We start from the raw sequence: 88,684 nt of genomic DNA on the forward strand, positions 1-88,684 counted from the left end.
TTCTTACTCCCTCCCCTTGATAAGGGGAGGGTTGGGGTGGGGTAAAAAGTTTACGACTCCTGCAAGGATTGCTATATTTCATAAAATTGAAGGAAGCCTTGAGACACCTCTAGTGTAAATTATTTACCTACACCCGCTGGCTGCTGACGGTTTCGCACTTCCAGAAAAATCAACAAAGCATTAACATCAGCCGGATTCACCCCGCCAATTCTCGCCGCTTGGCCAATCGTCAGCGGTTTCACCTTAGCCAACTTTTCCCGCGACTCTTTCGAGAGAGTTGTAATTGCCATGTAATCCAAATCCGCAGGCAATTGTCGGCGTTCATGTCTGACAATTTCATCAATTTGATTTTGCTGTTTTTGCAGATAGCCAGAATATTTAATGTCAATTTCCGCACCCTCTTTCTCAGCCAACTTCAGACTAGAATTTCCTAAATTGTAGCGTTCCAAATCCACATAATGAAAACCAGGACGACGCAACAAATCAGCAAGAGTAATCGAACCTTTAATCGCTTGTTGAGTGCCCGCAAAAATTGCCTTGCCAACTTCCTCGTGCTCTTTCACCCGCGTCGAGTACAAGCGTTCCTTCTCTGCCACAATATTAGCTTTTTTCCGCTCAAATAACTCCCAGCGGCGATCGTCAATCAAACCAATTTCCCGTCCCAGCGGCGTCAAGCGTTGGTCAGCATTGTCCGATCGCAATAATAGCCGATATTCCGATCGCGAAGTCAACATCCGGTAAGGTTCCCGCAAATCCTTCGTACACAAATCATCGATCAAAGTGCCGATATAACTTTGCTCGCGAGGAAACACTATCATCTCCTGATTTTTCGCAAACCTAGCTGCATTAATCCCCGCCACGAGCCCCTGTGCAGCCGCCTCCTCATATCCAGTTGTACCGTTCACCTGACCCGCGCAAAATAGCCCTTCAATCTTCTTAGTCATCAGCGTTGGAAAGCACTGAGTAGCCGGCAAATAATCATACTCCACAGCATAAGCAGGGCGCATCATCTCGCACTTTTCCAAACCAGGAAGAGTCCGCAGCATTTGCAATTGCAAATTTTCCGGTAAACCAGTAGAAAATCCTTGGATATAAAGTTCAGGAATATCTCTACCTTCCGGTTCGATAAAAATCTGGTGACTTTCCTTATCCGCAAACCGCACAATCTTATCTTCAATACTTGGACAATAGCGCGGCCCCTTCGCATCCACCCAGCCGCCGTAGACTGGAGAAAGGTGCAAATTGTCTCTAATTAACTGGTGAGTTTCAGGCGTAGTTCGAGTCAAATAACAAGGCATTTGTTCCCGTTCGATCCAAACTTCTGGATCGAAACTAAACCAGCGAACCTCTGTATCTCCCGGCTGCGGTTCTAGGTTGGTGTAATCGAGAGTACGTTTGTCAACTCTTGCCGGAGTTCCAGTCTTCAATCTGCCAGTTTCAAAGCCCAAACGGTTGAGAGTTTCCGTCAAGCCAACGGCGGCAAATTCTCCCGCACGTCCGGCGGGCATCGACTTATTGCCTACCCAAATCGTGCCACCTAAAAAAGTGCCTGTGGTCAGAATTACTGCTTTGCATTCAAAAGCGACGCCGAAGTATGTTTCAACTCCGATAACTTCTTCGTTTTTTCCCAAAACTAAGTCTGTCACCATCGCTTCCCGGATGGTCAAATTCTCTTGGTTTTCGACAATATTATTCATTACAGCGGCGTATTCCCGCTTGTCAGTTTGTGCCCTCAGCGCCCACACTGCGGGGCCTCGCGAAGAGTTGAGGATGCGTTTTTGTAGGTAGGTGCGATCGGCCATTTTGCCAATTTCCCCGCCTAACGCATCAACTTCGTTAGTGAGTTGGGTTTTAGCCGGGCCACCGACAGCAGGATTGCAAGGTTGCCACGCAATTTTGTCGAGGTTGAGGGTGAGGAGGAGGGTGCGACAGCCGAGGCGAGAAGTGGCGAGGGCTGCTTCGCAGCCGGAGTGTCCGCCACCTACTACGATGATGTCGAAACTGTCTTGGAATTCTACTGGTGTTTGTGCGGTCATTCGATTTTAGATTTTAGATTTTAGATTTTAGATTTTAGATTGAAGAATAGACATCCGGCAAAATTAGGTTTTAGTTTCCTCAATTAAAACTCTTCCTCTCCATTAGTGTAGCTGCTTTCTTCAAACATCGATGTTAATCCAGTAATTTTTACGGGGGGTCGATCTTTGAATTCTACGACAAAGGACAACTCCCCACCCATTGCCGCGATATAACTTTGCAAAGTAGATACCAACAAATCCGCACGGCGTTCGAGTCGCGACACATTTTTTTGACGCATTTTTAATAATTCTGCCATGCGAATCTGAGTAAATTTCCTTGCTTTTCGTAAGTTTTGCAAGGTCATTTCTTCAGCCATCAACTCAATCGATCGCTTTTCGACTATTGCTCGTTGTTCGGGAGGCAAATTCTCCATAATAGTCTTCAGGCTAATTGTCATCTGTTTCTTGCTCGATTAACTTATTCTAATGATCTGTAAATCTACTATCTGCACATAGCATATTATAGGCAATAGTCGATCGAATAACCATATTTAATATGCACGCTTCGCGCCTTCGCGGTTCAATAATTCCGTAATCAGGCAGTTTTGCGCTATGTTAGACAAAAAAATCTCAACAAGCGTACACAAGTGAAATACTTCTTCTTATCCGACGGCTGGAAAGTTGGGCGCGTCTGGGGCGTAGGCGGCGAGTGGAGTCACGCCGCCTGGAGGCGGCCGCCGGACATCCAACAGCTCAACCTCTGTCTTTCCGATCGCAACGAAAAAATGTGGCTCTACCGCGTAGAAGACGCCGTACTCATGGTAGAAGTCCAACCAGCAGTCCGTCCCGATCCCGCCGATCCCGCCAAAAATATCGGCAACGTCACCCTCACCAGACTGATCGATGCCGAGCAAGTCCTCGAACGCCTCGGGACGATCGCCGCCCGCTGCGAAATGGGCAATCCGCAACTAATGTAATGCTCAACATATTGCAATCGGTTCTAACACTCGATACACTTCTTTAAATAACTTTCATTTTTATGCCTCCACCTTTGAAGGTAGATGGCAGTCGGCAAAAGGCAGAGTTTTAAACCCTACAGGTAACTGCTGGGGATTCAGAATCTGATTTTTCCGTAAAAATAGACATCATCACTTACACCTTGGAGAACCGCAGTCAATGGGACTACCCTGGTATCGCGTACACACAGTCGTCTTAAATGACCCAGGCCGATTGATTTCTGTACACTTAATGCACACTGCCCTCGTGGCAGGTTGGGCCGGCTCAATGGCCCTTTATGAACTAGCAGTTTTTGATCCCACAGACCCAGTTCTCAACCCAATGTGGCGTCAAGGGATGTTCGTGTTGCCCTTCATGACTCGCTTGGGAGTTACGGGTTCTTGGGGCGGTTGGAGCATCACTGGCGAAGGTAACGTCGATCCGGGCTTCTGGTCCTTTGAAGGCGTCGCCGTCGCTCACATCGTTCTATCGGGCCTGCTGTTCTTAGCAGCAGTTTGGCACTGGGTATTTTGGGACTTAGAACTTTTCAGAGACCCTCGCACCGGTGAACCAGCCCTTGACTTGCCAAAAATGTTTGGCATTCACCTGTTCCTCTCCGGCTTGCTTTGCTTCGGCTTCGGCGCATTTCACCTTTCGGGACTTTTTGGCCCGGGAATGTGGGTTTCCGACCCCTACGGCCTGACCGGTCACGTCCAGCCAGTGGCACCTGCTTGGGGCCCTGAAGGCTTTGACCCGTATAATCCGGGCGGCATCGTGGCTCACCACATTGCAGCGGGCGTAGTCGGCGTAATTGCCGGTTTGTTCCACTTGACAGTGCGGCCGCCGGAACGTCTTTACAAAGCCCTGCGGATGGGGAATATCGAAACTGTACTTTCTAGCAGTATCGCTGCCGTGTTCTTCGCAGCCTTTGTGGTTGCGGGTACGATGTGGTACGGTTCTGCTGCGACTCCGATCGAACTTTTTGGCCCGACTCGCTATCAGTGGGACAGTGGCTATTTCCAACAAGAAATCGATCGCAGAGCTCAAGCTAGCTTGGTCGGTGGTCAAGGCTTCCAAGAAGCTTACGAACAAATTCCTGAAAAATTGGCTTTCTACGACTACGTGGGCAACTCTCCTGCTAAAGGCGGTTTGTTCCGGGCCGGCGCGATGGTCAATGGCGACGGTATTGCGAAAAGCTGGCTGGGCCATCCAGTATTTACTGACAGCGAAGGTCGGGTATTGTCGGTTCGCCGCCTCCCCAACTTCTTTGAAACTTTCCCAGTAATTTTGACGGACAAAGATGGGGTCGTTCGCGCTGACATCCCCTTCCGCCGTGCTGAATCAAAATACAGCTTTGAACAAAGCGGAGTTACCGTCAGCTTCTACGGCGGCGAACTTAACGGTCAAACCTTTAATAATCCTCTAGATGTTAAGAAGTTTGCTCGCGCTGCTCAAAAGGGTGAAGTATTTGAATTCGATCGCGAAACCTTGAACTCTGACGGCGTTTTCCGCACTTCGACTCGCGGTTGGTTCACTTTCGGACACGTTTGCTTTGCTTTGCTGTTCTTCTTCGGCCATATCTGGCACGGTTCTCGGACTATTTTCCGCGACGTGTTTGCTGGAGTTGAGGCTGACTTGGAAGAACAAGTCGAGTGGGGCCTGTTCCAAAAACTGGGCGACGTGACCACCAGAAGAGAAGAACCTCTCTAAATTTCGCCAGCCTCTGGCTAGCCGGGAAACATCCCCGGTGTAAAAAAACCCGGTTTCTTCAAGAAACCGGGTTTTTTTAGTTAATAATAAAACCAACAATTAAGATAAGATAATACGGCAAGGGAAGATAGGGAAAATTTAACATGGAAAGCGTTGCTTACATTTTGATTCTGGCTTTAGCCATAGGCGTACTATTTTTTGCGATCGCCTTTCGGGAACCTCCCCGGATTGGCAAATAATTAGCTATACGCCTCCAGCAAGTCCAAAATATCTTAAACCGGACTGCGGTTAGCCCGCATCATAGTGATCTAATTTGGTGCGGGACTATTTCACTGCTGTGTGCTAAGTGATTTTTCTAGTCCAGCCATTCATCAGACCCCAGGCGGTTAGATGAATGGCAATTTGCTGGCAATGCCTGTTAAAATCAGCAATCATGCGCTGTTCCTCCTGCCAACACACAAATAGTCGCGTTCTAGAATCGCGTTCAGCCGAATCAGGTCAAAGCATCCGTCGGCGGCGCGAGTGTTTGAGCTGCCAGCACCGCTTCACAACTTACGAACGCATAGAATTTGTGCCGATTACGGTGATCAAGCGGGACGGCAAGCGCGAATCTTTTGACAGGTCAAAATTAGTTAGGGGATTGATTCGGGCCTGCGAAAAAACCGGTTTGTCTTCGGGGCATCTCGAAACTCTGGCAGAAGAAATTGAGGCCCAACTCCAAGGTCGATCGCTCCGAGAAATCGCCAGTTCAGAAATAGGGGAACTGGTGCTGTTGCACCTGCGGCCGCTCAGCGAAGTCGCTTATGTCCGTTTTGCCTCCGTATATCGGCAATTTCGAGGCATCCGAGATTTTGTAGATACCCTAAATCACCTTCAGAATCCCCTCAACGAAGCTGAAGATACAGAAACTAGACCGAATTTTGACGCAGATTTGCCGGATTCCGAAGCAGTCGATCGAGAAAGCCCAGCATCCTGCGCTACCCCCAGCTAAGCTCGCTTAAATTAATTTATCGAAATATTCTGGGAGATTGAAAACCATGTCGCGAGGAAGGCCGGGAGGAATAGCGACTCAAGGGACTCTCATTCGAGCGAGTGTTCTTTTTTCTCAGTAAGAGTGCTGGGTGTGATATGATCGTCATCGGTCTAAAATAGAGTATAACTAGACAACGTAAAAACTTAACTGGATTAGTTGAGTGCGTAGTCACACCTAACGGTGTTGCAGTTTAGGAAAGCTCGCATTTGAACAAAACCTAACTAAAGATCGGTGACTAATTAAATACGGTAGGGCATACCGAAATTTACGCTTCTGGAGAAACCGACCTCTACTTAGACTGGAGTAATCCTGTCGCCAGCAAGTCGGCTCGTTGAATGAAGAATCTCAGTTTATTTATACCTGAGAGTGTCAAAATAGTCTACTTGACTCGGAATGTTAAGATGCAACGTTTTAACACAGAGTATGGAGTAACAGTAATGGCAAGCGCTGGTGTGCAGTTGCACCCGGCAAAAGTTAGCGAAAACTGACTTTAGTAAAAGATTTTGAAAAAAGTTAATCGCTTTTTCACCAAAATCTCTAATATCTGCCGGCACAAACGAAAAACATGAAGGAGAGAAATCCTAGGAAACTATTCGCATGGTCAATCTCAAAACCACAGTCAAAGACATCGGCTTTACTCACGAAGATTTTGCAGCCCTACTTGATAAATATGACTATCACTTTAGCCCGGGCGATGTAGTAGCGGGTACAGTTTTTAGTATAGAACCCAGGGGCGCTCTGATTGATATCGGTGCTAAAACAGCAGCGTACATTCCCATTCAGGAAATGTCCATCAATCGAGTGGAAAGCCCTGAAGAGGTATTGCAATCAAACGAAACCAGAGAATTTTTCATCCTCACCGATGAAAATGAAGACGGACAATTAACCCTGTCCATCCGGCGCATCGAGTATATGCGGGCGTGGGAAAGAGTGCGACAACTCCAAGCAGAAGATGCCACAGTACGATCGCAAGTATTTGCCACCAACCGCGGCGGCGCACTCGTGAGAATAGAAGGCTTGCGAGGCTTTATTCCCGGTTCTCACATCAGTACCCGCAAACCGAAGGAAGAATTAGTCGCCGAAGAATTACCATTAAAATTCTTAGAGGTAGACGAAGACCGCAACCGCCTAGTGTTGAGTCATCGTCGCGCCTTAGTTGAGCGCAAGATGAACCGCCTCGAAGTCGGGGAAGTCGTCATCGGTACAGTACGCGGTATCAAGCCTTACGGTGCCTTTATCGACATCGGCGGCGTCAGCGGCTTGCTGCACATCTCGGAAATTTCACACGATCACATCGATACGCCTCATAGCGTCTTCAATGTCAACGACGAAGTGAAAGTGATGATCATTGACTTGGATGCCGAGAGGGGCCGGATTTCTCTCTCCACCAAGCAGTTGGAACCGGAACCGGGCGCGATGGTCAAAAATCGCGAATTGGTATACGAAAAAGCTGAGGAAATGGCAGCTAAGTTCCGCGAGAAAATGCTGGCTCAAAAGCAAGCTAAAGCAGGCATAGATATTCCTGTAGACTCGATCGATGCTGATGATGAGCTCTCCGACGAAATACTCGAAGATGTACCCTCAGCAATGGAAGAGGATCTGCCAGAAGATGTAGCACCGGAAGCACCACCGGAAGCAGCACCGGAAGCAGCACCGGAAGCAGTATTAGATGTAGAGGAAGAAATCCCTCCTGCGACGGAAGAATAACATCACAGTTAGTGTGATTAAAAGAGGGAATTTTCCCTCTTTTTTTTTGAGTTAGTCATTAGTCATTAGTCATTAGTCATTAGTCGCTGCTCGGTGGTTGACAATTCCCAGTTGCCAATTCCCCATTCTTAATTACCGAGATTTAACCTATTTCTGTAGACCGATGCAGCGATCGCACTTTAAATGAAAACAAGTGGCAGCGCGATCAATCTTCCTAAATAAACCTAGCCTTTATGCTGCTAATTTGTTAAGATTTACAAACATCAGGGGCATCAGCACAAGTGCAAACTCATCAGCATTCTCAGGCAAAAACAAACTAGACAAGCAAATTACACAAAATAATACTTAGAAATTTCTTGCCCTAACGCTCAAAGGCAAGTGTATCATGAACATCGAACTATTAAAAGAAAAATTAGAACAGCTCAAAAAACGTCCCAATTCGAGCAAAGGAACGATCGACCAAATTGAAAACTGGTTAACCGGTTCCCACATTTTGCAAAGATTGAGAATTAATCCTTACTACGTAGCAGGCGAGACAGTCAAGAATGTTAAAAAAATTACTTCCGAATTTCTGCACGGAGTGAAAGCTGGTGCTTTCGACTTGCACTGGGATATTCACTGCCCCCACTGCAACATGATTACAGAAGAATTTAAGGATTTGGCAGACACATCAGAAATGTCTTTTTGCCCGATGTGCGATCGCGAGTTTAACATTGATTTGCTTGATCGCGTCGAAGTTACTTTTTCCCTGAACAAAGAAATCGAAGACCCGCAACTGCGACCCGTCTGCGCTCCCCCTCCCGTACTCCAGAACAAACTGCAACTGTTAACGCCTTTATACTGCACCGAATCGGAGATTGTCACCTTAGAAAACGGTCGATATCGCTACTGCTGTCCCCTCACTTTAGCTAAAGGGATTTTAAAGGTCGAAGGCGACAAAACAGAAGAGATACAAGAAATTCAACTCAAGCAGTTAGCCGGCCCAGATTTTGACAAAAAAGAGCTGGCCGTGCGTCCCGGAAAAGTTAAGCTCGAATTAACTAATACCGAACACAATTTGTCCGGGCTGATTTTGCATTCAGATGAATTGCCCGATGAACTGACATTAGAACAACTGCCCCTGCGGCTGTCAGGAATGCAACTGCTTCATCACCCGGATTATAAGCGTTTGTTTGGCGATCAAGTAATATCGGAAAGAGAGCGAGTCAAGATTCGGGCGATTACTATTATGTTTACCGATATTACCGGTTCTACCAGAATGTACGAAACGCTCGGAGATACCAAAGCTTACAATATTGTCCGCGACCATTTTGAAATTTTCTTTGAGTCGATCGAGAAATTTGGCGGAAAAGTCATTAAAACCATCGGCGATGCCGTCATGGCTTCTTTTATCAGCAACGAACAAGCAATTATGACAGCCACCGATGCTGTGGCTAGTTTCAGGAAATACAATTCAACTCGCCAACAAGCAGAGTGGATTCAAGTCAGGATTGGCATTCACCGAGGTACGGCTTTGCTGGTAAATCTTAATAATTCGATCGACTATTTTGGCTCCACAGTCAACAAAGCTGCCAGGATTCAAAATCTTTCTAAAAGTGACGAAGTTTCGTTTTCCGAAGAAGTTTATCATGACCAAGCATTTTTAAGTGGATTAAAAACTGCTGGAGTCTCCGAAATTCAAAAACGAGTTGAAGATTTAAAAGGAATACAAGGCGCACAAGTCACTTATACTGCTAGAATAAACACGGAATCAGTAATCCCGCTGTCTGCTACACTTGTCGCTAAAAAAAGCTAAGTAGGTAAACAAATATAAGTAGTTATTGCTAGCCTCTCGTTGCGATCGCCCCAACAGCAGATAGAGTTGTTCGATCGCGCTCAGAAGATAATGACTCCAACAGTATACTTACTCATTAAATGAGTTGCATAATACCTATAACTTAAGGTATACTTAAGTATAGTACGGGTTCTTCAGCGGCATCTTGCGAGAACTGTAGGTTGCTGAATAGCTGAAGTCCTCGACTTCATAGCATGACTTCTCCTCAATTATCTCCAGAAAATACACCCGAAGCCATCGCACCAGCCGCCCTCGACAGCGAACAATTAACCGAAACCGATGCCCCCTTTCCCATTGTTGGAATTGCCGCCTCAGCAGGAGGGTTGGAAGCATTCACGCAGTTACTCAGCCATTTACCGGCCGATACGGGTATGGCGTTTGTGCTGATTCAACATTTAGACCCCAATCACAAAAGTCTGCTTAGCGAGATTCTTGCGCGAACCACGCAAATGCCTGTTAATGAGGTAGAAGACGGCGTAGCTGTAGAGCCCAATCAAGTCTACGTTATTCCGCCCAACACCAAGATGGTGGTATGTAAAGGCGTGCTGCAATTATCACCGCGCGAGAAGATTTATGGCAAATATATGCCGGGAGATGCGTTTTTTACCTCATTGGCGATCGATCGTGGGCACAAAGCGATCGCCGTAGTTTTATCCGGGGGAGACGGAGACGGTTCACTGGGGCTCAAGGCAATCAAAGCAGCCGGAGGCATGACTTTTGCTCAATGTCAAGACACAGCAAAATTCGATAGTATGCCGAATACCGCTGTTGCCACAGGCAATGTCGATTTCGTTCTGCCACCGGAAAAAATTGCCGAGGAACTGGCAAACTATAGTCACAATCCCCTTCTCACTGGCCCACTTCCCATGACAAAAGTTGAGGAATCGCCCGAACAGGGAGATGCCCTGGCTACTATTTTTGCGGTGCTGAAATCCACTACAGGCGTTGATTTTAGCCAGTACAAACCCAGGACGATCGCTCGACGCATCCAGCGACGGATGGTGTTGTACAAGCTGGAAAGCTTGAATGATTACGCCCAACATCTTCGACACAATTCGGCTGAAGTCACAGCCCTGTATGAAGAAATCCTGATCCACGTTACCAGTTTCTTCCGTGACCCCGAAGCCTTTGAAAAGTTAAAAGAACTGGTTTTCCCCACGATTACCCAAAATAAATCGGCCGAAACTCCGATTCGGATTTGGGTGGCGGGATGTTCCACAGGTGAAGAAGTTTATTCGATCGCCATTTGCTTGTTAGAGTTTTTGGGCGATCAAGTCATCCAGCCACCGATCCAGATTTTTGCCACGGACATTGGCGAACAGGCAATTGGCAAAGCGAGGTCTGGCGTCTACTCAGAAAACCAGATGGTAGATGTTTCACCAGAACGACGTACTCGCTTCTTTATTGCCGAAGCAAGAGGTAGCTATAGAATCAGCAAGGCAGTCCGCGAACTTTGTGTATTTGCCCGACAAGACTTAGGCAGCGACCCGCCTTTTTCCAATATCGATTTAGTTAGCTGTCGCAATGTGCTGATCTACTTGGGAGAGTCATTGCAAAAAAAAGTTATGCCGATTTTTCATTACAGTCTTAAGCCAACGGGCTTTCTCTTGTTAGGCACTTCGGAGAGTACCGGAGAATTTTCCTACTTGTTTACTTCATTGGATAAAAAGTCTAAAATTTATACCAAAAAGTTGACTGCGACTCGTCCCCATTTTTCGTTTACGCCGAGTTCCTATCCCGTCGCTAAAGCACGTGAACGGGAGGAAGTGAAAAACAATTTTACGAATAGCTTGGATTTACAACAAGAAACTGACCAACTGATTTTAAATCGATATGCCCCAGCCAGTGTGGTTGTCAACGAGCAGATGAAAATCCTGCAAGTGCGGGGAGACATCGATCCTTACTTGAGAGTGGTAGCCGGAACCCCCGACTTAAACTTGCTGGCAATGGCAAGGGCAGGCTTGCTGGTTGAGCTTCGCACCGCGATTTATCAGGCACAAACGCAGAACGTAACCATTAGGAAAGAAAGGGTATTGCTTGAATTGGGCGGACGATCGAGTATCGTCAATTTTGAGGTGATTCCGTTCCAGCCACAGGCGGCCGAAGGACGCTACTTTTTGGTGGTATTTGAAGAGGCTTCACCCCCGGTGCTTAACTTCAGCACTCTCCCTTCTGAAAGCTTCGAGCAACCTGATTTAGTGCGCGAAATTGAGCTGCTGAGGCAGCAACTTGCAGCCGCTAACCAAGAAAAAACTGCGGCTCAAGCCCAACTGCAAGCGGTGATCCAGGATCAGGAAAGTCTTAACCAAGACCTCAAAGTTGCGAACGAAGAAATCCTATCGAGTAACGAGGAGTTGCAAAGCACCAATGAGGAGTTAGAAACTGCCAAAGAAGAAATTCAAGCCACTAACGAGGAACTCACTACCACTAACGATGAACTTCGCAGCCGCAATATTGAACAAAGCCTGGTCAATAACGATCTGATAAATTTGCTTTCCAGTATCAATATCCCTATTTTAATGCTGACAAACGATTTACAGATTCGACGCTTTACGCCAACGGCACAGCAAATTTTTAGTGTGATTCCCACAGATGTTGGACGACCTTTTAGCGACATCCGCTCAACTCTGAACGTTCCTAACTTGGAACAGATGATTTTGGAGGTGATTGATACTCTCCAGACGAAAGAACAAGAAGTTCAAACTTTATCAGGATATTGGTACAACCTCCGCATTCGTCCTTACCGGACAACGGAAAACCAGATTGACGGTGTGGTGATGGTTTTGCTCGATATTGATGCTCTTAAACGCAGTGCCAAAACCTTGGAGGAGGCCCGAAATTATGCTGAAACCATTGTGGAAACTGTGCAAACGCCTTTAGTCGTCCTAGATGCTGATTTCCGAGTCAATAAAGCAAATCGCTCGTTCTATGAAATGTTTCAGGTTTCACCGTCAGAAACAGCAACCTCTTCGCTATTTGAGCTAGGCAACGGGCAGTGGAATATCCCCCAAGTGCGATGGATTCTGGAAGATATTCTGGTTAGTGATGTTCAGCTTGAAAACTTTGAGTTGGATCACCTGTTTGATAAGATCGGGCCCAAAACCATGCTGCTGAATGCTTGTAAACTTGAACGAGAAGACCAAGCTTTAATGATTCTGTTGTCGATCGAGGATATCACGCAGCGCAAGCAGTTGGAGACAGTACGATCGCAGTTATTACTGCAGGAACAGTTTGCCCGCCACCAGGCAGAAGCAGCCAACCGTAGTAAAGATGAATTTCTCGCGAATCTCTCCCACGAATTACGCAATCCTTTGACTCCGATCCTGGGCTGGTCACAAATTCTGCGTTCCGGCAAACTGAAGGAACCAGCCGTTACTAAGGCTTTAGAGGTGATCGAGCGCAGCGCCAGAGCACAATCTCAGTTAATCGAAGATATCCTGGATATTTCCCGGATTACCAGTGGCAAGCTTCAACTGTGCATTTGTCCGATCGATCTGCGGTTAGTGGTGCAAGCTGCGCTGGAGGGGGTGCAATTATCCGCCGAAGCCAAAAACATTCAAATTGTTTCGCAGTTGATTCCTACGACTGTTTTAGGGGATATCAATCGCTTGCAGCAAGTTGTGTGGAATCTCCTGTCTAATTCGATTAAGTTTACTCCGGCGGGGGGACGAGTGGAAATTCTGCTATCGACGATCGAGAATCATGCTCAACTTCGAGTCAGCGATACGGGAAAAGGCATTGGGGCAGAATTTTTGCCGTATATTTTTGATCGTTTCCACCAAGGCGATTCCAGCAGCGTTAAGGCGAATCAAGGGCTGGGATTGGGTTTAGCGATCGTGCGTCACCTGGTTGAATTGCACGGGGGAACGGTGCAAGCCGAAAGTCCGGGTGAGGAACAAGGAACTACAATGACGGTGAGATTGCCGTTGCGATCGCTGCCTCAAGAGTTGACATCGGCGATCGATTTAAAGTCAACTGCTTTGGTAGGGCCTTTAAACGCCTCTAGCGATCGCGTCCCCTCTCTAGAAGGCTTGCACATCTTAGCCGTAGACGATCAGATCGATACGCGCGACTTCTTACAATTTGTGCTTGAAGGCTACGGGGCGGAGGTTTTGGCAGTTGCATCTGCCAGAAGTGCGATCGCTGCTTTGACTGAAAATCCGGGCAGATATGATTTGCTAATCTCCGATATCGGAATGCCAGAGGAAGATGGGTATTTCTTAATTCGAGAAGTGCGAGCTCTTGCTACGGAAGCCGGAGGAGAAATCCCAGCCGCAGCGCTGACTGCCTATGCGAGCGATAAAGAACGCGATCGGGCGATCGAAGCTGGTTTTCAAAGGCATATGGTTAAGCCGATCAAGCCGGTTGTACTAGGATTAATGGTGGCTAATTTAGTAGGACGATTTTAGTTTATTGATTGTAGGGACACAACAATGTTGTGTCCTAATTTTGTAGGATTACAACAATAGTTAGCTCCCGAAAAGCCTGTTTTGAACAGGCAAGATGCCTGTTCCACAATAATGATTATTGGAGATTGGAGATGTCTAATCTTGGACATAATTTTGTAGTATTACAACGATCGCGGGCAATTAAGAATTGCCAAAAATAGCGCCATATGGGAAGATAGAAAAAAATATAAAAATTACGGAGTTCAGATTCTTGGTAACTATTAAATGTCGGGGCATTACCTTCTCGAATATCCAAGCCGTAATCTTTGACAAAGACGGCACTCTAGAGGATTCTCAAGAATTTTTGAGACTGTTGGGAATTAAGAGATCGCGCCTCGCAGACGCTCAAATTCCGGGCGTTGGAGAGCCTTTACAAATGGCTTTCGGTATCGAAGGTGGCAGCATCGATCCCACAGGCTTGCTAGCAGTCGGTAGTCGCCGGGAAAATGAGATTGTGGCGGCGGGATACATCGCCGAAACCGGCAGGGGATGGCTGGAATCTTTAACGATTGCGCGCCGCGCTTTTGACGAAGCTGACGAAATGTTTAAAAATAGTGCTGTTTCTCCTTTATTTGTCGGCAGCTTGGAAGTGCTGAAATATCTTTCGGAAGCGGGTTTGAAGCTGGGAATTCTTTCGGCTGCTACGACGGAGGTTGTGCAGAAGTTTGTGAAACACCACGCATTAGCTGACTACATTCAGTTAGAAATGGGAGTTGATTCAACGGTTCATAAACCAGATCCGAAATTGTTTTTGCAAGCTTGTGAGAAACTCGGAGTAAATCCCGCAGCAACTTTGATGGTGGGAGATTCAGCGGGCGATATTCAGATGGGTAAAAATGCGGGCGCGGCTGGCTGTATCGGCATTTGTTGGGGAAAGGCGGAGGTTAGTCATTTGGAAAATGCTGATGTGGCGATCGCATCTTTGGAGGAAATTACAATTTTAGCAGATTGAGCAAACATCACATCAATTCCGGTGGCACCGGATTTGGTATCAGTTCCTACTGAGATGTTGCAGCATTGTCAATAATCTTTTTATGAACAGGCAAGATGCCTGTTCCACAAGAGATGAATTTTCTTGTGGAACAGGCAAGATGCCTGTTCTTGAGAATGGTGCAACATCTCAGTTCCTACAGACAACGCAAACCCAGAATTACGACATCTCTTTCAAGGCCGTCAAGTTCGGCAACTTGTGGCAGATATCCCCACCGCTGAAAGCCAAATTTCTCAAACAATCTTACACTCGGCTGATTGTGAGCAAAAATTATTCCTATGAGAGTTTTAAGCTTCAATTCTGGACTCCGCACAATTGCCGATTGCAATAAATTTTGTCCGATTCCGCAGCCTTGGCGATCGGGTGCAACATAGATGCTAACTTCTGCTGTATGCTGATAGGCAGCGCGGCCGTAGAAAAGCTGAAAACTCAGCCAACCAACAATATTTTGTTCTGATTCCATTACCCAAATCGGCAAGGAATTGGAGGAGTGTTCTCTGTACCACGGGAGGCGGCTTTCGACTGAGACTGGTTTTAAATCTGCTGTGGCCATTCTGCCCGGTATTGCTGCGTTGTATATTTGGACAATTGCTGGCAAATCGCTTTCTTCTGCGTCGCGGATTTTCATCGTTTGGTTGACTGTTGACTGTTGGCGGTTGACTGTTAACTGTTAACTGTTGACTGTTGACTGTTGACTGTTAACTGTTAACTAATAACTAATGGCTAATAACTAATGACTCTTGTACAGTTCCATAATATCGCTGACAGCCATCCGCGAATTTGCTCCCAAAGTCAGCGGTGATGTGTGTCCTCGCTGCAAGTGTTCTGCCGCCGCACAGCCGATCATTGCTGCGTTGTCTGTACAATATTTTAATGGCGGAAACAATACCCGCAAGTTGTGTTTTGCTGCTGCTGCTTGTAAGTGTTTTCGCAGTCCGCTGTTTGCTGCAACTCCCCCGCCGACTACAATAGTGGTAAGCCCGAAATTTACGGCACAGTCGATCGCTCTTTTTGTTAAACCCTTAGCTACAGTTTCCTGAAAGCTGGCCGCAATATCATTAATTGTAGAGGCAGGCAAGACCCCTTCCTCACCCACATTGTTATTTTGTTTCTTTAGTTTCTGCACTAATTGCAAAACTGCGGTTTTCAACCCGCTAAAACTACTGTCGTAAGGATGGTAGCCGCCACCAGGCAAGGAAATTCTGCCTTCTGGTAGGGGGTATGCTTGGGGATTGCCAAGGGTGGCCAATTTGTCAATCAGTGGCCCGCCGGGATATCCTAGCTGCAACAGTCTCGCTACTTTATCAAAAGCTTCGCCGGCTGCGTCGTCGCGTGTGTGTCCTACAGTTTCATAAACGCCGCAATCTTTGACGTAAATGAAGCTAGTGTGTCCCCCGGAAACTAACAAACACAAAAACGGTGGCTGCAAGTCGGGTTCGGTAAGGTAAGAAGCGTAGATGTGTCCTTCGAGGTGGTGGACGCCTAAAAAAGGTTTTTGATGGACTATTGCCAAGCTTTTCGCCGCTGTCAGCCCGACTAACAATGCACCTACTAAACCGGGGGCACAAGTCGCTGCAATGCCGTCAATTTCTGACCAACTCAGGTTGGCTTCACCGAGACACTGGGCAATTACCTGATTGAGCATTTCTAGGTGACTCCGCGAAGCCACTTCGGGCACTACCCCACCAAACTGCTCGTGGATTTTAATTTGTGATGCTACAACATTGCTGCAAACTTGACGATTCTTAACAATTGCTGCTGCTGTTTCGTCACAACTTGTTTCGATCGCGAAAATGGTTGCCATTAACTGCTAATTTTATTTGATAGGTTAGTTATTGCTAGCTTAACTAATTCGGCGCAAGTCCCCCGATCTACCTGTAATCAGGTTATTGTTAAGGGATTTTTGCCCGATCGACAGGTAAGGCCATCATGGGATGCAATAAAGGAATATCCTCGCGGTATTGCTAGCTCAGCATTGACCTATGAAAACGGGAATCCCTCATTCTATTGGGCTTTGCCGCATTAATGATGGATACTTTACACTGTCAACAAACACGGTAATCTGGATTCCAGATCGGCAAGTTGAAATGCTTGTACAAAAACTTATTGTTTTGTAACAAAAGGAAACAATTCCATGCGACGATTGTTTGCTGCAATTTTAGTGTTGAGTGTCTGGATCAGTTTTGCTCCAGTTGCTTCGGCTTACAATTTAGTGCCGTGCAAAGACTCTCCCGAATTCAAGGAACTGGCTAAAAATGCACGTTCTACCAATGGTGACCCCGCATCTGCGAAAGCAAGATTCGATCGCTATTCTCAAGCTATGTGCGGCCCGGAAGGATACCCGCACTTAATCGTAGACGGCAACTTGAGCAAAGCAGGGGACTTTTTGATTCCTAGCATACTGTTCTTGTATATCGCAGGTTGGATTGGTTGGGTGGGCCGTTCTTATCTGCAAGTTACCAAAAAATCAGCAACCCCAGAGGAAAAAGAGATTATTATCGACGTTCCTTTGGCAATCAAATGTATGCTGAGCGGCGTTTTATGGCCTCTGGCAGCTCTCACATCAATCACCAGCGGTGAAATGTTTGCGAAGGACGACGAAATTACTGTTTCCCCCCGCTAAAATTGGGAAATGGAGAAGAGCTAATAGCTAACAGTTAAGTAATTAACTAGAAATTAGCAATTAGCGCGCTTATCGATCGGCAATTACCAACTGTCTCGAATTTTCAGGAGCAGAATTCATGCAATACTTTGTCAAGTTTCTTTCGACAGCACCAGTATTGGCTATCCTTTGGATATCTATTCAAGCTGCGGCTTTAATTGAATTTAACCGCTTTTTCCCCGACCTGCTTTTCCATCCAATGCCTTAAGATTTGAGGGAAATTAGGTTGCAAAACCTATGAAGGTTGACGGTTGACGGTTGACGGTTGACGGTTGACGGTGGAAGAAAAAGTTGAGAGTTTTGAGTTTTGAGTGATGAGTTACAGGTTAATTTAAAGCTCAAACATCAAAGCTCTCAAACCGTAGAAGTTGGCGCAAGACCAGCGCATAAATGGGAAAAAAAACCCAAGAATTTCAACTATTTAGTGCTAAAATTAGTTGCCAATGACTAATGACTAATGACTACTGACTACTGACTATTGACTACTGACTACTGACTATTGACTAATATTGTGAATCGATGAAGTCTTATCTCGCCGCAGCAATTCAAATGACTAGCTTGCCTGACCTGCAAAAAAATTTGGTTCAGGCAGAGGAATTAATCGACCTGGCAGTGCGTCGGGGTGCAGAGTTAGTTTCCTTACCAGAAAATTTCTCGTTTATGGGAGAAGAGGATGAAAAGATTGCTCAAGCAGAGGCGATCGGACTCCAAAGCGAAAAATTTCTCAAAACAATGGCCCAGCGTTTCCAGGTAACGATTCTGGGCGGCGGATTTCCGGTGCCGACGGAGGGGGGGAAGGTATACAATACTTGTTTGCTGGTAGACCAAAACGGCACTGAAGTGGCAAGGTACAAAAAAGTACATTTGTTCGATGTGGATGTTCCCGACGGCATTACTTACAGGGAATCGAACACGGTGAAAGCTGGTGAAGATTTGCCATCGATTTATGTGTCGCCGGAGTTGGGGACGCTGGGACTTTCCGTGTGCTATGACGTGCGGTTCCCGGAAGTGTACAGGCATTTGTCGTACAAAGGGGCTGATATTTTGTTCGTGCCTGCGGCGTTTACTGCTTACACTGGCAAGGATCACTGGAAGGTTTTGTTGCAAGCTAGGGCGATCGAGAATACTTGTTATATGATTGCCCCGGCACAGACTGGACACCACTACGGCCGCCGTCAAACTCACGGTCACGCGATGATTATAGACCCTTGGGGCGCGGTTTTGGCGGATGCTGGAGAGGAACCGGGTGTGGCGATCGCAGAAATTAATCCCGATCGACTAGAACAAGTCCGCCGCCAGATGCCATCTCTGCAACACCGGGTTTTTCTCTGAAGGAATTTTGAGACCAATTGGTCTCAAAATTTCAGTCCCAGTGGGCCGCCCGACCTTTCAAGTTTTTATTCGATCAAGTAATTGTGTAGGTTGGTACACAAAAAACTTAGATCGTGTGGGTGCGATCGACAAAAATAAGCGGGTGGGGGCGGATTTACGCCGATCTATGAGTGATATTGTCGATCGGAGGTGACTCTGGCCCCGACAGCTTAATGATATTGTTTTTTCCTGCAGATGAACGGCCAATAACTCGCGATAAAATGTCTAAGGCAGGTTCAATGGGCGTGCACTTCTGCTAAAAGGCGAATTAGCGAAAGTAGAATTGCACGAAATGCGTCTTTTTGGAGAAATGAAACACACTCTTTCGGTTTTAGTTGAAGATGAAGCGGGTGTCCTCACTCGAATTGCTGGTTTATTTGCCCGTCGGGGTTTTAATATTGAAAGTCTGGCCGTTGGCCCGGCGGAACAAGGGGGAGTGTCTCGGATTACGATGGTTGTACCCGGAGATGACCAAATTATCGAACAGTTGACCAAGCAACTGTACAAGTTGATTAACGTGCTTAAAGTTCAGGATATAACGGAAATTCCCTGTGTGGAACGGGAGTTGATGTTGCTGAAAGTTAATGCTGCTAGCGGGACGCGATCGGAGATCATTGAGTTAGCTCAAATTTTTAGAGCGCGAGTGGTGGATATTGGTGATGATACGCTGACATTGGAAGTTGTGGGAGATCCCGGTAAAATGGTGGCGATCGTCCAGGTTCTGAATAGATTTGGGATTAAGGAAATTGCTCGTACTGGGAAAATTGCCCTGACGCGCGAGTCGGGGGTAAATACTGAGTTTCTCAAATCTTTGGAAGCGAAAGTTTAAGGAAGTTGACGGTTGACTGTTGACTGTTGACTGTTGACGGTTCACGGTTGACTGTTGACTGTTGACTGTTGACGGTTCACGGTTGACCCTTCGACTTCGCTCAGGGCAATGTGGTTGACTGTTGACTGTTGACTGTTGACTTGTATTGGTCATTAATTAATTGTTGGCTATTAATTATTTAAAGAAGCTAATATGGAAAGCTTTCAACAGCTACAAGTTTATCAATTAGCTGAAAAAATATCAAACGAAATATGGTTTATTGTTAAAAAATGGGACGAGTTTACGAAGGATACGATGGGCAAACAAATAGTGCGATCGGCTGATAGTGTTGGTGCTAATATTGCAGAAGGACAGGGACGCTATAGCTGCCAAGATAATCAGCGTTTTGTTAAAATTGCCAGAGGCTCCTTAAACGAAACAAGACACTGGTTAAGACTTGCCTACGCTGGAAATCTTTTAACCCAAGAACAGAGCGATCGCCTGCTTCCCTTATTAAATGAACTTTCACCAAAACTTAATGCTTATCTTAACTCACTAAAACAAAAAGCCAAAGGTTAACAGTCAACAGTCAACCGTCAACAGTCAACAGTCAACAGTCAACAGCCAACAGTCAAATTACCATTTAGGTTGACTTTCTATCAAAAGTGTGGCTGCAATGCTGTCTATCGGCTTTGAGAAAAAGTATCCTTGTCCGTATTCGCATTGCAGCGCTCTAAGTAAATTAAGCTGTTCGCTGGTTTCGATTCCTTCAGCAATTACATCCATACCTAAATGACTGGCTAAAATTAAAATAGTCTGTACAATCGCTTCGTTGCCTTCATCTTCAGTCATGCGGCTGACAAAAGCTCGATCGATTTTTAAAGCATCAGTTGGAAAAGTGTGCAGGCGGCTCAAAGAAGAATAGCCAGTGCCGAAATCGTCAATATATAATTGAATTTCTAAATTTTTCAATTCCGCGAGGATAGCCACTGCTGATTCGGCATTCTCCATGATGACGCCTTCAGTAATTTCTACCTTTAAAGTGCGGGGGTCAAGCTGAGTTTCTTGTAAAATTTCGCGAATGCGATCGATTAAATCCGGTTGTTTAAATTGTTGGTTAGAAAGGTTGACGCTGACAGTCAACGGCGGATTTTCTGGGAATTTTTGGTGCCACTGGTGGATCTGATGGCAAGCCGATCGCATCATCCACCAGCCAATAGGTATAATCAATCTAGTTTCTTCTGCTACTAAAATAAACTCGCCAGGAGCTACGACACCCCGCTGCGGGTGATACCACCGCAGCAGCGCTTCAAAACCGCTGATTCTACCAGTAACTAGAGAGACGATGGGCTGATAGTAGAGCTGAAATTCTTGGGAGTCTAAAGCGCGTCGCAGGTCGTTTTCCAGTTGCAAAAGGGCGACGGCGCGAGTGTGCATACTTAAGTCAAAAACTTCGTGGCGAGCTTTGCCCAATCCCTTAGCATGATACATGGCAGCATCTGCATCTCGGAGCAGTTCTTCAGGTCGATCGTACAACATGGGGAACGGGACATTGGGAACAGGAGAATCGGAAGATAAGCAAGACAAAGAAGTTTCCCGATCGATATTTCCCAGATGTTCGGGACTCGACAGTTTGCTGGTTTCCCTTGAATACCGAGGCAAACCAGAACAAACAATCCCTATGCTAGCACTGGTAAAAACTTGATATTCGTTAAGGTAAAAAGGCTCTGCCAGTTCCGCTTGCACTCGTTCGGCAATCTGGATCGCATCCTCGGTGCTTTTGATATTTTCCAGCAAAATAGCGAATTCGTCGCCGCCAAGACGCGCAACGGTATCTCCAGCGCGCAAACAGATTCCCAGGCGCTGCGCGATCGCGATTAGCAACCGATCGCCCACTAAATGCCCCAAACTATCGTTAACAACCTTAAAGCGATCGAGATCGATAAACAGCACCGCAAACAAAATTTCGGGGCGGCGTTTTGAAAGATTGATCGCGTGCCCCAAGCGATCCATAAATAAAGCTCGGTTGGGCAAACCGGTTAGCATATCGTGCAAAGCATCGTGTACCAACTTATCTTCTGCTATTTTGCGGAGGGTAATATCTTCGACAGTGCCTTCGTAGTAAAGTAAATTTCCATCAGGGTCGCGAACTGCCCGGCCGTTCTCGGAAACCCAGATAGTAGTGCCGTCAGCGCGGTAAACTTGAGACTCGAACTCAGACACAAAACCTTGTTTTTCGATCGCACGCAAAAACTCGACGCGGCGGTTGGGATCGAGGTAAAGTTGGCGGTCGATGTTGCGTATGTTCGCGATCAATTCGGCAGCCGAGGAGTAGCCGTAAATTCTCGCCAAAGCAGGGTTAGCGCTGAGGTAGCGCCCGTCAGGCGTTATCTGGAAAATGCCTTCGATCGCATTTTCAAAGATACTGCGGTATTTCTCTTCCGCCTGTTGCAGTGCGAATTCTGCCTGCTTGCGATCGCTGATATCGGTCAACGTGCCGAGATAGCCTAGAACTTCCCCGCTTTTCGTCATTTCTGGCACTGCTTGCCAAAATACCCAGGTTGTGAAGTCACCGTTGCAAAAACGGTACTCTAACTTACAGGGCAACTTATCTGTGACAGCGCGATACCACTGGCTCAAAACACGATCGCGGTCTTCGGGATGCAAACTTTGCGCCCAACCTTCGCCTAGTGCCTTTGGTGCAGTCAGTCCCGCCATCTCCAAAAATCGCTCATTGACGTACAAGCAATCTCCAGCAGCGTCGGCGCGGAAAATCCCGACCGGCAGTATTTTTGCCAAGGTGTAATAGCGGTATTCGCTTTCTAGCAGTGCGCTGGCAGCTACTTTAGTCTCGGTGATATCAAACATGGCGCCTTGAAGGATGACAGATTTGCTTGCTTCATCGCGAACTGCGGTCGCTTGATCGCGGAACCAGACTACTCGACCGTTGCGGGCGATCGCGCGGTATTCTGAAACCAGCGACCCCTCGCAGAAGATATCTTCTCCATCGGTGAATTTCTGTGTAGCGTTTTCAACTAACACGCGGTCACGGTCTTCTGGGTGAACGAGTTTCAGCCACAGGTCGGGATCGGCTCTCCATTCAGCTACAGAATAACCTAGAAAAGTCTCGATTTGCGGGCTGATGTAAAGTTTGGCAGCCGTGCGGTTGAGGGGAGAAATGTAGGTGACAGCCGGCATTTGTTCTACCAGGGCGCAGTATTTCGCTTCTACAGTGGACAGTGCTGCTTCTAGGCGCTGCCGCTCTAATTCGGCGGCGGCCCGTCCGGCAAAGATGCTGAGAATTAATCGGAATTTGGCAAGATGTGCTTCCACCAGGGGGCGATCGTGGAAAATACAGATAATGCCTAAAGGTTCGCCGTAAGAGTTTTTCAGCAAGACTCCCACGAAACTGCGCGCACCTGTAACTACCGGTCTGCGGTCTTCTGGAAAGGTTTCCCAGAGGTTGTCTGGACAGGAATACATTCCCGCCTCCAGCACCCGCGCTTCGGGAGTATTGGCGGTGTCGCACTCAAAGTTTGGCTGCTGCTGTCCGTCGCTCCAAAAACTGATAACTTGCAATCTATCGGCAGCAGCATCAGTGCGTGCCTTCGACTTAATCGATTTGGCAGCGACGGCGGTGCGAACTCCGAGTGCTGAGGCTAAGTGGCAAACTAAGGCATCAAAGAATTCTGCTCCCCCCGGCGAATCAGTACCTGCTAGGATTTCGCCCAGCAAATCTTCCTCTAATTGCGCGAAAGCATTAACTTTGGGAGGATTCTCGGCATTCGGGCGATCGAGATTTTCCCCCATCGAACCCGAAATGCTCAGACTTAGGGTTTTGCTAGTTCCAGGCCCCACAATAGGCGAAGAATTCACTGTTAGGCGCTGTTGCTTGGGCAAGAATACAGCGCGGCCCACACCTAAAACTTTACCCAAGAAGCTGTCAGTTGCCGGCCACCGATTTGAGTTCGGGAAAATCACAAAGTTTTTCCGCATTTTCAATCCTGCAGATAAATCGTCCGGCTTTAAGTCGGCCAACTGCCGTTGCTCTTTGGCTAGCGGTAGACTGGAAGACCTTCGGTGCCACTTGAGACAAATCGCGGGCACCAAGGCTAAAGTCGCCGATAATCCCAGAAAATATGCAAGAATCTCAAAGTAAAAAAATAAATCTAGATCGAACATCGATTAGCACCGCTCGACAATTGTTGTAGTTATCTGAAGCCAATCTATTTAAAAATAACTAAGTATCGTCACGGATGGGTAACGAATACAAGGTCAGATCGCCGTGAAGGCGACAAGAGAGTTAACAGTTCACAAAAAACCTGGCAATACTTGACATTACCGAACTTTTTGTGGTTTTTTTCGTACAGGCTGAACCCGTACAGGTGAAATTGTAAACACATATATACGATTGTGGCACTCCTCTAAGGCGGTGAGTTTACGTTGACTTTTCTAATTATATTTAACGCTGCATTCACATCAGCATTAATTCGACTTTCATTCCAAGACCGAAACCACTCGCGTTTACCGATCTTACCCTGGTAAGACTCTTGCTTACCGACAGGCTCTACATCCCCAAAGCTGCACTTATTTATATAAGCTGCTTGTGGAACTATTACCTTGATACCGACTAATTCAGTTTTGCAAGTAAGAAATTTTATGGGCTGGGTATGAGTAATTACGCCAAAAATATGATGGTTTTTTTGTAATTTTATATTCTGTTTATTCCTCACCTTTGTACCAATAATTAACTGGATTTTTTTCTCATCCCCCAACCGCTTGACAATCAAAATCTTGGTCTGATGAAGGTAGTTTTCTAATGTCTTGTTTCGATTAAATGTGATTTGCTGGATTTGGCGCGTGGTAGATTTTTCCTGGTCGATTTTTGACAGTAAAAATGCTCTGCGTTGATTGAAACCTTGATTAATTGATTTGAGATGTTTTTTATCATAAATAGTTGGAGTAAATGTTGGCTTATTAGATGCCAAAGCGACGAAGTGAGCAATCCCTAAATCTATACCTGCTCTGAGGTGGTAATTTAAATCCACCAACGTTACAGGCTTTTGATTAGCAACCTCAAAAAAGTAGAGCGCTGTTGCAGGAACGACCCTTACCTTGATGACATTTTGGGATTTTGTATAAAATATTATGTCACTTTGAGATAAATGAAGTAGTCCCTGATTGGGGTTTATCCCCCTTTTTTTTATGGATTGGTTATCAGAACTGAACAAGTTACGTGTACAAATTTTATGTTGGTATTGGGGGATGCTAGGTAGGAATGAAAATCGAGGTATATCTGGATCATAAGCTATTCTTGAATTTTGGCAATCCTCCCCATCGTGAACAACTTGTTTGAGACCTTTATTTCTAATTTTAGCAGTGAATGATTGAGATATGTGTCTAGGTTTTAAGATGGCAAATAACTGTCTGATAGTTCTAGTGCTACCAACTTGATATCCCGAACTAAAAAAGTGTTTTATCATAAATAATTACCACGATCGTAGAAAATTTTGGACAGAAATGATAAGTCATCAAACTGTTTATAAAACTGATGCTGACGATCTAAGTAATGCCTTTCAACAACAATCATAAACTTTGGGATAAACAAAAAGTTTTTTGTTGCTTCGCTAAGCAATATACAATAAAGTCTAGGGATTATCTGATCTAGTGTAACACCCATGATGAAAGCGATTGTTTTTCAAACCCCCGGAAGCCCGTCCGTATTGAAACTGCAAGATATCCCCGCTCCTACTATACAAACAGAAACTGAAGTTTTGGTGCGGTTGCGAGCGGCGGGTATCAATCCGATAGATACTAAGTTGCGATCGCGCGGCACTTTTTACCCCGAAAAAACTCCTCACGTTTTGGGGTGCGACGGTGCTGGAGTCGTAGAGGCTGTCGGTGCTGGTGTGCAAAGTTTCCAAGTGGGAGACGAGGTTTTTTTCTGCAATGGCGGTTTGGGCGGGTCGATCGGTACTTATGCTGAGTTTGCCGTTGTAGACCAACGCTTTCTCGCCCTCAAGCCTGCTGCTTTAAGTTTTGCTGAGGCGGCGGCGGCACCGTTAGTTTTAATTACAGCTTGGGAATCGCTGTACGATCGAGGGCGCTTGCAAGCCGGCCAAAAAGTGCTGGTTCAAGCTGGTGCAGGCGGTGTCGGCCACGTCGCGGTACAGTTGGCGAAGTTGCAGGGGGCAGAGGTTTGCACGACTGTTAGTTCTGCGGAAAAAGCCAATTTTGTCAAGAACTTAGGTGCAGATTCAGTTATTTTATACAAAAATACCAATGTTGTCGATGAGGTTTTGACTTGGACTCAAGGACAAGGAGTTGATTTGGCTTTCGATACAGTCGGGGGAGAAACTTTTTACCAAACTATTCCGGCTGTGAAGATTTATGGAGATGTGGTAACAATTTTGGAACCCGATCCAGCTTTGGGCAATTTGAAAACAGCGAGAATGCGGAATCTGAGAATTAGTCTGGAATTAATGTTAACACCAATGCTGGAAGGTTTGGTGGAGGAACAGGAACAGCAGGCTCATATTTTGCAGAAGTGTGCTCGTTTGTGCGATCGCAACTTGCTAAAAATTCACGTCAGCAAAACTTTCCCTCTCGAAGAAGCGCCAGCCGCTCACGAACTGTTAGAAACAGGCTCAGTAACCGGTAAAATAGTGCTTGAAATTGCGGGTGGTTAAAAATGCGGATGGTTAAATAAGAAATTCACAACTGATATCATGTCCGGTCGAAAAACGGCGATTTTTGTAGGGCGGGTTCACCAAGAATACCTGCCAATAACTGACAATCTCAAAAACTCACCCCGACCGCGATATTATGCTTAATCGATCGGACATGATATGAAATTATTGGATAGAAAGGTGCAAACTCCTGGTTAATAACTTTGAGAGAGTTCTGGCTAATTGCACGACCTAGATAAATCTTTGTTTTCTATCAAATCCATTGGTCTCGGAATGATCCATCTGTCTCTTCCCTTTCTCTGTATCCTCTGCGCCCTCTGCGGTTTAATCATTCCAATACAACCGGAATTCATATTATTAGGCTGATGATTAAAAGGCTGGCGGGCTAAAAGATATCAAATGGGTTCTATAAACAAGAGCGAAAACCGCATAGGGAAAATGCCACTGTCGATCAAGAAACTTGGGGGTCAAGTGCTTAAATTGACACGACGAAAGGCACGGCGCCGTGTCCTAATTTCGGGTAACTAACGGCGATTCACTTGTAACCAAATTTCCAGCGTCACCAGCAGCCACAGCTTCAGCCCATAGCGGGGAAAAACTTCGCCACGATAGTTTAGCCACTCGCCGATTAGTGTTTGATCAAGGTAAGGCGCGATCGCCGAATGACGATTCAGTAGCAACGATCGCGCTTGCCGCTGCCAATCCCTCAAAAACCACTGCTGCATCGACATCACCATCCCGCTTTTCGGACGATTGACAATGACATCGGGCAGCAAATCCGCCACAGCAGCCTTGAGAACCGCTTTTTCCTGCGCGCCCGAAAGCTTATATTCTGGCGGAATTTGCAAACTTAGTGCCACCATCCGCGCATCGAATAGGGGCGATCGAGCTTTTAGTCCCGCCGCAGCCGTGAGATTATTCACCTTGGTCAAAATGTAATCGGCTCCTTTAAACTCAATGTTGAGCCGCATCAGCCGATTCAAAAACGTCGTTTCTGTCTGTTGCAATTCCTCAGCAAAGACGGAAGGCGCATTCTTCACCTTTTCCCAAACCTCCGGCTTCAGCAAACGTGGCAAATCCACATAGCATTTTTGAAACGAAGTCAAGTAAGCTGCGATCGGATCTGGTTTACCCTGAATCGAACCGTACAAACTGTTGAGTAACATCGGCTTATTTTTCGGCCCGCCAAAGCACGGATCGCCGCCTTCGCCATTGAGTACCACGTCTGCGAATTGCTTTGCCGATCGCCCCAACAGCAAATTTGGAACCGTCAAGCCTTCCCCCACCGGATCGTCCATCGCCGCCAGCGTTTCCGGTAGCAACTCCCAAATTTGCTTTGGCGAAACTTCTAAAATATGGTGCTCAGTGCCACAATGTGCCGCAACGATGTTGGCAAATTCAATCTCGCTGGGATATTCAGCGCCAAAGTGCATCGAAAAAGTGTGTACCGCACGATCGTGCAGCCTTGTGGCGATCGCCGTGACGCAACTTGAGTCAATTCCGCCCGAAAGATATGCTGCGACTGGTTCTCCCGCTGGTAGCGCTTCCTGCACCAGTTGTTCCAAAAGCGATCGCACTTGTTGACTATGCCATTCCAAAGGGCGATCGGCGTTAGTAATTTGCTCCTGTGGCTGCCAGTATCTCTGCGCCTCAACATCCGGTAAGTACAGGTAGCTACCGGGCCGCAACTCTCGCACGGCTTCCCACAGCGTTTGTGCTCCGGGTACAAAGGCACAGCACAAATAGTCGCGCAAAGCAACTAAATCAAGTTCTCGATCGTGATAGGGATTGAGCGATCGCAGTCGGGGCGCAATCCAGCGAGTCGTTCCTGTACGGGTGTAATAGAGGGTTTTTGCTCCCACGCGATCGCGCCCCAGACACAAGGTTTGCTCCTCTCTATCCCACACAGCAAGGGCAAATTGTCCTGACAGCAAGCTCAGTGTTTTAGTACCGTACTGCTCCCACAGCCGCGCGACGATCGCCAAATCGGTCAATCCCTCCGTGTCTATCTGTTGTTTGAGCATTGGGGTGCGATCGAAGCAGCAGTCACCTACCAGCACAAATCGCTGATTGGGGCTGAAGGTGGGTTCAGCTCCGATTATGGCAAAACCGGAAGTTTCCCAAGTTGCAGGGTGCGATCGGGATTCTGGGCCCCAAGCAATGACCCAATTAGGGTAGATAGACTTCTGAGTCTGCATTTTAAATTAGACATCTCCCATAATTAATTATTGTGGAACAGGCCGCAAAGCCTGTTCAAAACAGGCTTTTCTAGAGATGACTATTACATTAAAAAACGTTTGAAAGTAACTTATAGATCAATCGAAAAATAGCTGTTCCAGCGATCGCCCCCAAAGCACCCAACCATCCCACAAATAACACGCCAGTGAGCGGAGAATTCGGATAAATCGCAACAGCCGCCGTCTGTAAAACCGGGAAAAACCACAGCAAAGCCACAGTACCTGCACCAATAATCAACATCTCAGTTTGTTCGATCGCCCTGCGGTACTGCCCGTAAATCAAACCCGCCACAATCATCCCCAACAATCCGATACTCAAGCCTGGAGAGGTCAGCAAACTCGTTAGGGCGATCGCCAGTACCCCCGCCTCAAAACCCGTAAACGCCGCCCCCGACAAAACCTCCCAAATCGAAAAAGTCGCTCTCTGCGAAGGTTGTAGCCCTCCAGGATGTGTTGCAGGAACCCGTACAGGAGGAGGCGGCAGAGTCGGTTGAAGAGGTATCGGAGGCGGCGCCACCACGACTGTAGGTGGTTGAGAATGTTGTTGAGGCCCAGACATCAGAGTCGCTTCCACCTCCCTCGCAGATTGAAAACGCTGGCTGGGAGCTGATAATAACATTCGATCGAGAACGTGAGCCAAACGGGAACTTACCTGCACCCGCGACTGCCAATTCCATTCGTTTCTGTAACTATCAAAAAGCTCCGTCGGCTGCAAACCACTCAGCAAAGTAATACAAGTCACAGCCAAAGCATACAAATCCGTTGCCGGATAAACTTCTTGCCCGCTCATCTGTTCTGGCGGAGCGTAACCCAAAGAATAAATACCAGTCGAAGCTTTTGCACTCCCAACACTTTGTGTTACTTGTTTAACAGCCCCAAAATCTAATAAATAAAGCCGACCGTTTTTACCCCGCATAATATTAGCAGGTTTAATATCTCGGTGAATCGAACCGCGAGAGTGTACAAAATCGAGAACCTTCAAAATTTCCCGCAGCACCTCCACCGTTTCCGCCTCCGAAAACCTGCCTTTAACAGCTAGTTCATCCTCCAAATTTTTACCGTCAATAAATTCTTGAACCAGATAGAAAAACTGATCGTTTTTTCCCGGCTGCAAACTCGTAACAGTCAGCTCAAAAAAAGCCAGCAAACTTGGAATTTGGGAATGTTCGTTTCCCAGTTCTTCCAGCACAGCCGCTTCCCGTTCAAACAGAGTTTGAGCGATTTTTAGTTGGGGCGGAGTCAGACTTACCGAGGGCTGCAAAAGTTTAGCAACGCACTGCCGCATCGCCGGAGTATAGCGGTCTCTCGCCAAAAATGCCGCCCCAAAACCGCCTTGACCCAACAACCTGACGGGCAAATAGCGCCCGCCCAAAATTAGGGGCATCCCGCAAGTCGTGCAAAACTTTTGCTGCACGGTTTTCAGCAGCGAACTGTCATCGAGGTCGGGAAAATAGTTTTGAGGGCGCGGGCAGCCCGGGCGGGTGCAGTAAACTTCCATTTTGGTTTGCTAAGAAGAGGGAAGAGGGAAGAGGGAAGAGGGAAGAGGGAAGAAAAAGTGATGGTTAAATCAGATTCCAATTTCTCAACTCACCGCGAACTGCTAACTGCCAGCGACCCAAGAGATTAACTTCCCGCAGAGTTGGGAGTTGCTATTTCTATGAATCCCAAATCGAGGGCCGGGGGTTCTTTCTTCTCCGGGATGGTCGAATAAGTAGCAAACTGGGGCAAAATTTCATTGCTGAAAGCCTCTGCTGCTTTAGAACGGTAGCGGTTGGGGTTGTAAATCAGCGACAAAATCCGCGTTACCAAAACTTCGTCCATTTGAGATTTGTGCAAGACGCCCATGAGCAACTCTTTTTCGATCGCCGAAACCGACACAAAAGCAGCTCCCAGCCCCGACTGAACGGCATTTTTAATGGCTTCGATCGAATTTAGTTCCATCTCTATTTTCAAGCGGCGCGTGTCTATGCCGCAACGAGTCAGTACCTGATCGATTACTTTGCGGATCGTAGACTGCGAATCGAGGGATATAAACTGCAATTTGTAAAGATCTTCTTTTTGGATAGTTTCTTGTTGTACCATCGGGTGAGACGGAGGAAGAATCAGAGCCAGTTCGTCCTCAGCGTAAGGAACAATTTCTAAAGCTTCTACAAGTTCGGTAGGAATTTCTCCGCCAACAATTGCCAAATCGATTTGCCCGTTTGCCACACTCCACGCCGTGCGGCGGGTTGAGTGAACGTGAAGCTGTACTGCTACATCCGGGTACTTTTGGCGAAACATCCCAATCATCCGGGGCAGCAAATAGGTTCCGGTTGTTTGAGAAGCGCCGACGATCAAAGTACCGCCTTGGAGATTTTGCAAGTCTTCCAGAGCTCGACAAGTTTCCTGGCAAAGCGATAAAATTTTCTCGCCGTAACTCAGCAGCAGGTGTCCGGCTTCGGTCAGTTGAGCCCGCCGCCCCCCCCGGTCAAACAGCGGCACGTCCAATTGTCTCTCTAAGTTTTGCACCTGCAAGCTAACTGCTGGCTGGGATACATAGAGGCTGTCCGCGGCGCGTTTGAAGCTTCCTTCAGAGGCGATCGCCTTGAGAATGCGTAACTGGTCTAAAGTGAAAGGAAGGTCAGACATATATCTAAATTGTCAGTTGTCAGTTGTCAGTTGTCAGTTGACGGTTGACGGTTGACTGTAGGCAGCGAACAGCAAACAGCGAACAGTCAACAGCGAACAGTCAACAGCGAACAGCGAACAGTCAACAGTCAACAGCGAACAGTGAACAGTTAACTGACTGATAACCGCTGAATGCTCCCATAGATACTTTGTGACACAAATTGGCCGAGAATCAATAACTTTTCTTAATATTTGCAATGACGATCGACTTGGCGCTCGACTCCCACTTAGTTATTCTGGGCCTGTTACTGGTTTTTGCGATCGCCCACAGCGGTTTAGCAGCCCTCCGGCCCAAAGGTGAAAAGCTGATCGGGCCGAGACTTTACCGGGTTTTGTTTGCCCTTGTCAGTTTGCCGCTAGCCGTCATTCTGATTGTCTACTTTTTCAACCACCGCTACGACGGCGTACAGCTTTGGCAAGTACAGGGATTACCCGGAGTTAAACCCGCAGTTTGGATACTTTCGGCAATTTCCTTTCTGTTTCTGTACCCAGCAACTTTCAACCTCCTAGAAATTGCCGCCGTCCAAAAGCCCCAAGTTCACCTCTACGAAACTGGCATCATTCGCATCACCCGTCACCCGCAAATGGTGGGACAACTGATTTGGTGCGTGGCCCACACCCTGTGGATTGGCACTAGCTTTACCCTCGTCACTTCCATCGGTTTGGTACTTCACCACCTGTTCGGAGTGTGGCACGGCGACAGACGACTTCAGGCTCGTTTTGGAGAATCCTTTGAAACCATCAAATCTCGAACCTCAATAATTCCTTTTTTGGCAATCCTGCAAAAGCGTCAAACCCTTGATTTGCTTGAGTTTGTGCGCCCTTCCTACGTAGGTGTAGTCATTTTTACTGGTTTGCTTTGGGAAATTCATCCTTTTTTGATGCGTGTCACTAGGAACATATACTGGTAGCATGATCCCTAGGATAGAAAAAAAATTATTAAATTTTGAGGGCTCATGGTGTTGTCGGTTAGCGAACGCACTTTTGCACAAGAGGTATTTCAAGCCTCTACCCCCGTTTTAGTTCACTTTTCGGCTCCTTGGTGCGGTTTGTGCCGCGCGATCGACCCCACGCTTAAGACTTTTGAGGCACAGTGGGCAGAAAAAGTCAAGCTGGTCGGGGTGAATGCCGATCAATGTTTTAAGTTGGCCCACACTTATCGATTGACAAGTCTGCCCACACTGATTTTGTTTGAGGGCGATAAAGTTCGATTTAGATTTGAAGACTACCAAGGACGTGAGGAACTGCGGCGGACTCTGGATTCCTGGATGCTCGCGGCTCACGTAGCTTCCCCATCTCAACGGCTGCAACTTCAGGAAGTAGCCAACCGGTAATGGTTCCAAGGCATTCGGCTCTTGTTTAGAAGGCATTCGGCTTTTATGTCGGAAGCAGAAGGCATTCCCCATTTGTCCATCAACCATCGGACACCACAATAAATCTCGCAGTCTTGAACGCACAGGACTGTGAGATTTGTCCTATAGTTTCCCTTGCCACAGGAATAATAATTTTCGGAGTAGGGTGCGATCGTCTCGCTGGCGATGAAAAAAGTAGTGCGATCGTCTCGCTCGCGATTGCACTCAGATATAGCAATACTTAAAGAATTGGATCAAGTATTTTGGCCCAGTGGCGCAGGCGTGTGTCACAATTGTTTACAGTTTTGGCAATATCTAGTAGAAACTTTAAACTACCTATCAGTCATGGAACTGCTTTATCAATATGCTTGGCTGATTCCTGTCCTGCCACTGGCAGGCGCAATGCTAGTAGGTCTAGGCTTAATCACCTTTAACCAGGCAACCAACAAGCTCCGACAAGCGAATGCGATATTAATCGTCTCCGCACTCGGCGGGTCAATGGTACTCTCCTTCGCATTGCTGTGGAGTCAACTACAGGGCCACGCACCCTACACCCGCAGTATTCAGTGGGCTTCTGCTGGCGACTTCTCGCTGAATATGGGCTATATTATCGACCCCCTAACGTCGGTGATGCTGGCGATCGTCACTACGGTCGCCTTTTTGGTGATGATTTACACCGACGGCTACATGGCTCACGATGACGGGTACGTGCGCTTTTACGCCTACCTGAGCATCTTCAGCGCGTCGATGTTGGGTCTCGTAATCAGCCCGAACATCGTTCAGATTTACATTTTTTGGGAACTCGTAGGTATGTGTTCATACCTGCTAGTCGGATTTTGGTACGATCGCAAACCCGCTGCTGACGCTTGCCAAAAAGCTTTTGTCACCAACCGCGTCGGCGACTTCGGCCTGCTGCTGGGCATCCTCGGCATTTACTGGGCCACCGGCAGCTTTGAATTTGAGGTGATGGGCGAACGCCTGCACTCCTTAGTCGAATCCGGCGCCCTCAGCGCAACTTTGGCGACAATCTTCGGCGTCCTCATATTTTTGGGGCCAGCAGCCAAATCCGCTCAATTCCCCCTCCACGTCTGGCTGCCAGACGCAATGGAAGGCCCGACACCGATTTCTGCTCTGATCCACGCCGCGACAATGGTAGCCGCTGGCGTATTCCTGATCGCTCGGATGTACCCGGTGTTTGAAGGGTTGCCGGCAGTCATGAATTTGATCGCCTGCACCGGGTGTTTTACGGCATTTATGGGTGCTTCGATCGCGATTACCCAAAATGACATCAAAAAAGGCCTCGCCTACTCCACCATCTCCCAACTCGGCTACATGGTGATGGCAATGGGCGTCGGCGCTTACAGTGCCGGACTTTTCCACTTGATGACCCACGCTTATTTCAAAGCAATGCTGTTCCTGTGTTCAGGTTCAGTCATTCACGGGATGGAAGCAGTTGTAGGCCACAACCCCGCACTCGCTCAAGATATGCGAGTCATGGGCGGCTTGCGGAAATATATGCCGATTACCGCTTCTTGCTTTTTAATCGGTAATTTGGCAATCTGCGGAATTCCGCCGTTTGCTGGTTTTTGGTCAAAAGACGAAATCCTCGCCAGCGCCTTCGCAGCAAATCCCGCTTTGTGGGCTGTTAGCTGGTTGACGGCGGGGATGACCGCGTTTTATATGTTCCGGATGTATTTCAGCACCTTTGAGGGCGAATTCCGGGGCAATGACAGCGCCATCAAGCGGCAACTCCTGCAACCCGGTCTTGTTTTTGGCCCGGGAGCGATGAACGTTAAGGAATTGGCCTCAACTGACGACAGTCACGATGAGCACGACCATTTGCCTCACGAATCTCCTCTGACAATGGCTCTGCCGTTAGTGTTGCTGGCAGTACCTTCTGTGTTTATCGGTTTTCTCGGTACGCCGTTTGCCAATTATTTCGAGCAGTTTGTTCGCGCTCCGGGCGAGTCTCTCGAAGAAGTTTTGGAACACGCTGCTGAGTTCAATTTGACGGAATTTCTAATCATGGGCGGAAGCTCTGTAGGTATTGCTTTGCTGGGCATTACTTTGGCTTCTCTGATGTATTTGAGCCGTAAAATTGACGCAAGTGCGATCGCCCAAAAAATCAAACCGCTTTACGAGTTCTCCCTCAACAAGTGGTATCTCGACGATATCAACGATTTTCTCTTTGTCAAAGGCAGTCGCCGTTTAGCGCGGCAAGTCATGGAAGTTGATTTGCGAGTCGTCGATGGTGTCGTCAACTTAACAGGGTTTATCACCCTAGTTAGCGGCGAAGGTTTGAAATACTTTGAGAGCGGTCGCGCTCAATTTTATGCCTTGATTGTGTTTGTCGCAGTTCTGGGTTTTGCGATCGTTTCGGGAGTCAGTTAAATCGGTAGGGACACGGCATTTAGTGTCAACTTAATGTCAAACCGACTGTATCTCTTGTTTGTCTCGAAGTCTAGATCCCCCCTAACCCCCCTTGATAAGGGGGGAACAAGAGTATTCTCTCAAAGTCCCCCTTCTTAAGGGGGATTTAGGGGTATCTGAACTGGGCGAGCAACGAAAGATACAAAAGTTTTTAGGGTTAATTTTACACGCTTTGGGCATTGCCGTATCCCCACTAGGAGATATTTGAAGAAAGGGTATTAGCTCAAGAACTCACAATTGACAATTAGCAAATAGAAATAAATCTTTCATTAAACTTAATTGTTGCGATCGGATAATTTGTCCAAATAAGAGCAAAAAAATTTGTTACGTATAAAGAAAGTATAAAATTTAGGCTAAAATTGGCAAAATGTGTTTAAACCTAATAACTGATGGATCATTTTAAAACGCAATGGATACAGCTAACTTTCCCTGGTTAACAACAACAATTCTGTTTCCCATTGCTGCGTCCTTGCTGATTCCTTTAATTCCCGATAAGGATGGCAAGACGGTGCGGTGGTATGCCCTAATTGTGGGTTTGATCGATTTTGCCCTACTTGTTTACGCTTTTTACACTCAGTACGACTTCAGCAATCCAGATTTGCAACTGGTAGAAAGCTATACTTGGGTGCAGCAACTCGATTTGAACTGGTCTGTGGGTGCTGACGGTTTATCGATGCCGCTGATTTTGCTGACTGGTTTTATTACTACTCTGGCTACTTTAGCGGCTTGGCCGGTCACATTTAAACCGAAGCTTTTTTACTTTTTGATGCTGACAATGTACGGCGGCCAAATCGCAGTTTTTGCCGTGCAGGATATGTTGCTGTTTTTCCTAGTTTGGGAACTGGAATTAGTCCCGATTTACCTGATTTTGTCAATCTGGGGCGGCAAGAAGCGCCTCTACGCAGCAACTAAGTTTATCCTATACACCGCAGGCGGTTCGCTATTTATTTTGCTGGGCGCGCTGACGATGGCGTTTTACGGCGATACGGTGACTTTCGATATGCGGGCGATCGCAGCTAAAGATTACGCCCCCACTGTAGAATTGCTCCTGTATACAGGTTTCTTAATAGCTTACGGCGTCAAACTGCCAATTTTTCCGCTGCACACTTGGCTCCCTGACGCTCACGGCGAAGCAACCGCACCCGCCCACATGTTGTTAGCAGGAATTCTGCTAAAAATGGGCGGTTACGCTTTACTGCGGATGAATGCGGGAATGCTCCCGGATGCTCACGCTGTCTTCGCACCCATCTTGGTAATTTTGGGTGTGGTTAACATTGTTTACGCCGCCTTAACTTCTTTTGCTCAGCGCAATCTGAAGCGGAAAATTGCTTATTCTTCGATTTCGCACATGGGGTTTGTGTTAATCGGGATAGCTTCGTTTACCGATTTGGGAATTAGCGGTGCAATGCTGCAAATGGTTTCCCACGGTTTAATCGGGGCGAGTTTGTTCTTTATGGTGGGTTGCACTTACGATCGCACTCACACCCTCATGCTCGACGAAATGGGCGGTGTAGGACAGAAAATGCGTAAGGTTTTTGCGATGTGGACTGCTTGTTCTATGGCTTCTTTGGCTTTGCCGGGAATGAGCGGTTTTGTAGCAGAATTGATGGTGTTTGTAGGTTTTGCAACCAGCGATGCTTACAATCCTGTGTTTAAAGTTTGTGTGGTATTTCTAGCTGCTGTCGGGGTAATTTTGACTCCGATTTACCTGCTGTCGATGCTGCGTGAAATCTTCTACGGGCCTGAAAATAAGGAATTGTCGGATCACGAGGAATTGGTGGATGCGGAACCGCGAGAAGTGTTTATTATTGCGGCTCTATTAGTGCCGATTATTGGCATTGGTTTGTATCCCAAGATGCTGACTCAGGTTTACGATGCAACTACTGTTCAGTTGACTGCAAAGTTGCGCGATTCTGTGCCTTCGTTGGTGGCTAAGGCTGCTGCGGATAAAACTGTATCTTTGAGAGCACCTGCGATCGAGCCGAGTAAGTTGTGATTTGAACGAGATTTAGGAATAAAACCCCCAAACTAATGTAAAAATAGCGTTTGGGGGTTTTCTATTTTTTTTTCGTTGGGGCGAGCGAAACTGAATTATTTGGTGCTTGTGCTATCTTAGTGGAGTCTCTGTTAAAAACATTACATTAGCAGCCATGCCGACACCTTCCACAAGTGATTTACCAAAACCTAAATCTTGGGATGAATTTGAGGATATTACATGGGAAATTTATAAACGAAAATGGCACGACAATCATGCACAGAAATATGGCAGAAGTGGACAGCCACAAAATGGTATTGATATTTATGGTCAGGAAAACAGTTCCGGCAACTATATAGGTGTTCAGTGTAAACGATATAAGGATAACAAGCTAAACAAGGAAATAATCAAGGAAGAGATTGTCAAAGCAGAAGGCTTTTCATCTCCACTCAATGAGTACATTATTGCAACTACGGAATCAAGAGATACAAAGCTTCAAGATTTTGTCTGGTCTTTAAATGAAGAGCGTCGATTAGAAAATAAGTTCCTTGTCTATATAGTGTTTTGGGAAGATATATGCAATGACTTGGCAGATACCAATAATCGTGATTTACTCAAGAAGCTTTATTCTGAGTGGGAACAGATATTTAGCAATCAAGAGAAATCTATAAGTGAGCAGGTTGCATCTATTCATTGTCTTTTGAGCTTTGAAATACAGCAAGACTGCAACTTACTTCAGGAACTTCTCAATCAAAATCAATATGATTTATCGGAAAAATGGCAATCATGCTTTAGTCAAAATCGCGGCGTATGGCGAGATATCTCGTCCCGTTTACTTCTTGCGAGAAGTAGTAGAGAGTTAATGCCAAAAATTCAAAAATTTTACCACCAATTGGATGATATTGAGAGTAGATGCAAAAGTCTATTTGCCTTGAAATCTCCAATTCAACCTTTTGAGTCAAAACCCAAATATGGTGGGTTGCACTTTGATACAATGGCTAGTCAACAAACGGCCGAATCCGAACAAATAAAGTTAATTAATCGAAATAAAAAATGCTCTATGAACTTTACTAAGCTGAAAGAAAAAGTTGATGAAACGCTGAATCTGGGAAATCAAATAACTTGTGAGTTCAATTAAATTATGCAATTGCTCGGACTTGATATAACAAGCCCATTGTAAGCCGACTGTATCGAGGTCGTTGAAGGTGGAGTTGAGAATTTTCATTAATTCATCATGCTTCGATCGCAAACCCCAATACTTCAAAATTACCCGTGGGTCGATCGCCATTCAATTCGCTACGATCGCTCTCTTAGTTTCTCGGGTTATTGTTATGCGAAGAGTGCGATTTTTGTCAAGGGCGATCGCACCCTCGCAAGTTGTAATTTGAACCGGATGGGAGGAAGAAAACCCCAAAACATCGATGATTAAACGGGTTTTGGGGTTTTCTATTTTTTTTTAGGGCGATCGAGCTTTTAGGATTCTTATTACTTTTGTTTTGCCGGAACCCAGTAAGTTTTGAAGCGAGGCGCTAAAATCCAATTCACATAGCTATTAAAATACAGATTGCAAGCTTATTGGCTTTCCAGAATGCAAAATCAAGAGTCACCTATTGTTTTCGATCGAGAACGCGCTTCTTCCTACGACAAAAGATTCGCTAAATTGGCTCCGATGCGCGACGCACTTCATTTACTGATCCGCTTTGTACTTTCTGAACTTCCTACCGATGCACGGATTCTGTGTGTCGGTGCGGGAACAGGCTTGGAATTGATTTATCTGGCTCAAGCATTTCCACAGTGGCAATTTACTGCGGTAGAGCCTGTGGCACCGATGCTTGACATCTGTCGCCAACGCGCCGAAGAGTGTGGTATCGCGTCACGTTGCACTTTTCACGAAGGCTATCTCGATTCACTGCCCGCATCGCACTCTTTCGATGCGGCGACTTGCCTTCTGGTTTCTCACTTCTTTATGCAACAAGATCAGCGGCGCAACTTGTTTAGTCAAATTGCTTCACGACTTTGCCCTAACGGATATTTGGTCAGTGCCGATCTAGCTTCCGATATGTCTACTTCAGCGTACCAAAGCCTTTCCGAGGTTTGGGTGCGAATGCTGAGGTATTCCGAAGTGCCTGCTGAGGAGATTGAAAAGTTTCGTGCTTCTTATGGCCGAAATACTGCTGTGCTACCGCCACTTGAAGTCGAATCAATAATTGCATCCAGCGGCTTTGATACACCTGTATTGTTCTTACAAACCCTTCTGATTCATGCCTGGTATGCTAGGCGAACACCACGCTCGCTAGAAGTGAAGTTATCAACAGTCGCTGAAAAATCTAGTGAAGTGGACTGACCAAAACCCAGTGTCAGGTTGCAAAGTTTTCTGGAAGCCTCAGAACCGAGTAGCGCCGAAGAGCGATCGCAATACCCAATACTTTAAAATTACCATTTGGTTGATCCCCCTTCCATTCGGTATTGCGCTGGCTCTTTTAGTTTCTAGCCTTATTGTTGTTATACGGAGAGTGCGCTCTTTGTTAAGGGCGATCGCCCGGAGTAAGTGAGGTATCATATTTACAGTGTAACTGATAGCTATAATTTATAATTATGACCTGACTCCCCTTTAAAATATTCATAAAGATGAATAGAATTAGAGGCGCTGAGAAGGAATTGCGCCCAGACTTTTTCAAGATTTCTATTCATCACTAGAAGTGATCATTGTCTGTTTAGGACTACTGGAAATAGCAATAACAACTACTCATCAGGTTTAGCTTTGCAAAGCCAATTTTTGATACTCCTGTCGAATAGGAATCTGAATGATGAACTCTGCCCCCTCACCGGGATGAGAAACACACTTCAACTGTCCGCGATGTTTTTCTACCACAATCTGGTAGCTGATTGACAGCCCCAGACCGGTGCCCTTCCCTACAGGTTTCGTCGTGAAGAACGGGTCGAACAGCCGCCGGTTCACTTCCTCTGTGATACCGGGGCCATTGTCGCAAATGCGAATCACAACAAATTGCGGAGCTTTGCGGGTCGGGCCGAGGTTGGGGGAATCCACCTCAGCCGAAGAAACTGTAGAGCTTTCCGCAAGGGCGGGATTGGAAATCGGGGATTTTTCTTCTTCCCCATACCCCACTGAAGTGCGAATTGCGATCGTGCGCGGCCCCCTTTGGTCATTGAGAGTGTCAATCGCATTCGCCAGTAAATTTACAAACACCTGGTTCAGTTGGCCCGCATAGCACTCCACCAGCGGCAGCGGGCCGTACTCTTTAATGATTTGAATAGCAGGCTGGTCTAGTTTAGCTTGCAGTCTGTGCTGCAAAATCAGTAGGGTGTTATCGATGCCCTCATGGATATCGACCTGTTTCATTTCCGCTTCATCCAGTCGCGAGAAGTTTCGCAGGGAGAGGACAATTTCGCGAATTCTGTCTGCCCCCACCTTCATCGAATCCAGCACTTTGGGTAAGTCTTCCATCAAGAAATCTAATTCTATTGCCTCAATATCCTCAACAATCGCTGCTGTGGGATGGGGGTATTGTTCTTGATAGAGTTTCACCAGTCCTAGTATGTCTTCACAGTAAGTCCTGACGTGACTCAGGTTGCCATATATGAAGTTAATCGGGTTATTGATTTCGTGGGCCACCCCGGCCACCATCTGTCCCAGTGAGGACATTTTCTCAGTCTGAATTAGCTGGGTCTGGGTGCGCTTGAGTTCTTGGAAAGAAAGCTCTAGTTGTTCGGCTTGTTTTTTTAATTGCGCTTCTGATAGTCGCAGAGCTTGCTCTATCTGCACGCGATCGCGAATTTCCTGGCTCAGGAGCCGATTTTTTTCCTTTAATTCCTGCGTCCTCTCTTCCACTTTATGTTCTAAAGTCCGGCTGTAATCTTCTAATTGCTCATTGGCTTGTTTCAGGTTGTCAGTCGCCTCAGACAAATTGGCATAGAGTCGAGCATTTTCCAGGGAAATCGCCGCTTGAGAACAGAGCACGGTTAAAACTTCCAGGCGATCGGGAGTAAACGCGCTCCTTGTCAGATTATTTTCCAAGTAAAGCAGACCAATAAGCTTTCCTTTATGGACGACCGGCATACATAAAACTGACTTGGGTTGGGCGTTAAGAATATAGCTATCCCTGGTAAAAAGTCCCTCCTGACTTGCATCATTTAATACCACATCTTTCTGAGTTCTAGCCACATAAGTGAGGAGAGAAAACGGCAATTTTTGACTCGTTTCTATTGGTGTGGATTGCAGCAATAATACCTCATTATTATCTATGCTTGCCGTCCCTTCTACCACCAGTTGACCATTTTTCTCTAAAATTAAGTAACTTTTTTCAGCCCCAGCATTCTCAATTGCAATTTTCAATAACTTAGAAAGCAGACTTTCCAGAACAATTTCGCCAGAAATAGCTTGAGAAGATTTCATCACAGAGGCGAAATCCAGTGCTGCAAAACTCCCCGTAGTCGTCGAGCTGGTCGTCCGTGATACGTCGAAGCTGGGAGTTTCTTTGGTCAGTATTCGCGAGAAAAATTCAGGATATTCTTCTGATAAATATTGCACTTTTGCTTTCGCTCCCCAGCGAATATATCCATAGTAAGCATCCGTCAAATAAATCTCCGCTATCTTCTCCCGCCCGCGAGAGAAATAAAACTCGGCGGCCCGTTCATTAGCTAGGGCTTCTTCCTGAATGTATCCCTGTTCTCTGGCTCCTTGAATGCTAGCGTCATAATACTCCATCGCTTTGCCAATTTTTCCCAAAATTCGTGCTTTTTCTGCCTCCACTAACTCGTACTTGTGTTGATAATTTATCGGCCCATGTATAGCCCATTGCTGCATTTTGTTCTGATTTTTAGCCACTTGCTTCAAGGATTCTTTTTGTTCACTGCTGGAAACTTGGGGATATTGAGCAAGGAGAGCCAGAGAATAGTAGAAATTGTATTCCGCACCACTCATCAGACCGGGCACACCATCTTTGTATTTTTCTGCTGAGCGGGCGCTCTTGACTGACTGAGCGTAATCTTTAAACAAATAAAGTCGAATCAATTTTGTCAGGTGAGCCAAAAAAATAAACATATGTTTATTATCGGCAATTGACTGGTGGAGGAGTTCTTCTTCATTCAACAATTCGCCCTTGAGCATATATTCCTCTTCAGATGCGGCGAGTAATTGTAATACCATTACTCTCCACGTCTTTAAGTAAGGAATATGCGAATCTTGTTTAAGTTTCAGCAGTAAATCAAGATATTGCGCCTGCTTCTGAGCAACTAATTCCAGCGGTTGACCTGTAAAAAATATATGATCGCAATAGTAGATAGAATTATAACCCACATCTTCTAAATCTCCAGTCTCCAGACCGCTTTTAATTCCCTCTATCATTGGCGCTAAACTTTCCTTGCCATGCTCTTTCCAGTGTCTAATATGAGCATTAAAAACTACATATACGTAAGATTTTAGTTCTTTGGCATCAAAGCGATCCAACAAATTTAAGGCTAGTTGTCCAAATCTATATCCCGCATCTATTTCACCGAATGGCCCGCATAGAAGTAGGCCATAAACCGCATACCCAGCAGTGGCCTGGGGCGAATTACCATATTGGATACACAGATCAATCATTGTAAATGCAAATTGGGGAAATAAGGCAGGAGCCACATGATAAGAAAGAGGAGCAGATTTCAATAATATCCCCATCGCCACTAGCTTATTGATATCAGTCATTTCTGGCAGATTAGCTAACGCCTCAGTATTCATTTCTTGTGGAGGTTCCGAACAAAGAGAGACACCCAGCATCCCCAGAACTTGCAGCCCAATATCAAACGCGACTTGTATCTGGTTTTGCTGGGAATAAAACTGCATTTGGATTTCATAAACTTTGACTTTTTCGAGCAGAGTTTTCGCGTGTTTAAGAGCCTCCTCAGAAAGGATTTTTGCTCGCTCGAAGTTGATGTTTAGAAATTCCACCGCCGCCGCTTCCGCATACAGAGGGAACGTCAGGTCATACTGAGTTTCCCAGCTATCTTCTCTGAGGAGTTCTAGCCCCACCCGTAGTTGTCTGGCGGCAGTTTCATAAGCTGTTGCTGCCTTAGCTTTTTTGCCGGCTATCAAATTTAATCGGGCTAGACGATCTTTTTCTACCTGATCCGTGATGCAGTCAGCCCCAACATTTAACTGATTGACAATCTCAAAGATATTTTCTTCAATCTCCTCTGCAGGAGTATGCTCCAGTAACAGTTCACCAATTTTCAAGTGGGTCTGTTGTTTCTGAGATTCGGGAATAAGAGAATACGCCGCTTGCTGCACCCGGTCATGGAGAAATTTGTAAGCGATAGGCGCGTGATGGCTGTAAGAAAAAGGGGTAGGTGAGCATGATAGCAGAGGACAATCTGGAACTATTTTATCCTTTACTTCCCTGCTCATTTCATCGGAGGTAAAAACGAGAGGGATTTTGTAGGCTTCGCTGAGGGGCAAAACCAAGCCAGCCTGAAGAGATTCCCACAAATCCGCCGCCGTTTCCGAGTGAGATTTTTCATTGACAATAGCCAGAACGTCTAAATTAAATTTGTCTCCAATACAGGCGGCTAACTTTAAGACATCCTGCGTCTCCTCCGAGAGTTTTTGAATATTTCTGGCAATCAGTTCGACGACATTATAATCTGTGATGCCTACTGCTTGAATTTGGTTCAATGACCACTGCCAGCACCCAGCACTGAATTCAAAGGTCAATAGCTTTTCTTGATGCAGAGTAGCGAACATCTGAGTCAAGAAGAAAGGATTGCCCTGGGTTTTATTGAAAAGTAGCTCAGACAATTCAGAAACCCGGTGTCTCGGAACAGAAGACTCATTCAGGGTATCCGCTACCAGCAAGCTGACGTTCCCAATATCCAAAGGACGGAGGGTGATATTATTTACAACCGCCCCATTCTTTTGAATCTCATCCAACGTCACCATCAACGGATGCGTCGGACTCACTTCGTTATCTCGATAGGCTCCCATCAGCAGTAAATATTGGCTGTCCGGGTCACAAATAAGCAGATGAATCAACTTGAGTGATGCCGAATCTGCCCACTGTAAGTCATCCAAAAAGACGACGAGCGGGTGTGAGGGTTTAGTAAATACATGAATGAATTCTTTAAATACCCGGTTAAAGCGATGCTGGGATTCAAATGGCCCCAATTGCGGAACCCCTCCTTGAGGCCCGACAATCAGTTCGACTTCGGGAATGACATCTACTATGACTTGGCCATTTGAGCCTAAAGCTTCTAAAAGTTGTTCTTTCCAAATCGCTAGTTTTTCCGAACTTTCTGTTAAGAGATGCCGCATCAAACCCTGAAAGGCTTGAATCAAAGAAGCATAAGGAATATTTCGTTTTAATTGGTCAAATTTACCGGAGATAAAATACCCGCGCTGCCTGACAATCGGTTTTTGAACTTCATTTACTAAGCAAGATTTGCCAATCCCTGAGTAACCGCTGACTAGCATCATTTCGCTGGTACCGCCGGAGACTCGCTCAAAGGCTGCCATCAAAGTGGCTACTTCTTGCTCACGACCATAGAGCTTTTGCGGGATGATAAATTGTCCACATTTATCCCTCTTACCGATTGGAAACTTGTCAATTTTCCCATGGGTTTGGAGTTGATGACGGCATATTTCTAGGTCAGCTTTTAGTCCCCTAGCGCTTTGGTATCTGTCTTCAGCAGTTTTAGCTAATAATTTCATTACAATGTCAGAAATTGCTTGGGGAATCTCACCGATTTGCTGATGGGGTGGCACGGGTGTTTTAGCGATATGGCAGTGAATTAATTCCAGGATGTCGGTGGCTTGATGTGGCCGCTTTCCAGTTAGCATTTCGTAAAAGGTGACACCTAATGAGTAAAAGTCGGTACGGTAGTCCATTGAGCGATTCATTCGCCCGGTTTGTTCTGGGGACATATAGGCAAGGGTACCTTCTAGCAAGTTGGGATTGCTGAGGGTCTGGTTTTCTCGCTCTAGGTGCGTGGCAATGCTAAAATCGATGATTTTGATTTGACTGGTTTTGGGGTTGACAATAATATTTTGCGGTTTAATATCTTTATGAATAATCTTATTTTCATGCAGTTGAGCTAGGGTTTCTGCTAGATGAATTGCCCGAATCAGAAATTTGCTGATTTCAAGTTGTTTAGCTGTGATTAGGTTTTTCAGGGAGTCTCCGCCAAAATCTTCTAATATCAGCGCCAGACCGTTATTATGCTTTTCTAAAGAGTAAGCTTTGATAATTCCGGCTATGTCGAGAGTTTTGAGAATTTTATATTCATGCCTCAATCGTGCGATTTCTTCTATTGTGGGATACTCAGCTTTAAGGGTTTTTACTATAACCGGAGTTGGCTCGGACTCCCTAACGCCGCGATAAATAACTGTATTGACACCTTCATGAAGCGGCAACGATAAGAGTTTGTAACCGGGCAGCGTGGTTTTCATATTCGTTTTTTCGATGAGTACGATTATTCGGGTGTGGAATTGATGGATGGGAACCTGAGACAGCGATGTTCGATCGCCTGTTGGGAAAAATTTCAACTAGCCGGGCCTCAGCTTGTTAATAAGTGCCAATATTTTGTCTATTCCTTCAATGCTAAAGTGCATGATGGCTTAATCTTTAACTATAAGTATAATACCTGTGCTGGAGTTGGAAAACCAAGAATTGGCGCTGGAACAAGGGCCTCCAGATAAATTAGGTGATCGCACTAACTCCACGTCTGTTTAAATGTCTCTGGACGTACTCCGCACAGACGCTTAAAGTTTTCATAGCTCAGGTTTTTTACATCCCAGTAGCTCATTATGTGGCTGTGCCTAAATTATGATCACTTAGGATTATACATCCTACTACAAAATGTTTGCAGCACTTCGACCGGGCGCGATCGTTGCTCTTAACAGGGTACAAGTCGCGATCGCCTTGCCTACTTTTTTAACAGGTATATTGTAAGAGTGTGCTAGCCAAAACTGAGTTACTTGAGCGCGCGATCATCGCTAAGTTGAACACCTAGTCTGTAAGTGAGCAAGATGAGATTATGGAATAAGTTAAAGATGATCCCAGATCGGAACCAGCAAATACTCGTTCTCCCGACGCTGTTGCCAAACTTGCAGCGCCACGGACTGAGTATCACGCAGGTAAAACCCAAGAACTCGCTCCAGAAACATGGTGAATTCGCGTAATACAGCCCACGTCAGTAATAGGATAAAAAGTTACAAAAAAGGGGGAATGTATGCAAACCCTCCTTTGGAGTCGTGAAGAAGTCCCGCCTCGTGCCAAACATTTGTATGAGATCAGCATCCCCCCCAAAATTGACTTAGAAGAGAATGTTAGCAAGCTCGTCATCATGGATATAGAAACAGGCGACTATAAAGTTGATGAAAATGGTTTATATGCTGCTGATGACCTGAGTGCGAAACATCAAAATGCTAGGCTATTGGGTATCGGTATTGGATATAAACTGGCTGCATCTCTAGGTAGTGTTATTGAGCTTGTTTCTAAGTGATTTCACGTATTGTATGTGATAGATATGCTAAACTTAATTTTATTGGATTTTGCTTGAAAGTCAAGCTGTTTGAGTTGAAATTTATGAGGACGTTGACTGCGGTGGTTCCGAAAGACCCTAACACGAATTTATATGTAGTCTATGTTCCCGGTTTCTAAGAGAGCGCATTCTCAAGGAGAAACTTTAGACGACATACAAGCGAACTTACGTGAAGCGAGTGAAATGTTGTTGGAAGATGAGAATCCAGGATTAAATCGACCTTCTATTCAGTACGATCGCCCTTTTAGTCTTTACCCTTAATTCTTCTAGTTGCTGTAGTTGCTAGAATAGCAGCGAATATTAACCGGACTGCAACTCATGCTAAAAACCATTGAAGGCATTTGCATCACTTGCCAAATAATCCTATGATGGTGCATCATGATCTTGATGATTGTTTCATTCTTCTAACTAAGCTAATATGCGATCGCTTGTCTTGACTCTAGCTCTCATATGTTTAGCCACCCCCGCTGTTGCCACCACCTGCGAGGAAAGCTTTCAAAAAAAGGGGGACTTTTTGAATGGTGCCGCCTTTTCTGCACGTGTTCAGGTTGAGGGGTTATCGATAGAGAGAGCATTTTCCCAATTACGACCCATTTTAGCCCGCGAGAGCATCAGAACGATCAGCACCGATGTGAGCACAGGTGTCATGAAAGCCGAAAATCCCGCAACAGCATTTCAGCGTGCTTTGCCGATCGATGTTTTTGCCTCAGCCGACGGAAATCTATTAACTGTCGAGATGATCTTTACCATTCCCAGCGGCGTGGGCGCAAGTAGGGATACCGTGAAGCGATACTTGTGCGGTGCGCTAAATCAATTGTTGCCCAAAACTACAAATTAATATGTAATCATTCATTTGATGAATATTAGTTTCCCACACTCGATCGCAATACCCCATACTTCAAAATTACTGCGGTCGATCGCTCTTTAATTCAATGCGTTAGCGAAGCCCTCGAAGAGGATCGCTCTCTGAGTTTCTAGCATTAAGTTTATTGGTGGGTGTTCTGCATCAAGTTGGATGGAGAGATTTTTACACTTGGCAAATTATATTTGGTCGCCGAAAGCTGTGCAACCATTTGTGCACGAGACGAAACCTCAAGCTTACGGAACATTCGCTTCAAAGCTTGCTTCACTGAATTTTCAGTAATCCAAAGTTCCCTCCCGATTTCTGCGTTGGTTCGCCCCAAAGCAACCAATTCGGCAATTTGCAATTCACGAGGCGTTAGGCGTGAGCTCTTGAAAGGTTGGTGTTGCGATTCCCTACTGGATAGCTTCGCCGCGCGCACTGTTGCAGCCCAAACAGACAAATGCAAACAGATCGCACTCAAATCCGCTAGATTTTGTGTATCAAAGGCGGGCATTGACTGTTCGCGCGTATAACCCACTACACCCACTAATTGACCACCGCTGACGATCGGCCCCGCCATCACGTGCCAATGATCGGGGCGGGGACAAATTATTGTCCAAACCTTGGGTGATGATGTCACTAATGCTTCATGGACAGCAGCATGGCGCTCCACTAAATAACGTGCAACAGGATTATGTTCGATCGATAGCGCAACTTTCAATGTTTTCTGAAAATTGCTATCTGCTAAAGGAAGTCGATCGAAGAAAAAGATTCCAGATCGTTTAGCTGCAAAATACTCACCGATTTTGGGCACGATTTGCGATCGCAAATCTTGTTCGTCCTTTACCTGGTCGATCGCTTCAAATAAAAGCTGCAAGGGACTTGTCATGCTCATGGTGTCAACCGATTTTAGATTTTAGAATTGACCCCACGGATGAATCTGGGGGCTTGTAACCAAATTGCTTGATTTTCAACAAGAGTACCCGATCGAGGTCTAGAAGCATTGCAATACTCGAATTATATTACCGTTATAGTCTCAAAAGCAAATTGACATGACAACAGATTTGGAAATCGATCGCACTCCTACACCTTGGATGCCGATCGGCTTTTATGCGACTTCAATAGTCTTTAATGTCTGCTTAATTGCTCAGTTATTGACGGTGGGAGTTGCCTACTTCAATAATCCTGCATGGTGGAATATTCATGTTTGGCTAGTGCGAGGGTATGGTGGATTGTCATTAGTATTACTGGGATGGTCGTTTATCGCTCCATTCTCACGCAGAATACGACATCTCGCCGCAAGTTTGCCAGTGCTACTTGGACTACAATTTGGCAGCATTCATCTCAAAAGTCCTCTTCACCTAGAGATACTCCATCCTCTAATTGGATTTACGTTACTCTATGTTTCTTCAAGCCTTGTACATCGCATATCGTCAACTTTATCATCTAGCAACTATCAACATAATCAAATTTGAGAGGTATAAATGACGCAAGATGCAATCTTCACTCCCTTCTTTGCCACAGTGTTTCTAACACTCATAGTTTGGGTGTATATGTACATCCGCCGTATCAGTTTTATCACCAGTAGAAAGCTCAGTCAAAAGGATTTTGCTGTACCGACCGCACTGGCACAAATCTCGCCACCAAGCGTATCCAATCCATCGGATAACCTAAAAAACCTGTTCGAGATTCCGGTACTTTTCTATGCGCTTGTCCTATACCTCTTCATCACAAAGCAGGTGGATACAGTGTATGTAAACGCCGCGTGGGTCTTCGTTGTGTTTCGCACATTGCATAGTGCTGTCCATTGCACATTCAATCTCATCATACTTCGGTTCTATCTTTACCTATTTGCCACGCTCGCGGTGTGGTTCATCGCTATCCGCGCAGCCATTATCCACTTTGGCACGTAGGTACGCTATTACTGTAGAGCGATCGCCCTTCAATTCGGTGCGTTAGCGAAGCCCGCCCCTACGGGGGCTACGCCAACGAAGAGGATCGCTCTATGAGTTTCTAGTCTTATTGTTATACGGAGAGTACGATCGCTTTTTGGTTTGGGCGATCGCCGATTTGTACCATACTGGCATCTGTGAACAGATTATTGATTCCCCCAATTATGATAAGTTTACATATATCAGCCGATCGCAGTTTACTCCCAATTTAACCGCGTATTAAACGGAATGTGGCAGGTGTCTGGATCTCACGGAAATATCCATGCCAAAAGTGCGATCGGGCTTTAGGTTTAAATATCTCGATGCCGGATTCCTAACATTTAATAGATAATTCTAGGGTTTGTGGTTTAGTGCGGGAGGCGACCGATGTCATCTGCTTAACCAGATGTTTAAGAAATCGAGGGATTGATATCAGTTGATTAGCGAATGTGGCGAGGAAGACCAACGTTAAAGAATAGTGAGCGAGTCAGCAAGTTATAATTCCCAACTCAGAATATCTTCGGAACGCACAAATGAGGGGTAATACCCACCGATTAACGATTAACGATTACCGATTACCGATTATCAATTACCAATTACCAGCCGAATATTAATTAACAAATCAACCCGACATGATATCATAACCTTAACCAGATCATTTCTTCCCAGATATGTTCTACTGTTCTAATCCAAGTTGCTCCAATCCTTTCAATCCCGACAATTCTAAATTCTGTCAAAGTTGCGGATCGCAAGGCCTCAACCCTTTATTCAGAAACCGCTACCGCGTGATTCGACTGTTGGGCGAAGGGGGATTTGGCAGAACTTATGAAGCGGTAGATACGGATCGCATGGACGATCCCTGCGTAATCAAGCAGTTTGTACCCCAATTTCAAGGAACCTCAGCACTTGAAAAAGCCGCCGAATTGTTTAAGCAAGAAGCGAAACGACTTTACGAACTCGGTGAACATCCCCAAATTCCTCGATTAATTGCTTATTTTGAACAAGACAAGCGACTTTATTTAGTACAAGAGTTGATTGAGGGGCAAACTTTACTAGCAGAATTAACTCAGCAGGGCGTTTTTAGCGAAGAAAAAATTTGGCAGTTGCTGGCAGATATTTTGCCGATTTTGAAATTTGTGCACGATCGCCATGTCATTCACCGAGACATCAAACTTGAGAATATCATGCGGCGCCGCACCTCTGTTAGTTCCTCCCTGCCAAAGGCGGGAAATTTTCGGAATTCACCTTTCCGAAGGGGTGGGCGAGGAGAGTTGGTTTTGATAGATTTCGGCATTTCCAAACAAGTGACGGGATCCCTGATGAGCAAAGTAGGCACGACGGTAGGAACGCCCGGATATTCGCCTGTAGAACAAATGCGCGGTCAAGTTTTCCCCGGAAGCGATTTGTACAGTTTGGGAATAACTTGCCTGAGACTGCTAACTCAATGTTTGCCAAAAGTTGACGGTGCCGATGACCTTTATGACCCGATCAACGGCGGCTGGATGTGGAGAGAACGGTTGCCTCCCGGCACAAAAATCAGCAGCGAGTTGGCAAATATTTTAGATAAATTAATTCAAGATTATCTCAAAAATAGATATCAATCGGCTGATGAAGTAATCAAAGCTTTAAATCTCTATTCTTTACCTCCCCAACCCCATTGTGTTAATGGAGGACAACTTGCTATAAATTCTTTTCTGACAAAAGAAGCACAACTTGCTATCAATCTCCCGCTCAATCAAAGCGGGCAAATCAATAGCAATATCTCTGTCACTCCCAGGGAAAAATTCAACACAAATCCGCCTCCGAACAAGGCATTGCAGAGAATTGTCGCTGTCAAAAGCACTTTTGACTTTCAGTTTGTGACAGTAGACAAGCGCGGGAAGCAAACTAATGTTAACAGCGGCAAAGCGCGTTTTTTTGAAGAACATCTTGGTAGCAGTACACTGCTGGAAATGGTATCTGTTCCGGGCGGTACTTTCCTCATGGGTTCTCCAAAAGATCGGGGTGACAGCGACGAAAAACCGCAGCACCCAGTAACTTTAGGCTCTTTCTATATTAGCAAATTTCCAGTCACTCAGGCCCAGTGGACAGCAGTGGCGGCGCTGCCGGAAATTAAAATATTTCTCAATCCCAATGCGGCCCGTTTTAAAGGTGCAAATCGACCTGTAGAAAATGTATCTTGGTACGAGGCGGTGGAGTTTTGCGATCGACTTTCTCGCAAAACTGGTAAGAATTATCGCTTACCTAGCGAAGCCCAATGGGAATATGCTTGCCGGGGGAAAACTACGGGGCCGTTTCACTTTGGGGAAACGATTACCAGCGACTTAGCCAATTACAACGGAAATTCTCATTACGCTGACGCGCTGAAGGGAGTTTATCGCTTTCAAACGACAGATGTGGGCAGTTTTAAACCTAATGCTTTCGGATTGTACGATTTCCACGGAAATGTTTGGGAATGGTGCGCGGATTCTTGGCACAATAATTATAACGGTGCGCCTGCGGATGGTAGCGTTTGGGAGTCTGACGGGGACTCTTCGCTGAGGTTGTTGCGCGGCGGTTCTTGGAACGATCATCCTCCGAATTGTCGCAGCGCGTGTCGCCTCAGATATCAGCCGGATTGTAAGGCTAGTATTGTGGGTTTTCGAGTGGTTCTTTCTGTTGTTTAAACTCCAATTGTAGGCATTCCTTCTCCTATCTTGAAATGCCTCTACGGTTTCCCTCTTAATCAAAGATTTATGCAATAAGCCTATTGATATTGTCTCGGCATTGAGAAACCCGGCTTCTTCAAGAAACCGGGTTTGGGAATGGACGATAGCCCAAATTCTTGCCTTAACTAGCCTTCTTCTGAGGAGCCATTATGCGTTCCACACTCATAGCAGCCACGCTTAATGTCACCACAGCCATGCCGAGAATTGCCACAGGCTGCAACTTCTCATTGATAATTAGAAAACCGAAGAGTGCGGTCATCGCCGGCCCCAAAGTGCCAATTACTGACGCTAAGGCTGCCCCCGCGAACCGGATGGCAAAATTATTCAAAAGATAGCTAAACAGCGTCAGCACCCCTAGAACAACGCCTCCCACAATCAAACCAGGCCAAACATTTTGGTCGATTTTAGGAGAAAAATTTTCCGACAGTGGCACCCACAAACTCAGGGAGGAAAATACAAAAATTGCGGCGAAATTAACTAAACTAAAAGGAATTGGGTGCAACTTGCCCGCGGCCATTTGCGTCAGCAATACGTAACCTGCAAAGGTAATCCCAGAACCCAGTGCAGCAGCGACTCCCACTCCAACATTGCCGCCGCCCGGAGCTGGGGCTGCAAAACTCGGCCACCCAGCTAAAATCAGACCTGCGGTAATCCCGACGATCGCGAAAAAGCCGACTTTGCTGGGACGAGAGCCAAACAAGATCCAAGAACCTAGTACGGTGACGATCGGGTAAATAAAGAAAATCGTAATCGCAATCCCCGCTGGAATATTGCCGATCGCCAAATAAATCAAAACCTGAGACAAAAACAGAAAAAATGCGCTTCCTAAAACCTTGCTCCACAAAGCTCGATCGCCAGACTCGAACAACCGCCTAATATCTTTCCATACAGAAGGATACAGAAATGTCGCCAATATCGGCATCAAAGCCATCACCACGATCAGCCGCATCAACAAAATCAACAAAGAATTTCCAAAACCCGGAGTCACCACCCCCGGAAATTCAAACAAGCCAAAAACCACCCGAGGATTTTTGCCTTTAATCAGAATTCTCAAACAAACATTAAATAGCGACAATACCACTGCCGAAGACAAAGCCAGCACCAAACCTGTCTGTACAGAAGGTGCTTTAACAGTTGCAGCAGGCACTGAAGAAGGCTGTGGCACGGGTTCTCGCGGCGTTTCCACAGGTGTTGCCTGCAGAAGTTGCGGGCGGACAGAATTAAGAGAATTAGTTGATTCCTCGACATAGGAATCTTGAGCATCGAAAGGATTCTCAAGATATGCTTCTTCTTCTTCGAGTTCTTCCCTGATGCGGTTTACGAGATTTTGTAACAGCTCTTCCCCTTGCAGTTCCAGGGTTTTCATGTTGTTGAGCCGCACAGAAAGCTCGCTTTCGTAACTGGTTAAATCTTGTTCCAGCATCTGGAAACTGCGATCGATCCTTTCATCCAGTGCCGCCAGCAACTGCGAGGCCCGTTCGTCGTAGTTGCTCGGCGGCAGGGGGATCGGGAACTCGCCGCTGGGAATAGGGCTGCTAAGAGAATTTCCCGAATTAGCACTGAGTTCGTTGAACCGCTGCACCAACAAATCCTGCAAATTGTGAGCCAAAACTTGAGCCAACTGCTTCAGCCACAATTGCTGCTGCTGAATGTATCGCCCAGACAGAGATTCCATTTGCTGAGACTGCAATTTGCGATATTGCTCCCGCAGGTCTTCAATATCTTCAATCAGGTGATTTTTTTCAGTTTGCAGCCGAGTAATGTCTTGATTTAACTGGCCTTTGACATTTTCATGCAAAGCGTCTAGTTCTTGCATTACTGAGTGAAGGACTTCTTCTGCTGATTGTGCATCCTCTGGCTCGCCCTTTGACGAGTATACGTTCCGCTGCGCCATTAGCCTATAACCTCTAATTTAAACTGCACGTTGTGTGTTCTTAAGTATTGTGACAAATCAGGTCGCAAGTTCTAGTGAGTGGCTCTAAAAGATTGCGAACACTGTTTAATCAATAGTAGTCGCTAAGCTAGAAATGTGAGAAAATTGCGAGCGCCCCAAGAACACTTTGTGCAATTAGAAATCATACTACACTTGACCTCTCCACGGATTGCTCCCGGTAATTCTCCCATCTAACTCACCCGATTGCACCCGAATCACCAGCCTAATGACCCCTTCTGCGACTAAATTTGATTGGGGGGTGAGACTCCTAGCCCCTCAACGGATAACTCGATCCTGCAGGCAGAAACCCCCTTTCTTTTGCCCGCGTCTCTCCCGCACTCGCGCACCCAGATTTATGATTTTAAAAGTTCCGATCTTTTGCTCGCGAAAGTTTTAAGAGGCGATCGCACCCTGAAAAAGCCACCCCGCGCCATCAAAAAATTAACACATCCCATCCCCCAAGAGCAACAGATATGGCATCCGAAATTTATGACAATTCCTTTACAAGCGATCGACAAAAACTGAATATTTCCTCAGAAGCCGAAGTCTTTGTCTTCCCCGCCTCATTTGCCCAGCAGCGCTTGTGGTTTCTCGACCAATTCGCACCGGAAAACCCTTTCTATAATGTAGTAACCGCACTGCGCCTAACTGGTTCTCTCAACTTAACAGCATTAGAGCAAACCTTCAACGAAATAGTGCAGCGACACGAAACTTTGCGAACCACTTTTGCCGCGGTATCAGGCCAACCCGTGCAGATAATCTCTCCCGCTTTCAAGACTAATTTAAAAGTATTAGACTTGCAAGATTTGCCCCCAGAACAACGGCAAACAGAAGCAAAGAAACTCTCCGCAGCAGAATCTCTTCGCCCTTTCAATTTATCCACCGGGCCGCTGATGCGAATCACCATCCTGCGGCTGACAGAAACCGAGCATATTCTATTGGTAAATATGCACCACATCGCCTCCGATGATTGGTCGATCGGGGTGCTAATTCGAGAAATAGAAGCTATCTATACAGCTTTGATAAATCAACAGCCATCTCCCCTACCAGAATTATCACTTCAATATGCCGACTTTGCCGAGTGGCAGCGCGAATGGCTGCAAGGTGAAGTATTAGAAAATCAGCTAGCTTATTGGCGGCAGCAATTGCACGGGATTTCTGTGTTAAATTTGCCCACAGATCGCCCTGCACCAGCTAGGCAAAATTATCGGGGAAAAACTCAATATTTAGAACTGCCGAAAAAGCTGAAGGACGCACTTGTAGCGCTCTCGCAGCGAGAAGGAGCGACTTTATTTATGACAGTCCTCGCAGCCTTTCAAACTTTGCTTTACCGCTACTCGCAACAAGAAGATATTGTTGTCGGTTCGCCGATCGCCAATCGCAACCGCAGTGAAATTGAAGCATTAATCGGTTTTTTTGTCAATACTTTAGTGCTGCGAACAGACTGCTCGGGAAACCCGACATTTCGAGATTTTTTGGGTCGGGTGCGGGAAGTAACCTTGGGAGCTTATGCTCACCAAGATGTACCTTTTGAGAAGCTCGTCGAGGAATTGCACCCAGAGCGATCGTTGAATCGCCACCCGCTGTTTCAGGTGGTATTTGGTCTGCAAAATGGGCCGGTGGAGGAGCTAGAATTGCCAGAATTAAAGTTGAGTTCTTTTCATTTGGAAACTCAAACAACCCGCTTTGATTTAGAGCTGCATTTGTGGGAAGCTTCGGATAATTTTAGGAGCAGATACGGCGAACTGTGGAAAGATTCGGAAGGCCTCCGAGGCTTAGCTGTGTACAATACAGATTTATTTGATGAAGTTACGATCGCCCGAATGCTGAGGCATTTTAAAACGCTGCTGGAAAGCATTGTGGCTAATCCACAACAAAGAATCGCTAACTTACCTTTATTGAGCGAGGATGAAGTGAATCAATTATTCAGAGAATGGAACGATACTCGGACAGATTATCCTCAAAATAAGTGCATTCATCAGTTATTTGAGGAGCGAGCCCTGCAGCATCTGGAGGATGTCGCCCTAACTTTCGACAGCCAGCACCTCACTTACAGACAACTCAACAGTCGCAGCAACCAACTGGCGCGCTACCTACAAAAACTGGGCGTGGGGGGGGAGGTTTTAGTGGGGCTTTGTGCAGAGCGATCGATCGACCTAATTGTCGGGATGTTGGCTATACTGAAGGCTGGAGGAGCTTACCTACCGTTAGATCCGAGCTATCCGCGCGATCGGCTAAACTTGATGCTGGAAGATGCTCAAGTTAAAGTCTTGCTAATTCAGGATAAATTGATTGACAATTTCCGAGACTTCTCAAACTCCGTGATTTACTTCGATCGCGACTGGGAAGACATAGCCAAAGAAAGCGCCGAAAATCCCGCCAACACCGTAACAGCAGACAACCTAGCTTACGTTATTTACACATCTGGCTCAACCGGAAAACCCAAGGGAGTTGCTGTCACCCACAAAGCAGTAAATCGCCTGGTACTCGACACCAACTACATAAAAATAGAACCTACCGATAAAATTGCCCAAGCATCAAACGCTTCATTCGATGCAGCCACATTCGAGATTTGGGGAGCCTTGCTTAACGGCGCTCAACTCGTGGGAATTAGCACAAATATTACCCTTTCGCCTCACGATTTAGCCTTAGAACTGCGCCAACAAGGCATCACAGTTTTGTTTTTAACAACTGCCTTATTTCAACAAATTGCTAGAGTTTTACCGCAAGCTTTTAATTCGCTGCGCTGCTTGCTGTTTGGCGGAGAAGCCGTCGATATGAGATGGGTTAAAAAAGTTTTCAAACAAAATCCAACCACTAAATTAATTCACGTTTACGGGCCTACAGAAAATACCACATTTTCGGCTTATTATTGCGTGCAAGACGTACCCGAAACCGCAACATCTATCCCCATCGGCCGCCCGATCGCCAACACGCAAATTTATCTCCTCGATGCGGATTTGCAGCCGGTGGCGATCGGTGTTATGGGTCAATTGTACGTCGGCGGTGACGGATTGGCGAAAGGCTACCTTAACCAGCCTGATTTAACTGCTGCTGCATTCATTCCCAATCCTTTTAGCAATAAATCTGGTTCTAGCCTTTATAAAACAGGTGATTTAGGTCGCTATCGGGTTGACGGCAACATCGAGTTTTTAGGCCGCGTTGACGACCAAGTAAAAATTCGCGGCTACCGCATCGAGTTGGGAGAAATTGAAGCGGCTTTGTGCCAGCATCCACAAGTGGGTGAAGCAGTAGTAATTGTGAGAGAAGACATCCCCGACGATAAACATTTGGTAGCTTATGTTATTCCTGACGGTAGTAATGAAAAATTAGAAATTCCCAATCTTAAGTCAAGTGACTTGCGCCAATTTTTGAAAGAAAAGTTACCAGGATATATGGTTCCTGCAACTTATGCAGTGTTGGAGAATATGCCACTCACGCCTAATGGCAAAGTAGACCGCCGCGCCTTGCCTGAGATAGATACAGACAGCGAGGATATAACAGAAAATTATGTAGCGCCTCGGACTGATCTCGAAAGTGCGATCGGGAAAATTTGGGCTAAAGTTTTGGGGAAACAGCAGGTTAGTATCTACGATAATTTCTTTGAACTAGGCGGGCATTCCCTGCTAGCAACTCAGTTGATTTCTCGCATCCGAGACGCTTTGCAAGTCGAGTTATCAGTCAGCAATTTGTTTGAGGCTCCGACTGTGGCGAGTCTGGCAAAATACATTGAAACAATGCGCTGGGCTGCGAAAGGTTTGGATGCTCCCAGAACCGACGAAAATGAGCGCGAAGATGTGGAATTCTAAGCCCTTACATAATTGCGGGATGATTTTGATTGTTGTGTGGAATTGGCATCTGCCTGTCGGTAGAAATTACCGCAATGGGAACTGATATTCAAGCCTGTTTCACGAGGAGATTTAGACCTGTTACTTGCTAACCTCCTAAAGGCTGATGCTGCCTATATACTTGCAAAATTGCTCGCGGGGCATTATAAATAAGGGAGAAAATGTTCTCCCAACAGCGACTCATCCCGAAAATCAGAAACGATGTCCAACCAAGCGTCTGACCGTCTTAAACAAAATGCTGAAAAAATTATGCGGATGTGGGAGAAGCGGGCGCGTGAGGAAGTCAGCGCATCAACGCATCAAGATTCTCTTGTCTTGCAAGATTCCCTACCTCTCTACTTAAACCAACTGGTAGATGAACTCTCAAACAGAATTGTCAGGCCATCTGCGCGAATTACAGCCGACGAGGTAGAAAGTACGCGGATTGGCAAGCTGCATGGGCATGAACGGGCGGGGTATGCGGACTACTCCATGAGTCACCTCATTTTCGAGTATCACCTCCTCCGTCAAGTAATATTTCAAGTTTTAGAAGAAGAAGCACCTTTGGAAGTGCAGGATCGAGACATTATTATCGGCTCGATTGAGCAAGCCGTTAATGACGCTGCTACTCAATTCTCCGAAACCCTGCGAGATATTCAAGAATTATTTATGGTGACGCTAACTCACGATCTCAGAAATCCCATCAATGTCGTAAAAATGGGAACTCAACTAACTCTGCGGCGGCTGGAACGAGGAGATACCCACACGGATGTGGCCGCAAGGATGCTCAATGCGATCAATCGGCTGGATTCGATGATTCAAAATCTGCTTGATGCGAGTCGGCTGCGGGCAGGGCAGAGCTTAAAGATGGAATTTGAAGAATGCAATTTTGAGATGCTCGTCCAAGAGGTGGTAGAAGATTTGAGCTTTGCGTATGGAGAGCGGTTTGTTATAGTCTCTGAGTCTGAGATCAGGGCTTATTGCAGCCGTAAAGAAATACGGCGGGTGATTGAAAATTTAGCAATTAACGCTGTGAAATATGGTGCGCCTAGTACGCCGATTACACTCACGATCCAGCAAACTGAAACGCAGATCAGCCTTACTATTCATAATGAAGGCAATCCGATCGCCCTAGACGCTCAATCCATCCTATTTCAACAATTTCGTCGAACCATTTCTGCCGAGGAGCAAACCGGCTGGGGATTAGGATTATTTTTAGCAAAAAATATTACTGAGGCGCATCAAGGGACACTTGCGGTTGAAAGTGCAGAGGGCAAGGGGACAAGCTTTATTATCAACTTACCTAAAGTTATTCTTTAGTTCGGGACATTAAGACTAAGAATAAAAATAAGGTATAAAATAATGAATCCACAGTCCACATTTTGAGCTGACCCAGAGAGGAAGCGCTTCAGCAAACGCGATCGCTCTATAGCAATCCTAAATCATTATCAAGACTATGATACAATTATATGCAATACTTGATTGTGACAATAAAACCATGAATAACTTACAACTGCCACAAAAAGATAGGGAAAAAGAAATAGATTGTTTAGAATCTTTCATTAAAAGTGATATCGATGCCAGAGAACTAAAACGAGCAATAGCTGTAAGGATGGCAATTTCAGGTAATATCTACCATAAAATTAGCAAAATTTTGGGTGTAAGTAAGTTTTTTATTGGTTATTGGAAAAAGCAATTTAAAACTAAAGGCATCGCCGGACTCAAACTAGGACATAAAGGGTCAAAAGGGTATTTAACGTCTCTACAAAATACTGAAGTAATCGAGTGGTTAAAGAATAAAGAATATTGGAATTTAGATGAACTGGTTACTTATTTAGAACGAGAATTTGGTGTGATATATAAATCAAAACAGAGTTACTCTGAACTTTTCGATCGGGCGAAAATTAGTTGAAAAAAAACTCAAAAAACCAATCCTAAATTTGATAAAGAACTGGTAAAAAAAAAGACGGAAGAAATTAACGATATTTTATTTAAAAACAACGCTGGTATAGAGTCTGGGGAAATAATAGTATTGTTTTTAGATGAATGTCATCTACTTCATGGTGATCTAACTGGTTATGTTTGGGGTCAATCCAAAATTAGAATTGAAGTCCCAATTACCAATGAAAAAGATAGACAAACTTATTTGGGTGCACTCAATTATCAAAGCAAAGAATTCCATATTCAGAGCCATCCATCTGGTGATGGAAAATCAACAGTTAAACTCATAAAGTACTTACAAAATAAATATAAAAATCGCAAGATTATCTTGATTTGGGATGGAGCTAGTTATCATAAATATGGAGAATTTAGAGACTTTTTATTAGAACTAAATGGTGACAAAGAACCTGATAATTGGTCAATTACTTGTATTTTATTTGCTCCCAATGCTCCCCAACAGAATCCAGTTGAAGATACTTGGTTCCAAGCTAAAAACTTTTTAAGAAAGTATTGGTATTTATGTAGGTCTTTTAAGATTGTCACTTTTTTGGAGAGAGTTTTTTACTAAGGAACATAAATTTGATTTCCCCAAAATACGTCAATATACTTACACAGAGAAAATCATTTAGGATTGCTCTAGATATAGAAAATCATTTAGGGTTGCTATAGTAGAATGTTGCCGTTATCTGTGGAACAAGGCTACTCATGAACTCCAGTTTTACCTAAGTTCTTTACCCGTAGATGCTAAAGCGGAATGGTCGCGCTATTCGCCAACATTGGAGTATTGAAAATCAAGAACACTGGGTTTTAGATGTCACTTTCAATGAAGATCGATGTCGCATTCGGTCGTTGAATAGCCCTCGGAACTTGGCTGTGATCAGACGGATGTCCCTGAATGCTGTCAATCAAGAAACCACTCTCAAGCTTAGCTTGCGACAGAAAAGGAAACGGGCTGCAATAAATGATGAATACATGATGCTTCTTCTCAAATCCTTTTGTCAAGACTGATTGAGATGCTCTTACCCTGCTATTGGCGGCTTTTTGTCAAGTACAATTTATACCAAATTAGATGAGCTTACTCTGGTTTCTTTACTCATTGCGTTTGCCAACCGCTTGCAGAGGTTTTATTAGCTTTGCTGCTCGGGTAAATTTAAAAAGATTCCTTGAACAACCTCACGCGTCAAAACAAAGAAAGAGCCACCTGGGAAGCGATGCGCGGCATCGGCATGTGGCAACTACCAGACTTTTCGACCAGGCTCAACAGCCACCTTGACAGGGCTAGCCATTAGTAGCTAATTTTGTACTCTCACCTCTTTGTCGAGTGGAAAGCCCCATCTCCTTAAGCAGGCGGTTGATGTGACAATCGCTAACTTTAATACCCAGTTCTTTTGCCAGATGCTTTCCTAGCCATTGCGCTGTCCAGCGTTGAAATGAATAGCCATACTCACGAGGACTATGGGTCACGAGTTCTTTCAAGTAAGCGAGATATTGCTCGTTAACTGTCTTGGGGCGCCCCATCGAGTGGTCGTTCCAGTGGTGAGCCTGACCTGTCTGTACTATGAGTATCCAGTACCGCGCCATCTCCGGAGAACACCCCAAGGCTCTACAGATTTGGGCTTGAGAGTGACCATTATCTGCCAGCAGCATGATTTCAATGCGACGACGGTACTCTGGACGTAAATCAGCTTCTAGGCTCTTTAGCAGAAGCTTTTCCTGAAAAGGAGTTAAGTACTGACCCTGCTTTTCCACAACTATTCCTCCTTGTAAAAGTTCAGTAGATGTGTGGAATTAGTTCTCTTATTCCTCCAGAGTCTGACGCAAAAGTCCAGGAATTGTGCAAGAAGATACAAGAGTTAACAATAGTGAAGCGAACGGTCAGAAGTGTTGCTTTTCAGGCGTTGGTGCTATGACAGGGCAGAAGCAGCACCATCTACGACCATAAACCTAGAGACATACCGTAAATGTCAGATTGCATGAGTCGGAGTAGCTCAGCGCCTCACTGGACTTTAATTTGGAAGACCAAAGTCCCTTTATTGTTGGAAATGGAAGATTTGAATAATGAGAACATAACTCCTTTAGTTATGTATAAAAAATAAGCTTCAACCCCTTGAATTATTAGATTCTATCTCACAATATTGAAGTGGCATTAGACAACCTACAACTAATTCCATTCACACTCCATAAGGAGAGGGAAGATGAAAGACAATCAAAATGAACAACTGTTTAGCGAATTAACTCCCGCAGAAGCGGCTGTCGTAGAAGGTGGAGTTCGCGTAGTAATAGATCGCATTCAAGCCGTCAGGGCTGGTGCAGACCTTATCGGCGCTGATGATACCTATATCACAGTCAATGGCATAAAGATATGGGGAGACTACAGCATGACGACAGGGCAAACTCGCTTCGTTAACCGAAGCTACACGGCTTCAGGTTCTTCGGCACAGGTTCGACTTTTCGACGCTGACCCCTGGCCAAATGATGATGACTCAATGGGACAGTTTACCGCAGTCAACACCAGCGGTGCGCTAAGGCGAGCACCAGTGAGTGGAGCTGGGTCTAGCTACGACGTATACTACCGTGGCTATGCCACCTAAAGTAAGGCTAAGAGACAGACTAAGCAACTTTTAGATGTCTTAAGACAGTATTCGGTTCTGGGTCCTTAGACATCTAAGTTAAAAGACTCCACTCGCGATCAAGTCGGGCTTTTTGCCCGACTGTCTTTTCTTACCAGTCATTCCTCCTAAAGATGAGATACCAGATTGTTCTGCAACACAGTGAAGAAGACTGCGGCGCTGCCTGCCTTGCTACTGTTGCCAAACACTACGGACGCACCTTTGCCATCAGTAGGGTTCGGGAAGCAGTCGGCACTGGGTCGCGGGGAACCTCCCTTCTGGGTTTGAGTCGGGGTTCAGAAGCCCTAGGATTCAATGCCCGCCACGTCAAAGCCTCCCCACAACTGCTTGACCAATTGCATAAAGTCTCCCTGCCAGCCATCATTCACTGGAAAGGCTACCACTGGGTTGTTTTGTACGGGCAAAAGGGGAAAAAATATGTAATTGCTGACCCTGGCGTCGGCATCCGCTACCTCACCCGCGAGGAGTTAGTCAAGGGTTGGGACAATGGCGTGATGCTGATGCTGGAGGCAGACGACAGCCGTTTTTATGAACAACCGGAGGATAAGATAGGCGGATTTGGGCGTTATTTGGTGCGCGTTTGGCCCTATCGCGCCATTCTCGTCCAAGCGATTGCAATCAACATTGCCATCGGACTGCTTTCCCTCGCTTCCCCTTTGATGATGCAACTCCTCACCGATGACGTGTTGGTGCGGGGAGATACCCAACTGTTAACCACCGTAGCAATTGGCGTCATCGCCATGAATCTATTTAGTAGTGCGATCGGTTTGGTACAATCTCACCTCATCGGTCACTTCGGTCAGCGTCTGCAATTAGGGCTGATTCTAGAATACGGGCGAAAACTCCTGCACTTGCCCTTATCTTACTTTGAAGGGCGTCGAAGTGGGGAAGTCGTCAGCCGCATTGCTGATGTTAACGCCATCAATCAGCTAGTTTCCCAAATTGTCCTGGGTTTACCCAGCCAATTTTTTATAGCATTGGTTTCCTTAGGCTTGATGCTGTTCTACAGTTGGGAACTGACTCTAGCTTCCTTAGCCGCCTTTGTCATTGTTACAGTCGTCAACCTGTTTTTTCTGCCAGCCTTGCGCCAGAAAACCCGCAACATGATTGTCTTGGGTACAGAAAACCAAGGCTTTCTCGTCGAAACCTTTCGCGGTGTCCAGGTGCTAAAAACCACCCAAGCCACCCCTCAAGCTTGGCAAGAGTATCAGACCAATTTTGGTCGTCTCGCAAGCCTGGGTTGGACTACGATGAAACTGGGGCTTTATAGCAGCACAATCACCAGTATTCTTTCCACTTTCACCAGTATTGCCGTACTCTGGTTAGGCAGCTACCTGGTGATTAATCGCACATTAAGCATCGGTCAGTTGCTGGCATATAGCGGCTTGAGTGGCAACTTTCTCGGCTTCCTGGGTTCAGTAATCGGGTTAATTGATGAGTTTATTACTGCCCAAATTGTGATCCAACGCCTAACAGAAGTCATCGATGCCACGCCGGAAGACGAAAATGACTTTAAAAAGCCAAAAGCAGAAATTAAGGGCGATGCCGATATTATCTGCACCAACCTCAACTTTCACCACGCGGGTAGAGTTGACATCCTGGAAGATTTCTCCCTCACCATCCCCGGCGCTCAAGTAACTGCCTTAATTGGTAAATCTGGCTGTGGCAAAAGTACCCTTGCCAAACTGATTGCTGCTTTATATTCTTCCCAATCTGGTAATATCCGATATGGTTTGTACAACCAGCAAGACCTTTCTTTGGAGTGTCTGCGACAACAAGTGGTGTTAGTCCCGCAAGAACCTCACTTCTGGAGTCGCTCAATTATTGACAACTTCCTCTTCAGCTATCCCCACATCAGTTTTGAACAAATTGTTAAGGCTTGCCAGATTGCGGGTGCAGATGAGTTTATTAGTAAACTGCCCGATAAATATCAAACTGTTTTAGGAGAATTTGGCGCGAATATCTCTGGTGGACAACGACAGAGATTAGCCATAGCCAGAGCCATCGTTACTGACCCGCCGGTACTGATTTTAGATGAATCTACTGGCGCTCTCGACCCCGTAAGTGAAGCCTCCGTGCTAGATAAACTGCTGTACCACCGGCAGGGCAAAATCACAATTATGATTAGCCACCGCCCTAAAGTCATCGGGCGAGCGGATTGGATTGTACTGCTGGAGGAAGGGCGCTTGAAAATCCAAGGCACTCCAGAGGAGCTGCGTCATCTTCCTGGCGAACACTTAGACTTTTTAGACGATATTGCCCCAGCAACGAATGGTTTGGTGGTGAAATCCTCTGGCTCTCACTCCAACGGCAGAGTCCCCGCAATCAGCAATTACAACCATCATGCTTAACAACTCCAACTCAGATTATCTGCCCCCAATTCAAGACAGCGATTTTCTCCCGCCGCTTGGTCGTTGGACTACCGTTGGCGGAGTGGTTATGCTTGCTTTTGTAGGAATAGCGATCGCCCTCACCTCTGTGACCAAATATAAGGTCACCGTCAAAGCCGAGGCAAACATCCGTCCTGCTGGCGAATTGCGGCTCGTTCAGGCTGCCACGGAAGGTCCAGTTATGCGTGTCTCCGTCAAAGAGAATCAAGTTGTCAAAAAAGGAGATGTGATTGCTACTATCGACGACTCTCGCCTTCAAACGAAAAAAAGCCAACTGCAAAGCAACATCCAGCAGACCCAGTTACAACTCGTTCAAATCAATGCCCAGATTAGTGCCCTCAATCTGCAGATTATAGCCGAAACTGACCGCATCACCCGCGTTGTTGCTGCTGCTAAAGCTGAACTCTCGCACCGCAGCCGGGACTATCAAGACAAACAAATTACTACTGTTACTGAAGCCCAAGAAGCCGAGGCGAACGTCCGCATCGCCCAGGAGGAATTACAAAAAGGTTTTGCGGAGTTAAAGTCAGCACAAGCTAACTTAAGCGCGACTCAAGCTGCCTTGGGGGCAGCTAGGTCAAAGCACAACCGATATCAGAGTGTGGCCAAAGAAGGAGCGCTTTCTAAAAATCAATTGGAGGAAGCACAACTAGCTGCTGACCAGCAATCGTCAGCGGTTGAGGCGCAAAAAGCGGTAATTGAGGGACAAAAAGAAACAATTGAACGGTTGCAACAAGCTGTCGTGGGAGCTTTTGCTAGACGGCGAGGCGCAATGGCTGCGCTCAATCCGAGTAATGCAGAAGTTGCGATCGCTTCTGAGCGCATTGGACAAGAAAAAGCTGCGGGTGTTGCCGCCGTCGCTACATTAGACAAAGAACGCAAAGCTCTCATCCAGCAACGGATTGGAATTGAGCAAACAGTTAAGCGCGATACCCGGGAACTCAAACAAGTGGAAATCGACCTCAGCCAGACTGCCATTACTGCCACAGCAGACGGTATCATCTCTAAGCTAAACCTGCGAAACTCCGGTCAAACTGTGCGCCCTGGAGAGGAAATGGCCCAAATTGTCCCTAGTGATGCCCCATTGGTAATCAAAGCAGCGGTGGCATCTGAGAATAAAAGCAAGTTGAAAGTCGGACAAAACGTACTTTTGCGAGTTTCTGCCTGTCCTTATCCAGATTACGGTACTCTTAAAGGTAAGGTCAAAGCGATTTCCCCAGATACGTTTTCCCCTCAAAAGAATAGTACTGATGCGCTTACCTCTACAACAGCTACTCCGCAGAAAGTGGTTGCAGGAGGTTCCTTCTATGAGGTAACAATTAAGCCAGAAAGCCTTGCTTTACATCAGGGAAAAAAACAGTGTTCCATCCAATTGGGGATGGAGGGTAGAGTCGATATTATTTCCAGAGAAGAGACTGTACTCCAATTCTTTCTTCGGAAAGCAAGGCTAATCGCAGATTTGTAAGGTTACTCACCTGACGGGTGACAACCAGGGTAAACGCATCTAATTTCTAAATTCCCATATATAGCGTTTGAGTAGAAACAAAATCGCTACAGGTGGAAAAAAAGTTCTCAATAAACAACAATAAAGCAGAGTTATTGTTGTGCTAAAATCCCTTCTTATTGACAAGATGCGTTTACCCTGGGGTGACAACCCCGTCAAAACATTGATAAAATCAAGAACATAGCTCTCATACCCCTCTGAAAAAATGGTAGTTTATTACGCCTAATTCTCATTAATTCACTAATAATATCTTGACAGAATTCTATTTCAACCACCCAACATTGACCATATAATCTAATCCAAAAACTACTAGGGCGACGTATCGAGCGCCCGAACTCATACCATTTTTTTAAAGACGTGATAGAGATAAAGAATGTAAAATCCACGACCATCCGGTAAGAAAACCAATGACACGATCGGTGAAAGATGCCAAAATTTCCTGGACTTTTATGCGGAGTTCGTCAAGATTACTAAACACCGACTTTCGCTAAAAAATCTTTCAGATATTCCCACACTCTTTCTGTCGGATTTACTTCGGGACAAGCCGGAGGCTGAAATAGTAAAATAACATTGTCTGGTAATTCAGATGAGTCCAACTTATGAGCTGGTGCGTTATCAACTTGAATGATGTGTAATTGCTCAGGATATTGTATTGACAAAAGTTGTAAATATGCTCCAAAACAAACTTTGTCTAAATGGGAAAACTCCCAAAAAAAACTTTTTCCAGTAGGGATAGATACTGCCCCATACAGCCAAAAACACTCAAATTTCCATTGATGCTTCCCGATGGGCTTTACGCCTGAAAGCGTCAGCTTGCGCCGACGAATTGTATGCAGCCCTATCCGCGTTTCATCACGCTCACCAATAAGTGACGTTTTTATATTTGTTTACTTGAGGTAAAGCTTTCTCTAGTAAAGCTTTTATCTGTTGATGCAAGTTATTTTTAAATTCATTAATTGCCGTAGATTTCTGAGAAATACTGCGAGGTCTTGGAATTTTTAATTTACTTTTTAATTATTCTCTGAATAAGAAATATACAGCCGAGTAACTACTGGCTATTCCTTTAATCAACCAGAGCCAAAGATGAACTTCTTTATAACTCTTAAATCCTTCGGGATCTCTCAACTCTTGTTGCAAGGTCGCTGCTATTTCAACGGAGAACTTTTTTGGGCGACCAAAAACCTGCCGATTTTTTAACAAATTTTCCAGACCGCCCTCTTTATATTGAGAAAGCCAACGATGAATTGTTGCCTCACTTTTACCTAAAACTGCCGATATTTCGCGCACAGTTTCTACTTGTTTTGACTGAAATAAGTAAAGCATTTGAACTTTGTTATAAGCTAGGATTCTTTTTTGATTTTTGAGGATTTCTCGTAAATCTTCTACTGATTCGGTAATCTTTATATGCGGACGACCAGACATTGTAATTCTCTCCTTTCCTTTTTACAAAAGTCTATCACATCTTTAAAAAAATGGTATAAATATCAACGCTAGATTCAACGAGTCGGTGACTGCGAAAGTCAACGTAATTTACGACGGATTTTAGATGGAGAAGGACTGCCAATCACATTCGACGGCAATTTTTTGGTTAGAAAAAGTTTGCTTATTTCAAAGTAAAGCGATGCTTTAATTTATTTAATTCGCTTCAACCTAGTCACATAATTTAAACTCGATCCTCTTCATTATTAAGTTACCCAAAATTCGGCAAAAGTAGAAGAGGCTTGCAGCCTCTCTCTAAGATGTCAAATGGGTTCTATAGAGTTGGAGTATCTATGAGGTTGCTAGTTAGAAAATTCAAACCCATCAGCTAATTTAGTTAGGCAATCCAATAGTTACACAGCATTTCATTATTGGTATAACATAAGTGGCAGAGAGATATATATGCTTTAGGGCAAAACAACATGACATTTATACGAGCGTGGCGATTCATAACACTGATGCTGGCTTCATTTAGTCTGAGTTTGTCTATGACACATTTGCTAGACTTGCCGCAAAGAATGCAGTTTGACCAGCAACTTTGGGTGAGAGTAACGGTCTTTGAAAATGTTTATAAGTTGTTTGGCTCAGTCGGCGCAGTTTTTGAAGTTACAGCGATTTTGACAGCAATCGTGCTGGCATTTCTTGTTCGCAAACATGGTTCAAGTTTTTACTGGACGTTGGGCGGAGCAATTCTTTTGGTGCTGGGGTTTGTGAGTTGGATCATGTTTGTTGCGCCAATGAATGCTGAATTCGCCCAATGGTTGACGAATCCCGTTCCAGCAGATTGGACGCGGTATCGTGACCAATGGGAGTATGCACACGCAGTCAACGCCTTGATTAAAATCATTGGGCTAAGTTTGCTCGTGATTTCTGTGCTTGTTGAAACGCCGAAAAAGAGAGCGATCGATTCGGATCGTGAGTGAGGCTCGTTTATTAGATGGATGAGCTGCTAAAGGGTGGGGCTGCCTATGCGCTGGTAAGGTTGCTTGCAGGACATTAAAAATAAAGTAGAAAATGATGAATCTACATCTTTGATTAAATGTTCTTTACTTCTTTCTATTCTCGGGTTATTCAAATTGGCAAAATGTTCTAAAAAACTGGTATTAAAAAAACATCGAAGGCAATGAATCAGTTTGCTTTTGTTGAAAATTTACAGCTTTACTAAAACCTCTTGCCCTTGATAAAACCCATAAACTACAACGAAGTACATTGAATTTTAGTCGGATTTAACTGTAGCATATTTTGGGTTCCAGTTAAGATGCGTTTACCCTGCCGTTGAATCAACGATTAAACGAATTGGAAGCTTGGGTGAAACTATCGGGGCGAGCGTGGAATATCGAGAGTGTTTCCTCTATCTTTTCTCTTCGCTGTGCTTATCTTAATGGTCAACTTTCAGCTTGATGTATCTGCATTCATTGAGATGCACCTGGGCGTCCCGCCCGAAGGCGTGTATTTTCACAGAAGGCGGGACACCCCACAAGAATCATCATCAAATTGTGCAACGCCGAATTTTAAGGTATCCCCAGCCACAACCTACAGGATTTTAACTCACATTTTTAGTCACGAAATTTCAGTGCAGAATGCTCTGACAGCTTCGGCAAACTGCTGGTTGTGCTCGATTAATGCCATGTGTCCTCCTCGTTTTATAGTAACTAGCTCTGCTTGAGGTAATTCTGCTTTCATTCGCAGGCTAGCTGGGGGGGTAGTGGCGATATCTGAATCGCCGCAGATCACCAACACAGGAATGTCAATTGATCGCAAAGTTTTTGTTTCGTCAAATTTGAGCATTCCCAGTGTGCCGCGAGCGAGAACGCCGGGAGAGCCCAAGGCTGATAAGAAAGCTGAGAAATCTAATTGACCCCGCGTTTCAGTGCCTTTAAATCCCGATACTTCTACACTGATGTAAAGTGAACCATTGAGATAGCTCAGCCAAGTCATTCCCCACATAATGGGTTCAAGAGCTATGGTGAGGTAGAGCAGAGGTTGAAGCAGCGGCTTCTGCAAAGCGCGTAATAAGCCGCTAAAAATAGCGGTTTTGACGGGATTAGTATAAGTGGTATCTACCAGAATTAAACCAGCTACTCGACTACCGAGAAGTTCTGGGAAAAGCCGACTGAATGTTAGAGAAATCATGCCGCCCATGCTGTGTCCGAGTAGGATAACAGGTTTAGTTCCTGCTATGGCAATGACGGCTTCGAGATCGCGGGCAAATTTTTCTAGGGAGTAGTCGCTGTTTTTTGGTCGAGTGGATTTTCCTAGACCTGGAAGATCCCAAACAATCACTCGGTAGCGATCGCTTAGTTGCCGTTTCGCGTAATACCAAACCATACTATTCGGCCCCCAACCGTGTGAGAGGATAATCGGCTGTCCGTCCTCTGGGCCGTAGAATTCTACTTGTAAAATAGTGCCATCAGGCCTCTCTACTCGCTGAACCGTACCCGTCCGCGTCGGCTTGGGTTCATCAGCACCGGGGCGGCGGAACAGTGGCAAACTGATCAAGCGCCCACCAACAGACCAAAGAAGCATCAATACTCCGCTGACTAAGTAGGAAATCCCTACAAGTGCGCCGATGTACCATTCGTAAATAATGTATATACCTCCGCCAAGTACCCCGATGGACAGCAGTCCCACCAGCCATAGGAACAGGAAATTGAAAGGCATGAACGGCATAAGCTGAAACCTTGGGTAGGATTTTGGTTGCGGATTCACACAGAATCATACTCAGGTTAGGCCACAGTAAGCAAGCGATCAGTTAAGCTCTTAATTTGTGCGCTGGTAGAATTTATTTTATTGATTTGCCCAAGTTAATGACAGGATGACTCAAAATGCCCGATCCAAAAATATCGAGTTCATCGCCAAATGCCAGAGATTCTGTCACGGTGGAGTTAGTTGAGTTTTTATCTTACCTTCGCAGTTTAGATATTAATATTTTTGTTGAGGGATATCGCCTGCGCTGCAACGCTCCAGAAGGAATTATTACACCCGAACTGCGCGCCGAAGTTTCTCAGAAAAAAGCAGAAATTATTTCCTTTTTAAAAGCAGCTAATCGTACTTCTAGTTTCACTCCTACACCGATTGTTCCGATGGGGCGGGACGGAAATCTACCGCTTTCCTTTGCACAGCAGCGCTTGTGGTTTCTCGACCAATTAGTACCGAACAATCCTTTTTATAATGTTCCTGCAGCATTGCGTTTGACAGGTTCGCTCAATTTTTCGGCGCTGCAACAAACCTTCAATGAAATTGTGCGCCGCCACGAAGCTTTACGCACGACTTTAGCAGTAGTTTCGGGGCAACATGTTCAGAGAATAGGTGCTGCTTTCCATCTTCCGATTAATGTAGTGGACTTGCGAAACTTGCCAAAGGAATATCGACAAAATGAAGCAAACAGGCTCACCGCCCAGGAAGCTCAACGCTCTTTCAATTTGTCCAATGACTTGTTGCTGCGAGTCACATTATTGCAGTTAGATGATGCCGAATATTTATTAATGCTGAATATGCACCACATTGTCTCCGATGGTTGGTCTATCGGAGTGCTTATTCAGGAATTAGGCGCACTTTACACGGCATTTGCTAGCGAAAAACCTTCGCCTTTACCGGATTTGTCGATCCAGTATGCTGATTTTGCCAAATGGCAGCGCGAATGGCTGCAAGGGGAAGTTTTAGAAACGCAGCTTGCTTACTGGCGACAGCAGTTAAACGGCATTTCTATGCTAAATTTGCCTGCGGATCGACCCCGGCCAGCAATTCAAAGTTACCGAGGCAAAAGGCAATTTTTGCAACTGCCAAAACAACTGAGCGAGGCTTTAGAAACGTTGAGCCAGCGCGAAGGAGTGACGCTGTTTATGACAATGCTGGCAGCTTTTAAAACGTTGCTTTACCATTACGCCCAGCAAGAAGATATTGTGGTAGGTTCGCCGATCGCCAATCGCAACCGCAGTGAAATAGAAGCACTAATCGGTTTTTTTGTCAACAGTTTGGTGCTGCGTACAGATTTGTCGGGAAATCCAACTTTTCGGGAACTTTTAAACCGAGTCAAAGAGGTAGCATTAGGAGCTTACGCTCACCAAGATTTGCCGTTTGAGAAGTTAGTAGAAGAACTGCACCCCGATCGCGCCTTGAACCAAAATCCCTTATTTCAGGTGGCGTTTGCGCTGCAAAACGCGCCGGGGAATCGGTTAGAATTGCCAGAATTAACACTCAGCCCGCAGCAGTTAGATGTGGGTACAGCGCGGTTTGATTTGGAGTTTCATTTGTGGGAGCGATCGCCCAACAGCTCGGGAAGCAACCAATCGCCCAGCAATAAGCTGTGGGTTGATAGCTCAGAGGGGATCAGCGGCATGGTTATTTACAGCGCCGATTTATTTGATGAAGCTACAATTTGCCGAATGTTAGGGCATTTTCAAACCTTGTTAGAAAGCATTGTTGCAAATCCCGAACAGCGCATCGCAAATTTGCAATATTTGAGCGACAAAGAGCGTTATCAGTTGTTAGTTGAATGCAACAATACTCAGGCGGATTATCCGCAAGATTTGTGCATCCATCAGCTATTTGAAATGCAGGCAGATCGGACACCGGATGCGGTGGCGCTGGTATTTGGAGAGGAGCGAGTCACCTACCAGCAGCTCAATCTCCGCAGCAACCAACTAGCACGTTATTTGCAAAAACTTGGGGTTGGGGCGGAAGTTTTAGTCGGGCTTTGCTGCGGGCGATCGCTCGATCTGATCGTGGGGATGTTGGGTATCCTGAAAGCGGGAGGAGCTTACCTAATTTTAGATCCGAGCTATCCTGCTGAGCGATCGAGCTTGATGATAGAAGATGCTCAAGTGTCAGTATTGCTTACCCGCCAGGGAATAAATTCCCTGTCTAATAGCGAAAGTCGTCTAAAGACGACTGAAGGAGGACAAGTTTCCAGTCGGCTTCAGCCGACTTCAGCTATGAGCCAGGGAATTTATTCCTTGGTGGATGATGGCGAAGTGCAAAATTTAGAAACACAGTCAGATGATAAAATTCACCATCCAAGGGTTGTTTTTCTAGACACAGACTGGGAGATGATTTCCCAAGAAATCGCCGACAATCCCACTAGCGCAGCCACAGCCGAAAATCTGGTTTACGCGATTTACACCTCCGGTTCCACGGGAAAGCCGAAAGGAGTGGAAATTGAGCACGGGAGCTTGTTAAATCTCGTTTTTTGGCATCAAAGAGAGTTTGGGGTGTCAGCGGGCGATCGGGCAACGCAAATTGCAGCGATCGGCTTTGATGCTTGCGGGTGGGAAATTTGGCCTTATCTCGCCGCGGGATCTAGCATCTACTTTCCAGAAGATGACATCAGGCGAGATCCTGAAAAACTGCAAAACTGGTTAGTATCAAACGCCATTACAATTAGCTTTTTGCCAACACCTTTAGCCGAGAAAGTTTTGCTATTAGAATGGCCTCAAAATACAGCGTTGCGAATCTTGCTCGCAGGCGGCGAAAAACTGCAACAACATCCTTTAAAATCCCATCCATTTAAGCTAGTAAATAATTACGGCCCAACCGAGAACACCGTCGTCACAACTTCCGGTTATATTCCTGTAACAGAGCAAACAGACACCGCCCCGACAATTGGCCTCCCCATTGCTAACACTCAAATCTACATATTAGACAAATATTTGCAGCCCGTACCAATGGGCGTTGTAGGCGAATTGTACATCGGCGGAAACGGACTCGCTCGCGGCTACCTCAACCGCCCAGATTTAACCGCACAAAGCTTTATTGTCAATCCTTTTAAACCAAATTCAGGAGAGCGACTTTACAAAACCGGCGACTTAGTGCGCTACAGAGGCGATCGCAACCTTGAATTTTTGGGACGCATTGACGAACAAGTAAAAATTCGCGGTTTCCGCATCGAATTAGGAGAAATCGAGACACTATTAACTCAACACCCGGCGGTGCAGCAAACTGTAGCAATAGCTTCGGAAAATGGACAGAGAGATAAACGTTTAGTAGCGTATATTGCCCTGAATCCAGAATATAGCGTTGCCCGCGAAAAAAACCAAATCCTGCAATTGCAGGACGAACAGGTTTTGCAGTGGCAAATGCTCTACAATGAAACTTACAATCAACCTGCTGTTGACTCAGATCCAACCTTTAATATTGTCGGCTGGAATAGCAGTTATACTAATCAGCCAATCCCAGCAGAACAGATGCGCGACTGGGCGAACAATCAAGCCGCCCAAATTTTAGCTTTGCAGCCTAGTCGAGTGTTAGAAATTGGCTGCGGCACAGGTTTGTTGCTGTTCCAAATTGCCTCTCGCTGCACTCAATATTGCGGAACAGACTTTTCACCTATTTCGCTCAACTATATTCGGCAGCACTTGGCAAATCAACAGTTAGCTTATGTAACGCTGCTTCAGAAAATGGCGACAGACTTTGAAGGAGTAGAGACAGCAGCTTTTGACGCAGTGATTCTCAACTCTGTCGTGCAATATTTCCCGAATATCGACTATCTCGTGCAGGTGCTAGAAGGTGCGGTGAAAGCAACTGCCCCCGGCGGCTTTATATTCATCGGAGATGTCCGCAGCTTGCCGTTGCTGGCAGCTTTTCACGCTTCGGTACAACTGTATCAAGCCGAACCTTCTCTCGCGGGCGAACAGTTGCAGCAGCGAGTACAAATGCAAATTTTTCAAGAAACAGAGTTAGTTATTGATCCAGATTTTTTTGGCGCATTAAAGCACCGCTTTCCGCAGATTGGCGGCGTAGAAATTCAATTAATTCGCGGTAGTTATCACAATGAGTTAACTGATTTTCGGTACAATGCTATTCTGCATATTGCGTCTGAAACAGGTCCCCCCAACCCCCCTTATGAAGGGGGGCTAAGAAGTGTCTCTAACTTTTATGGCAAAACAGAGCTTCAGAACCCCCCTTTTCAAGCTCTGCAGGGGGGATCAAAACGGCTGGATTGGTTGGAGGAAAATCATAATCTGACTGTTACCAAGGTGCAACAAATATTATTGCAAAATCAACTCGATGTTTTAAGAATTGCTAATGTGCCTAATGCGCGGGTAATGGCAGCAGTTAAGGCGGCAGAATTCCTGTCTGTTGTCGAGAAATTTTCAACTGCAGGTCAGTTGCAGAAAGCCGTGGAAAAAGTCGAGGATTTAGGAGTCGATCCCGAAGCGTGGTATGCTTTGGAAGTTCCGTATAATGTTAATATTAGTTGGTCTAATTCCGACAGTCAAGGGCGCTACGATGTAGTGTTTGCACGGGGCGAAACCAGAGATTTTGTGCCAGAAACCCAAAGCGATAACTTGCGCGCTTGGCGCTCTTATGCTAACAATCCCTTACAAGCTAAAGCAGCGCGTAAATTAGTGCCGCAGTTGCAGGCTTTTCTAGCAGAAAAACTGCCGGAATATATGGTTCCGTCGGCTTTTGTGGTGCTGGAGTCGCTACCGGTGACGGCTAACGGAAAGGTCGATCGGCTCGCTTTGCCTGCACCGCAGCCGATTAAGTTAGAATGGGCTGGCGGTTATGTTGCGCCTCAGACTTCTATTGAGGAAGTTTTAGTGAAAATTTGGGCTGAGGTTTTGGGGATAAAGCGAGTGGGTATCCGGGACAATTTCTTTGAATTGGGAGGCCATTCGCTGCTGGCGACTCAGCTTGTTTCTAGAGTGCGAGATGCTTTCGGGGTAGAGTTGCCTTTGCGCCGGGTTTTTGAAGCGCCGACAATTTCAGAATTATCTAAGATTGTTGACAGTTTGAAAGATAAGAATGCTAAAAGTGAAGCTCCGGCTTTAGTGCCGATTTCGCGCGATAGTCGGCGGCGGAAGCTATCGTCTTTTAATCGACCTATTGCAGAATTTTTTGATTGATAGAGCAACCGCAGATGAAGGGCAGATTAACGCTGATAAACGCAGATAATTTTAAGAGGGTTTTTGGCTTGGGCAAGATGTTGAATCGAGACAGTAAATGAAAAGGATGGCTGTTGAACAGGATGCAATTTCGATAAATATGCAGCAAGAAACAGAAGTTTTTGTATTTCCAGCATCGTTTGCTCAGCAGCGGCTTTGGTTCCTCAATCAATTAGCACCGGGTAATCCTTTCTATAATGTTTCAACAGCGCTCCGCTTAACTGGTTCGCTCAACTTAAGATCTTTAGAGCAAACTTTCAATGAAATTGTGCAGCGGCATGAAACTTTACGTACTACTTTTACGCTTTTGGAAGGGGAACTCGTACAAGTTATTGCTCCCATTTTAACTGTATCTCTTCCCACAATCGACTTACAAAATCTCTCGCCAACTCAGCAGGAAACCGCAGCCCTGCAACTTGCAACCGATGCAGCACAATGCCCTTTCGATTTAGCCGCCGGGCCGTTATTTAAAGTAACGCTGTTACAACTGAGTGAAACAGAACATATATTGTTGCTGAATTTACATCATATTGTGGCTGATGGTTGGTCGATTGGAGTGCTAATTCGAGAGCTGGGAACGCTATACACAGCATTTGTAAAAAATGGGAGCTCGCACTTACCAGCACTGCCCGTGCAGTACGCCGACTTTGCAGAATGGCAGCACCAATGGTTGCAGGGCGAAGTATTAGAAACGCAGTTAGCTTATTGGCGGCAGCAGTTAAACGGAATTACCGCACTCAATCTACCAACAGACAGGCAAAGACCTGCCGTTCCATCCTACCGGGGGGCAAAACAATTTATAACACTATCACCTGCTTTGAGCGAGGCGCTCAAGTCCTTTAGCCAGCAAGAAAGTGCGACTTTATTTATTACTCTACTAGCCGCTTTTCAAACTTTGCTGTACCGCTATACAGGACAAGTAGATATTGCAGTAGGAACGCCGATCGCCAATCGCAACCTGAGCGAAATAGAAGCATTAATCGGTTTTTTTGTCAACAGTTTAGTGCTGCGTGCAGATTTATCAGGAAACCCAACTTTTCGGGAACTATTGCATCGGGTAAAAAACGTCGCAATGGCAGCCTACGCCCACCAAGATTTGCCCTTCGAGAAGTTGGTTGAGGAAATGCACCCCGATCGCGAGTTGAGCCGCAACCCCCTATTTCAAGTTAGTTTTAGCCTGCAAAACACTCCTGTAGCAGCGCTAGAATTGCCGGGAATCGTTGGAGAGGCGATCGACTTTGATGCGGGAACCGCCAAGCTCGATTTAGAGTGCCACTTGTGGGAAAATGCAGGAAGTATTCAAGGGCAATTTGTCTACAGCACGGACTTATTTGATAGCGCCACAATTGCGCGCATGGCGGGACATTTCCAAACCCTGCTTGAAGCCATTGTTGCCAATCCCAAACAGCGCCTCAGCGACTTGGCTTTGCTGACAGCGCCAGAATACCAGCAATTATTAAATGATTGGAATGACACTCAGAGAGATTATCCGCAAAACCAGTGTTTCCATCAGCTATTTGAATATCGAGTCGAGGTCGCGCCCCATGCTGTCGCCGCCGTCTTTGAAAACCAGCAGTTAACCTACCGCCAACTCAACAGCCGAGCCAACCAACTTGCACATTACTTGCAGCAATTGGGAGCAGCACCAGAAATTTTAGTGGGCCTTTGTCTAGAACGTTCCTTAGATGCGATCGTCGGATTGCTAGGCATTATCAAAGCAGGTGCAGCCTACCTGCCTTTAGATCCAACTTATCCTCAAGAGCGCCTTAACTTCATGTTAGAAGATGCTCAGGTGTCGATTTTGGTAACTCAGCAGCACTTAGCAAAAAACTTGACGCAGCCGGAAAATTACGAAGTTTTTTCAGTAGTTTGTTTGGACTCCGACAGAGAAATCATCGCCCGACACAGCCCAGAAAACCCAACTACAAATATCCTACCAGAAAACCTAGCTTACGTTATTTACACATCTGGTTCAACCGGAAAACCCAAAGGCGTTTTAATCGAACATCGGGGACTATACAACTTGGCTATAGCTCAAATAGAAGCTTTTAACTTAAACTCAAATCACCGCATTTTGCAATTCGCATCCCTGAGTTTTGATGCCTCAATCTTTGAGATTGTCATGGCATTAGGAACCGGAGCGACACTTTACTGTGCCAAGAAAGAATCTTTGTTGCCCGGACAAAGATTAATCCAATTTTTGCAGGACAATGCTATTACTCACGCTACCCTCCCGCCATCGCTGCTAGCTGTCCTTCCAAACGCCGAACTTCCCGCACTGCAAACAATCATCTGTGCTGGCGAATCTTGTTCCCCCGATGTTGTTAAACGCTGGGCTTCTGGGCGCAGGTTTTTTAACGCTTACGGCCCTACAGAAGCCACTGTCTGGGCAAGTTTGGCAGAAATTTGCGCTCATCGCAAAAAACCGCCCATCGGCCGCCCAATAGCTAACACTCAACTCTATATTTTAGATAAAAATTTACAGCCTGTACCCGTTGGAATTCCAGGTGAATTGTACATCGGCGGCAGCGGATTGGCACGAGGCTACCTGAACCGCCCCGAATTAACCGCCCAGCGATTTATTGCTAATCCGTTTAGCCAGAAAGCAGGAGAACGAATTTATAAAACTGGTGACTTAGCTCGCTATTTTTCCGACGGCAATATTGAGTTTTTAGGCCGCACTGACGAACAGGTAAAAATTCGCGGTTATCGAATAGAATTGGGAGAAATTGAAGCGCTGCTGGTTCAGCATCCAGCAGTCAAAGAAACAGCGGCGGTTGCTGGGGATGATTTGTCGGGCAACAAACGCCTAGTTGCTTATGTCGTCCCCAATCACAATCAGACGCTTAATCCAGGGGAAATACGCAATTTACTCAAACAACAACTGCCCAATTACATGATTCCCAGTGCTTTTGTGGCGATGGATTTTCTGCCCCTAACTCCCAATGGCAAAATCGACCGCCAGCACCTATCTGCACCGGGGAATCTAACTAGCAATTCAATAGATAAAAGCTGCATTGCACCTCGCACACCAACCGAGTCAACCCTCGCCCAAATTTGGGCCACAATCCTCAACGCAGAGTGCGTTGGCATTCGCGATAACTTCTTCGATTTGGGTGGAGATTCCCTGCTGGCAATCCGCCTCATCAATGAGATTAACCAGCAATTTCAGCGCGAGTTGCCGCTGTCGGCTCTTTTTTTAAATCCGACAATTGAAGGTTTAGCAGATTCGCTATCTTCAGAAACAAATTCTCTGGAATGGTCTCCTTTAGTTGCAATTAAGCCTCGCGGTAAAAATCCCCCTTTCTTCTGCATCCATCCCATCTTTGGCGTCGTGTTTCCTTATGTCGAGTTAGCATTTCAGCTAGGAGAAAATCAACCGTTTTACGGGCTGCAACCCAAGGGTATTGACGGCGAAAGTTCTCCGTTAACTAGCATTGAAGACATGGCGGCTGACTACATCGCAGCCTTGCGTACCGTTCAACCAAAAGGGCCTTATTTTTTAGGAGGTTGGTCTTTTGGAGGTTTGGTTGCATTTGAGATGGCTCAACAGTTGCTCGCAGCGGGGGATGAAGTGGCTTTGCTTGCTGTGCTGGATACTTTAGCGCCGGTTTCTGCTAACAAACCTTCTTTTTGGGACGGTTGCAAGTTTATTCTGACTACTGTTTCGCGCTCTATCTGGCCTTTTGTAGTAGATTATTTTCGCTTGGTGGCTACTGCGGAAAATGTTCAAAGTGGCGGTATTGCTGCCAAATTTCCGAAATTAAATAAGATGCTTAATTTGGCAGCTAATTTTTTGCATCGCTGGAATTGGAAACAGGCCGTTATGGTTAGCCTCCTATCTCAGGAGTCAAAAGAAAGAAGCTGGCGCGAGCTGGCAATTCCCTCAATGTTTACTGTATTTCAGGCTAACAGTCAAGCAACTCTCAGCTATGTACCGAAAATTTATCCGCAGCGAATTACTCTGTTTAGATCGAGGGAAAAGCTCAGCAGGGGTCATCAAGATCCGACTCTTGGCTGGAGTGAATTAACGGCCCAAAAAGTAGAGGTGATTAGGGTTCCTGGAAATCATCTTACTATGTTGAGAAAGCCCTGCGTCGAGGTGCTGGCTCAACAGCTAAAGCATTGCTTGGAGAAGGAATCAAGTGATTGAGTGGCAGTTTTGCTTGCTTGTGCCCGGCAACCGAGTTTGATGTGCAAAAGCGCTATTAGTCATGAAGAAGTAGGCAATCTGATGTCCGGTAAAATCACCTTTATCACGTTTGTAGTTAGGATGTAAAAAAATTGCGATCGCCAGAAGAACACTTTTTGCAACTAGAAATCATCATGCAGCGCCACGCCACAGCACTCGAAGCTGAAGTCAGAGCTTTGCAAGCCGCTGACGAAACCGCCCAGTGGCCCGCTGACTGGAAGCGTGGCTATAATTGGCGTTTCGCTAAAATTTTCGCTTCTGTGAAGATTTTTCGCAACTGGGGTGCAGATGCTGCGGGTTGGAAGCTTTTGCCTTCGAGAGTTTATCCCAACCGAGGCAATCAGAAAGATTAGTTAACAGTTGACTGTTGACTGTTCTGAAATGCCTCAATCTAAAATCTAAAATTGCCCAATGGATTGCGCGATGCTGAAGATGATAGCAGCCAAACCTGCTGCGATCGGAATTGTCACCAGCCAAGCCGAACCAATGGACAGCAAAGTTTGCAAGCGTACTGTTTTCCAAGCTTTGATCAGCCCGACTCCGACGACTGCACCCACTAAAGCGTGGGATGTGGAAACTGGCAAACCGAAGCGGGATGCTAGCAAGACTGTGGTGGCTGTGGCTAATTCGGCGCAAAATCCGCCGCTTGGTTGGAGTTCGATGATCTTTTCGCCGACTGTGGCAATTACATTTTTGCCCCAGATGGTTAAACCGATGACTATTCCTGCGCCTCCGAGGACTAAAATCCACAGGGGAACGCTGAAATCTCCTGAGGGAAAGGAACCTGTGCGCCGGATGTAGGCGATCGCAGCTAGGGGAGCAACGGCATTGCCTACGTCGTTGGAACCGTGGGAAAATGCTACAAAACAGGCGCTCAAGACTTGAAATCTCGCCATTTGTTGCTCGATGGGAGAGTGGCGGGGAGGGGGAGAGGGGAAGAGGGGGAGAGTGGGAGATTGGGAAAATATTCCCTCTTTCTTATTCCTTGCATCCGTTACATCCGTTACATCCGTTACAAAATCCGCTGCCGAACCTTCTTCCTTCTCAACTGATTCTAATTTTTTCCAGCTAGTGAGTGTGAGGCCGATCGCCCCCATACTCCCGATGCCAATGACAATATCGTGAATTGGCAGATTCCAGCCAAATCGATCGTGCGCGGCGGCGATCGCCCCTGTCTGTACCAAAGCGACATTCACAACAGACGGCAGTACAATTATCCCAAATACGCTCAGCATTGCTGCACTCAGCCAAGGTATCCACTCGCGCATTTGAGATAGAGGATCTGGTCGATCGAGAATCGAATACTTCACCACACTGTAAAATAGCGCGGCTAAAGCACCGCTGGCGATCGGTGTCGCCACCCAAGTGAGGGAGATGGTGCCGATGGTTCCCCAATCAACCGCATTAATTCCGGCTGCAACACAGCTAAAACCCGCGATCGCGCCCACCACTGCATGGGATGAAGAAACCGGCAAACCTCGACTGGTAGCGATTTGCAGCCATATCCCGCAAGCTATCAGCACTGAGACCATCCCGATTAAAAATACTTGCGGTTGGGCAGCGAACACTTGTGCATTGACAACTCCTGTTGCCAGAGTTTCGGAAACTCCTTGGCCGAACAGCACTGCGCCGGAAAACTCCAGTATGCCTGCAACAATTATTGCCTGCCGCAGCGTTAGCGCCTTCGAGCCTACGGATGTCCCCATCGAGTTAGCGACATCGTTGGCCCCCAAGTTGGCGGCGACGTACAAGGCGAGTGCGGCCATTGCCCCTAGTTGCAGAAATACGACCCCAGAGGTATCTAACATAGAAATTTTTTGACATAAAACGGGCATTTCGATATATGATAAGGGATTGTGAGTTTTGGTAAATCCGATGAAAGGCGCAGAAATAATCCGTTCTATCGAAACGGCAGAAATAGATAGAGTCAAGCAAGAACTCAATAAACAAGTTCCCGAAATTTACGTCGGCGACACAGTGCGAGTCGGCGTAAGAATTAAAGAGGGTAACAAAGAACGGGTTCAGCCCTACGAAGGGACTGTGATTGCCATGCGTAACGGCGGGATTAATGAAACAATCACCGTTCGCCGCGTGTTCCAGGGCGTCGGAGTGGAACGGGTGTTTTTGATTCACTCGCCCCGCATCGCCACGATCCAAGTGATGCGCCGCGGGAAAGTCCGCAGAGCAAAACTTTACTACCTGCGCGATCGGGTGGGCAAAGCTACTCGCGTCAAACAGCGGTTCGATCGCTCCCTGTAGGAATGCACCCAGCTTCCCTTTGGTTCATGGTTCATGGGAAATTAAAAAATTTCAAAAAAAGTTTCCCATTTACGAGCGCACTGTGTTAAAATAGAAATCTAGAGGTTAAGCGAATTTCAGCAACCTCACCTGTGCGCTCTTAGTTCAGTTGGTAGAACGCAGGTCTCCAAAACCTGATGTCGGGGGTTCAAGTCCTCCAGGGCGCGCTGAATCACCAAACTTTAAATTCTGCCCGAAAGCGCCCGGACTATTGGCTGGCAACAGTCAAAACCGCAAACTTTCGGGTAGAATTAATTTTTGTGGGCGGTTCGCAAAAAATGCCATCAACAAATGCTCGGTGTGGCTTCTCGATCATCGGTTTCGGCGATCGGCATTTACGCCGTTGATTGGTTGGGCTTGTAAAAAAGTCGTGGCTTTAGATTTGAGATTTGGGACTTGGGCGTAAGTGGTTAGTGTCACGAAATCTGAGAGCCGCGGGCCACTCACACCATCTAAAATCTAAAATCTAAAATCTAAAATCGCAAGGGGGATTAAATCGTGGCGAAAAAAGACGAAGCTCAAGAAACTCAAGAAATAACGGCGCCTGGGTTTGACCCTGCGGGTTTTTTTAAGGAAACTAGAGAAGAACTCGACAAAGTGGTTTGGCCCAGCAGGCAGCAGCTAATCAGCGAGTCTTTGGCCGTGCTTTTGATGGTAATCCTCTCAGCAAGCCTGATCTATTTGGTGGATAATTTCTTTAACTGGGGCGCGGGAAAGGTGTTTGGGCCATGACTTTTGCATCAGAAGAATCTGAGTATTCCACAGAAGCGACGGGACAGGCAGCATCGCCAGATGTGCCGGAGATTGATGCTCGCTGGTATGCTGTTCAAGTTGCCTCTGGCTGCGAAAAGCGCGTGAAGGCAAACTTGCAGCAGCGGATTCAAACTTTGGATGTTGCCGATCGCATCGTTCAAGTAGAAATTCCGCAAACTCCGGCAATCAAAGTCGGCAAAGACGGTTCCAGGCGGCAGTCAGATGAAAAAATCTTTCCCGGCTACGTACTCATCCGTATGTTTATGGACGAGGATACGTGGCAGGTGATCAAAAATACCCCGAATGTAATTAATTTTGTCGGGGCAGAGCAGAAACGCCGCTACGGGCGCGGCAGGGGTCACGTCAAACCGCTACCTCTGAGTCATTCGGAAGTAGAACGGATCTTCAGAAACGCTCAGGAATCAGAACCAGTTGTCAAAGTATCGATGTCTACTGGAGACCACGTTGTGGTACTTTCCGGGCCATTTAAGGATTTTGAAGGTGATGTGATTGAAGTTAGCCCGGAACGAAACAAGCTCAAAGTTTTACTCTCGATTTTTGGGCGCGATACGCCTGTAGAATTGGAGTTCAATCAGGTTCAGAAACAGAACTAACTAATGGCAAAGAAAGTTGTTGCAGTAATTAAGTTGGCGATTACGGCGGGAAAAGCCAACCCAGCTCCTCCGATCGGCCCAGCCCTGGGTCAGCACGGCGTCAATATTATGATGTTTTGCAAGGAGTACAATGCTAGAACCGCAGACCAAGCAGGTCTGGTGGTTCCGGTAGAAATTTCGGTTTTTGAAGACCGCAGTTTTACGTTTATTCTCAAAACCCCGCCGGCGTCGGTTTTGATCCAAAAAGCGGCTGGCATTGCTAAAGGTTCGGGAGAACCTAATCGCAAGCAAGTAGGGACGATTACACAGGCTCAGTTACGAGAAATCGCTGAAACCAAAATGCCTGACCTCAATGCTAATGATGTTGAGGCTGCTATGAAAATTGTGGCAGGAACGGCTAAAAATATGGGCGTGGCGATCGCGGATTAAAGTCAGTTGTCAGTTGTCAGTTGACAGTTGGCAGTTGTCAGTAATTCAGGATTTTGAAGCTAAAATCTTCAAGCTAAAATCGCAAATCCTAAGTCGGTTCAGGGGGAGAAGCAAAGCTTCGCTAGTAACCGAAAACGGGTAGATTTTAAGATTGTCCGATAGGTTCAATCTAAAATCTAAAATCTAAAATCTAAAATCGACTGACCCCAGGAGATAACAATGGCAAAGAAAGTATCGCGAAGACTGCAAGAACTTCAAAAGAAAGTTGAAGACAGACCTTATCTACCGCTGGAAGCTCTGCAACTTTTGAAAGAAACAGCAACCGCTAAGTTTGGCGAAGCTGCTGAAGCTCACATCCGTTTGGGAATTGACCCGAAATATACTGACCAACAGTTGCGGACAACTGTATCGCTACCAAAAGGAACTGGTCAAGTAGTCAGAATTGCGGTGATTGCTAAGGGCGAAAAAGTTAAAGAAGCTCTGAATGCCGGCGCGGATATTGCTGGTTCGGAAGAGTTGATCGATGAAATTCAGAAGGGCATGATGGACTTCGATTGCCTGATTGCTACCCCAGACGTGATGCCGTTGGTGGCAAAATTGGGTCGGTTGTTGGGCCCGCGCGGTTTGATGCCTTCTCCGAAAGGTGGCACGGTGACGACTGACATTGCTCAGGCGATTAACGAGTTTAAAGGTGGTAAACTAGAATTCCGTGCCGATCGAACTGGCATCGTTCATGTTATGTTTGGCAAGGCAGCTTTCTCAGCGGAAGATTTGCTCGTCAACCTTCATGCTTTGCAAGAAACTGTTGACCGCAACCGTCCTTCTGGTGCTAAAGGTCGCTACTGGCGCAGTTTGTACGTATCGGCAACAATGGGCCCGTCGATCGAAGTCGATATCAGTGCTCTGCGCGATACCAAACTTGATGCTGCGTAGAAAGAATTAAGCAGAAGGCAGAAGGTAAAAGACAGCTTCGGCTGTCTGTGTAAATCTCTCACAAGACTTACGCCAGACCCTTGCTAATCTCTGCCTTCTGATGATAGCCTAATCAAAAATCAATAAGCTGAAGACCGCAGGTGCCGACCGCTTAATTTCCTGCCGAGGCTGAAGAAATAAAAACTCAAGACTCAAAGATTAGAAATTTTCTATTTTTAATTCTGACTTGTTAATTTTTAATTCTCTGCCCCGGCTCTAAGGTCGGGGTTTTTGGTGGGCAGTTTTCGATCCTAAAAGGAGGTGAAATAAGTATGGGCAAAAGTTTAGCAGTAAAAAATGAGATTATTGCAGACCTCAAGCAAACCTTGAGCGAATCTCAACTGGCGATCGTGATCGACTACACGGGCTTAACTGTTGCTGAAATCACAGATTTGCGTCGGCGTTTGCGTCCGAAAGGCAGCAGTTGCCAAGTGGCAAAAAACACGCTGATGCGAATTGCGGTTGAAGGCAACGAAACCTGGCAGCCGATACAAGAATTGCTGACCGGTACGTCGGCGTTCCTGTTCGTCCAAGAAGATATTGGCGGCGCGATTAAAGCTTACCAAGAATTCCAAAAAGTCTCTAAGAAGACTGAACTTCGCGGCGGCGTGATGGAAGGACGGGTACTGAAAGAAGCTGATGTTAAAGCATTAGCTGATCTGCCGTCGAAAGAACAACTCATGGCTCAAATTGCTGGCGCTATCAACGGTGTCGCAACCAAGTTGGCTGTGGGTATCAATCAAGTTCCTACTTCGATCGCTCGCGGTCTTAAAGCTTATGCTGAAAAAGACGGCGGTTCAGCAGAAGTAGTAGCAGAAGCACAACCAGAAGCACAACCAGAAGCGCAACCAGAAGCAGAAGCAGAAAGCGCATCTGTGTAAGTCATTAGTAATTAGTCCTTAGTCCTCAGTCATTAGTATTTAGCAATAGATAGAAGACTGGAGACGAAAAACTAAGGATGAATGAGCAAATCTCAAATCCCAAATCCCAAATCTACAATCGAACTAGGAGTTTAACGAATGTCTACTGCAACTGACGAAATCTTGGAAAAACTTAAGTCTCTGACTTTGCTCGAAGCTTCTGAATTGGTCAAGCAAATTGAAGAAGCTTTCGGCGTCAGCGCTGCTGCTCCTGTCGGCGGCATGATGATGATGCCTGGTATGGGTGGTGGTGCCGCTCCTGAACCCGTAGAAGAGCAAACTGAATTTACTGTCATGCTGGAAGAAGTTCCTGCTGACAAGAAAATCGCAATTCTGAAGGAAGTCCGCGCAATTACCGGTCTGGGCCTGAAGGAAGCAAAAGATTTGGTAGAAGCCGCACCGAAAGCAGTTAAGGAAGCTATTGCTAAGGAAGCTGCTGAAGAAATGAAGAAACAGCTTGAAGCTGTGGGCGCAAAGATTTCTATCAAGTAGTCAGAGAAGGTAGTTGATATCAATTCCGGTGACACCGGAATGATGGTTGACTGTTGACTGTTGACTATTCCCTAAAATTAATCGCGCGATAGTTACATCTTTCGCGCGATTAATTATTTTTGGTGTAGGGAAACGGCTTTGCTGTGTCCTCTTAGATTTTAGAGGCGGCTTCCATTTGCCGCACTACTGTTAAAGCTGAATAGGAAACGCCGGCAGTTCCTTCTCCGGGATGGGTGGAGTCGCCTACTAACCACAAGTTTTTAATTGGTGTGCGGTTGGCAAATCCGAAGGGGCCGAAGGTGGGTATTCGCTGGCCGATGCCACCCACAACGCCTCTATCTCTCGCTGTGTAGCGGGCAAAGGTGCGGGGTGTGGCGGCTTCTTGGTGTACGATCGACTCTGGCGTCAAATTGAAATATTCGCTCAAACGCGCGATCGCCCCGACCGTATATTTTTGCTTTAATCCTTCATAATCAACCGAATTCCACCACATTCGAGTATCAGTAAATGAGGAAGCGATAATTGTCGCCATTCCTTTCGGCGCTCGGCCATCACCCGGATGACTGACTGAAACAAATAATGAATTATTCTCCCCAATCTCGCCGTCGTAATCGTAAAGAAACTGAAGGTGCGGCGGACAATTTGCTGGAATTGCGCTTTCATGCACTCCCAAATATATCACGAAAGCACCGGATGCGGGCGGCAATTTATCGACTCGATATTTGTAGCCTGCCATTTGATTTGGGAGTTTGTTTGTTGTCTCTGAACTCTCTGATTTAACAGATAAATTCTCGGTTAAATTATCTGTTAAATTTTCTATAATCGGCTCGCTTGACAACAATTTTACTAAATTTTGCGCGGTCACGTTGGCAACAATGCGATCGGCTGTTTCTGTCCAAACTTCGCCGGTTTTTTGATTGCGAATCACTGTACCGGTGGCTTGGCCGTTGGCCGTGACAATACTTTCAACTGTGTGCCGCAACAGGACTTTGCCGCCGTCTCGTTCGATCGCCTCTACAAGTCGATCGCTCAACACCTGCATACTTCCTTGTAGATGATACAATCCCTGCGGCTCTTGCGAAACTCCTAAAGCCGTGGCCGCGTAAAGTAGCGCCGTTTCTTCGGTATCGACTTGAGAATACAATTTTAACTGCAAATCCAGAAAAGTTTTCAAGCGCAAATTGTCGCCCAACCCACAAAGCCGCAAAGCATCTCCCACTGTCATAAAAGTGAAAGGCAAAGTAATTAGAGTATCGGGGCGAACTGCTTGAATTAATTGCCAGAAATCCCAGAAGTTTCTGGGCGGTAAAACTGGATCGCGCCCTTGAAATTTCCAGCTAGCTTTGAACAATGCAGACAATAATTGCCAAAAAGGTTCGCTTCCAGGAAACTGCCGCTGCCTTTCTTCCTGCCACTTTTGCGGATCTCGCCACACGCTAATCGGTGCGGTTTCTCCCGGCAAAAACACCGCACAAGCGGGATCGCAGGGTGTCGCGGCGGGAAGTTCTATATCTAATTCTGAGAAAATTCGGTGGTGAATGCCTCCGGGTTCCAATCCTGCAACCTGCGTGGCGCCAACATCGAAGGTAAAGCCTTTGCGTTTGAAGGTGGAAGCGCATCCTCCGGGGACGATCGCCTGGTCTAAGACTAGCACTTTGTATCCTCTGCGGGCTAGCAGGGCTGCTGCTGTCAGCCCGCCGATGCCGCCTCCAATTACTGTGACGCGGCCCTTAGTGTCTGCTGGATTGGATTTGCCTAAAGGGGTGCGATCGCCTCTCATAATTTATTTATTGTAATATTTCTTAATAGTATGCTCATATTTTGCAATAAAAAGCTCTTGTAGCGACAGGTTGAAATCTATCGCTACAAGAGGAAGGAGTCCGAGTTGAGTGGACATTTCAGAGGTAAGGTGCAGCCGGATCGCCCCAAGCAACCCGAGTTTTTGCCGTAGCCGATTGGAGAATCAGGGACGCCGCCACTTGTTGAGATAAGCTTCGCCAATCCCAGCCACAGCCTGCATTTGAGTTAGCTGTTCCCGCAAAGCTTTGATGGTTCTTAGCTGTTCTTGAGACTGTTGCTGCAAAGCGTCGTAATTTCGCTGTATCGCTGCACTCTGGCTCAATTCATTTTCCAGATATTGCAACTTGGCCAGTTTAACTTGGAAGTCGCCGATCGCACTTGACTTTTCTGCTAACTCGTGCTGTAAAGATTCGTAACTCGACTTCGACACGGTTTCCTGGAATTGGCTTTCGAGATTTTGCTTTTCGGTGGCGAATTGCTGCTGCAAAGATTCCAGAGCAGCGGATTTTTCGCCTAGCTGTTGCTGCAAAGATTCCAGAGCACTGGATTTTTCGGCTAGCTGTTGCTGAAACTCGTGTTCGCGGTGTTCTTTTTCAGCGAATTGCTGCTGCAAAGATTCCAGAGCACTGGATTTTTCGGCTAGCTGTTGCTGAAACTCGTGTTCGCGGTGTTCTTTTTCAGC

At 46.0% G+C, this 88,684-nt stretch carries 63 protein-coding genes, 1 tRNA gene, 3 pseudogenes and 1 other annotated feature; of the genes and pseudogenes, 49 read left to right on the forward strand and 18 right to left on the reverse strand.

The features are described 5' to 3' along the window. Window positions 1-119 precede the first annotated feature (119 nt). The gene (gene mnmG / locus QUA34_RS16190) at window positions 120-2,036 is read right to left on the reverse strand and encodes a tRNA uridine-5-carboxymethylaminomethyl(34) synthesis enzyme MnmG (protein WP_333388196.1); all 1,917 of its coding nucleotides are present in this window, start codon (window positions 2,034-2,036) and stop codon (window positions 120-122) included. An 83-nt stretch (window positions 2,037-2,119) separates the two neighbouring features. Then, window positions 2,120-2,473, reverse strand: coding sequence for a transcriptional regulator (locus QUA34_RS16195; protein ID WP_333324286.1), 354 nt, complete (start codon window positions 2,471-2,473; stop codon window positions 2,120-2,122). Window positions 2,474-2,662: 189 nt separating this feature from the next. Between QUA34_RS16195 and QUA34_RS16200 the strand changes: the two genes are divergently transcribed. The 8 genes from QUA34_RS16200 (at window position 2,663) to QUA34_RS16235 (ending at window position 14,695) form a co-directional block, all read left to right on the forward strand. Continuing rightward, window positions 2,663-2,992: a hypothetical protein gene (locus QUA34_RS16200; protein ID WP_333037185.1), complete on the forward strand. Its 330-nt coding sequence runs from the start codon at window positions 2,663-2,665 to the stop codon at window positions 2,990-2,992. Window positions 2,993-3,191: 199 nt separating this feature from the next. Beyond that, the gene (psbB, locus tag QUA34_RS16205; RefSeq protein WP_333388199.1) at window positions 3,192-4,721 is read left to right on the forward strand and encodes a photosystem II chlorophyll-binding protein CP47; all 1,530 of its coding nucleotides are present in this window, start codon (window positions 3,192-3,194) and stop codon (window positions 4,719-4,721) included. A 143-nt stretch (window positions 4,722-4,864) separates the two neighbouring features. Beyond that, on the forward strand, window positions 4,865-4,960 hold the full coding sequence (locus QUA34_RS16210) for a photosystem II reaction center protein T (RefSeq protein ID WP_006635641.1): 96 nt from the start codon (window positions 4,865-4,867) through the stop codon (window positions 4,958-4,960). 194 nt (window positions 4,961-5,154) lie between these two features. After that, window positions 5,155-5,712, forward strand: a complete 558-nt coding sequence (nrdR, locus tag QUA34_RS16215) for a transcriptional regulator NrdR (RefSeq protein ID WP_333388303.1) — start codon at window positions 5,155-5,157, stop codon at window positions 5,710-5,712. Window positions 5,713-6,351: 639 nt separating this feature from the next. Then, entirely contained in the window at window positions 6,352-7,461 is a 1,110-nt protein-coding gene (locus tag QUA34_RS16220; protein WP_333388201.1) for a 30S ribosomal protein S1, read from the forward strand. 385 nt (window positions 7,462-7,846) lie between these two features. Further along, window positions 7,847-9,256 carry an adenylate/guanylate cyclase domain-containing protein gene (locus QUA34_RS16225; protein ID WP_333388204.1) on the forward strand — a complete coding sequence of 470 codons (1,410 nt, stop codon included), beginning with the start codon at window positions 7,847-7,849 and terminating at the stop codon, window positions 9,254-9,256. 233 nt (window positions 9,257-9,489) lie between these two features. Beyond that, a complete protein-coding gene (locus QUA34_RS16230) occupies window positions 9,490-13,704 on the forward strand; it encodes a chemotaxis protein CheB (protein WP_333388207.1) in 4,215 nt (1,404 codons plus the stop codon). 250 nt (window positions 13,705-13,954) lie between these two features. After that, entirely contained in the window at window positions 13,955-14,695 is a 741-nt protein-coding gene (locus QUA34_RS16235; RefSeq protein WP_333388211.1) for an HAD family hydrolase, read from the forward strand. Between the two features lie 175 nt (window positions 14,696-14,870). Here the strand turns inward: QUA34_RS16235 and QUA34_RS16240 are convergent, their stop codons facing one another. Together QUA34_RS16240 and tsaD are read right to left on the reverse strand one after the other, a co-directional pair. Beyond that, window positions 14,871-15,362 (reverse strand): N-acetyltransferase family protein, encoded by a 492-nt coding sequence (locus QUA34_RS16240; protein ID WP_333388214.1) that lies wholly within the window; start codon window positions 15,360-15,362, stop codon window positions 14,871-14,873. 102 nt (window positions 15,363-15,464) lie between these two features. Next, the gene (gene tsaD, locus QUA34_RS16245; RefSeq protein ID WP_333388216.1) at window positions 15,465-16,538 is read right to left on the reverse strand and encodes a tRNA (adenosine(37)-N6)-threonylcarbamoyltransferase complex transferase subunit TsaD; all 1,074 of its coding nucleotides are present in this window, start codon (window positions 16,536-16,538) and stop codon (window positions 15,465-15,467) included. Between the two features lie 330 nt (window positions 16,539-16,868). Between tsaD and QUA34_RS16250 the strand changes: the two genes are divergently transcribed. The 5 genes from QUA34_RS16250 (at window position 16,869) to QUA34_RS16270 (ending at window position 20,154) form a co-directional block, all read left to right on the forward strand. After that, window positions 16,869-17,357 carry a Photosystem I reaction center subunit III gene (locus QUA34_RS16250; protein WP_333037176.1) on the forward strand — a complete coding sequence of 163 codons (489 nt, stop codon included), beginning with the start codon at window positions 16,869-16,871 and terminating at the stop codon, window positions 17,355-17,357. A 118-nt stretch (window positions 17,358-17,475) separates the two neighbouring features. Then, window positions 17,476-17,604 (forward strand): photosystem I reaction center subunit IX, encoded by a 129-nt coding sequence (gene psaJ / locus QUA34_RS16255; RefSeq protein ID WP_333037175.1) that lies wholly within the window; start codon window positions 17,476-17,478, stop codon window positions 17,602-17,604. Window positions 17,605-17,915: 311 nt separating this feature from the next. Further along, window positions 17,916-18,728 carry a carbon-nitrogen hydrolase family protein gene (locus QUA34_RS16260; RefSeq protein WP_333388218.1) on the forward strand — a complete coding sequence of 271 codons (813 nt, stop codon included), beginning with the start codon at window positions 17,916-17,918 and terminating at the stop codon, window positions 18,726-18,728. A gap of 349 nt (window positions 18,729-19,077) precedes the next feature. Continuing rightward, complete coding sequence (gene ilvN / locus QUA34_RS16265; protein WP_041622928.1) at window positions 19,078-19,596, forward strand: acetolactate synthase small subunit; 519 nt, start codon at window positions 19,078-19,080, stop codon at window positions 19,594-19,596. Window positions 19,597-19,788: 192 nt separating this feature from the next. Further along, window positions 19,789-20,154, forward strand: coding sequence for a four helix bundle protein (locus QUA34_RS16270; RefSeq protein WP_333388221.1), 366 nt, complete (start codon window positions 19,789-19,791; stop codon window positions 20,152-20,154). A gap of 57 nt (window positions 20,155-20,211) precedes the next feature. On the opposite strand, the gene QUA34_RS16275 is transcribed toward QUA34_RS16270, so the two are convergent. Together QUA34_RS16275 and QUA34_RS16280 are read right to left on the reverse strand one after the other, a co-directional pair. Then, on the reverse strand, window positions 20,212-23,757 hold the full coding sequence (locus tag QUA34_RS16275) for an EAL domain-containing protein (protein WP_333324261.1): 3,546 nt from the start codon (window positions 23,755-23,757) through the stop codon (window positions 20,212-20,214). A gap of 242 nt (window positions 23,758-23,999) precedes the next feature. Beyond that, a complete protein-coding gene (locus QUA34_RS16280) occupies window positions 24,000-25,058 on the reverse strand; it encodes a transposase (RefSeq protein ID WP_333388223.1) in 1,059 nt (352 codons plus the stop codon). A 198-nt stretch (window positions 25,059-25,256) separates the two neighbouring features. On the opposite strand from QUA34_RS16280, the gene QUA34_RS16285 reads away from it, so the two are divergent. Continuing rightward, window positions 25,257-26,264, forward strand: a complete 1,008-nt coding sequence (locus QUA34_RS16285; protein WP_333388306.1) for a zinc-dependent alcohol dehydrogenase family protein — start codon at window positions 25,257-25,259, stop codon at window positions 26,262-26,264. Between the two features lie 524 nt (window positions 26,265-26,788). Here QUA34_RS16285 and QUA34_RS16290 read toward each other — a convergent pair. From QUA34_RS16290 to QUA34_RS16300, 3 genes are all read right to left on the reverse strand, one after another. Continuing rightward, window positions 26,789-28,462, reverse strand: coding sequence for an asparagine synthase-related protein (locus QUA34_RS16290; protein ID WP_333388226.1), 1,674 nt, complete (start codon window positions 28,460-28,462; stop codon window positions 26,789-26,791). An 88-nt stretch (window positions 28,463-28,550) separates the two neighbouring features. Then, on the reverse strand, window positions 28,551-29,999 hold the full coding sequence (locus tag QUA34_RS16295) for a serine/threonine-protein kinase (RefSeq protein ID WP_333388228.1): 1,449 nt from the start codon (window positions 29,997-29,999) through the stop codon (window positions 28,551-28,553). 125 nt (window positions 30,000-30,124) lie between these two features. After that, on the reverse strand, window positions 30,125-31,129 hold the full coding sequence (locus QUA34_RS16300) for a LysR family transcriptional regulator (RefSeq protein ID WP_333388230.1): 1,005 nt from the start codon (window positions 31,127-31,129) through the stop codon (window positions 30,125-30,127). 236 nt (window positions 31,130-31,365) lie between these two features. Between QUA34_RS16300 and QUA34_RS16305 the strand changes: the two genes are divergently transcribed. The 7 genes from QUA34_RS16305 to QUA34_RS16335 all read left to right on the forward strand — a co-directional run bounded on the left by QUA34_RS16305 (window position 31,366) and on the right by QUA34_RS16335 (window position 39,269). After that, on the forward strand, window positions 31,366-32,079 hold the full coding sequence (locus QUA34_RS16305; protein ID WP_333388233.1) for an NnrU family protein: 714 nt from the start codon (window positions 31,366-31,368) through the stop codon (window positions 32,077-32,079). Window positions 32,080-32,124: 45 nt separating this feature from the next. Next, window positions 32,125-32,502, forward strand: coding sequence for a thioredoxin family protein (locus QUA34_RS16310; RefSeq protein WP_333262789.1), 378 nt, complete (start codon window positions 32,125-32,127; stop codon window positions 32,500-32,502). 363 nt (window positions 32,503-32,865) lie between these two features. Further along, on the forward strand, window positions 32,866-34,911 hold the full coding sequence (locus QUA34_RS16315; RefSeq protein WP_333388309.1) for an NAD(P)H-quinone oxidoreductase subunit 5: 2,046 nt from the start codon (window positions 32,866-32,868) through the stop codon (window positions 34,909-34,911). Window positions 34,912-35,359: 448 nt separating this feature from the next. After that, window positions 35,360-36,946, forward strand: a complete 1,587-nt coding sequence (locus QUA34_RS16320; protein WP_445242824.1) for an NAD(P)H-quinone oxidoreductase subunit 4 — start codon at window positions 35,360-35,362, stop codon at window positions 36,944-36,946. A 154-nt stretch (window positions 36,947-37,100) separates the two neighbouring features. Beyond that, window positions 37,101-38,063, forward strand: coding sequence for a restriction endonuclease (locus tag QUA34_RS16325; RefSeq protein ID WP_333388236.1), 963 nt, complete (start codon window positions 37,101-37,103; stop codon window positions 38,061-38,063). A 96-nt stretch (window positions 38,064-38,159) separates the two neighbouring features. Next, entirely contained in the window at window positions 38,160-38,354 is a 195-nt protein-coding gene (locus QUA34_RS16330) for a hypothetical protein (protein WP_333388239.1), read from the forward strand. A gap of 135 nt (window positions 38,355-38,489) precedes the next feature. Beyond that, the gene (locus tag QUA34_RS16335; RefSeq protein WP_333388242.1) at window positions 38,490-39,269 is read left to right on the forward strand and encodes a class I SAM-dependent methyltransferase; all 780 of its coding nucleotides are present in this window, start codon (window positions 38,490-38,492) and stop codon (window positions 39,267-39,269) included. Between the two features lie 411 nt (window positions 39,270-39,680). Here QUA34_RS16335 and QUA34_RS16340 read toward each other — a convergent pair whose 3' ends face one another. After that, on the reverse strand, window positions 39,681-45,365 hold the full coding sequence (locus tag QUA34_RS16340) for an AAA family ATPase (RefSeq protein ID WP_333388245.1): 5,685 nt from the start codon (window positions 45,363-45,365) through the stop codon (window positions 39,681-39,683). Window positions 45,366-46,147: 782 nt separating this feature from the next. Here QUA34_RS16340 and QUA34_RS16345 point away from each other — a divergent pair. Together QUA34_RS16345 and QUA34_RS16350 are read left to right on the forward strand one after the other, a co-directional pair. Next, complete coding sequence (locus QUA34_RS16345; RefSeq protein WP_333169259.1) at window positions 46,148-46,420, forward strand: hypothetical protein; 273 nt, start codon at window positions 46,148-46,150, stop codon at window positions 46,418-46,420. Window positions 46,421-47,105: 685 nt separating this feature from the next. Continuing rightward, entirely contained in the window at window positions 47,106-47,297 is a 192-nt protein-coding gene (locus QUA34_RS16350; protein ID WP_333080367.1) for a hypothetical protein, read from the forward strand. Window positions 47,298-47,445: 148 nt separating this feature from the next. Here QUA34_RS16350 and QUA34_RS16355 read toward each other — a convergent pair whose 3' ends face one another. Beyond that, complete coding sequence (locus tag QUA34_RS16355) at window positions 47,446-48,192, reverse strand: LuxR C-terminal-related transcriptional regulator (protein WP_333388249.1); 747 nt, start codon at window positions 48,190-48,192, stop codon at window positions 47,446-47,448. Window positions 48,193-48,397: 205 nt separating this feature from the next. Between QUA34_RS16355 and QUA34_RS16360 the strand changes: the two genes are divergently transcribed. The 4 genes from QUA34_RS16360 (at window position 48,398) to QUA34_RS16375 (ending at window position 51,900) form a co-directional block, all read left to right on the forward strand. Further along, on the forward strand, window positions 48,398-48,778 hold the full coding sequence (locus tag QUA34_RS16360) for a DUF6220 domain-containing protein (RefSeq protein ID WP_333388312.1): 381 nt from the start codon (window positions 48,398-48,400) through the stop codon (window positions 48,776-48,778). 9 nt (window positions 48,779-48,787) lie between these two features. Beyond that, a complete protein-coding gene (locus QUA34_RS16365) occupies window positions 48,788-49,216 on the forward strand; it encodes an MAPEG family protein (RefSeq protein ID WP_333388252.1) in 429 nt (142 codons plus the stop codon). 109 nt (window positions 49,217-49,325) lie between these two features. After that, entirely contained in the window at window positions 49,326-49,478 is a 153-nt protein-coding gene (locus QUA34_RS16370; protein ID WP_333324237.1) for a hypothetical protein, read from the forward strand. A 427-nt stretch (window positions 49,479-49,905) separates the two neighbouring features. Continuing rightward, window positions 49,906-51,900, forward strand: a complete 1,995-nt coding sequence (locus QUA34_RS16375) for a bifunctional serine/threonine-protein kinase/formylglycine-generating enzyme family protein (RefSeq protein WP_333388256.1) — start codon at window positions 49,906-49,908, stop codon at window positions 51,898-51,900. 163 nt (window positions 51,901-52,063) lie between these two features. On the opposite strand, the gene QUA34_RS16380 is transcribed toward QUA34_RS16375, so the two are convergent. Further along, a complete protein-coding gene (locus QUA34_RS16380; protein WP_333388257.1) occupies window positions 52,064-53,836 on the reverse strand; it encodes an EamA family transporter in 1,773 nt (590 codons plus the stop codon). 512 nt (window positions 53,837-54,348) lie between these two features. Between QUA34_RS16380 and QUA34_RS16385 the strand changes: the two genes are divergently transcribed. The 5 genes from QUA34_RS16385 (at window position 54,349) to QUA34_RS16405 (ending at window position 60,651) form a co-directional block, all read left to right on the forward strand. Then, window positions 54,349-57,684 (forward strand): amino acid adenylation domain-containing protein, encoded by a 3,336-nt coding sequence (locus QUA34_RS16385; protein WP_333388260.1) that lies wholly within the window; start codon window positions 54,349-54,351, stop codon window positions 57,682-57,684. A 240-nt stretch (window positions 57,685-57,924) separates the two neighbouring features. Next, the gene (locus tag QUA34_RS16390) at window positions 57,925-59,022 is read left to right on the forward strand and encodes a HAMP domain-containing sensor histidine kinase (RefSeq protein ID WP_333388263.1); all 1,098 of its coding nucleotides are present in this window, start codon (window positions 57,925-57,927) and stop codon (window positions 59,020-59,022) included. A gap of 178 nt (window positions 59,023-59,200) precedes the next feature. Continuing rightward, the gene (locus QUA34_RS16395) at window positions 59,201-59,614 is read left to right on the forward strand and encodes a winged helix-turn-helix domain-containing protein (RefSeq protein ID WP_333324223.1); all 414 of its coding nucleotides are present in this window, start codon (window positions 59,201-59,203) and stop codon (window positions 59,612-59,614) included. A 120-nt stretch (window positions 59,615-59,734) separates the two neighbouring features. Then, window positions 59,735-60,211 carry a transposase gene (locus QUA34_RS16400; protein ID WP_333324221.1) on the forward strand — a complete coding sequence of 159 codons (477 nt, stop codon included), beginning with the start codon at window positions 59,735-59,737 and terminating at the stop codon, window positions 60,209-60,211. Between the two features lie 173 nt (window positions 60,212-60,384). Next, window positions 60,385-60,651 (forward strand): ISAs1 family transposase, encoded by a 267-nt coding sequence (locus QUA34_RS16405; protein WP_445242825.1) that lies wholly within the window; start codon window positions 60,385-60,387, stop codon window positions 60,649-60,651. 270 nt (window positions 60,652-60,921) lie between these two features. Here QUA34_RS16405 and QUA34_RS16410 read toward each other — a convergent pair whose 3' ends face one another. Beyond that, on the reverse strand, window positions 60,922-61,392 hold the full coding sequence (locus QUA34_RS16410) for a helix-turn-helix domain-containing protein (protein ID WP_333324219.1): 471 nt from the start codon (window positions 61,390-61,392) through the stop codon (window positions 60,922-60,924). A gap of 446 nt (window positions 61,393-61,838) precedes the next feature. Between QUA34_RS16410 and QUA34_RS16415 the strand changes: the two genes are divergently transcribed. The 3 genes from QUA34_RS16415 to QUA34_RS16425 all read left to right on the forward strand — a co-directional run bounded on the left by QUA34_RS16415 (window position 61,839) and on the right by QUA34_RS16425 (window position 66,128). After that, window positions 61,839-62,234, forward strand: coding sequence for a hypothetical protein (locus tag QUA34_RS16415; protein ID WP_333388266.1), 396 nt, complete (start codon window positions 61,839-61,841; stop codon window positions 62,232-62,234). 152 nt (window positions 62,235-62,386) lie between these two features. Then, a complete protein-coding gene (locus QUA34_RS16420) occupies window positions 62,387-64,624 on the forward strand; it encodes a peptidase domain-containing ABC transporter (protein WP_333388268.1) in 2,238 nt (745 codons plus the stop codon). Then, on the forward strand, window positions 64,617-66,128 hold the full coding sequence (locus tag QUA34_RS16425) for an HlyD family efflux transporter periplasmic adaptor subunit (RefSeq protein ID WP_333324213.1): 1,512 nt from the start codon (window positions 64,617-64,619) through the stop codon (window positions 66,126-66,128). Before QUA34_RS16420 ends, QUA34_RS16425 begins: the two co-directional genes overlap by 8 nt. Window positions 66,129-66,516: 388 nt before the next feature. Here QUA34_RS16425 and QUA34_RS16430 read toward each other — a convergent pair. Continuing rightward, window positions 66,517-67,589 (reverse strand): annotated as a pseudogene (locus tag QUA34_RS16430) (IS630 family transposase). Between the two features lie 575 nt (window positions 67,590-68,164). On the opposite strand from QUA34_RS16430, the gene QUA34_RS16435 reads away from it, so the two are divergent. Both QUA34_RS16435 and QUA34_RS16440 read left to right on the forward strand, forming a co-directional pair. Then, window positions 68,165-68,569: a hypothetical protein gene (locus QUA34_RS16435; protein ID WP_333388270.1), complete on the forward strand. Its 405-nt coding sequence runs from the start codon at window positions 68,165-68,167 to the stop codon at window positions 68,567-68,569. Between the two features lie 351 nt (window positions 68,570-68,920). Continuing rightward, window positions 68,921-69,047, forward strand: a pseudogene (locus tag QUA34_RS16440) (ISKra4-like element ISMiva1 family transposase); the annotation flags it as partial. Between the two features lie 159 nt (window positions 69,048-69,206). Here the strand turns inward: QUA34_RS16440 and QUA34_RS16445 are convergent. Then, the gene (locus QUA34_RS16445) at window positions 69,207-70,316 is read right to left on the reverse strand and encodes an alpha/beta hydrolase (RefSeq protein ID WP_333388273.1); all 1,110 of its coding nucleotides are present in this window, start codon (window positions 70,314-70,316) and stop codon (window positions 69,207-69,209) included. Window positions 70,317-70,471: 155 nt separating this feature from the next. Here QUA34_RS16445 and QUA34_RS16450 point away from each other — a divergent pair, with 155 nt between their 5' ends. From QUA34_RS16450 to QUA34_RS16460, 3 genes are all read left to right on the forward strand, one after another. After that, a complete protein-coding gene (locus tag QUA34_RS16450; RefSeq protein ID WP_333388274.1) occupies window positions 70,472-75,493 on the forward strand; it encodes an amino acid adenylation domain-containing protein in 5,022 nt (1,673 codons plus the stop codon). A 106-nt stretch (window positions 75,494-75,599) separates the two neighbouring features. After that, window positions 75,600-79,685 (forward strand): amino acid adenylation domain-containing protein, encoded by a 4,086-nt coding sequence (locus tag QUA34_RS16455; RefSeq protein ID WP_333388276.1) that lies wholly within the window; start codon window positions 75,600-75,602, stop codon window positions 79,683-79,685. Window positions 79,686-79,816: 131 nt separating this feature from the next. Next, window positions 79,817-80,077, forward strand: a complete 261-nt coding sequence (locus QUA34_RS16460) for a hypothetical protein (protein WP_333388278.1) — start codon at window positions 79,817-79,819, stop codon at window positions 80,075-80,077. Window positions 80,078-80,122: 45 nt separating this feature from the next. On the opposite strand, the gene QUA34_RS16465 is transcribed toward QUA34_RS16460, so the two are convergent. Further along, on the reverse strand, window positions 80,123-81,559 hold the full coding sequence (locus tag QUA34_RS16465; protein WP_445242826.1) for an inorganic phosphate transporter: 1,437 nt from the start codon (window positions 81,557-81,559) through the stop codon (window positions 80,123-80,125). A 40-nt stretch (window positions 81,560-81,599) separates the two neighbouring features. Between QUA34_RS16465 and rplS the strand changes: the two genes are divergently transcribed. From rplS to rplL, 9 genes are all read left to right on the forward strand, one after another. Beyond that, window positions 81,600-81,983, forward strand: a complete 384-nt coding sequence (rplS, locus tag QUA34_RS16470) for a 50S ribosomal protein L19 (protein WP_333054363.1) — start codon at window positions 81,600-81,602, stop codon at window positions 81,981-81,983. 133 nt (window positions 81,984-82,116) lie between these two features. Beyond that, window positions 82,117-82,189, forward strand: a tRNA-Trp gene (locus QUA34_RS16475). Next, window positions 82,160-82,369, forward strand: coding sequence for a hypothetical protein (locus QUA34_RS16480; protein ID WP_333054361.1), 210 nt, complete (start codon window positions 82,160-82,162; stop codon window positions 82,367-82,369). The genes QUA34_RS16475 and QUA34_RS16480 overlap by 30 nt, the downstream gene beginning before the upstream one ends. A 151-nt stretch (window positions 82,370-82,520) precedes the next feature. Beyond that, on the forward strand, window positions 82,521-82,754 hold the full coding sequence (secE, locus tag QUA34_RS16485; protein WP_333054360.1) for a preprotein translocase subunit SecE: 234 nt from the start codon (window positions 82,521-82,523) through the stop codon (window positions 82,752-82,754). Next, a complete protein-coding gene (nusG, locus tag QUA34_RS16490) occupies window positions 82,751-83,389 on the forward strand; it encodes a transcription termination/antitermination protein NusG (protein ID WP_333054359.1) in 639 nt (212 codons plus the stop codon). Before secE ends, nusG begins: the two co-directional genes overlap by 4 nt. Before the next feature lie 3 nt (window positions 83,390-83,392). Next, complete coding sequence (gene rplK, locus QUA34_RS16495; protein WP_006635588.1) at window positions 83,393-83,818, forward strand: 50S ribosomal protein L11; 426 nt, start codon at window positions 83,393-83,395, stop codon at window positions 83,816-83,818. Window positions 83,819-84,037: 219 nt separating this feature from the next. After that, window positions 84,038-84,751: a 50S ribosomal protein L1 gene (rplA, locus tag QUA34_RS16500; RefSeq protein WP_190663916.1), complete on the forward strand. Its 714-nt coding sequence runs from the start codon at window positions 84,038-84,040 to the stop codon at window positions 84,749-84,751. Window positions 84,752-84,860: 109 nt separating this feature from the next. After that, window positions 84,861-85,033, forward strand: a sequence feature (ribosomal protein L10 leader region). Window positions 85,034-85,062: 29 nt separating this feature from the next. Beyond that, window positions 85,063-85,671 carry a 50S ribosomal protein L10 gene (gene rplJ, locus QUA34_RS16505; RefSeq protein WP_333325630.1) on the forward strand — a complete coding sequence of 203 codons (609 nt, stop codon included), beginning with the start codon at window positions 85,063-85,065 and terminating at the stop codon, window positions 85,669-85,671. A 138-nt stretch (window positions 85,672-85,809) separates the two neighbouring features. After that, window positions 85,810-86,202, forward strand: coding sequence for a 50S ribosomal protein L7/L12 (gene rplL, locus QUA34_RS16510; RefSeq protein WP_333080347.1), 393 nt, complete (start codon window positions 85,810-85,812; stop codon window positions 86,200-86,202). A gap of 151 nt (window positions 86,203-86,353) precedes the next feature. On the opposite strand, the gene QUA34_RS16515 is transcribed toward rplL, so the two are convergent. Next, entirely contained in the window at window positions 86,354-87,982 is a 1,629-nt protein-coding gene (locus tag QUA34_RS16515; RefSeq protein WP_333388284.1) for an FAD-dependent oxidoreductase, read from the reverse strand. 183 nt (window positions 87,983-88,165) lie between these two features. After that, window positions 88,166-88,684, reverse strand: a pseudogene (locus QUA34_RS16520) (CopG family transcriptional regulator); the annotation flags it as partial.

It is taken from the genome of Microcoleus sp. POL10_C6 (genome assembly GCF_036701585.1).
GTDB lineage: Bacteria > Cyanobacteriota > Cyanobacteriia > Cyanobacteriales > Microcoleaceae > Microcoleus.

Excerpts from the sequence above, each read along its gene's own strand:
- mnmG (WP_333388196.1), bottom strand. The coding sequence starts at position 2,036 with ATGACCGCACAAACACCAGTAGAATTCCAAGACAGTTTCGACATCATC.
- QUA34_RS16195 (WP_333324286.1), bottom strand. The coding sequence starts at position 2,473 with ATGACAATTAGCCTGAAGACTATTATGGAGAATTTGCCTCCCGAACAA.
- psbB (WP_333388199.1), top strand. The coding sequence starts at position 3,192 with ATGGGACTACCCTGGTATCGCGTACACACAGTCGTCTTAAATGACCCA.
- QUA34_RS16210 (WP_006635641.1), top strand. The coding sequence starts at position 4,865 with ATGGAAAGCGTTGCTTACATTTTGATTCTGGCTTTAGCCATAGGCGTA.
- nrdR (WP_333388303.1), top strand. The coding sequence starts at position 5,155 with ATGCGCTGTTCCTCCTGCCAACACACAAATAGTCGCGTTCTAGAATCG.
- QUA34_RS16220 (WP_333388201.1), top strand. The coding sequence starts at position 6,352 with ATGGTCAATCTCAAAACCACAGTCAAAGACATCGGCTTTACTCACGAA.
- QUA34_RS16225 (WP_333388204.1), top strand. The coding sequence starts at position 7,847 with ATGAACATCGAACTATTAAAAGAAAAATTAGAACAGCTCAAAAAACGT.
- QUA34_RS16230 (WP_333388207.1), top strand. The coding sequence starts at position 9,490 with ATGACTTCTCCTCAATTATCTCCAGAAAATACACCCGAAGCCATCGCA.
- QUA34_RS16240 (WP_333388214.1), bottom strand. The coding sequence starts at position 15,362 with ATGAAAATCCGCGACGCAGAAGAAAGCGATTTGCCAGCAATTGTCCAA.
- tsaD (WP_333388216.1), bottom strand. The coding sequence starts at position 16,538 with ATGGCAACCATTTTCGCGATCGAAACAAGTTGTGACGAAACAGCAGCA.
- QUA34_RS16250 (WP_333037176.1), top strand. The coding sequence starts at position 16,869 with ATGCGACGATTGTTTGCTGCAATTTTAGTGTTGAGTGTCTGGATCAGT.
- psaJ (WP_333037175.1), top strand. The coding sequence starts at position 17,476 with ATGCAATACTTTGTCAAGTTTCTTTCGACAGCACCAGTATTGGCTATC.
- QUA34_RS16260 (WP_333388218.1), top strand. The coding sequence starts at position 17,916 with ATGAAGTCTTATCTCGCCGCAGCAATTCAAATGACTAGCTTGCCTGAC.
- ilvN (WP_041622928.1), top strand. The coding sequence starts at position 19,078 with ATGAAACACACTCTTTCGGTTTTAGTTGAAGATGAAGCGGGTGTCCTC.
- QUA34_RS16270 (WP_333388221.1), top strand. The coding sequence starts at position 19,789 with ATGGAAAGCTTTCAACAGCTACAAGTTTATCAATTAGCTGAAAAAATA.
- QUA34_RS16275 (WP_333324261.1), bottom strand. The coding sequence starts at position 23,757 with ATGTTCGATCTAGATTTATTTTTTTACTTTGAGATTCTTGCATATTTT.
- QUA34_RS16280 (WP_333388223.1), bottom strand. The coding sequence starts at position 25,058 with ATGATAAAACACTTTTTTAGTTCGGGATATCAAGTTGGTAGCACTAGA.
- QUA34_RS16285 (WP_333388306.1), top strand. The coding sequence starts at position 25,257 with ATGAAAGCGATTGTTTTTCAAACCCCCGGAAGCCCGTCCGTATTGAAA.
- QUA34_RS16290 (WP_333388226.1), bottom strand. The coding sequence starts at position 28,462 with ATGCAGACTCAGAAGTCTATCTACCCTAATTGGGTCATTGCTTGGGGC.
- QUA34_RS16295 (WP_333388228.1), bottom strand. The coding sequence starts at position 29,999 with ATGGAAGTTTACTGCACCCGCCCGGGCTGCCCGCGCCCTCAAAACTAT.
- QUA34_RS16300 (WP_333388230.1), bottom strand. The coding sequence starts at position 31,129 with ATGTCTGACCTTCCTTTCACTTTAGACCAGTTACGCATTCTCAAGGCG.
- QUA34_RS16305 (WP_333388233.1), top strand. The coding sequence starts at position 31,366 with ATGACGATCGACTTGGCGCTCGACTCCCACTTAGTTATTCTGGGCCTG.
- QUA34_RS16310 (WP_333262789.1), top strand. The coding sequence starts at position 32,125 with ATGGTGTTGTCGGTTAGCGAACGCACTTTTGCACAAGAGGTATTTCAA.
- QUA34_RS16315 (WP_333388309.1), top strand. The coding sequence starts at position 32,866 with ATGGAACTGCTTTATCAATATGCTTGGCTGATTCCTGTCCTGCCACTG.
- QUA34_RS16320 (WP_445242824.1), top strand. The coding sequence starts at position 35,360 with ATGGATACAGCTAACTTTCCCTGGTTAACAACAACAATTCTGTTTCCC.
- QUA34_RS16325 (WP_333388236.1), top strand. The coding sequence starts at position 37,101 with ATGCCGACACCTTCCACAAGTGATTTACCAAAACCTAAATCTTGGGAT.
- QUA34_RS16330 (WP_333388239.1), top strand. The coding sequence starts at position 38,160 with ATGCTTCGATCGCAAACCCCAATACTTCAAAATTACCCGTGGGTCGAT.
- QUA34_RS16340 (WP_333388245.1), bottom strand. The coding sequence starts at position 45,365 with ATGAAAACCACGCTGCCCGGTTACAAACTCTTATCGTTGCCGCTTCAT.
- QUA34_RS16345 (WP_333169259.1), top strand. The coding sequence starts at position 46,148 with ATGCAAACCCTCCTTTGGAGTCGTGAAGAAGTCCCGCCTCGTGCCAAA.
- QUA34_RS16350 (WP_333080367.1), top strand. The coding sequence starts at position 47,106 with ATGAAAGCCGAAAATCCCGCAACAGCATTTCAGCGTGCTTTGCCGATC.
- QUA34_RS16355 (WP_333388249.1), bottom strand. The coding sequence starts at position 48,192 with ATGACAAGTCCCTTGCAGCTTTTATTTGAAGCGATCGACCAGGTAAAG.
- QUA34_RS16360 (WP_333388312.1), top strand. The coding sequence starts at position 48,398 with ATGCCGATCGGCTTTTATGCGACTTCAATAGTCTTTAATGTCTGCTTA.
- QUA34_RS16365 (WP_333388252.1), top strand. The coding sequence starts at position 48,788 with ATGACGCAAGATGCAATCTTCACTCCCTTCTTTGCCACAGTGTTTCTA.
- QUA34_RS16375 (WP_333388256.1), top strand. The coding sequence starts at position 49,906 with ATGTTCTACTGTTCTAATCCAAGTTGCTCCAATCCTTTCAATCCCGAC.
- QUA34_RS16380 (WP_333388257.1), bottom strand. The coding sequence starts at position 53,836 with ATGGCGCAGCGGAACGTATACTCGTCAAAGGGCGAGCCAGAGGATGCA.
- QUA34_RS16385 (WP_333388260.1), top strand. The coding sequence starts at position 54,349 with ATGGCATCCGAAATTTATGACAATTCCTTTACAAGCGATCGACAAAAA.
- QUA34_RS16390 (WP_333388263.1), top strand. The coding sequence starts at position 57,925 with ATGTCCAACCAAGCGTCTGACCGTCTTAAACAAAATGCTGAAAAAATT.
- QUA34_RS16395 (WP_333324223.1), top strand. The coding sequence starts at position 59,201 with ATGAATAACTTACAACTGCCACAAAAAGATAGGGAAAAAGAAATAGAT.
- QUA34_RS16405 (WP_445242825.1), top strand. The coding sequence starts at position 60,385 with ATGCTAAAGCGGAATGGTCGCGCTATTCGCCAACATTGGAGTATTGAA.
- QUA34_RS16415 (WP_333388266.1), top strand. The coding sequence starts at position 61,839 with ATGAAAGACAATCAAAATGAACAACTGTTTAGCGAATTAACTCCCGCA.
- QUA34_RS16420 (WP_333388268.1), top strand. The coding sequence starts at position 62,387 with ATGAGATACCAGATTGTTCTGCAACACAGTGAAGAAGACTGCGGCGCT.
- QUA34_RS16425 (WP_333324213.1), top strand. The coding sequence starts at position 64,617 with ATGCTTAACAACTCCAACTCAGATTATCTGCCCCCAATTCAAGACAGC.
- QUA34_RS16435 (WP_333388270.1), top strand. The coding sequence starts at position 68,165 with ATGCAGTTTGACCAGCAACTTTGGGTGAGAGTAACGGTCTTTGAAAAT.
- QUA34_RS16445 (WP_333388273.1), bottom strand. The coding sequence starts at position 70,316 with ATGCCGTTCATGCCTTTCAATTTCCTGTTCCTATGGCTGGTGGGACTG.
- QUA34_RS16450 (WP_333388274.1), top strand. The coding sequence starts at position 70,472 with ATGCCCGATCCAAAAATATCGAGTTCATCGCCAAATGCCAGAGATTCT.
- QUA34_RS16455 (WP_333388276.1), top strand. The coding sequence starts at position 75,600 with ATGGCTGTTGAACAGGATGCAATTTCGATAAATATGCAGCAAGAAACA.
- QUA34_RS16465 (WP_445242826.1), bottom strand. The coding sequence starts at position 81,559 with ATGCCCGTTTTATGTCAAAAAATTTCTATGTTAGATACCTCTGGGGTC.
- rplS (WP_333054363.1), top strand. The coding sequence starts at position 81,600 with ATGAAAGGCGCAGAAATAATCCGTTCTATCGAAACGGCAGAAATAGAT.
- QUA34_RS16480 (WP_333054361.1), top strand. The coding sequence starts at position 82,160 with ATGTCGGGGGTTCAAGTCCTCCAGGGCGCGCTGAATCACCAAACTTTA.
- nusG (WP_333054359.1), top strand. The coding sequence starts at position 82,751 with ATGACTTTTGCATCAGAAGAATCTGAGTATTCCACAGAAGCGACGGGA.
- rplK (WP_006635588.1), top strand. The coding sequence starts at position 83,393 with ATGGCAAAGAAAGTTGTTGCAGTAATTAAGTTGGCGATTACGGCGGGA.
- rplA (WP_190663916.1), top strand. The coding sequence starts at position 84,038 with ATGGCAAAGAAAGTATCGCGAAGACTGCAAGAACTTCAAAAGAAAGTT.
- rplJ (WP_333325630.1), top strand. The coding sequence starts at position 85,063 with ATGGGCAAAAGTTTAGCAGTAAAAAATGAGATTATTGCAGACCTCAAG.
- rplL (WP_333080347.1), top strand. The coding sequence starts at position 85,810 with ATGTCTACTGCAACTGACGAAATCTTGGAAAAACTTAAGTCTCTGACT.
- QUA34_RS16515 (WP_333388284.1), bottom strand. The coding sequence starts at position 87,982 with ATGAGAGGCGATCGCACCCCTTTAGGCAAATCCAATCCAGCAGACACT.